Below are 115,343 nucleotides of genomic sequence, written 5' to 3'. Positions count from 1 at the left end.
TCATCTACGGTAGGCCAGGGCCGATTCTGAAGACGGAATTGGGATAAAATGGAGATTGTTTCAGTCGCGGGCAAAACGAATCGGTTGAACGGCATAAGCTGTCATACTACTCTATTGTTACTTTTGTCACAAGTATAGAAAAGCGCGACAAGCTTGTCAATAATGTGGCGACAAACCACGGGTGGTTTACGGAGTTCTCCTACTTTCGAGTACATGATTTCGTGTATTCAGTAGGGACGCAATGAATCGGCAGAAATCCATACTGAAATGAACAGATTGACCGTACATTTGGCAGGTTATGCTCAATTCAGTGCGCGTGAAAGAGTTGGCGTTTGCAGCGGGGTTCGATCTGTGCGGCATTACTACGCCCGAAGTGATACCTGAGGCAAAGGAACGACTGCTGGCATGGCTGGAGTCCGGATACCATGGCGAGATGAGCTATATGGCAAAGGAGCCGGAGCGACGTTATGACCCGCAAAAGGTGATGAAGTCGGTTCGCTCGATCATTGTGCTTGGACTGAATTACTTTCAGAAGAATAACGCGGAAACGGCAGACGATCATGGGCGGGTTTCGCGATATGCACGGGGGAGAGACTATCACAAGGTCATTGCCGCCAGGATCAAGAAGTTGGTCGGGATGCTCGAGCAGGAGGACGCACACGATGTTCCGGCCATCCGATGGTTTGTCGACTATGGCCCCTTGTTGGAACGCGCCTACGCCGAAAAAGCCGGGCTTGGGTATATCGGGCGAAATAGCATGCTCATTAATCACCAGTTCGGTTCTTGGTTCTTTCTCGCCGAGATTCTGACCGATGCCGGGTTGGAGGCCGATATTCCGAAGGCGTTCGTTCATGGACGGTGCGGAAAGTGTCGTCGCTGTATTGAAGCCTGCCCCACGGGTGCAATCGTGGGAGACAAGACGATCGACGCCACGAAGTGCATATCGTATTTGACAATCGAGCGGCCATCGCAGATTCCGAATGCATTGGCGTCGGAAATGGGAGACCTGATCTTTGGCTGCGATATCTGCCAGGAGGTATGTCCGCACAACGGACGCGCCGTGGTCACCGGGCACGATGAGTTCCTGCCACCGAACGGGGTGGGAGAGTTTCTGGATGCGCGGAAAGTACTGGCGCTGCAATCGAGAGAGGCATTCCTCAAGCTCACCGCCGGAACTCCATTGACCAGGCCAAAGGAGGACGGGCTGAAACGGAATGCGAGCATCGTGCTGGCGAATCGCAAGTCGTCGTCATAGTCAAATTTAGGTTGCCAAGGAGACCGGAATAGCCCAACTTTGCGCCATGGTTCAAATAGCGCCGTCGGTCCTGGGGGCGGACTTCGCCCGGCTTGGAGAAGAGATCACCAGCGCCGAAAAAGCCGGTATCCGGATGTTTCATCTGGATATCATGGATGGGCATTTCGTGCCGAACATTTCATTCGGACCGGCGGTAGTCAGAACCGTAGACAAGCTGACGGATCGGTTCCTTGATGTTCACCTGATGCTTTCCGAACCGGAGAAGTACTTCGAACCGTTTGCGCTGGCCGGAGCCGACAACATCACGTTTCATCTGGAGGTGCACCCTGACCCTATCGCCATGTCGGAGCAGGTGAAAAAGCTGGGTGTGAAGGCCGGCATATCCATTAATCCGGATACGTCCATCGAGCGTGTGCTGCCGTATTTGGGGCATTTCGATTATCTGCTGATCATGTCCGTGTTTCCGGGGTTCGGCGGTCAGCAGTTCATGCCGTCGGCGCTTGCCAAGATCGCGTCGGCGAGAAAGTATGTCGATCAAAACCACCTCGGCACGCTGATCGAAGTGGATGGGGGAGTAGATGGGTCCACGGCACTGGAGGTAATGCGGCACGGTGCCGACATACTGGTGATGGGAACAGCCTTTTTCCGGCAGCAGGATCGCAAACAATTCGTCGAGTCCATACTACACAGAGTACAAAGTTAACATGAAAAACCGAAGTTCGCTTGAGGTGACCGCCGGCCCGATCGCTAAGGAGTTCAACCGGCTGTTATCGAGGGGTGTAAAGACCCAACTCGTCCCTCGCATAATGGGTCGAGACGCCGCCGTGTTCACCACCAATGCTGCCACCAGAAAACTCATTGTGAATCGACTGGGGTGGACCGATGTTGCGTCGTCGATGCGGGGTCGGGTCGTTGAGATAGAACGATTCGGCCGGCAGGTGTTCGCCGACGGCATCAGGCACGTGGTGCTGGCCGGGATGGGGGGATCGTCACTGTGTCCCGAGGTATTCAAACTGATGTTCGGCAAGCACCCGAAACTCGCGTCATTTGATGTCCTCGATGCCACTGACCCGGTGGCTGTCGGACGTCTGGCACTGAAGCTTGATCTGCACAGGTCGCTGTTCATCATTGCGTCGAAATCGGGCGGCACGATCGAGACCCGCTCGCACGAAGCGTTCTTTCTGGACCTGCTGGCACGTGAAGGGATCAGGAATATTGGGAAGCACTTTGTGGCGATAACCGACAAGGGTAGCAATCTGGAGAAATTCGCGCGGCGACGCAAGTACCGAAAAGTGTTTGTGAATCCGTCGGATATCGGCGGACGCTACTCCGCGCTGTCATTTTTCGGACTGGTACCGGGATTCCTTGCAGGTGTGGACCTGACAAAGCTGCTCGTTGACGCGGTATCGATGGAGAACATCCTCCGCGAACGAATCGATGAATCCAACCCGGCGCTTATCCTTGGCGCGGCACTGGCCGCTGGAGCAAGAGGCGGGCGTGACAAGTTGACTTTCCGGGCATCGTCTAAGGCAGCTCCCCTGATTCCCTGGATTGAGCAGTTGATCGCCGAATCGACCGGCAAGAAGGGGAAGGGGATCGTGCCGATTGAAGCAGAGCCGATGCTTGATGCGAAGAAATATGGTAAGGACAGAGTATTCGTCGCGCTGAGAATGGCGGGAGAGCGCCCGCCGGTCCCAGGATCGGTTGGCGATTTGTTGCCACGGCTTGATCTTGTAATAGGTGATCGTTCCCAGTTGGGTAGTCAGTTCCTCCTCTGGGAGGCGGCTACAGCCGTCGCGGGTTATTCCCTTGACATCAATCCGTTCGATGAACCGAACGTGACCGAGAGCAAGGAAAACACGAAACGGATTCTGGCCGGGCTGGAGAAAACCGGGCGGTTTCCATTCGATCGCGCTGGTGACATGATCGCGCGGCACGAGCATGAAGCGGTGCGCGTGATTCGCAAACATCTTCGTTCCATCCGACCTCCGGCCTATGTGACATTCCTTTGTTATTTCCCCTCGGACAAGAACACCGAAGATTCACTCGCGAAGATCAGGGGGCTGGTGTCTGGTCGTACCAAAGTCGCGACGCTCCGTGGCTACGGCCCTCGGTACTTACACTCGATCGGTCAGCTCTATAAGGGAGGACCCAAAGAGGGGCTCTTTGTCGTTTTGCTGCGTGAAGAGTATTCTGACCTGGTGATCCCGGGTCAATCGTTCGGCTTTGGCCAGTTGATCAGAGCCCAGGCACTGGGTGACGCCCAGGCACTTATCAAACGGAAATTCCCTACGCTGGTGCTCGCGATCGACGGCGAGCCTGCCGACGGGCTGAAATCGTTACTGGGTCTGGTCCGCAAGGCACTCAACTGACGAAAGGACAAGTACAGAACCATGTTTGATTCATGGCGCGGATTCACCGAGAAGTCACTGTCGCCTGACTGGCGCCGCACTCTCACCGAAAAGGCGCGTCAGGCACGCGGCGAGATCATCAAGATGACCACGGTGGCCGCCTCCGGGCATCCGGGCGGCTCCATGTCGTCGTTGGAGATGTACCTTCTGCTGTATCACTTTGCAAAGGTCGATCCTAAGGATCCGTATCGCGATGATCGCGACCGCGTGATTATCTCACACGGTCACACGTCGCCGGGTGCGTATTGTGCACTTGCGTCGGCCGGATTTTTCGACATATACCCAGCCCTGCACGGTTTTCGACAGGCCGGTTCGCCATTTGAGGGACATGTCGAACGCTCAGTTCCGGGTATCGAATGGGATACCGGCAATCTGGGCCAGGGGCTTTCGGTTGGATGCGGCAAGGCTCTCTACGCTCGCCTGTCAGGCAAGAATTTTCACACTTATGTGATGATGGGGGACGGCGAGCAGCAAAAAGGGCAGATCGCTGAGGCGCGTCGATTCGCGCTGAAATACAAACTCTCGCGACTCACGGCGCTGGTCGATTTCAATAGACTGCAGATTTCCGGTAAGGTCACAGACATTATGCCTCAGGCCATCCGCGCGAATTGGGAATCGGACGGCTGGACCGTGGTTGAAGTTGACGCTCACGATCTCGATCAGGTCTACACAGCGCTGTTCAACGCCACCCATGCCGGTGGTGTACCGGTCATGATCCTGGCGCATTCCGTGATGGGGAAGGGGGTTTCGTTCATGGAGAACGACGAAAATTATCACGGCGCGGCGCTCTCGGTGGACCTGGCGAGGAAAGCCTTTGTAGAACTTGGCGGAACCTCCGATGATCTCGACGAGCTGATAGCTCGTCGCAAGCAGGGGCCGCCCTCACCGTTTCAGGTCAAACGGCCTGCGTATCCAAAGGTCGAGTCGGGAAAGCCAATTACCTACTCATCCGATGATAAGCTGGATAACCGGAGCGCGTTCGGAAAAGCACTGGTATCGGTGGCCGAAGCCAACATGGCTGGGCAGGGATTTGTCATGGGGGTGTTCGATTGCGACCTGGCCAAATCAGTAAAGCTCGATGGTTTCGCCAAGCGATTTCCCGCCGTATTTCATCAATGCGGTATCACAGAACACAGCACCGCGGCGATGGCCGGGGCATTTTCGAGCGAGCAGGTGGTCGCGGTCTGGGCGGACTTTGGCGTGTTCGGTATCGATGAAACCTACAACCAGGCGCGTCTCAACGATATCAACCACTCAAATCTCAAGCTGTTCTGCACGCACTCCGGTGTCATGGTGGGTGAAGACGGTAAGACCCACCAGTGTATCGATTATTTCGCGTTGCTCAATTCTACGTTCGGATGGAAGGTCATTACGCCGGCCGATCCGAACCAGACCGACCGGGTGGTGCGGTATGTCCTGTCGGTCCCTGGTAACTATGCCGTGATTATGGGGCGCTCGGTCGCGCCGATCATCACCGATGAGTCCGGACGGGCATACTTCGGTGACACGTATGAATACCGATACGGCCGCACGGAGCGATTGCGACTCGGCGAGCAAGTGGCGCTCGTATCGGCAGGGAACATATTGCCGACAGCGCTCCAGGCGTGGACATCCCTTGAAACCGAAGGGATCCGGATCACACTAATCAGTCTGTCTGACTGGTCCGACCTGCATCATGACGACCTTATAGCGATCGCGCGCTACCCGAACGTTATCGTACTGGAAGACCACAACGTCAAGACCGGTCTCGGGAATGCGATAGCGGCTTCCCTTTTTGAGATGGGGATCAGCACGCGACTCATTAGAATGGGGGTGACGAAGTACGCGTCGTCCGGCAAGCCTGATGAGTTGTACAAGCTGCTGGGAATCGATGCTGCCTCGGTGGCCTCGAAAGTTCGTTCACTTCTGATCGAAAGTGGTGTGTCGCGATGACAGTAGGATTCGTAGGTCTCGGCAAGATGGGTCTCAATATGGTGACCCGCCTCCAACAGGGCGGACACCAGGTTGTTGCGTTCAACAGGAGCCGCCCGCCGGTTGACGAAGCGGTCAAAGTTGGCGCTATCGGAGCATCGTCGCTTGCGGACATGGTTTCCAAGCTGGCCCCGAAACGCGTGGTCTGGGTAATGGTGCCATCGGGCGATGCCACCGAAACCGTGATCTTCGACCTAGTTCCATTGTTGTCACCGGGAGATATTCTCATCGACGGCGGCAACAGCAACTTTCACGACACCAAGCGTCGGTCGTCGACGCTGGCACAGAAGGGTATCACGATGCTGGATGCCGGGACGTCGGGTGGCATCTGGGGGCTGAAGGTTGGGTACTGCCTGATGGTGGGCGGCGATGCCGCGGCTTGTGCGCATGTAGAGCCGATATTCAGAACGCTCGCGCCGACCGATGGTTATCTCCGCGCCGGGGAGTCGGGGGCGGGACACTATGTCAAGATGATCCACAACGGAATCGAATACGGAATGATGCAGGCGTACGCCGAGGGATTTGAGATCCTGAAAGCATCCGAGTACAATGTCGATCTGGCGGCAGTGGCAAAACTGTGGAATCATGGGTCGGTGGTGCGGTCGTGGCTTCTGGAGTTGGCGCAACGAGCGTTCGAAGATGACCCGCAGCTTGAAAGGCTGCGCGGGTATGTCGCCGATTCGGGCGAGGGGAGATGGACCGTTCAGGAGGCGATCGACCGTGACGTACCGGCTGTCACGCTCGCGTATGCGTTGATGGCGCGATTCCGCTCTCGACAGGATGATTCCTTCGGGGCCAAAGTGCTCGCCGCGCTCCGCAATCAGTTTGGTGGGCATGCCGTCAAGGAGAAATAATGTCCGCCGTCAAGGAGACATTCGGCAACCCATTCTCCAGTCAGTTCATGCGAATGCGCCAGGCGGGGCCGTTCCACCTGGTTATCTTCGGCGCTTCCGGCGATCTGACGCAGCGCAAATTGATCCCGGCCCTTTTCAATCTGTTCCTGGATGGATACGCCGCGGACCAGTTTTCGATAGTCGGCTTTGCCCGACGCGAAAAATCAGACGAGCAGTTCCGTGCCGAAATGGGCGCAAGCGTTCGCCAGTATTCCCGGCGCCAGCCGGAATCCGAAGAACAATTGCAGCAGTTTCTGGCTCATCTGCATTATGTATCGGGATCGTTCGAGAACGAGGCCGGCTACTATCATTTGAAAGATCGTCTCAAGGCACTGTGTCTATCCTATCAGATGCCTTCAAACGCGCTCTTCTATCTGGCCACCCCGCCTGATGCGTTTCCTGACATCATTAGGAATCTCCATCGGGGCGGACTGGTCAGTCCGGTATTTGATGTGGACGGCTGGACACGAATAGTTGTAGAGAAACCATTCGGGCGAGACACCGCGACAGCATGGGAGCTCAACGGTACGATTCACGCTGCGTTTCGCGAGCGGCAGGTATATCGAATAGATCATTACCTGGGTAAAGAGACTGTCCAGAATATCCTGGTGTTTCGGCTGGGAAATTCGATTTTCGAACCGCTCTGGAATCGCCGTTATATCGACCACGTGCAGATAACCGTGGCGGAATCGCTTGGGGTCGGCTCACGGGCGGGTTATTTCGAGCAAGCGGGTATCATACGGGACATGATCCAGTCTCATATTCTGCAGGTGTTCACGCTTATCGCCATGGAGCCACCCGCCACGTTCGATGCCACCGCCATCCGCGATGAAAAGGTGAAGGTGCTGAAGTCGCTGCATTTGCCGTCACCAGAACAGGTACCGTTTCAGGTTGTGCGCGGCCAGTATTCACCCGGCTCGCTTGGCGGTGAACCGGTGCCGGGATATCTTCAGGAGGCGGGGATCGCTCCCAATTCGTCGACCGAGACATATGTGGCGTTGAAGCTGACGATAGACAACTGGCGCTGGTCCGGCGTGCCGTTTTACATCCGGACCGGCAAACGACTGCCCAAGCGAGTTACCGATGTGGCGATAGTCTTCAAAGAGCCGCCGCACATGATCTTCGACGAGGCCGGCCGCGGCTCTCGTCACACCAACTTGCTGCGACTTCGCCTCCAGCCCCAAGAGGGCATTTCACTGTCCTTTGGCGCCAAGGCGCCGGGGCCGACTGTTAAAGTCGCGCCGGTGCACATGGATTTTATGTATGCCAGTTCGTTTGGGGCATCTTCCACTGAAGCATATGAGCGACTGATACTCGACGCGCTCACCGGCGACTCGACCCTCTTTGCGCGTGAGGATGAGGTGGAGCTGTCCTGGAGTCTTGTGGACCGCATCGTCGCGAACTGGCAGAGTACCAAACTCCACTCTTATTCCGCAGGGGGGTGGGGACCGGAGGCGGCCGACGACCTCCTCAAGCGTGACGCGCGTGACTGGTTGCGGTTATGAGCCTGGCGCCGATCACACCGTATTCCGACCAGGCCGACAGCCTGCCGGTGAATGCAGAGGCCATCGAGCGACGTCTTCACGAGATCTGGCGCCAGATCGGTTCCGAACCGGTGTCTGGTGAGTTGCCGATCAAGGTCTGTCTGGCCACGTGCATCATTGTCACCGACACCGAGGGCCGTAGCGAAGCAGAAGAGTTGGCATCGCAGATCGCCCGTCTGCATCCGTCGCGTATCCTCCTGGTCACTGTCGATGACTCTGTTAGTGAATACACGGCGTACGTAGCCACTAGTTGTACCCGTGACCCGGAGACTCACCAGACGCGCTGCTGGGAGATAATTCAGATACGTTCCGATCAAAAGAGTGTGTGCTATTTGCCAGGAGCGGTCCGGTCACTGGTAGTGGAGTCGGTACCGGTGGTCGTTGTCGATTATCGTCCGTTCCAGACGACACCGGAGCTCGATGCCACCCTGGCCAGACTGACTGACTTCTCGTTCATCAACGCGGAAGTCGTGCCGGCCACGCTTGATAGAAACACTGCCATGCCGTTCCGGTGGTATCGCACGTTTCCGGCGCGTCAACTGCTTGGGGAGCTTTTTGCGGCCGTCCGCGCCAAGTCCCCCGCGTTGCTCCCGGTCCAGTTCTCATTCAAGAGACACGAGGGGAATGGCAGTTGTACGGACCTGCTTTTTGCCTGGGTGTTGTACCGACTGAGCGAGCGAGGCGAGATTACATGGAACGACCGTGGGGTTGATGTACATCTGGGGGACGACGTCATTCGCCTGGTCTGGCGCGAGGCCGGCCTGCTGAGTGAGGATCTTATTGAGATCTTGTTTGACAACGGCAGCCAGGCCTCGCTGTTGCGAAGTGGCCGGTCCGATAGTTCCGATGTCGAATATGAAGCGGTATATGAACATCTGGCTCTGACACGGCGGCTGGCCGAGTTTCCCGTAAGCCAATATGTCATCAGCTCGCTGACCGACACGGCTGAGTTCGATGAGTATACGGCAACCTGTCGAGTCATGATGCAATATCAAATAGAATAGAAACCAGGAGGAATCAGATATGGCAATGCTTGTCACTACCACCAACGTAATCGAAGGAAGAAGAGTGGTTCGTTACCTTGGTCTCGTGTCAGGGGAGGCGATCATGGGGGCCAATATCCTGAAGGACATTTTTGCCGGTATCCGAGACATCGTGGGGGGCCGTTCCCAGGCGTATGAGCAGGAGTTGAGCAAGGCCAAAACGATCGCCCTCGAAGAGATGCAGGCGCGCGCGGCCCAGTTGGGCGCGAATGCCGTCATTGCCGTCGACCTGGACTATGAAACGGTCGGCTCGAACGGCAGTATGTTGATGGTAAGCGCCAGCGGCACGGCAGTGGTCCTGGAATGATCGTTTGTCCGTCTCGATACCTACGGTGAGAGAAGTACTTGTATACCGTTCGGCCGAGGCCCTGGCTGAAGGCGCTGCATCCTTGCTCCTTGATGCCCTGAATGTTCACGTCGTACCTCCGCGCTTTGCTATCGCACTGTCAGGCGGGGACACCCCCAAGGCGATCTATCACACAATGGCGAAACGCCAAGAGGCCTCGGCGCTTTTCAATGAGAAAGTGGAGTTGTTCTTTTCCGATGAGCGGGCTGTCCCGCCCGACCACGATCAGAGTAATTACGGGGTTGCCCGGAAATACCTGCTGGGACCGCTGTCGATCCGCCCCGAGATCGTTCATCGAATTCAGGGAGAAGCAACCGACCCGGCGGCAGAGGCGGCCCGCTACGAGCGTGAGATTCGCGGGGTGGTGAAAGCTGCGGCCAATGGGATTCCTTGTTTTGACCTGGTAATGCTCGGCATGGGGGAAGACGGCCACACGGCGTCGCTGTTTCCCGATTCGTATCATTCCGTTCCGGCTGCCGATCTGGTGGTGGCGCCCTTTGTGACCGCCGCAGGAAGTTACCGCATCTCCTTTAATCTCAGCCTGATAAACGCCAGCCGGCAAGTGCTGTTTCTTGTCGCCGGTGCAAAGAAAGCGCACATGTTGAAAAAGGTGTTGTGCGGCGAAGCAAACGCATATATACCTCCTGCGGCGAAAGTGAAGGCCGAACGAACAGTCTGGTTGCTTGACGCTGAGGCCGCATCGCAGTTGGATCGTCGGATCGTCTCAGTCAAGGAAGTGTCATGATTGCAGGATACATAAGCGGTACAAGAGTCGACCTGGCGAGAGTGAAGGAGCGGGATGGCTCGGTCGTGTTGACCGGCCAGGCCAGTTTCATCAGCAAGAACTTCTCCAACCTGGAGTCGATCCTCAATCTCTATCTCAAGAAGAACAAAGAGGATATTTCGTTTGCGTGTTTTGGTGTGGCCGGTCCGGTGATAAACAATGAGGTTACCACTACCAATCTGCCCTGGCATATTCGCGCCAGCGCCGTCGAGTCACGATTCTCCATCGGCCGGGTCAAGCTGCTTAACGACATTGTCGCCACGGCATACGGGCTGATGGAACTCAAGCCGGACCGGTTCTTTGTCATCAACGAGGGGCTTCGCCCTGACCACGGCAATCTTGGGCTTATTGCTGCCGGTAGCGGTCTTGGTGAGGCGCTCATATACCGCGACCAGGACAGCTTCACACCGTACGCATCCGAGGGAGGACACGCCGATTTCGCCCCCGGCAGCCAACTCGAAGTGGAACTCTGGGAGTACATTTATTCCGAGCGCGGACAGGTGGAAGTTGAAGATGTCATCAGTCTTGGGGGTTTAGAACGGATATACAATTTTGGCCTCGACTCGCGGGGATTGACGCCGGCTGGCTGGTTTGAAAAAGCGGATGATAAAGCCGGCGCGATCATCGAGCAGGCGCTTTCCGGCCGCGATGAGCATGCGGGTCGCGCCCTTGATCTCTTTATCGACTGCTATGCATCCGAGGCGGCCAATCTGGCGCTTAAGGGGATGACGCTGGGCGGCATCTACATTGGCGGGTTGATCGCACCGCAGATCATTACGGCATTGGACAAAGGGCGTTTTATGGAGCGGTTCGTCAAGCGCGGCAAGATGGAGGCGCTCCTGGCCCGCATGCCGGTGGGCGTTATTATCGAAGAGAAAACCGCACTCCTCGGCGCCGCGGCAGTCGCCGTGCGAAGTTAGAGTTTTCCGTGAGAGATGCTGTCCTTTTCCTTCACGGCCGATACGGCCAAAAGCATTTGCCCAGGTTCCGCGCCCTCTGTCATGGACGGTTTCTAATCGCAGTCGATGGCGGTTACTCTTTTTTTCGTAAGACCGGAATTGCCCCGGACCTGCTTATAGGGGATTTTGACTCCCTGAAGCGAATTCCCAGGAAGCTCGCTGGTCGCACCCAAGTTTTACGCTTTCCGACCGTCAAGGACAAGACTGATGTTGAACTGGCGCTCGACTACTGTCTTGAACGGCGTGCTCAGCGTATCGATCTCATTCAACCCTCGTTCGGTGAGCCGGATCAGTTTGTCGGTAACCTGATGTTGCTAGCTGGAGCCGTTCGTCCCGCTGCTCGTTATCGACCGACGGTCCGGATCCTGGGGAACGACTATGTCGTACAGTTCGTGGCCAACCAGACCCTGGGTATCCGAGGAGGCAGGGGGGACATGATCTCGGTCATCCCGATTTCCGAATCGATCGTGCTTACCAGTGTCGGTACAGCCTATGATGCGTCTCGGCTGACCATCCGCCTGGGGGAATCTCGTGGACTACGCAACTCTATAATCGCCGCACGAGCATCGATTGGGGTCGCCGGCAAGGCGCTGGTAATCCAGCAGTTACGACATCGCTGAACGCGAAAAAGTGTTGCTTGACAGGTCGAGCCGCGCGTATATATTTGGCTACTTCGTCGTTCGGCCAGTTGGTCGGTCGAGCCGCGACAGCTTCAGGGACGACCTGAAACTGCCGATTGACATCTGAGAACTGGGAGATCGTCCAATGGTAGGGCACACGGCTCTGGACCGTGGGATCGGGGTTCGAGTCCCTGTCTCCCAGCCAAATCCTGAATACACGCCAATCATCCGGACCCGACTTGTCCCGCAGTTGGGCAGCGTCCACAACGCCCTGTCCGGTTCGGAGTTGACATCACGACATGCCTGCCTCTTCTGGTTTCGGAGACCGCGATCTAGGCCGTAAATATCCACGACCTCTCGGGCCGCCCTCTGTGTACCTTTGCCTACGCCCGACGGCACACACCAGGGGTTCTCGCCTGACGCGCCATCGGGCTGTGCTTTTGCCAATTTTCAGCAAAAACCAGTTAATTGTCATTGACATTTTAGTCCAGTATTCTTATACATAGTCAGGAAAGCCGATTATCTACATCATGATTTAGTGCACCACCGGGAAGGAAGCTGTAGATGCCTGCCTGTCATCATCTCTGGAAAATGGCCAATATTCAGTATGGGTTTACCGTGTTTGAGCGGTGTTCTCACTGCCAGAATGTAAGGACCTACTTCTCTCCGTGGGATACGTGGGATGAGTACCGCGAAGGAGCCTGTACCTGGAGTATCGTGGAGAACGCGCAGACGTTCCGGTTCGATCTTCAGTGTGCTCGCTGCGCCCAGCGCGAGGGGTTCGAGGATCTTCTCGGGTTGCTGTACTGTCCGGGATGTCCGAACGATTGTGAGGTGGAGATTCTGAGGAAAAAATACGAGGCGGAGAAGACCTGGATCCTGGTGGCCTTCGGCTTTCTTCCGGAGACAAAGACCAAACCAATTGCCCAATCCCGGCTGGATATGCTGACAGATTATTTCAATCAGCGGCGAGACACCACGAGATCCAAGGTGAAGATACTGTCGTGTAATCTGATCAAGGACCTTTCGCTGTGCAAAGGTGAGTTGATACACGATGTCGGCATGCTATCACTGGAGCCTCCTCAGGAGCGAAAGCAGCTTTTCTGATGGACATTTGTCGCTTGGGTGAAATGAATACAGGAGACCGTTAATGACTACCAAAGATCTGATCGAGAATGTCGGCCTGAAAGCGTTGAGCACATTCGAGCATCGTGAGGTAAGCGGTGTGTTCGTGTCCGATATGCTGAGCGATGTGATGGCGGGGGCGCAGTCCGGCAATCTCTGGATTACGGTGCAGACCCATAAGAACATCGTGCCGGCCGCCAATCTTGTCGATGTGTCAGCGATTGTGATAACCAGCGGGAAAAACGTTCCCCAGGAAACTATAGAGTTGGCCAGCAAGCATAATATCGCGGTTCTATCGACACCGCTTGCCACGTTTGAGTTGATTGGAAAGCTGTATTCGCTTGGATTGGTGACCAAATGACCTTGGCTGACTTCCGCACGGAGCCAGCGGTCGGTGAGCCGATTGCCTTACTACGCTTCAACACGGTATCAGTATGGCGAATGCGGTAAGGATTGACGCGATAAGAGATGCGCTTGGGGCGGCCGTCATCGAGGGGGACGATCGCCTTACTACACAGATTGAACACGTCTACGCTTCTGATCTCATGAGCGATGTCCTGGCGTTCGGCAAGCCCAATTCGGTCCTGCTCACCGGCCTGGCCACGCATCAGGCAATCATCTCGGCGCACATGGCTGAGTTCAAGGGAGTCGTATTCGTTCGCGGCAAGAAGCCGAAAGACGGCGCCGGACAGTTGGCCAGGGAAAGTCATCTTGTTCTGATGACCACGGACTTTGATACCTACGACGCCTGTATCAGGATAGAGTCATCAATCAAGGGGGAGCGAGCGGAAGGAAAACTCGACACTGTCGGGCAGCACATCGAGGTCGTTTCATTGCAGCGGGAGTTTTTTATCGATGGCGCGGATTTCACCAAAGCGGGTTTAGCTTCTACCGAAGTAAAGGCCATTTTGAAAAAAATCGGCCTGCCGCCACTGCTTGTTCGCCGCGTAGCGATCTCCACCTATGAAGGGGAGATGAATGTCATCATGCATGCAAAAAGAGCCAAACTCAATCTTTCGGTTACCTCCAAATGCATTGAGGTCATAATCGCGGATGAAGGCAAGGGGATAGCGGACATCGAGTTGGCTATGCAGGAGGGGTATACGACGGCGACGGAAGAGATGCGGGCGATGGGGTTCGGTTCCGGCATGGGTTTGCCCAATATCAAGAGGAATTCCGACAACCTCGACGTGACGAGTACGGTCGGAGTGGGTACGACTTTGAAAATGAGGTTCATGATTCAATAACCCTCCCATCGGGAGAGGCAGATGGAACAAGCTCAGTATTTCCACGCCCTTCGCGTGGATACGGACAAATGCCGAGGACACATGGCGTGCATGCGCCATTGTCCAACCCAGGCCATTCGGGTGCGGGGTGGGAAAGCCGTCATATCCGAGGAATTGTGCGTTGACTGCGGTAATTGTATTTCCGTATGCCCCTCGGGAGCGATTACCCTTGAAATCGATGGCTTGACTGCGAGCGCCCGTTTCAGGTACAAAGTCATCGTACCGTCTCCCGTGCTCTATTCCCAGTTTGAAACCAGTGTTCACCCATACTATGTCCATGTCGCGTTGAAGCAACTTGGATTTGACGAGGTAGTCGAAGTCAACACTTCGTCCACCGCTTTGGGCAAGGCACTGATGGAATACCTTAGGGGATACCGCGGTCGGCTGCCCCTCATCTCATCGTACTGTCCCTGTATTGTCAGATTGATACAGGTCAAGTATCCCGATCTTGTAGAGTTGATTGTCCCCCTCGACGTGCCAAGAGAAGTTACCGCGCGTGAAATCAGAAAGACGCTGCCCGGCAAATTAGGCCTCAAGCCTGAGGAGATCGGCATATTCTACATGGCAACCTGTCCCGCCAAAATTGTGTCCATCAGGCAGCCGGCGGAGAAAGCCAAATCATGGTTCGACGGCGTCATTTCCGTGCGCGAAGCGTATTCGGTTTTGCTTCCGCATATCATCGCAATCAAGGAGGAACCGGAGAGGTACAAAGTCCCCGACGACTTTTGTTTCACCGGCGGCTGGGTAACAACAGGGAGCCTGACGCAATCCGTCAGGATGGAGAACTGGCTGGCTGTTTCGGGTCTGGATCATGTCATGCAGATACTCGATGACATCGAGAACTCCAGATTGCGCAATATTGCTTTTGTCGAGGTGCTGGCACACATGTTGGGTTGCATCAGTGGACCCCTTAACGTGGAGAATCCCTATGTGGCGCGGGCTAACAACATTAAGCAGCGGGATAAGTACGAAACGCCGATAGTTCTGGATGAGGATGATATCCGTCGTAAGCTCGCACAGGGTTACTACTTCCTGGAGCATCCGGTCCTGCCGCGTCCCACGTGCTACTTCGACACCGATCTTGAGACTTCGATAAAGCGCATGAGAGAGCGGGAGCGGGTTTACCAGAAGCTCCCGCAGATTGACTGTGGGTGCTGCGGAGCTCCCACGTGTATGGCTTTTTCGGAGGATTTTGTCACCGGTCGCGTTGGTTTTTCCGATTGCATCCCGTACGCGAGAGTGGGGAGGAGTGATACGTGAAAAGCACGATGGCCGTTAACCAACCTGGGGCCCAAAAAGTAAATGACTGGACCGACATATTGGGAGATTTCAAGGGTGTTGAAAGCGACTTGATACCGATTCTACTGAGAGTTCAGGAGGGGCTTGGATACATTTCCGAAGAGGCGGTCAGGTGCATCTCGCTATTCTTGAAGCTATCGGAGAATCAAATCTATGGCGTGGCCTCATTCTATCCCAAGTTTCGCTTTTCCGAGCCTGGCGCTCAAAAAATCAAGGTCTGCATGGGGACAGCCTGTCATGTCAAGGGCGGACATTTCTTAAGCGACGCGGTAGCCTGGGAGCTTGGCATCTCCATCGGGCAGGCATCGGCGGACAAACGCTTCGATTTCCAGCGTGCTACGTGTCTTGGTTGTTGCACTCTCGCACCGGTGGTGCAAATCGACGACCGAATTCATGCTCGGGTCCTGGTGACCCAAATCAAGGAGATTCTGAAGAAACGTGAGTGATTTCGAGAAGAGAGTCGTCCAGGCTCGGCGAAAGTGGAATCTGATTCAAGAGAGTAAGATTCCAGTCATCTATGTCGGCACCGCTACGTGCGGGATAGCGGCCGGAGCGTTGGATGTAGTGAAGTCAGTGCGGCAGACTCTCAAGGAGACAGGGATAAAGGCGCGACTTGTTCAAGTGGGGTGTATTGGCCCCTGCTACCTCGAACCGTTGATGGATATTGTTGTTCCGGGTCGCCCGCGTATCAGCTACGGCCCTGTCAACTCGAGATCGGCACGGACTATCATCGAACGATATCTGATCGAAGGGAACCCGGCATCCGATCTTGCCGTGGGACATTTTAGTACCAACGGCAACGCGCCCGACAGCATTCCTCGCTTTTTCGATATCCCAATGCTTAAGCCACAAGTGCGGGTGGTGCTACGAAACTGCGGTTTTATCGATCCTGACGACATCGACCATTATCTCGCCAACGACGGTTACCGTGGGTTAACGAAAGCGTTGGGCATGACACCTGAAGAGGTTATCGCGGTCGTTAAAGAGGCTGGGCTACGGGGACGGGGAGGTGCTGGTTTTCCTACTTTCAAGAAATGGGAGATCTGCCGAGGCGCTCCAGGTACGACCAAGTATATGATCTGCAATTCTTCTGAAGGAGACCCGGGCGCATTTATGAATCGTGCTCTCATTGAGAGCGACCCTCACTGCGTTCTTGAAGGGTTGTTGATCGCAGCGTATGCGATAGGAGCAGATCACGGATACATCTATATAAACTCAGACTACCTGTTGGCTATCGCGCGTTTGAAGTCGGCAGTGAAGCAGATGCGGCAGTATGGGCTGTTGGGTCAACACATACTTGATTCCGGTTTCTCATTCGACGTTACGATCAAGGAGGGTGCCGGTGCATTTGTCTGCGGCGAAGAAACAGCGTTGATCGGCTCTATTGAGGGCCGTCGCGGAATGCCCAAAGCGCGTCCGCCATTTCCTGCCATCGCAGGGCTGTTTGGCAAGCCGACGATTATTAACAATGTCGAGACACTTGGCACGCTCCCGAATATCATGCGGCACGGCGCGTCATGGTATCGTCAGTTCGGGATTCAGGGGAACTACGGCACCAAGACTTTCTCGTTAGTTGGAAAGGTCCGCCGCGGTGGGTTGATAGAAGTCCCGCTGGGGATCAAGCTCCGTGAAATAATCTTCGATATCGGTGGTGGGACCTGGCGTAAGTTCAAGGCCGTGCAGACCGGCGGACCCTCGGGGGGGTGTCTTTCCGAGGAGTTTCTCGACATTCAAGTAGCGTACGAGTCGATGACTGCTGCCGGGTCGATTATGGGATCCGGGGGGATGATTGTTATGGACGAGGACACCTGTGCGGTTGACTTGGCGCTGTATTTCCTGAACTTCACTCAAAAGGAATCCTGCGGCAAATGTTCTCCTTGTCGGGTCGGCACGTGGCAGATGGTGAAGATTCTGGAGAATATCGTGAAGGGACAGGCCGATTCCGCCGATATTGCCAGACTTCAGACGCTGGCCGAGGCGGTCCAACGTGTCTCGCTGTGTGGCCTTGGACAGACGGCTCCGAATCCGGTGCTGACCACGCTCAGGTATTTCCGGGGCGAATATCTTCAGCACGTCAATGAAAAATACTGTGCGGCGACAATCTGCAAAGAGCTTGTGGAGTATTTCATCGAGCCCGGGAAATGCAACGGCTGCCAGCAGTGCATTCGCGTGTGTCCGACTGAGGCCATTAGTGGCGCCAAGACTGAGCCGCACACGATCGATCTGTCCCGCTGTATCAAGTGCAAGGCCTGCTTCGAGGTATGTCGTTTCGATCCGCTGGCGGCTAACGCCATCGTCATGCGCTCTGAGAGGAGGGCGTCATGAGCGCCCAGACGCCGACAGTGACAATCACGATCGATAACACGCAGTACGGCGCCGTACGCGGGGAGACCATTCTGCAGGTTGCCAAGAAACAGGGAATCTATATTCCGACGCTCTGTGCGCACGATGATCTGTCGCCGCATGGCGGCTGCCGGATGTGCATAGTCGAAGTCGAGGGGATGCGGAACCTTCCCACCGCCTGCACGACTCCCATCGAGAATGGCATGATTATCCGGACGAACACCGCGCAGGTTCAGGCCATGCGAATGGAAATCCTGCAGCTGTTCATGAGCGAGCATACGGCGAGCTGCCTTGTGTGCGATGAAAAGGAAGACTGCAAGCGCTATTCCGTCACGATTCGAAAGGCCGGAGTTACTACCGGGTGCCGCTATTGTCCAAAGGATGGGCAATGTGAACTCCAGGAAGTGGCCGAGCGACTGGGGGTCAAAGAGATCATTTACCCGATTCACTACCGGAATCTGCGGGTTGAAAACGAGGATCCTTTCTACGACCGCGATTACAATCTCTGCATCCTTTGCGGCAGGTGCATTCGCATGTGCCAGGAGGTACGCACGGCTAATGTACTGGCCTTCAAGCAACGCGGTCGCGCGACGATCATCGGCCCGGCTTTCGGACGGAGCCATCTCGACGCCGGTTGTGAATTCTGTGGCGCCTGTGTGGCCGTTTGTCCCACAGGAACTCTCCGCGAGAAGACCAGAGCGTGGGAGGGGAAACCCGATCGTGAAGTAACCACCACCTGTTCGTTCTGCGGCGTGGGATGCCAGATGCGCCTGCTTGTCAAAAATGACCGTGTGATCGGAAGTTTGCCCGCCGACGATGCACTGATCAATCACGGTCAGCTCTGTGTGAAGGGGAGATTCTGCAACACCGAATTGGTAAACGGCCCCATGCGGTTGAGGGTCCCGCAGATGAGGTACAACGGCTCAAACGCGGAGATATCGTGGGAGAAGGCCATTGGCCTGGCGGCTGAACGACTTTCTGCTTGTTCGCCGGAGCAGTTCGGTTTACTCGCTTCGCCAAATTGCTGCAATGAGGACCTGTACGTCGCACAGAAATTCACGCGGGTCGTCATGGGGTCCAACAACGTAGACACGTCTGCGAGAGCTTTCTACGGACAGGCCTTCAATAACTATCTCAACTTATTAAAGCAGTCGGTCTCGGTTGCCAGACTGGAGGACGCGGATGTCATCCTCTGCGTTGGGCTCAACACCAGATTCGCGCGATCGGTAATCGGCGTGGCTCTTCGAAAAGCAGTTAAGCGTGGTGCTAAAATCATCACTGTTCATCCCAACCCGCACAACCTGACGCTATTGGCGGATATCTGGCTGCAACCGCTGCCATACGAAGAAGTCGCGTACGTGAGTTCCCTGCTAACGATGATGCAGGGGAACTCGGCGAGGACATCACGCATCAAGCCAACCGGTGTCACTCGGGTCAGCGATTCGGTACGAGAGAAGCTTGCGCAGACCTCGAAGCTGCTGTCTGAGGCGACCTCGCCCTTGATTTTGATCGGGACCGAGTTCATGCAGTGCGACTACAATGCACAGCTTTTACAGGCAGTCGAGCAGCTTGCGCTGCACCTCAAAGCCGGAGTGCTGCCTCTTCCCTCGCACAATAATCTGGTCGGATCATTGTTGATGGGGTCGTACTCGGAGCTATTGCCAGGAGGTCAGTCGAGCGGCGACCCACAGAGAGTGTTGGCCCTTGAAAAGAAGTGGGGCGTTGGCTTGTCACTTCATCCTCATTCAGGGTCGTGGTCGCAGGGCAATGCCTACAAAGTGCTGTACTTGATGGGAGAAATTCCCTCCCGTCGGCATCGCGATTCTGAGTTTATTATCTGCCAGAACATTTACCCACCAGACCCGGCCTGTAGGGTCGATCTCCTGATGCCTGCCGCCGCATCAACTGAAATCGATGGTACCTTTATAAACGGTGAGGGTCGAGTACAGCGAGTGCGCAAGGCGGCCATCTCGCCCGGTATCGCCCTCGCTGATTGGGACATACTCTGTCGTATTGCCCGAAGAATGGGTAAAGCGGGATTTGAGTTTGAGTGCAGCGCGGATATCTACGACGAGATATCAGGTCTCATCGACGACATGGGGAAATTTGATGCACTCTCCCGCATCCCCCGCTCATTGGCGGATATCGGTGAGATGGCGGTGGCAGAGCATGCGCCTGCGAAGAGCACTGATAGAGATGGGAAATATCAGTTCGTTCTGACAGCAACTGCCGCGGAGCACAGCCATCGCGGGTTTCCGCTGTCTGATTGGGTGGAAGGTTCAAAGATGCTCTTAGCACAAGGAGTCCTTGAGATCAATCCGGCCGACGCTCAGCGAGCTGGCATATCCAACAATGACTATGTTGTCGTTGAGTCGACTGCCTTGACGCGGGAATGGCCGGTGAGAATCACGCCCAACCAGCCGGAAAGGTCGCTAAAAATATCACTGGTTGATTTTGAGTCGGTGAATTCCAACCCGCAGCGCGTGACGATTCGGAGGCGAGATGTTTAGGATCCTGTCCAGCCGGATGATCGTGCCGAACATTCATCTCCTCACCATAGAGGCGCCAGCAGTAGCGCGCCAAGCGAACCCGGGTCAATTCGTGATCATACGCGCCGAAGAGGAAGGCGAGAGAGTTCCACTGTCAATATCCGATTGGGACAGACAAATGGGGACCATCACACTGCTCGTCATGAACATCGGCAGCACCACCGGAAGGCTGGCGGCGCTTCGTGAACGGGCCACAATTCCGACTGTCGTTGGGCCGCTCGGTAACGCCACCGAGATCGAAAACTACGGGACAGTCCTGTGCCTGGCCGGATGTTACGGCATCGGCAGTATGTTTCCTATCGCCAGGGCCTTGAAAGAAAAGGGCAACAGGGTCATTACTATTCTTGAGGCGAGAAGTGCATATCTTCTCTACTGGGAAGAGCGGCTGAAAGCCGTTTCGGACAAGGTTGTGCATATTACCCGCGACGGGACTCGCGGATTTCGCGGTCATGTCGGCAGGTTGCCGGAAATAATCAAGGGGTTCGACGAGCCAATCGACCGCATCTATGCCAACGGCTGTACGTTCATGATGATGCGATCTTCTCAGGCCAGCCGTCCGTTGGGCATCAAGACAATGGTCAGTCTGAATCCTATCATGATCGACGGCACCGGCATGTGCGGAGTGTGCCGAGTACGTGTTGGGGGCGCCACGAGGTTTGCATGCGTGCACGGCCCGGATTTCGATGGTCACGAGGTTGATTGGGAAGAGCTGTTGCAACGACGCAAGACCTACCTGCCTGAGGAGGTAGTGCCGCTGCAAACGAGCGGCTGTGATCAGCATGCCCACATCGTGAAGGAGACGGTCGATGGCTGACCCACAACCCAAAAAGCTCGATTTGCATCGCCGAGAGATGCCCAAGCAGCCGCCGGAAGTGCGGCAGCATAATTTCAGCGAAGTAGCCCTTGGGTACCCGATCGAGACAGCGGTCGAGGAAGCACGGCGGTGCATCCAATGCAAGAAACCGACCTGTGTGTTCGAATGCCCAGTAGAAATTGATATTCCAGGTTTTATCAAATGCATTGCCCAACAGGACTTCACCGGTGGCGTCAGCATACTCAAGAACAAGAATTGCTTACCGGCTATCTGCGGCCGGGTCTGCCCGCAGGAAGAGCAGTGTGAGAAAGCTTGTGTGTTGGTCAAGAAAGGCGGGCAGATTGCCATCGGCAGATTGGAGCGATTCCTGGCGGATTGGGAAGCTGCGCAGGGGGTGTTGGGAATCCCGGCAATGCCGCCTTCGACCGGCAAACGAGTGGCAGTTGTCGGCGGCGGCCCGGCAAGCCTGACAGTGGCAGGTGACTTAATCAAATCTGGTCACCAGGTCACGATTTTTGAGGCGCTCCACAAGATGGGGGGCGTGCTGATCTATGGTATACCAGAATTCCGCCTGCCCAAAGCCATTGTCACCCGTGAAGTGGAGTTTTTGCAGAGCCTGGGGGTCGAGTTGGTCACCGATTTCGTCGTCGGCAAGACCAGATCAATTGACGATCTGCTCGAAGAATACGATGCCATATTTGTCGGCTCCGGCGCCGGGCTGCCGTGGTTCATGGAAATACCCGGAGAGAATCTCAATGGCGTTTATTCGGCCAACGAATATCTCACTCGGTTGAATCTTATGAAGGGTTTTCTATTCCCCAAGTATCACACGCCGGTAAAATTCCACAAACGGGTTGTCGTGATTGGCGGTGGGAATGTCGCTATGGATTGTGCGCGAAGTGCTCTGCGACTCGGAGCGGAGAGCCGGATTGTCTACCGAAGGTCCAGGCAGGAACTGCCGGCGCGGCTTGAGGAGATCGAGAACGCCGAGGAAGAAGGCGTGATTTTCGAGTATCTCACACTACCCATTCGCTACATTGGCGACGAGAATGGCTGGGTGAAAGCTATCGAATGCCAGAAAATGGAATTGGGGGAGCCGGACGCCTCCGGTCGACGAAAGCCAGTGCCAATCGAGGGGGCCATCGCAACCTTTGAAGTGGACGCAGTTGTGTGCGCTATCGGCAACAGCCCGAATCCTCTGATAGGCGCTACTACGCCCGGTTTGACTATCGGGAAAAAAGGAAACATCGAAGTTGATGAGGCAACCGGCAAATCATCGCGCGATCGCGTATGGGCGGGCGGCGATGTCGTAACGGGTGCGGCAACCGTCATCCTCGCTATGGGCGCGGGCCGTCAAGCCGCCAAGTCGATTCATCAATATCTGAGCTCACTTCCCTGAAGTTTCGTTGATCGCTTTCGCGATGGCCCGTACGCTGTTCATCAGACCGGCAAACTCCACCAAATCCAGTGACTGCGCGCCATCGCAAAGAGCTTTGTCCGGGTCCGGATGGACCTCGATGAGTAACCCGTCGGCACCAGCAGCAACCGCCGCGAGGGCAACCGGTGAGATCAGATAGCGATCCCCGGTGGCATGCGAGGGGTCAACGATCACCGGGAGGTGCGAAAGCCGCTTGAGGGCCGGGACGGCAGCGATATCACAGGTGTTCCGCGAGAATTTGTCGAATGTCCTGATACCCCGCTCACAGAGGATGACATTTTTGTTCCCGTTTGCCAGGATGTACTCCGCCGACATCAGTAGTTCTTCGATAGTCGACATCATGCCGCGTTTGAGCAGCACCGGGCGGGACTGCTTCCCCACCCGTTCAAGCATGGCGAAGTTCTGCATGTTGCGGGCACCGATCTGAATGATGTCGACGTATGACGACACCAATTCAACATCATCCTCGGAAAGACACTCGGAGACGATCGGCAGGCCAACTTCCTCGCGCACTCTGGCAAGTATTTTCAGGCCCTCCTCACCAAGCCCCTGAAACGAATAGGGAGAGGTTCTCGGTTTGAATGCTCCTCCTCGAATCACCGAGGCACCCGCGGCCTTGGCACCCCTGGCGGCCACCAGCGTCTGATCGAAACTCTCCACCGCGCAAGGACCCGCCATTACAACTACCCCGCCGTTTCCGATCCTGACGCCGTTGACCGGCACGACTGAGCTATCCGGTTGGAACTCCCGCGATGCCAGTTTGTACGGTTTCTGAACCGGCACCACCGACTCGACACTTGGCAGTGAGGCGAGCAGTTGTGTGTCGGGCAGCTGATCGATGCCGTTTGCGCCAATTATTGTCTTGTCGGCGCCATGCGAGACATGGGGCCGAAGGCCCAACCCTTCGATGTACTTGATAACTGCCGCAGTCTCCTTTGTAGTTGCCGTCCGTTTCATTATTACGAGCATCATATATGTTTGTCTCCTTCTACGGCAGAGCAGCACGAACTTCCGTGAGGAATGAGCGGAGAGTGGTGAATCCTCCGGCTCCATTGTCGGCATCGATACATTCTATCAACTTGCTTCCGATAATAACACCGTCACTGAACTTGGCTGCCTGTCTCGCCAGGGCAGGCGTGGATATGCCAAATCCCGTATAGACCGGCACAGGTGATTGTTTCTTAATCGATGCTACTGTGGTGGCGGCATCAGACCCAATTGATGACCGCGCACCGGTGGTGCCGGTGACACTGACAAAATACACGAATCCCTCGGCCGACTCGGCAATGGCCGCTGCGCGGTCAAATGGCGTAGTGGGAGCGATCAACGGAATAAAACTCACGTTTCGCCGCAGGCAGACTTCGCGAAGCTCGGCCCCTTCCTCGAAAATCATGTCTGGTACTATCACGCCACTCACACCGGAGTCCAAGCATTTTTCGACAAACAGCTCGTAACCAAATTGGTAGATCACGTTTGCATAGCACATGATGACTATGGGAATATCTGAATGCGCCTTGAGGTGCTGAATCGAATCGAAGCCGCGTCCGGGCGTAAAGCCGTTGCCGTGCGCTATATGGGAAGAGCGCTGGATTGTGGGGCCGTCGGCCAACGGGTCCGAGTGAGGAAATCCGATCTCGAGCAGGTCGCAGCCGGTTTCAAGAACAACCTCAACGACCTGGTCGAAACGATACGCATCGGGATAGTGACAGGTAACGAACGGCACCAGGGCCGCGTGGCCGGATCGGGCGAGCGAGCATAGCTTTCCGGACAGTTCAGTCTTCATGACTCGGCACCGATCCCAGGTCCTTGTCGCCCCGACCCGAAAGATTTACCACGATCGCCTGCTCACCGGACATGGAACCGGCAATCTCGCGTGCGTGCGCCAGCGCAAAGCTCGACTCAAGCGCAGGGATGATCCCTTCCTTTCGGCAGAGTTCCCGGAAGGCTGCGACAGCCGCACGGTCCGGAACGGTGACATACCGGACGCGCCCACTATCCCGAAGTGCCGCGTGCTCCGGACCTACGCCCGGATAATCGAGTCCGGCCGAAATCGTATGCGTGATATCGATCTGGCCGTGTTCATCCTGAAGTACATACGTGAGCGCGCCGTGAAGAATACCGGGCCGTCCTTTGGTGAGCGAGGCGGCATGCTTACCGCAATCGAGTGACTCGCCGCCCGATTCGACTCCTGTCAATCGGACGGAGGAATCTTCGAGGAATGCCGAGAAGATGCCGATAGCATTGGAGCCGCCTCCGACGCAGGCGACAATGTGGTCAGGGAGTCGACTTTCGATTTCCAGAAACTGGGCGCGGGTTTCACGGCCGATCACCGACTGAAAAGTGCGGACGATCTTTGGATACGGATGTGGTCCCACGGCGGAGCCGATAACATAATATGTGCCACGGACGTTGGTCACCCAGTCGCGAATCGCCTCGGAGGTTGCTTCTTTGAGCGTCCCGAGTCCGGCGGACACCTCGCGTACCTCGGCGCCAAGATGATGCATCCGTTGGACGTTTGGTTGCTGACGGGCCATATCATGAGTGCCCATGTAGACGACACATTCAAGTCCGAGCATGGCGCATGCCGCTGCGGTCGCGGTGCCGTGCTGTCCGGCGCCGGTTTCGGCTACCACTCGTGTCTTGCCAAGGCGTTTTGCCAACAGCGCCTGTCCGACGCAGTTGTTGATCTTGTGCGCGCCGGTGTGGGCGAGATCCTCGCGCTTCAGGTAGATCTTCGCGCCACCCCAGTCGGCAGTGAGATTGCGAGCCAGGTACAACGGCGTGGGCCGGCCAACATAGGTTTTCAGCAGATAGTCGAGTTCGGCACCAAAGGACGTATCATTCTGCGATGCCTCGAATGCTGCTTCGAGCTCATCAAGCGCCGACACCAGAGTTTCCGGAACAAATCTGCCGCCAAACCGGCCGAAATACCACTTCTCAACTCGCTGCATGCTTGATCCTCGCTATGAACTCTCGCACCAACTCCGGGTCCTTGATCCCTGCGCTTTTTTCCGTGCCACGGGCGACATCGACACCGAGCGGTCGAACCGCGGCCAGCACGGAACTGATGTTGCCGACAGTAAGCCCGCCGGCCACCAATGTTGTGTCGGTTATCTTGTCATAATACTTCCGCAATTCGGACAGGAGTTCGTCAGACTGAAAATCCTTGAAGTCGAGGAGAGTAATATCCGACCCTGCGCTCAACTCAACGTTCTGTTTCACACGTTTGGCCCGAATCCATGCTCGCTTAGGTTGGCGAACCGTGACGAGCGACCTGTCAAAATAGGTCTGATAGTAGTCGAGCTCGGTTTGGCATCCGGCATCGAACTGCTCAAGATCACCGGGTGCCGCGAACACGCCGACCACGCTACCTCCGGACCCTACCGCATCGATGATGCCATTCAATGCCTCCAACGATGTCCGCCGGGGGGAGTCCGAAAGCACCACGCCGATCAGGTCGGCTCCGGAGTCCGCACAAAGGTGGGCGTCGTGCGCCGAGGTGACACCACAAATCTTGATTATCACCGCGCTCTCCTGAACTCGGCGAGTGCCTCGACGCGGTTTCGGCTTTTCATAAGCGAAGAGCCAATAAGCACGGCGTTCGCCCCTGCCGAGAACATGCGATCGGTATCGTGAGTGGAGTGCATACCGCTTTCAGCGACCCGAACGGCACCAGGAGGAATGAGCGGGAGGAGTCGTTCGGAGGTTTGAAGGTCTACCCTTAGTGACTTGAGGTCCCGATTATTGACGCCAATGACATCGGCACCCGCGGCTAACGCGCGCTTCAGTTCTTCCTCGGAGTGTATCTCCACCAACGGTGTGAGGTGGTGGTGTCGGCATTTGGCTATGAGATTGGCAAGCTGTGCATCTGACAAAATCGATACAATAAGCAGAACTGCCGAGGCCCCAAATGCCCTGGCTTCCACAATCTGTACATCGTCAATCACAAAGTCCTTTCTCAGAACGGGCAGAGGGACATTGTCTGCGACGGTACTGAGGTCATCCAGCGATCCGCCGAAGTGCACCGGTTCGGTCAGCACACTGATAGCCGCGGCGCCACCATGCACGTACTCACTCGCTATATCGCGAATGTCCGCTTCCGGGTTAAGGACTCCTTCAGACGGAGAACGCCGTTTGATCTCACAGATAAAGTGTTTGCCATTGAGCGAGATCGCATCGTGAAAGGACGGACGAACATCGCTATGGGCTATCATCTGTTCCAGTTCCATGCGCCAGTCGGCAGTATCGCGACTTGCCAGCGAAGTTCTTACGTCGGTCAGGATTCGGTCAAGCATCACGATATCGCCTGTGTTGCGCTGCGGTATTGATCAAATAATCGACGTGTCCTGCCCGAGCTGACCGAGTCATGAGCGATGCGAAAGGCCTCGTCGAGGTTGTCCGTCAGGCCGGCGACGGTCAAACCGAAGGCGGCATTGAGAAGCGATACCTGAAGGAATGGTGATTCATCACCGTCAAGTATGCCCTTCAATATGGCCGCGTTGTGCACCCTGTCGCCGCCCTGGAAGTCGTGCGGGTCATTGCCGTTAGCGAGGTGAGAAGGTAATTGAAGCGGAAGCGCCTTGCTTGTCGAATGCGTGCTTGAGTGAACCATGGTCAGTCCTGTTGGGAGAATCTCGTCGAAGCCGCAGCTATTGTAGAACGTGAACACCCGATTGTCACCTACCGCGCGACTTACTTCAGCCAGTAGTGAGGCTACTCGGCTGTTCGGAGTGCCGATCATCTGGTGGGTGGCGACGGCCGGGTTGAGGAGCGGCCCTATCAAATTGAACAGCGTGCGGAAACCGAGTTGGCGTCGCACTTCGGCCACCTTCTTTGTCGCCGTATGGTAGACGGGCGCAAATAGAAAACAATACCCGATGTCATCTAACAATCGCGCCGCCTGTTGGGCCGTCAGATCAATCTTAACGCCGCTTGCTTCGAACAGATCGGCGGAGCCGCACGAGGAGCTGACCGCCCGGTTGCCGTGTTTCGCAGTTGGAATGCCGCAGGCAGCAACGATCAGGGAAGCGGCGGTCGAAAAATTGAACGATCCTGTGCCGTCGCCGCCAGTGCCGCAGCAGTCGAAGACCATTGTCCGCGTATGCTCCACCCGCTGCATACTGGCGCGGAGTGCCAACACACAGCCGGCCACCTCTTCGACGGTCTCTCCCTTTGCTTTCAGGCCGGTAAGAAAGGCTGCAACCTGGGCATCGCTGACATCACCTACGGCCACCGATCGAATGAATGACTCACAGTCCAACCGAGCCAAGTGCTCTCCCTCGGCAAGCCGGGCAAGCATTTCCTTTATCATGGTGAGACCTCCAGGAAACTGCTCAATATCCTCATCCCTTCTCTTGTCAGAATCGATTCCGGGTGAAACTGGACACCAAAGAGTGGGGAGGTGCGATGTTGCAGCCCCATGACCTCGCCGTCAGAAGTGTATGCCGTCACCTCAAGGGAGTCTGGAAGTGTCTCCTCCGCTACCACCAGCGAGTGATACCGAGTGGCACGAAACGGATTCGGCAGTCCCGCGAGTATCCCTTTTCCCTTGTGGTAGATTTCTGAAGTCTTGCCATGAACCAGCCGTTCGGCTACGCGTATCTCTGCGCCGAAGGCGGCTCCTATGCACTGGTGTCCGAGGCAGACGCCGAGGATCGGGAGTTCGCCGTGAAAGCGAGAAATGACCTCGGTGGAGAGTTTCGCTTGATCGGGGTGTCCCGGTCCTGGGGAGATGACGATCCGCTGCGGCTGCATGCCAGCGATGTCGTCAACCGTAACCTCGTGGGGGCGGACCACACTTACATCGGAGGTGAGCACGCCAAAGTACTGGACAAGGTTGTAGGTGAAGGAGTCGTAATTGTCAATGACCAGGATCATGACCACCTCTCTTCGGCTCTCCTGATGGCTTCCCGAAGCGCCGCCATTTTGTTCCAGGTCTCCATATACTCCCGTTCAGGTACAGAGTCGGCGACTATACCCGCACCGGCTTGCAGGCGAAGCAGGCTGCTGCGTTTCACGATAGTCCTGATTGTGATGCACATGTCCAGATCGCCGGACAGCGACAGGTAGCCGACAGCACCTGCATAGGGCCCACGGACTGACCGCTCCAGATCGGCGATTATTTCCATGGCTCTGAGCTTGGGCGCTCCGGAGACCGTACCAGCAGGGAATGCAGACCGGAACAGATCCAGTGACGTGCAGCCGGAGCGCAGCCGGCCGGTCACGGTGGAGGTCAAGTGCATCACGTGTGAGTACTGCTCCAATTGCATGAACTGCGGTGTTTCGATGCTTCCGAACCGGCAGACGCGACCAAGGTCATTCCGTGCCAGGTCCACCAGCATGACATGTTCGGCGCACTCCTTCTCGTCCCGGCTCAGTTCTGCTGCGAGGCGTGCGTCATCGTCGGCGGTCTGCCCTCGAGGTCTGGTGCCGGCAATAGGACGAATAATCGCCTGATCACCGCGTAGTTTAACCATTGCCTCAGGTGAAGAGCCGATCAACTCGATATCGCCAAAGTCCAAATAGAACATGTATGGAGAGGGGTTCACCATGCGAAGAGCCCGGTAAATTTCGAATCCATCGACCGAGCTCTCTTGTTCCAGATGCTGCGAGAGTACGACCTGGAAGATATCGCCATACCCGATGTGACGTTTTCCGGATGCGACCATCCGTTCATAGCCGTTCTGGTCGACCGATGTTCTGCCGCCGTTGCCATTTCTCCGCGCGAACGGTTTCGCATCGGGTAGTGGCATCATGAGGGCGTGGCGGATCGTTTCGAGAGGAATCTGTGGCGAGTTGGAGCTGTCCTCGCTGGAACCGGCGTTAAGCTGTACGAGTCGCAGGGATCTGCTGAAGTGGTCGAAGACCAGCAGCGTGTCCACGAAATAGAAAAGCCCGTAGGGCTGTTCCGCGCGGGCAAGCAGACCCTGAAGGGTCGGCTCGAAGAACTCGACAATCTCGTAGCCGACATATCCGACCATCCCGCCCAGCAGAGGCAGATCGGAAGCTGCTCCGTCGATCCGGCATCGATCGAGAATAGTCCCGATGCCGGTGAATGGATCGGTGGACGAACCATGCGGAATTGCGGTCTGCTCTGCCCCGGTCATTACCACCGTTTTGTCCCGTTCAATCCGCAAGAGGAGGGAGGGCGTAATGCCAATGAACGAATATCGGCCGATCGAGGTCGGATCTTCGGCTGACTCCAGAAGAAAACGTGCGCCTACCGACTTCAGTTTCAGATAGGCGGAAACAGGTGTCTCCAGATCTCCGGGCAGATGGATCTCCTCAACCCGGAGCGGCAACTTCGCGCCGGGCTTAATCGCGAGTATGGAGTCCAGGAAACTCATATACAGCCACAAAAAAACCCGCCATCCTTCGGATAGCGGGTTGGATTTGTTGTCCCTTTGGTGCTATTTCACAATCACAACGCCACTATCCCTGGTATACAGACGCCACCAACTCCAATTGATTAGAGTGGCGGACATGAGAACAGCGGCTGCAAGAGTGATCGTGTTCATTTGTGTACTAATGTAATCAACATTCTCAAATTGTCAAGTGCAAATCTTGGAGTACGTCGATCATTTTCCAAATTTCCAAAGAAAAAGTGCCGGCAATACATAGCCGGCACTTACAATTGCTGTGCCGTTCACTTAAAGCGTCAGACCCAGTCTCACGCCAACCCCCGGCGACTTGGTTTTAACAGGATGGTCGAAATCGACCCACAACGAGTGGCCGCCGACCGCCATTGAGACCAGACCGTGCCGCTCATTGTACCGTCGGGCCCCTTTAGGAGCGTCGATAATCGACCAGACCGAGGCCCCCAATGCCACCGCCAGCCCGCCATAGCTCAGCACGGCGCTCCCTTCATCAGTGTAGTAGCCATACGAGGCCCAATAGTAGTCGTCCCGCACAAAATCGGACGACGGCAGATAGCTGATGAATAGCACCACCCCTACTACAGCTGCCCCCATCTGCAGAAGCCCCTTACCGGTCTCTCCGTTATAGAGTTGACCGCCACCCGGTACCAGTATCGAGTACAACAGGGCACTCCCCGGACTCTTGGCGCTCACGTTTGTGGCGTTTACCTTCAACGCAGTCATGTCGGTCTGGGCGAGTACCAGGCCCGACGTGAGCATTGATATCGCTGCCACAAGCAATAATACTCTCACACTCATCCTCCTTTCAATGTCGCTCGATTGACGCGACAGACTTGTTTATCACAGTGACTATGGTGCCGCACAGCCATAGTTCTTACACGAAATCCCCGGAAAACCAAGACCCAGGTCAACCGGTTGTCGACCTGGGTCGGGGTTCGTAACTGCTCCGGGAGCTCAAACCGACGTCATTATGTTATGGGCCATCGTAGAAATACTGAAGGGTCGCTCCTCCCGGGCCATTATTCATCGTAAAGAAGTCGCCAAACTCCCAGAGCGTTGCTTGATAGCCTCCGGCGCTGAAAACGACTGTCCAATTCGTTCCGTTTCGCGACACGAATGTGTACGTGCCGGTGCTGGTGCCCCCCTGGAGGTTCGTGAATGTAAACGTGCCGTTTGAATTAAACCTGAAGACCACCTTGTTGAAGTAGCCCGGCACCCAGGCGCTCCAGGTACCAGTAGACTGGAATTTTGTCAGTAACTGTGCAATAGTAGGGCTGACCAGGTTGATCTGCTCGGTCACACCAGAGCGCTGTGTGTACGTACCCCAGTACCGGTAGAGATATTCTCTGCCGCCGTATTCGTTCCAGAATCCGTACAGGGCCTCCCATGAATGCGATCCGGGCGCTAGTTCCTTTTCATAATAGTATCCGGGCAGCATACCAAGAGGGGACGCGGGGAACTGCTCGACGTTGTCAATCTTGAGCGACACGATGAAATACGTGCTGTTGTTGTTGAACCGTGTCTTGGATACCGGCGCCGTCACTACCACGGTAAGCACGTTGCTGTACTGTGACCACTGCGACTGGCCGGCAAGAGATACCCATGCTCGGCACCGATAATAGTGAGTCCCCTGTGTTGGATTCGCAATCACCAATGATGACCCCTGCGACCGGTACACTTCGGCAACGACACTGTAGCCGGAGTTGGGGCCTGTGATGGACCGTTCAACGCTGACCTTGTCATTCGAGTTCATGAGCGGCGGCCAGCTGAACGTCCAGGTAAGAGTGAAGCTGGCGGTCGCGTTCGAAGGTCCACTCAGCACTGGGCCGGTAGCAGCCTGAGTGGCCGAAATGGCGACTGACTTCTGGCAGGTCGCGTTGCGTGAATCCGTGACAGTTACTGTTGCAGTGTAGCTGCCGGCGGATTGATACGTGTGCGACGGGCTCTGCAATGTGCTGGTGCCGCCATCGCCGAAGTTCCACGCGTATGAATACGGTTGCTGCCCACCTGTGGCTCCTCCAGTGAAGCTGACCGCCAGCGGCGCCGGACCGGAGGCCGGGCTTGCGGAGGCGGTGCAATTCAATGCCGTACCGGTGACCGTGATAGTGACATTCTTCGAACAGTTTCCGGATGCAGCGTCGCCAACTGTCAGCGTCGCCGTATAAGTTCCCGCAGCATTGTAGATATGGCTTGGATTCTGCTGACTGCTGCTGCCACCGTCACCGAACTGCCACATGTAACTGTAGGGAGCCTGGCCGGCTGAAGCGGTTCCCGTGAATGACACCGTCAGTGGAGCTGCCCCTGTAGTCGGTGTCGCCGAAGCACTACAATTCAGAGATGCGGCCGTCACGGTCACGACCACGGTCTTGGAACAAGTGGCGTTTTGTGCATCGGTAACGTCCATGCGAGCGGTGAACGTGCCGGGTGTCGAATACGTATGGGTTGGATTCTGCGATCCTATAACTGTCGAGCCATCGCCGAAATTCCAGCTATAACTGTACGGGGCTGTCCCGCCGCTGGTCGAACTGGTGAAGGAAACTGTCAGGGGGGCCTGACCGGAAGAAGGTGCGCCCGATGCTGTGCAGCTCAGCGCGGCTCCCGTGGTTACTGAGATTGTCAGGGTCTTGGCGCATCCGTTCTGGCGCGAGTCCAGAGCTGCAAAATTCACCGTATACGTGCCTCGCCGAGTGTACGTGTGAGTCGGATTGGCGACCAGTGACGTGTCACCATCGCCAAATGTCCAGGCATAGTGATATGGCGCTGTGCCGCCCGTAACCGTGCTATGGAACGTCACCTGCAACGGGGCCGGGCCCGAAGTCGGGTTGGCAGAAACGGTGCATGTCAGACCCGGTGGAACCGCTGTTATGCTGATGGTTTTGGTGCAGGTGGCGCTGTTGGCATCGGTGACAGTTAATCTTGCCGTGTACACTCCGGCTTGCGAGTACACATGAGTAGGGTTCTGTAGCGTGCTGGTGGACTGGTCGCCGAACTGCCAGCTATACGTATACGGGGCTCGCCCACCCGAGGCGCTGGCGGTGAATGTAACCGATAAAGGAGCGGTGCCCACTGTGTGACTCGCTGTCGCCGAGCATGTCAGGGCCGCAACCGCCACCACTGTCACCTGACGGCAGGCGGAGTTGTTGCTTTCGTTGGCTTCGGTCACACTGCCGTTCTCATCGGCCAGAACGCCTATGTAATAAGTGCCGGCGCCTATCGAAGCAGAGAGGATGAAATTCTGGTCTGCCCAGGCGAACTCTCCACCGGCGGCAAGACCGCTAACAGTGGCACCGCCCACACGGGTATCGGTCACGGATAGAATGGCGTCTGCCGAGATATAGAACCCCATCGTGAATTGCCCGCAAGCGGCCGAGCCGCTGTTTCTGAGAGAACCTGCCGAGATCCTGAATGACCCGCCGACTTCAATGCTCGTCGGGGTTATCACCGGCGAGCCGCTGGCGACAATGAGGTCCGGCCGAGGGGTGGCAGTTACGGTGACAGTCGTGTCTTTGGTGCAACTGCCACCTCCAGCATCTTCAACCGTATAGACTACCGTGTACTGTCCTGCTGCCTGGTATGTGTGGGTAGGACCGGCAATTTCGGACGAGTTTTGATCTCCGAACTGCCAGTGATACGTATATGGCGATTTGCCACCCGAGGCGCCGCCGCTGAATTTGACCACCAGCGGGGCCGTTCCGGTCTCCGGACTGACACTGTCAATCCGGCACGTAAGCGGGATCGAGGGTGCGCTGTTGGCCGGATTCGTTTTGTCCGAGCAGGACGTGAGCGCGACCAATGTCGAGACCAGCAGTGCTGTCGCGACTCTTACGATCAATTGGAAAGGCATAGTAAACTCCTTGCCTGCGTGCATGTCGTGTTTAACCTACTGAGGTGGTGCGACAAGGGCGGAGTTCTTACACCAGTTTTCTCATTATGGCGAGTGCAATCTTGGGGTCCCTACGAGTTGAATCTTGCCAGATTACCGGACGCCCGTATATATTGTGAGCGATCAGATCCGGGCATACGTTTCAAGGTTATGGATATCAACGAGTTGTATCAACAGGCGCGGTCCGGCGACGTGCGCGCGAGGGAACAACTTTTTCTTTCGCTTAGTGAAAGATTTCGACTTCTGGCGCACCATAGGGTGTGGAATCGAAGTGACGAAGAGGAGGTAGCTCAGGAAGCGTTGGCTGCGGTTGCAAGTGGGTTCGGCGATTTGGATATCCGAGAAAGTTTCAGTGCCTGGGCCTATAAGGTGTTCGATAACAGGCTCCTGGCATATGTGAAACGTCGGAAGAGCACCCGCAACAGGAACGAGCCGCTGTTTGAACAAATACCCGCACAGGATGCCAACGATGATCTGCGCGGCCGGCTTCTCGACTGCCTCAGGAAATTGATTGTGAACAATCAGCGGTATGTCCGGATCCTGAACCTTGGATACCAGGGGTATGCCATGGTGGAGATCTGTGAGCGGATGAGGATAACGAAAAACAACGCGTATGTTGTACTCAGCCGGGCTCGCTCGCTGCTCAAGCACTGTCTGGAGACAGGGAAGGTTGCCTGATGTCGAAATGCTCCAATCCCGAGTTGGCAGTGAAACTTCACGCCTGGGAGCTGAATCTCCTGAGCGAAGACGAACGGCAGGCGGTCGAAGAACACATTTTGGTTTGTGAAGCCTGTTTCGAACAGGCCAGGCAGTTCAGCGAGCCGATCGGCCTGTTACGGCGCGATGACCAGGTCCGCAGACTGATCGCAGATGCTTCTCAGGATCTGGCCCTGGAATCGGAATCTCACGCGGTCGGCAAGTCCTTTTGGACCCGAATCGTGGCGCTACCGACCCTCGCACGATACCTTGCGGCGGCAGCCGTTCTGGTATTGGTGGCCGTTACGGTTTTCCGCATCGCGTGGTTTGACGGATCCGACTCTGGCCCAGTCCAGGTGATCACATTGACGACCACCCGTGCGGTTGGTTCGTCGGTGATCGAGCGAGAGGCTGGCGGTATGGCGCAGATTCGATTCTATGTCCCGACCGAAGGGTTGATCTTTCCTCTCAGAGTCGAGATATTCACATTAGATGGGGAGAGCGTCGTTTCCGAACGGGTCCCAGATCCTGTGGACAGTATGGGATACGGCCGCATATCGCTCCCAGTCAGGAGCCTTGCGCCCGGCGTGTACCGCCTGCGTCTGTTTTCGGGCGGCGCCGGTGACGACGCGTTGATCCGCGAGTATTCGTTCCTGGTCCGGTGAGCGTAGTAGCCGGTTGGAATCCACTCAACGCCAATCCCCAACGGCAATAAAACCTGCCCAAAGATATGGGTGTGTCGGCCGATTCGATCTTCGAAGTTCGTTGAGCTTCCGGACCTGGAGATCGCGCATGCGATCGGGCAGTACAGAACTCCGGTTCTCATAGAACCAGGCCACCAAATCGCCGGTCAGCTCATCTGATACCGGCCACAGCGAGCTTACCACGGTCGATGCGCCCGCCATTTGGAATGCGCGCCGCAATCCGTACACGCCTTCGCCGTCCACAAGTTGCCCGGCACCACTCTCGCATGCTGAAAGGAAGACGAGCCTTGTGGCATCAAGGTCAAGCGCCGAGACTTCGTAAGCGGTGAGTATCCCATCGCCACTTCCCGAACCGCTCGTACGATTGTTCACTCCGGCCAGGAGAAGCCCGCTTAACAGGAGCGGATTCAGCCTTGCAGTTGGAGCAAGCGCTGATAGCCGTGATGCCGGCCAATTCGGCAGGCACGTATCACTTAGAAAGAAGCCGTGGGTGGCGATGTGAATGAAGCCCGCCGATGGCATACTGGCAACAACTTGCTCTTCCGACGCCTCAGCTCCCAGCAGCATCGTTATCTGGTTTCCGTGACCCCGGCTCCACTGCTCTGCTATCGTCTCGACTTCGCGCCGTGTCCCCGGGAGCGGACTGGCCACCAGATTCTCCAGTGTTACACATGGCGCGACCTGACCTCGCACGCCCGGGGTCTGAATCGCACGAGGTGTATCAACACTCCTACCGGTGCTTTCCGTGGCCCAGGCAAAGTAGTCCGGGTCGCCGATCACCAACAATCGATTACTCGCCTTCTTCCTGGCCGACGGTCTCAGGATATCGCGACCGGACGACAGGTAATGCACGGGGTGAATGTCTATCAGGTATCGATCATCTTCGACAGGAAGAGACGCAAAGGAAACCAGATTTAACGCGCCGTCACAGGCAAGGAACAACCGTTCACCTGGTTTGACATACCGCGCTATCGGTCGCCACACGAAATCGGAAAGTGATTGCGCGATTCGCCGATACGTCGTCTCAGCACGGGAATCCGGAGCTATTTCGCCGCTCGCGATAGCTGAGAATTGTCGGCGATATTCATTGATCAGCACATGCAACGAATCTGCCGGGCCCAGGCGCACCAGCATCTCCGGGTCGTCAGGTCTCAGCACGATGACCGCATATGACTCTCCGTCGACAGCATACTCGGCATGACGGTGTCGATACCTGATGAACTCCATCATGACTGAAGCCTGCGGCAGCGCCTGTCGCATGTTCAGTGTCGTCACTGGCCGCTGACCGCTCCGTGCCGGGAACGATCCGCCCAGCAGCGCCAGTTCCTGCTCGATACCTTCCGCTACTTTGGAGAGGGAATCAGTGGCATGCGAGTACGCAACAGCGTCATCACTCTGACCCTGAGCATACAGTTCCGACAACCGGAACTTCGTCCGGCGCAGCGTTTCAGTCAATCTGCCCGAAAGAGTGTCCTGCCGCACGCGACTCAATTGTCGCTGTTCGAACAACTGGTCGGTCACCATGCCTTTAGTCCCCAGGATCAAGTCGCATACTGTTTCAGTTGCCGCGCGGGATGGAACATCAATGCCGAAGTAGATCTCGAGAGTCAAATCGAGTGATTGCCGTAGCGAGCCGCCGAATGCGAGCGCATCACGCTCGGACAGCGCCATGCCGTTGGCCCGGAAGTTCCTTAGGCGGATCGCACAAGCGCGGAGGGCCGCATCGAGACCGTCCTCTGGTTGACCCTTCTCAAGCGCCAACTGAGCCAGGAGTTCAAGTCCGGCTGCCACGTTATCATGCGACTTTCCAAGACATTTCTCCCAGACCGCGACGGCCTGAGTGGTCAGACTTTCGGTTTCGCGCGGTTTCAACTCCTGCTGCCGCAGCGTGGCCAGCGTGTACAGGCTGTTGGCGACATCGGAATGCACTGGACCGTAGGCTCTCTCTCGAATAGTGAGCGCATGTTCGACGAGCTGACCGGCCGGCTCGCGGCGGCCGTAGTCCAGATACATTGCCGCCAGGTCATTCTCTATCGTAGCGACTTCGACATGCTCGTTTCCGAACGTCTCCCGCCGAACGGCCAGCGCTCGCAATAAGAGGGACTCCGCCGCTGGGTAATCCCTGCTCTCTATCTCCAATTTCGCCAGTCCGTGCAGACTGTAGGCCACATACGGGTGATTCGGGCCAAGAGACTTTTCATTGATCGCCAACGCTTGTCGATACAGGTCCTTCGCGTCGTCGTAGCGGGCCTGCTTCCAGCAGACAAACGCCAGGTTGTTCAGACAGTAGGCGATGTCGGGGTGAGCGGTCTGATATACGTGCTGCATCGTATTGAGGGCATCGCGCAGCCGCCGCTCGGCCTCGGCGAATCGACCCAGGTCACGTGCCAGGTTCGCAAGGTTGATGATGGCTCTTGCCACATCGTGGTGCACAGCCCCATACGCTTTGGTCCATCCGGCCAACGCCCTCTCGTAGAGAACCCTGGCATCGTCGTAACGCCCCAAATAGTGGTAGCAGTACCCAAGATTATTGGCGGCGGTTGCCACCAGTTGATGGTCCGGTCCATAGGCGTGTTCCCAGATCTCAAGCGCCCGCAGATAAAGCGGCAATGCCAGTGAGTAATTCCCTTTGTCGCGATGCAGAACGGCGAGATTGTTGAGGCTCTTGGCCACCGATGGGTGGTCATTTCCGAACCAATCCTCCGTAGCGCGAAGAGAGCGGCGCCAGTAGAACTCGGCCGAATCGTATTGTGCAGTCTGATAGAAGTATATGCCGAGCTTATTAAGCCACAAGATGGCCAGCGTGTCCTTGTCCTCGGTTCGGTCGAGGACGGTTCCGAGTGCCTCATGGGCGAGACCGATGGCTGCCGCATGATTCTGCACACGGGCGAGGGAATCGGCTCGGATGACCTGCAACTGATCCTGCTGTATCGCCGGGTCCGCCTCAAGCGGGCGATCCTGTGCGACCACCGGCGCAACCCGGAAACACACGCTTACCAGCGTCAATGCTCCGGCGACCATGTTTCTATTGAAATTCACACATCGAGCCCCGGAATACGGCCTTCGGATGGTCAAATATGACAAAAAGAGATTTATTTGTCAACAATCATCTTCACTTGGCGGGAAAACGGCTCCAGGGCTGTCCAAACTGCCCGACAAAATAGAAGTCCGTGACTTAACTACTTGGACTGCGTATATTACAGCAAAACGGGGTCGATTCTGGAAGGGGCATGTGGGCCTCTCGTGCCCCAAGGAGGTGACATCGGTGACTTCTACCGGAGACAAATACGCTTCGTATCAGCTATCCAAGGCGGAGATGAAAGCCATCGAAGTCCACAAATACTATCTGTCGCGACAGGCAGGGTATGATGTCGGCCTTGAGTACACGATCGCCCACTGGCTGGCCCACCATGCCTCGCGCTGGCGCAAGGACCGCCTGACCAAAGAGCTCCAGGAGCAGATGAAGGAGATCGAACGCCACAAATGGATAGAATCCGAAAAAGCCGGCCGTGATCTGGGGGACCAGGCCGTTTTCGACTGGGTGCGACGATTCGCCGCCCAGTGGCGGCACTGGAAAGACCAGCAGGAAGTCACCGATTGACCCGGTCTACGGACAAGCGGGCAGCGTTCCGCTGAAGAACAGGAAATCCACCAGTCCGGACAGGTCCGAGATATCTATACTTCCGGATCGATCAGTATCGTTTTCCTCAAAGCAGTTCGAAATACTCCCCCCGAAGAACAGATAGTCTACCATCAGCGAGAGGTCGGAAATATCCACAATATCTCCGGTATCCCCATCGATGTTGCCTGTTGAGGCCACACAACATGACTGCACGTCGTGGTAGGGGAGAACGACATAATCGATCCACGCCGCATCACTGCCCGAGGCTGCGCTGATATCTTTGGCGTAAACCCATTTGAAAGTGTGCGTACCGGCTGTCACCGGGTAGCTCATCTGCGTCCAGGGGACCTCGCCGGACCATTTCCCTTTGCTGACACCGTCGATAGCGAACGAGAGTGAATCAAAGCCCGCCTCCGATGACACCCTGAACCAGAACGAAATCGAACCGGCCATTAGATCGGCATCGGTCAAAAGCAGCTGGCTCGTTTGGCTGTTGCCGATGACACCTGACCGGGCAGCCCGAATTCCTTCATGCGGGCTGACACTGCTGATCATCCAGGGCTGATTGCCGCCGGCCTGCCAGGCGAATCGGGTGAAAGTCCCGCTTTCAAACGTTTCGATCCGTTGACCGAGGAGAGCCGTGAACGAGACTGAATCGGCATAGCCGCCGTCTGCCGTGACATGCAGAGTAAAAGGTATGACCCGCCCCGGAGCTGCCGGAGGGGAGACCGTGAACTGAAACAGGCTGCTCGAAACGGCCGATCCACCCAGCGGTGGTATTGGGGAAAACGACGAGGTGTCGACCAGTATCGTAACCAGACCGTCCGAGCTGGTCAACGTGCCGACGGCTGAAGTTGCGGCTCCCCCGCCATTGTTGACGAGCGTGACGCCGAACGAGGTGGTGTCGCCAACCTCAAACATATCGGCGCTATGTGCGACGAAGGCGAGGGAAGGGACGCTGGGAATCGGGTCGAGCTGGAAATCGAGGAGTACTGTGCCACCATCGGTAATGGCGATGTTTGCCATTGTATCGGGCAGGTAACCGGCGGCACTCGCCTCCAGAGTGTATGTGCCGGCTTTGATCATGCGGTGATAGTCCCCGAGTGTGGGGTCGCTGAACATCTCCGAATTGTCGACATCATGGCCGAGTACTCGGATAGTCGCTGCCAGAGGCAGGCCGGTCTGCGAACCGGTCACCAATCCGCGGAAGCCGTAGAATGCCTGGCGGAGATACTGAATGAACGACCGCCGATTGTATTCCCAGTAGCTGGGAAGCTGGGCCGCCGGCAGGAGCTTGGTCGATGAAAGTTCGATCGTAATCTCCCGGCAGCCATGCCAGTAATTCATATAGTCCTGGCGGCCGCCATCAACCTCGTACCAGTCGTATCCATTGGTGATACCGTTGTCGAGGTCGGTCAAATAACCTGACGGGGCATATATATGGCAGGTATCCGCGTACTGTCGGCATATAAGTTGAAACCAGGCATCATCGGCATGACGGGTGACCCAGGTGTCCCACGGGTAATTAAGCACTTCAGCGCCGCCATGAAAATTCGCCGCGATGACCGGATAGTGGCTGTCGGCGAAGTTCATGAACGCTATTGTCTCAGGCTGCCAGGCATTGCCGTCCGGGTGCTGCCCATCCTGTGGATCAGGATAGTTGCGGTTGAGATCGATGCCGTTGGCGTTGTACCTTCGAGCCAGACTCACACTGCTGTTGCCGCCATAGTATGCGCCATCCGGATTGGCCAATGGGTTGATGTATATCTTCAGCCCGTTCACCATATCCATTGTCGGTGCGTCCGCCCCGTACCCGACCAGCAGTGAATCAATCAGCCGCAACATCAGCACGTAGCCGGTCAACTCATCACCATGCATGCTCGAGGTGTACAGCACTTCCGGTTCGTCCTCTTCCGTGTTGACATTGTCTGAAATGGTCGCCATGAGCAGCATCCGTCCTTGTACAGAATAGCCGATCGTGTCCAGCCGGCAGAGGGTCGGATAGTTCTGCGCATATTGCTGCATCATGGAAACATACAGCTCATACGTGGGATAAATGTCCCAGGCGAACGGTGCTTTGCCGTCCGCCATGCGCGGGACAAAACCGTCGGAAGTATGCGGCAGCCGCTGGTAAGTGAAGCCTGTTTCACCAAGCTCAGTCAGTTGCCGCGCGTTGGCGTACGCGTACACCGTGTCGGCGACGACGTTATCGATGGAGACCAGTTTGGTCAGTTTCCCGATCTCGGCGGGAGACTTGACTGTCAACCGTATATATGTCTCATCTGCTCTCGTGGTTGAGGCGGTAGTCAATACTACCACCAGACCAACAAATGTCACTAAAGCCCACTTCAACAGTCGTCGCCATACCTGCATGCGTTTGTCAGTTCCTTCCTCGGTCAATACATGTTACGTTCGTGCGCTTCGTCGGAGTTGTCATCAGGTTGTCCCCTAAGCCGCGAAATCAGTTGTGTCAGTTCCTGCGACCCCGATGCAATCGGGGTCGTGTGAACTGACACCCTTTGCCTCCAATGAGAAACGTCGTCAGGTCACAACCTCGACTTCGTCGGGGTCAGGACGTGCAGCAACTTCACTAACTTGCGGACAGCCTCTACTATACCCTGATACTCCGCTTATGGGCATACGGGCGGAAGGCCGCCCATGAACAAGAATTCAACAAGTACGGTGAGGTCACTTATGTCGATCACACTGTCGCTGTTGACATCGGCCGCCTGTGGTATCGGCGGTGCCGCCTCGCCGAGGAACAGGAAGCCCACTAAGTAGGTGAGATCACCAATGTCCGGTCCCACGCCATTATTGTCAACGTCGCCGCAAACATATTGAGGCGCCAGTGTGACATGAAGCTGTACAGGGACCGTCACCGGGCTGTTCCCCGGATCGTTGTTCGAGATTATCACGTTGGCGGTATGCATACCGCTGTCGAGTTCGGCAGTGCGAAACTTGACGTTGAGCTGCTTCTGCTGCATGCTCAGCACCAGTCCGCTGGCAGGTTCAACGTCGAGCCAACGGTACGGAGCGTAGATTTTGAGCAGCAGATTGTTGTGCCCGTAGGTGCTGTTAAATGTCACCTGAAGGCCGTCCGTACCCGTTGCATTCTCCGTACCGATCGTGCTCGAAGTCAGATCGAATCCGGGAGCGATCGAGAGGTACTTGATAAGAATGCTGCCGTCCTGTTGAAGCACGACCTGCGCTGTGATGACATCGCCGGCTGCCGCGCTGTACTCAGGATACTGCGTGAACTGGATCACACACTGTCCGCCGGAGGTATCGATATAGACATGAGCACCGGGATTGGTGGGATCCTTCGGGTTCAAATCATCCCACATCCAGGCGATAAAGTCGTTCGGTGTTGCGACGGTTGGAATTGTGGCGTTGGTGAGCGATCTCATATTGTCAGAATTGAATCCAATCAACCCGTTCGAACCGATATAGAACTGCGTGTAGGTGTTGCCGTAGAATGAAAACGCAAAGCCGAGCTGATACGGTCCGGATACGGTGTCATCCACGAGATCATTGACCACATCTATCCCGGTAGCCGAAATATCGGTCCAACTGAAGGTCGGGCCGCCCGGCTGGTCGGAGTCGATCCAGTAGTATCCGAAGGCGTCGGGGCCGCCGGCTCCCTTGGTTACCGGGAAGCCGACCCGCGGGTCATCGGCCCCCTTCTGCTCGACGTAATTCTGGTATTCCTCAGGATATGTTCTCTGTGCCGGTTCCAGGAGTCCCGCCGCGCGGAGTGATTCAAGCAGGTCGTTCCGCTTGGCTATGAGTTGAACCGATGCGGCGAACTGCAAGCTCCCCAGTCCGAGATTGTCAATCGTCAGTGTACGCGTGACCGAATCCCCCTTCTGAATCGTCTCGGAGTATGACAGAGGGGAGACTGAAATCTGCGGCGGGAAGTTGACATCGACTTTCACGTCATCCACAAACCAGTCGTCGAACAGTCCGGCCGTGGCGGTGTTCCGGAACCGAACTCGGAACCCGGCGTGGTAAGCGGGAGCCGGGAGGTACGTCAGCACTTCTTGGAAAGTCGTCATGTCCGGATCGGCGCCCAAATGCTGGTTAATCAGCACCCACGTGCCGGTGTTGTCCAGGTACTCCACAAACAAGTCATCCCCGGCATCTGGTGACTCCCCGCCACCGGTCTGCTCATAGGAGTAGGTCAGGGCAATGTCCGAAAGCCCTTCCAGATCGATCGCCTGTGACATCAGTGTGTCGGCGCCAACAGCGTCACCGTTGAAATCAACTGAGTACGGCGGTGTGGGCGGATTCGAACCGGTCGTGTTTACCTGGCAGCCGCTGGCGAGAACCCACTTGCCGATATTGATGCTTGTGGTCGGGAAATCGTCGAAGAACGGAATGTTCAACGGTTGTCCGGCCGAAATTGTGACCAGTGATGAGGCAGCCTTGATCGCAGGACTCGCGGTCGATGTCGCAGTAAGGATCGTGCTGTCCTTATCCCCATAAAGGGACGGGGGAATGACGACCGCCACTTTAAGGGCTAAACTGTCGTTCGGCAGCATGGTGCCCGTGGAAGAAATGACGTTCGTGCCGGTGGCATCGAAAATGATCGTGGTCCAGATATTACCTGAGTTAGCCAACGCGTAGTCGTCGGTATAGATGCCGGCGTTCTTCACCTTGAGATCGAACCAGGCCGTGTCGCCCACCGCGCCGGTATGAGTCAACGATGCCGGGGTCAACTTAACCGCATAATCCACGACACGAAACGTATAGACTTGAGTGGTGTCGGCATCACCATTTGTATTGGCAGCCGTCATGAAGTAGCTGACATCAGTCCCGGGGGACTGTTGGGGGATGAACGCGTGGTATTCGTCTGTCACTCCGGTGGTCGTCAGCAATGCCGTGACGTATCCCGCCCCGACATTATAATGAAGGACCAGTGAGTCGGCCACGACCGGCGTATTCGACTTGATAACACAGATGACCTCGTACGGGTTGAGCGTATCCTGTGTGTCCTGAAGCGGTGTGTGCGTTATTGAGATGCCGGCAGCCGGGCGACCGTCAAGCGTCAGCGCTCCAGTGTTGTCCGGGTCGAGCCAATCGCGCAGACGGGTCGAGGCCGTCGTCCCGTAATTCCATGACTTGGCGAATTTCCCGAACCAGTCGGCGTCGTTATTGCCGCAGGCCGCATAGCCGCCATGGAGCTGTCCCATGATCCGTTTGTGGTCATCCAGGAGGGGAGAACCCGAGGATCCCGGCTCCGTTGTCCCGACGTCCCAGTCGGCCACGCGCCAGTGGCTGTCACCCGAACCCGGGGCGCCAAGGTAACCGGTCGATGCAATTGCATCATATTCAAACGAGATCTTCTTGATGTCTCCCTGCGGGTGATGGATGTCCGTGAGTGTATCGACCGCGGAATCAACCGCGTTCCAGCCGACAAAATACACATTGTATGAGTCCGGCGGCTGCTCGGTCAGCTGCACCAGTCCGAAATCGGAAAACGAATTGCTTGCGCGGAGCGTACTCCCCTGAACCGTCATCCACGTGGGGCCATCAACATTGGTGCAGCCCGGACTCTCATAATTGAACATGAAGATCCAGCTTGTCTCCCCTCCGAGACAGTGATTGGCTGTCAGGAAGTATGGCGTCAGGTCCTGCCGCACGTTATTTATCATTGTACCCGAACACAGGCGGCCGCCGCCACCAGTGAGAATCATGGCTACACCCCGCTTGATGTCCTGCCAATCGGCTCCTTCGGGGCAGTTCACGTTCACGTTGCAAGCGCCGGCGTCCCCGTAGTCCAATACTCCTTTGAGCGCATGGCGGTCAAACAGGTTTCGGTACGCGTGGATGACACGCGAGATGGAGATCACACCGCGCTGACTCGCCGAAGCGGGCTCATAGTACTCAAGTACGCACACGTCCCCCTTGACCGGAGCAGTGGCGAATTGACCTTCGGCCTTGTTGTTCTGCGAGGTAAAGGCGCCGATGAGGAATGACTGATCCTCACTGTAAAGAAACAGCTTAGCGCCCTCCGGCAGCCAAAACCGATCGTACAGAAGGTTGATCGAGAATGCGCTTGGCGATGCGATGCGAAGCCGCCAAAGTCGATCACCGTTGGGCAGTATCTGCCAAAAGCCGGCATTGTCCGTGGTGAAGTTCACATCGAACGGGTAGCCGAATCGAAGCGGAACATCCTTGGACTGCTCTGCCTCGTCTTCGGCCAAAAGCGCGCGGTTGTCAACCGACGGCATCAGTTTGACAGGGATGGACGCGCTGAGGGATTGGTCGACAAATGTGAGCGGCTGGCCGCCGATGCTCACCTGCCCCAGTACACTGGCGCTGACACACCAGAAAACCAGGACCATGCCTGTGACGGTTCTTGAACCCATGAGCTCCTGACCTCCAATGAGTTACGAGGTGCCGCGACATCACCACCTGACAAGGAGATGAGCTGTAAAGTGAGCGTGCTCCCACCGGGGCTAAGACGCCACGGGAGCATGCTCCGAGACTGAATGCGAGGTCTACGTTACCTGTGTGTGGTTGTTGTCGCCGGCACGTTAAGTTATGTGTGTACCACCTGGACGCATGCGGCGCACGAGCGAACGCATGACGTCGAATGGGTTGTTTCGCGGCGTAGGACCCTTTCGCAGAATTCGACCCGTTTCATCTCGTTGCAGTCCGGCATCGGGCGACCGGGTCGGATGTCAAGCGTATGACATAACATATAACTTTTCATCGCATAGTCAAGCACGAATGTCGACGCGAGTCCGACAATTGGTGACTGGACGGCAGATTATCGCGTGTGACGTACATGACATCCAATTGGCGACAATGCGACCAATTTTTGTATGCAATACATTAGGCGGCACGCGATGTGATGGGCGCGTCGTGTGTGCAAAACAAGTCACATAGGATTATGTGAAGAATCCTGATGTGCGACGCGAATTCTGACTTGACAGGATTTGATTGATTGGTTATGTATTGGGCAGCAGTCTTTTTAGCACAGCGCAATAAGAACAACGAATTCATTCTAAGCGACCCGCGGTGTTTCACCGGTGGTCTCAGAATGTGAGCTGAGGCGACCAGAATTACCGCTCGGCAACCTGGCTTGGGCTTCTTCGAGCATCCTCGCTGAAGAGCGTCGCGGACAAGCTCGCACTCAATCTCAATCCCGGTTGACAATTTGTGGTTGGTACCGTCTGGCGACAGCGAATGAACTGCCAGGTGGAAAGATGAGGTAACCCTCAGGAGTAAATGGCTCTATGGTCCAATTGAAAAAAAATGTGCGCATCATCGCAATGATGCTATTCGCCCTGGCGTTCTGTTGTCTGGTGTGGCAATCGACAGCATACGCCGGCGAGGCGCCCAGATCGGTTGTACCTCTGCCGGGGCCCAGCCCTCAGAAGGCGGCCGAACAGGACGTCAGTCTAACTATTCTCAATTACCCGCTGACCAAACCGGAATACCACGGCGATGAGAACCGTCCCAACCGTGTGGCGCAGGGTGGCGATGTGATCGCCACTGCGACGGTTATCCCGGGCATTCCGTATACTGATGCGGGCACGACATCCGGATACACCAACGACTACAACGAAGTCTGTCCCTATTCGGGCGGCACCGCCCCGGACGTCGTGTACTCGTTTACGCCGGCTGCCAATGTGACAGTGGATATCGACCTGTGTGCTTCCGGATATGACACGAAAGTCTATTTGTATGCGGGAGCATACACGCCGGGAGCACCATACGCATGCAACGACGATGCCTGCCCGGGCTATCGCTCGTTCATTGATGATCTCAACCTGGTTGGTGGCACGACCTATTATATCGTGGTTGACGGTTATGGGAGCGCGTTCGGAAATTACGTGCTCACGATAACACCGGTGTCGGCCTGTGTCGTGACTTGCCCGCCCGGTGGCATTGCCGAGGGTGAACCCTGTGTGACCGATGGCGCTGATGTGACCAACGGCGGCTGCAACTCCAGTCCCGAAGTCTACAGCACCATCAACTGCGGCGATACCATTTGCGGTACCGCCTGGGCCAGCAACGATTTCCGCGATACCGATTGGTATCTGAAGAGCTTCACCAACGACACGACCGTCATATGGAAAGCGGTTGCGAACTTTCCTGTCCTGTTGTACATCGTCGACCTCACGGGCGGCTGCGGCAGTGCGACGGGCATTATCAGCGCGACCGGCAACCCCTGTGACACGGTGACCGTCTCTGCGGATCTCCCCGGCGGGACCTACGCGTTCTTCGTGGCGCCACGGTATTTCGACGCCACGTACATTTGTGCCAACGGCCCGTGGAATTACACCGCCTGGCTGAAGTGCCAGGATCCGCCGCCAGGGCCTGCGAACAACTCGTGTGCTAACGCGACGCCCATCGGCGATGTGGTCAATCTTCCGTTCACGACGATCGGTGCGACCCACGATGGACCCGGCGCGTGCATATATGGCGCCAACATCTGGTTCTGCTACACGGCTCCGTGCGACGGTGCTGCCCGCGTCAGTTTGTGCGGGTCCAGCTACGACACCAAAGTGGCTGTCTACAATGGCTGCAGTTGCCCGCCCGGCGCCCCAGTGGCCTGTAATGATGATTTCTGCGGATTGTCATCCGAAGTCACCATACCCGTAACGATGGGCCAGACGTATCTCATCGAGATCGGTGGGTACAGCACAGCAGTGGGCAACGGAGTGCTTACGGTCGAGTGCAGCCCGCTCCCGCCGAACAACTTCTGCGAGGATGTCACCCCAGTCACGCTGCCGGCTACCTTCACGGGCGACAACACGGGCGCGATCAATCAGTGCTCGATTTTCCCGGACGGTCATGTCTGGCATGCGTTCACCATCGACAAGTGCATGGATGTAACGCTTGACTATTGCACGACCTCGCCTGCGTTTGGCAACGCCTGGTTGAATCTGGCCATGGGATGCCCGTGCGATTCAATCACCGTCGCGGGGACGTTCGACGTCACTACCTGCGGCGACGGTAACGTCACCATCCGCTGGTCGTCGTTGATGCCCGGCACGTATTACTATCCGGTGCTGCTTGACCCAGCCTATGGCGCCGAAGGCCCGTACACATTGCACGTCTCCGGCGATACGGTGAAGTGCAAGCCGTGTCCCGCCTCGGGCAATATCTGCGATGAATACATCAGTCAGGTAACGGTCGGGACGATCGATAACAGCTCCGGCTGCGATCACTACGCCGACTACACCTATCTGAGCACGGTGATGTGGAAACGGCTTGACTACAATTTCTCGGTCAAGAACGGCTATCCGTATTCATCGGATCAATGCGGTGTCTGGATCGACTGGAATGGCGATGCCGACTTCTATGACGCCGGCGAGCAGATCACGGTGAGCGGGACTCCCGGCAACGGGCCGTACACAGGGGTCATCACGCCTCCCGACAGTCCCGGCAGCGACACGGTGATCATGCGTATACGTATCACCTATACCGGTACGGTCGCGCCATGCGGCACAACCACGTATGGCGAGGTGGAAGATTACACCCTGATCGTGAACCATTTCGACTGTGGCGATATGAACGGTGACGGGCTGGTGAATATGGCCGATATCACGCATATCATCAATTACTACTTCAATTACGGTCCTTGCGCTGTGCCGTGTGAAGCGGCCGATGCCAACTGCGACAACGTGGCCAATATCGCCGACATCGTTTATCTTGTCGAATATGTCAATGCCGGCGGTCCGCCCCCGTGCTGCGTGCCGTAACGGCGTTCCGAATTGATTGCGCCGCCAGGCGTAAAACGTGACCAAACACAACGGCCACCCAGGTTCTCCCTGGGTGGCCGTTAACGTTTCGTGTATACGTTACCTTCGATCAGGCGCTTCGTTGTCCCTTCTCGATCTTTGCCCAGGTGTCCTTGAGAGTGACCGCGCGGTTGAACACCGGTCTGTCCGGACGTGAATCACGAATATCCACGCAGAAATATCCGTTCCGTAGGAACTGGAAGAGACTGCCGGGAGCGGCATCCCGCACACCCGCTTCAACGCGCGCGTCGGGCAGCACCTTCAACGAATCTGGATTGAGATTGGCGGTGAAATCCTGATCTTCCGAGGCGTCGCCTGGATCCTCTTTCAGGAACAGCTGGTCATACAGCCGGACTTCAGCCGGCACCGAATGAGCCGCCGACAACCAGTGGATGGTCCCTTTTACCTTCCTCCCGTCCCTGGCCTCGCCGCCGTGAGTGCCGGGGTCGTACGTGCAATGGAGCTCGACCAGTTCGCCGGTACTTTCGTTCTTGGTGACGCTCACGCACTTGATAAAATATGCATGTTTGAGCCGAACCTCCACACCAGGCGCAAGGCGGAAATATCCCTTCGGTGGATTTTCACGGAAGTCATCTTGTTCGATATACAGAACTTTGGAAAACGGTACTGTCCGGGTGCCCATCGACGGGTCTTCCGGATTGTTGACGGTCTCGAATTGCTCGACTTGGCCTTCAGGGTAATTATCAAGTATGACCTTAAGCGGTCTCAACACGGCCATGGTCCGAGGAGCTCGTTTGTTCAGAATCTCGCGCAAGCAGTCTTCAAGCACGCCTACCTCCACCATACTGTCCCGTTTGGAGACGCCGATCCGCTCGGCGAACAGGCGAATCGCTTCAGGCGTATAGCCGCGCCGTCGCAGGCCGCTCAGGGTAGGCATACGCGGGTCATCCCAACTGCTGACATGGCGGTCCTGCACCAACCGAAGCAGTTTGCGTTTGCTCATGATCGTGTAGGTGAGGTCAAGGCGGGCAAATTCGATCTGCTGGGGATGGTACAACTTGAGCTGGTCAAGGCACCAGTCGTAGAGCGGGCGATGGTCTTCGAACTCCAGCGTGCAAATAGAATGCGTGATCCGCTCGATTGAATCTGAAATGCAGTGAGTGTAGTCATACATGGGGTAGATGCACCATGTATCGCCGGTGCGATGATGGGTGGCGCGGAGAATCCGGTACAGTACCGGGTCTCGCATGTTCAGATTCGCCGAGGCCATGTCGATCTTCGCGCGGAGCGTCCGCGAGCCATCGGCGAACTCACCGGCCCGCATGCGTCGAAACAGGTCCAAATTCTCCTCGACGGTGCGGTTGCGGTAGGGGCTGTCCTTGCCCGGCTCGGTCAGGGTGCCGCGGTACTCCCGAATCTCGGTGGCGCTCAGATCGCAGACATACGCCTTGCCGTCGCAAATAAGCTGCTCGGCCAGCTCGTACAGCCGATCAAAATAGTCGGACGCGAAGAACAGCCTGTCTCCCCAGTCGAATCCGAGCCACTTGATGTCCTCGATGATCGATTCGACGTACTCGATGTCCTCTTTGCTCGGGTTGGTATCATCGAATCGCAGGTTGCACAAGCCGCCGTACGTCTCCGCTATTCCGAAATTCAGACAAATCGACTTGGCGTGGCCGATGTGCAAATACCCGTTTGGTTCAGGCGGGAAACGGGTGTGCACTCTGCGGTCAAATCGGCCGCTGCGGTTGTGCTCGTCGATGATCTCCTTGATGAAATTCGTCGCTGCCGGGACGCCCGGGTTTCCGTCGGACGATCTGTCGTTCCGTTCAGACATAGCAGACTAACCTTCTACCATTCGTGGCCGCAAATCCCTGCCGTACCGATATCGGACCGATCCAATGTCGGTTCAGGGCATCCGTTTTGAACAGGGAATCTACGAGATTCAAGGGCGGCAGCAACGAAAATCACACGATGGGGCACATGGCCACGGTGCGTTGGCCTGCCGCTCGGCGAGGAATATGTACTATGGTCGTCCCCGGCAAGGCGACTATCGAATCAGCGAGACAAACGTCTTATTGCCGTCGACCCGGTAGTTGACTTTCCCTTCACGGGCCAGCCACCCCAGCGCCTGATATACCAGAACTTCCTTTTCATGGACCATTTTCGGGAGCTGCGTCAGGGCGATCTCCTCTTTCTTCAAGAGGGTGCTCCAGACCTTGCCCGCCATTTCGCCGATCGTCAATTCCATATAACCTCCATGTATCAAAAACCTCCCTGTCGACGACCGGAAAATCCCTTCTCTGGCCGTGTCTGTCAAGGTTTGTTGTGTTAGAAATTTCTACGACTTCCGGGCGGCGGAGTTCCCAAGTTGATGGCACATCCACACGTTTGGCTCCACATACAGTCCCAGGTTGGCTTCGCGGTCAATTCTGACAGGCACAAGGGCGCCCGGTATTATGTACTCCCCGGTTTCCGGTAGGCGCATCGAAGTCCAGGTCTCCCAGTCGGGCACACTGCCGGGGATACGCATGGCGCTTGGGCAGACCCGGATGATATCCGCGCCCAGACGCGTATGGGTGCGAAGCCAGGGGTCAAACGGAAGACCGTCCTCAGACTTCCACCGAATGTACTTCTCCATCGGGATAAGCGGGTAGAGCGATTTCTGGTTCGGCCGAACCGGGGCAAACAGTCTGTTCAGTGAGTGCGCCGAAGCGATCTCCCGCATCCTCAGGACCATACGAGTGCTTAACCCGAGCGAGCGGTATTTCGGATCGATGACGATCTGGAGCGCGCATAAACAGTGAAGTGGCAACCCGCCGGCGAGATCCTCGAACCCCTGTTGCAGCGCCCAGTCCCAGCCGTCGTCCGGCAACAGATGCGGGTCGGCATCGAACGCCAAAGGAATGCTGTTGCCGACAGCCACAATGCCATCCGTTCCGGTATCGATTAGCGCAAACTGGTATTCGGCGAACGTCTGGTACAGTGGGCCGAACAACCGGTTGGCAATCGGGTCCTGTAGCATGAATAGGGGCCAGAACTGACCTGGGAATTTGGAGACGACTTGCGCCAGGTCGGGCCGTTCGGCTACGGTGAAAAATCGGAAGTTGTTTTTGTCCATCGTGCTAAAGTGCTTCCCACAGGGAGCGATGTCAACACCAAGGTGAAGCCGCCGGTGGTTCCGGCCATTTGGAACTGTTGGGTGGCACCACATTGTTGTTGCCGAACGGCAGCAACGTAGCCTATCTTGAATCCATCAACGGGCACCCGCATCGTAGTTAGTACAGCCGACCATGTAAGATGCTCTCGTGGTAACGGGATAAGACAATGGATTCGGACCAGCCAATAACCGGCCTTCGCGCTGGTCTTTCATTCAGCCATTATTCGGTGCGTCGAAAACTTGGCGCCGGTGGGATGGGTGAAGTTTGGCTGGCCGAAGATGCCAGCTTGCAGCGGCGAGTGGCGCTCAAGTTCCTGTCCCCTCAGTTGACTTCTGACCCCGACTGTCACGCCAAACTCAAACGGGAAGCACAGGCGGCAGCAGCCCTGAATCATCCCAATATCATCACTATTTATGAGGTGGGGGAGTTTCAGGGACGATCGTTTATCGCCATGGAATATGTAGATGGCGAATCACTCAAGGATCGGATGGCTACCGGGCGGTTGGCAATCCCTGAGGTAATTCAGATGACCAAACAGATAGCACGCGGTCTGGGCCGAGCGCATGCTGTCGGTACCGTCCACCGCGACATCAAACCGCACAATATCCTGCTGACAAAGGACGGCACGGCGAAGATCCTCGATTTCGGTCTGGCGCAGCTTTGCAGCGGTTCTGATGTCACGCGGACGAGCGCCACGGTCGGGACCATGGCGTACATGTCGCCCGAGCAGGCGAAAGCACAGGAGGTCACGCCGGCCTCCGACCTGTTCGCGCTTGGCGTGGTGATGTATGAAATGCTGACCGGAGTGCTGCCGTTTCGCGGGGAGTATGAGGCGGCTGTGCTGTACGCTATCGTCCACCAGGAGCCGGAGCCGCTCCAGAAACTCCGTCCGGATATTCCACCAGCTCTCGAACAGCTCGTTATGCGTCTGCTTGAGAAAGACCCTTCCAAACGGCTTCAAAGTGCTGACGACCTTCTGGCTCAGTTACAGGCAATATCGGTGTCAGGCCATGCGCAAGCGTCACACATCGAATCGTCAACTCGGCACCGGCGTCTTCTGGTGTCTAGTGGGATTGCCGTTCTCGCACTTGTTGTAGCGATCACAGGCTGGCACGTCTACAAGCCGCATGTGAGCGCGAAAGGAGCCGGGGCGCCAATGCTGGCGGTGCTGCCGTTCGACAACCTCGGCCTGCCCGGCGATGAGTACTTCGCCGACGGCATGACTGACGCAGTGACTATGCAATTGGCCAAGGCGGGGCGAATGGGAGTAGTCTCACGAGCCAGTTCCATGCAGTACAAGGGGAGCAAACTTCGGGTCGCTGAGATCGGGTCGGAACTGGGCGTCGATTACGCCATCACCGGTGCGGTGAATTGGGAAAGGACTGTTACACCGAGTCGCGTGCGGATCAGCGCGGCGCTGGTGAAAGTAGCCGATGACACATACTTGTGGGCCGACAGTTATGAACGACCGCTTGAGCACATATTTGAGCTGCAGGCGGAGATCGCGCAGCGTGTCGCGGCGGCGCTCAATGTGGCAGTTGGTTCACCCGCGGAACAGCAGGGGGGCGGATTGACCCCCAACCTGCAGGCCTATGACTTCTACTTGAGAGGTAATCAGTATTTCAATCGAAGCTGGGACAAGGACGACATTCAAATCGCGCTACGCATGTATCGACAGGCAGTCGCACTCGATTCCGGCTTCGCTTCTGCTTATGCCATGCTCTGCCGGGCGGAGGAGAGCATGTACTGGGAATACTATGACCGCTCGGACGCCACCCGCCGGAGAGCGCGGCAGGCAGTCGACCGGGCACTGACGCTCCAGCCGGATCTGCTCGAAGGACACCTTGCGCTCGGCTATTACTACTACCACTGTGAGCTCGATTATGAGAATGCCTTGAGGGAGTTCGACCGGGCGCTGACACTTCAACCGACTCATGCGGAACTGCTTAATGCAGTTGGGGCGGTGCAACGGAGACAGGGGAAACTCGACGCTGCCGCACAGAATTTCATGAAAGCACTGGAGTACGACCCGCGATCTTATCTGAAAGCGTTTGATGTGGCACTGACCTTTGCCATGATGCGCGAGTTTCGAGAGGCAAATCGATTTCTGGATCGTACCATCGCGCTGGCCCCGGACTGGCCGCTTCCGCACGTGGTCAGAGCTTGGATGGCGGTGCTTCGTGACGGCGACGCGGGCGAATCCAGAAGGGTACTCGCGCAAGTCCCAGCGCAAGTGGATCTGGCAAGATCACCGTACTATTGGTGGCTCATGCGGATACTGGAGAGTGATTTCAGCAAGGTGCTGTCGCAGACACGCCTGGGAACCGATACCGCTGGATTCTATCTGCATCGCGCCCAGATGTACCGCTTGCTTGGACGGGGACAGCAGGAATACGCCTATGCCGATTCGGCGCGGTGCATTCTGGAGACAAAGGTCCGGGCGTTGCCGGAGGATGCGCGCTTCAACAGCCAGTTGGGTCTGGCCTATGCGGGCATGCGACGAAAGAGCGAAGCAATTGCTTACGCGCGAAAAGGGGTCGAACTGCTGCCGACGTCACGGGATGCGTATGACGCACTGTTTCTAATGGTCAATCTTGCCGAAACGCTGATGATCTTCGACGAGTACGATGCCGCCGTCGAGCAGCTTGGAGCCCTGTTGAGTGTGCCCGGTTTCGTGTCAGTGCCGTACCTGAAAGCGGACCCGCTTTGGAAGCCGCTCCACGATCATCCGGCGTTCCGCAAGCTGTTGGCGGGTGCGGCCTGAGCTTTAGCGCTTGATGCCGTAGCGGTCCATTTTGTCTTTCAGGCCCTTTCTCGTCAGACCCAGCGCCTCCGCCGTTTGCATGATATTCCCCTCGTGCTCCTTAAGCGTCTGGGCTATCATCTCTCGCTCAACTCGCTCGACAACCAGGCGGAGCTCTCCTCGATAAGAGTTCGACTGTTCGCCGGAAAAGGCCGGGGCCGCGAGAACCGGGGAGAGGTCGGTCACTTCGATCACCCCGTCCGAGCCGCACACCACGGCCGCCCGCTCCAGTTCATGTTCCAATTGACGCACGTTGCCCGGCCAGTCGTATCTCAAGAAGCGTTCAAGCGCGCCCGGTGAGATGTGCAGCTCCGCCACGCCGAGCTTGATCCGAAGCCGCTTAAGAAAGTGATTGATAAGGAGCGGAATATCTTCGGTGCGCTCCGCCAGAGACGGCAACTCCAGCGTGAACGTATTGAGGCGATAGTAGAGGTCGTCGCGGAAATTCCCCCTGGCAATCTCGTCCTTCAGGTTTTTGTTCGTCGCCGACAGCACCCGCACATCCACATACTCGGTCTTCGTCGATCCCAACGGTCTGATCTCGCCGCTCTGTATGACCCGAAGGATCGCAGCCTGGGTGGAGAGCGGAGCATCGCCGATCTCATCGAGAAATATCGTGCCGCCATCGGCTTCCTTAAAAAGGCCCCGTTTTTCGCGGTCGGCGCCGGTGAAGGCGCCTCTCACATGTCCGAACAGCTCCGATTCCAACAGGGATTCTGTCTTGATGCCGCAATTCTTTATGATGAACGGGCGATCCTTCCGGGGCGAATTGTAATGGATGGCCCGGGCCAGCAGTTCTTTGCCGGTACCGGTGGCGCCCACGATAAGAACGGCCGAGTCAGTGCAGCTGAACTTAGACGCCAGCGCCAGGACTCGTTTCATCGGAGCCGATTTGCCGACTATCTGCTCAAAAGCGAACGTGGCGGAGACTTCGGACTGCAGCCGGGCATACTCATCGTGGAGTTTCTGCCGCGACAATTCGAGGAGTTCGTTCTTGGCGGCCAGTTCTTCCAGCAAACGCGCGTTGCTGAGCAATTGAGCCGACTGCGAGGTTAGTATGCCTACGAGTCGGCAGTGCTCATCGGTGAACGGACCCTTGCCGGCACTTCGGACGAGACTGGTCAGGCCAATGATTTCGTTGCGTACCAGCATCGGACAACAAATGACCGACTTGAACAGACCGTTCGACGATGACATACCGGAAAACCGCTCGTCATGATCGAGATCATCGATCTTCAACAACACGCGATTGGTGAGCACCCAGCCGCAAATCAGTTCGTTTGCTTTGAACGGGGTAGTCTCAGCCTTCGATTTTGATGTTCGAACAACCGTCGTCAATGCATCCCCCTCGGCCATCGGGGTCACCAGATTGATGAGTCCCTGGTCCGCTTGCGTGGCGCGCACCAGCTCCCCCAGGATCAAATCCATGATATGGTTGACCTCGCGCACCTGACTGATACGCGCGATCAGACTATTGATGAGTCGTAACTCACCCAACGCTCTGCGCAGACGTTCGACATCCGAATGTTCGGGAATCTGATTCTCTTCTGCTTTCATGAAATGCCCATAACAAGATAGCAACTAACCACCCTCCGGTCAACCGGATTAAATGCTATCCAGAACTGGACCGGTCGCCGGAAGGCCCGTCGACCGCGTAACATATTGTGTCCCATTGAGATAATCACGTCCTGAAGTATCCACGTTCAGTCGGCATTGGGGTTGCATAACAGGCGGGCAGCTCACACAGGGCAAATGATCAGCCAAGACAATTTCCGACCACGATGGTCGGGGAAGGAGAATCAGATGAGGAGACTTACACTACTCGGCCTGTTGGCAGTCGTCGCCACGTTATTCGCTCTCGGATGCCAGCGAACACAGGAAACAATTCAGGGGAGCAACTACCAGGCCGCACCGATCGAGGCGGTCGAAGAGTCGGAGCCGCAGAATCTGGATGTTGATGCAATCGCAGCCGGGTTGACTGCGAAGACAGCCGTGTGCCCCACGCCGACCCCACCGCCGGGACCACTTACAACAGTTGCATTCGGCGACAATGCGCTAACATTCTGGCCGTTTACGGGGAACGACTTTTCCAGCCAGGGCCAGGATCCGATCAATCTCATCTTTGTCGGACACGCCGATCCGAGAGACATTCGTGCGGCTTTACTATCGCTCGACGGCGACAGGACGGCGATCGGCTTTCCGGATGCCTCACCATTCAATAGCAGATGGCTCGATGATGTCACCGGAGACATGCAAACCGCATATGGAGAAACTGAAGGCTGGACCGGCAGCGCCATCCAACTGGCGTGTGGTTCGTACGGGCCGGCGAGGTTCCATCTTCGCCTGTTCCGCCAGGGGGATTGGACTCTGGCCAATGTGCATTTCGAAATTCAGGTGCCTGGCACGACTAATCATCAGGTGATTTCGTGGGAAGTGGCCGAGCAGTTCGTCATCGTGGATCTCATGAGGAGCGGTCTGCTCGATCCGGACATTCCTATGATGCCGACAGGTCAGATCAATCCGGCTCCGTTTCGGGAGATCCCGGATATCATATACAACGGCTTACCGGTGGAATTGCGCGCTCTCATAGGCGGTCCTCTGGGAAATGTCTCCGCGCCGGTGCCGATCGGTACTGATGGGGTCGCCATGATTCTCAACCTTGGGGGAAGTGTGACTTGGACGCCCGGTATCTGGGTGCAGGATTTCGTCATCAATTTCGACCAGGTAATACCGAAGCCATTTTGCTCATCCGGACCGCTCGATTATCTCTACGCGAATGGACCGGTCCATATGCGGCAAGTGGTACGCCTCACCAGTGACGGCAAGTATGTGGCCGGTTTCATCGCTCAAGGGTCGCTCAATCTGACACCGGTGAATCCGCTGACCGATCCGCCCACGCCGGTCGGCGAGACGTATCCGGCAAGAGTGTACGAGCGACACGAGTCGCTATTCATGACCAACTATGTGGCGGTTTCGAGCTATCGCCTGCAGAAGATGTTACCGGTCGATGCGCCGAATCACGGGGTGCTGAGATCGACACTGCGTGTGAGTACAAGCGCTCACAATGTATTTACACTCGATATCCACTGTACGCCGGGGGCAATTTGATGCAGAGGGGGCCGACGCACGCGCCTTCGGAGGGCATGGAGCCCTCCGATCGGCGCGCGTCCGTTCGGTAGGCATAGCCTGCGAATAGAAGGAAGTGATTCAGATGGCACATCGATCAAGACTTGCGTTGATACTCCTGGCGACGGGAGCAATACTGCTGCCTACTCTTGGCTGCACCCTCATCGGGCTTGGGCTTGGGGCAATTGCGGATTCAGGCAAGCCAAAGAAGAAGCCGGTGCCGGGATGGGAGTGGCAGACTCTCAAACGGAACGAAAAGGTGACCATCTTTCGAACGGACGGGTCACAGGATTCAGGAAGGTTCGTCACCGTCTCGGAGGCGGACGCGGCGGCCTACGCCGACCGATTTGCACGCGAACATGACACTGACCCCTCTGCCGCAAGGCTCCCCCGACCAGGGGACACATTATCAATAGCCACTCACAATGGCGATTCCATGCGGTGTACGCTTATCGGCTATGACAGGCGGTACCGCCCGGTGGACCCGTACCAGAAACGTGATACGTTGGAGTCAATGACGACCGACGGGACACTGACTTGCCTCTTGACCGTGCAGAATAATGAGAGTGGCGCCATCCAGAGGATTGACAGTCGGAACATCGACGCGGTTGTAGTCAAAGACGATTTCGTGCTGTCAGGGGCTGACATAACGTCGGCAGTGCAGAACCATCACGTGCCGCTTTTGTCGTCGCTTGTGATCCTGAATGATTCGATACAACTGGTGATTCCGGTGGATCAGATCGAGCAGGTCTGGGTGAAAAATCGAGTGCACGGCAAGACCACGGGCCTCATTATCGGAGCTATTATTGATGCGGCAGTCATTGCAGCCGTTATCGCCTTCGCCGCTTCCGGAGGCATGGACATGAGCCTGACCTCAAGCAGTAGTAACGGTACCTGGTCCTGTCCGTTCATTTATAGTTTCGACGGTCAGAAATATCACCGCCAGGCCGAGGTGTTTGGCGGGGCGATCTTCCGGGCGGCTCAGCGGACTGACTGGGTGACCCTTGACTCCCTGCGTGATGTCGACGGTGTCTGCCGCATACGCATTACCAACGAACTGGAGGAGACGCAGTATGTCGATGAACTCAAGTTACTGGCAGTCGACCATTCACCCGGCACACATGTTGTACCGACCTTTGACGGCACGTTGCGGGTGACTGCTGCACCTGTTGCGCCAATCCAAGCCTATGATGATCGAGGAGCGAATCTGTCGGAGATGTTGCGGGAAACAGACGACCGTACATGGGTGAGTAACCCGTTCGGTCGAGATCCCGCCGATATTAACCAGGTCCGCGACGGTCTGGTTCTGGAGTTCTCGTTGCCGCCGGGAGTAGACTCGGCCACGCTGATTCTCAACGGTCAAAACTCGGCCTGGTCGGCTGAGATGCTTGGGCATATCCTCTCGTTGCAGGGGGACTCGCTTGAGAGTTGGTATCGTTCATTGAACAACTCGGAACCGGATAGGTCGAGACTTATGCAGGCAATGATTCGAGAGGGGATGCTGCTGGTGAAAGTGTGGGATCAAGGCACCTGGCGCCATGCCGGCACAATATGGGAGATCGGCCCGGCGGTTCCACGCGATGTGGCTGTCGTACTCCGGCTGCCGCACTCGTCCGATTCGCTTCTCAGGGTCCGACTCGAATCGACTGCCGGATTCTGGATGATCAATCGGGCGGCTGTTGAATATGGCTGGTCTTCGCCGGTGCGTGTGACGGAATTGGCGGCCGCCCGCGCGCTGGACTATCGAAGCGAAGATCAAAGACGCAGACTGGCCAACCTCGATCAGAATTATTACGCAATGCCAAGCACGCTCGACTGGGCGGATGTGGAGTTCGAAGTGCCGCCGCGTGTCGAGCGGCTCACCCGGTCGTATGTCGTCAAGTGCAGCGGTTATTACACGATTCATGTATGCGGCGAGGGGGAGCCACAGGACAAACTGATCGCGCAGTTACTGGATGAACCTGGGGCGTTTGGCAGGTACAGTCTCCAACTACTCAACCAGTACGTGTTGACATCCTTGGAAGTCGTCGACACTGCGGAGACGAGGTAGGTCACATGCGAACACTAATAATTTTCAGTCTTGTCTGGGTGGTGCTGCTGGGCGAATCGGCTCGGGGTCAGATTTTCGATGACACTACTCGACCGGTTCTCCAAACTCCCGACAGCATTGTGCAAGCTGAAACACGGCGATATGTTCCTTCCTACCCACACCTCAGCGTGAACATGGGAGCGGTGTGGGAGTGGGCGAGCTATAATGAGTTGAAAGAGACTTTCCACTCGGTCGAAGATTACTATGGCGTTCCGCAGAGTGGCGATCTTGCCGGCCGAAGCGTGACTGCAATCGCCGGTCTGCGACTCCATGTCAGTCGCCGGTTCTCGGCATGGTTTGAAGGTGTGATCGGCGGCAAGCCGTCATCAGGGCACGCGAGACGTCAGCATTTCAGCATGAGCATGCTTGTTACGCTACTCAGGCAAAGATCCATCTGCATGTCGTTCGGCCCCGGCATTGCCTACCAGCGGGTGCGCGCCTATCGCACCTATAGCTCACCTACAAACGATGGCGGCACCATGCAGTGGGTGGAGGTTGACACCGGTCCGGAGGTTGGCTATCCACTGGTCGCACTAATCGAGTTCCGCGATCCGGAGCGAACCAGACAATCGCTGTACGTCTCGGCAAAATACGTGATCGGGGGAGAAATGAAAAGAGAGGGGTTGGGATATCTGCCGCAAGGAAACAACATCACGGCCAAGGCTTCGATGGATGCGTTCTGGCTTTCGGCCGGTTTGGTGGTCGCATTCTGAGAGATTGGGCTATGCAGCGACAGGTGATCATAAGCGGGATAGGCGCCGTCACGGCCTGCGGCCTGGGAGCCGACGCACTCTGGCGTCATGTTGTCGGAGGTGTTTCGGCAGTTCAGCCTTGGCCGGAAGCCGAAGCGAGTGGATTGGCTGTGCGGATCGGTGCTCAGGTGGTGGGATTCGATCCTGAGCGGTTCGTTCCACGCAAAATGGCCCGGCGGCTCGACCGTTCGGCGCAATTCGCGCTGGGAGCGGCGACAATGGCGCTGGCCGATGCCGGATTGAACACCTCACCGGCGTCCCCCGAACGATGCGGTGTTTTCGACGGTTCCTCCCTTGGTTCGACGGCGCTGGTCATCGAGCAACTGAGAAAGTCGTTGGCAGGGGACAACTGTGCGCACGGCCCATCTATATTGGTATGCGGCATGTCGGGCAACTCATCCGGCGCCATCGCCATGCAGTTTGGCTTCAAAGGTCCGGCGGTGACCCTATCGCACGGCAGCGTGTCATCAGCCTGCGCCGTCGGTCATGGACTTCGCGGCATTGAACGCGGTGACCTCGACGTTGCGATCGTCGGGGGGACCGAGGCGCCGTTACACCTTGATATTGTTCGCCCCTTCGTTCACGCGGGTGTGCTGTCAAAGTTCAATGGTTCCCCGCACGCGGCGTGCCGGCCATTTGCCGCCGATCGCGACGGTTTCGTACTGGGTGAAGGAGCGGTGTATCTTGTACTTGAGGAACGTCAGCACGCAATCCTGCGAAGGGCGAAGATGTACTGCCGGGCTGCAGGGTTTGCTGAAACCTGCGATGCGTTCCATCCGACTTCGCCTGACCCCGAGGGCGTGATGCTGGCTGTAGCCATTCGGAAAGCGCTCGATGATGCAGAACTCGCCCCAGGAGAAATCGGCTATGTCAATCTGCATGGGACGGCAACTTCTGCCAATGATCCTGCCGAGTGCAATGCAGTGCGGGCGATTTTCGGACCAACGGAGAATCAGCCGGCCTGCGGCTCAACCAAGCCGGTGACCGGACATCTCCTGGGAGCGTGCGGCGCACTGGAGGCTGCGGTGATCGCACTGGCGGTAGATCGACAAGTGATCCCGCCATCGATCAATAGCACTCCACGTGACCCCCAATGCGACATCAATTGCGCGGGGGACAAAAGCCATAAGACAGACATTCAGGCGGCAGTGTCCGCCAACTGCAGTTTTGGCGGGCGGAATGCCTGCCTCGTCTTTTGCAAGATCGATAACGGTTCCTCCGGGAAGGAGTATGTATGAGAGCAAAGATGTGTATCGCTAGTGCGACGTTGGCAGCCCTGATTGTGGCAGGACTGGTGTCCGGTTGCATCCATACCCTGCAGGCGGTACCTGCGTCCCGCCTGAGGCAGACCGATTCGGGTAAAATGGAACTGCTGATGAAAGACGGAACAACCTATCGGCTCGATCGGGGTACGGTAACGGCCAAGAGGATAACAGGCTATGGGCTCAGATTTCCACACGACAGCGCCGGGAAATTCTTCTCCGGCTCAATACCGATTTCGGACGTCTCTATCGTGCAAACGAACAAGATCGACCCGGCGGTCAACCTGCTGGCCTGGGGTTGCATTGGTTTTCTAACGGCCAGTGCTGCCCAGTCCCTCGGATCGGGCAGCTTTGGCGTCGTGGGTGTGGAAATCTCGTATCCGGTTTCGGGTGGGGGAGGCGGTTCCTGTCCGTATGTGTTCTCATATGATGGAAAGTCGTATCAATTCGAGTCCGAGACCTTTGCCGGTTCGGTCTGCCGCGGTCTGGAGCGAACGGTGGTTGAGCCGTTGGCGCACCTGACGATCGTTGACGGCGCCTATCGCCTGGCGCTGGCCAACCAGTCTCCCGAATCACAGCATGTGAACGAACTGGCATTGCTGGCTGCGGACCATCCATATGGGACACGCATCATACCCGATATTCGAAACATACTTCACACCGTGCAGGATGTTCATGGACCGACGATGGCGGTTGGACTCGACGGCAGCCCGGCCGCGCATGAGATAAGGGCACAAGACGGCCGATTCTGGGAAACGAGACAAATGGATATCGACTCCTCGATAACGCGCTTACGTGATGGCCTCATTTGTGAGTTTGAGAAGCCCGAAACGGCAACAGCCGCCAAACTGGTAGTCACTGCTCGCGCGACGAACCTCGGATATTTCGCTCTGGAAAAGCTGTTCTCACTCCGTGGCCCGGGCAAGCTGGACTGGTATCATGAACTGAATACCGACTCGTTGGAGCGCCGACGGTTGGTCAATTGGCTCCTGCGCGAGGGTGGCCTGCAGGTGTCGGTCTGGATGGATGGCCGATGGGTTACTCAGGGTGTTCTTCCCCCGATCGGACCCCGTTCGACAGTCACAAACCTCGCGGTCTTGAACCTGGCCGATGTTGCGGGTGCCACGGTCAGAGTCAAGCTCGAAAGCTGCGCCGATCTCTGGCGGCTGGATCATGTCGGTATCGATTTTGGTCCGGACGAATCGATTATGGTAACGCCGGCGAGGCTGGCATCAGCCACTTCCGAGACCGGCACCGATGTCATGCTGAAGCTCGTATCAAATGACACGCTGTACTACTCGACAGCCCCCGGCAACTACGCACAGTTGCGTTACGATACTGTGGCACTCGCCGAAGGGATGTCACGAACCATGTTGCTTCGCGCCACCGGCCACTATTATTCCTGGCTTGATGCAGACTCAGTGGATAGCCAACCGCTGGTCGAGCGCATTCTGGATGAACCGCAGTTTGGGAGCATGCTTTACTTTGCGGAGTGGCTGAAGGTGCGAGACACATATCAAGCAGTCAGTGAACAAAGACCAAGATTTGCGCAGCACTGAGAGAAATAGAACGCCCCGGCCTCGATTTCGATGGCCGGGGCGATTGCTGTCTGTTAAGACTCAGACTCTATTCACAACTGCGAGTAATCTGCTGCCCGAAAAACAAGTGCTCAACAAGCGCGGTGACATCACCGATGTCGACCTCACCCGCCGCATCATTATCGCAATTCGCCTCTGGATAGCAACAAAACGGCTCAAGAGTGACGAACAGTCTGTCCACCATCGCACTCAGATCGCCGATATCGACAACGTCGCTCGGATCGCAATCCACATTCCCTGCCAGTCCCTGGCCGCAGGCGTAGATTGTGAAGCAATAGGGACCGGGCCAGTATGGTATAATCGGGGGTACACTACCCCCGCCAATTTTGAAGTCGTACGGTGGATAATTCATGAGCGAATCTATGCACACGTGCTTGCCGTTCGATGTCGACGTGAATGCCGCTGTGATGTGATAGATCGCTTGGTTCAGTCCAGCGGGCCAACCGCCAGAGGCGATGGCAAATCCGCCTGCCGACAGGCTATCGTTCCCCACAGACTGAACCGAACTGCGCAAGACGGCCGCCGCATCGAAGTAGTTGTGCCAACCGTTCACCGAATCGATAACGGGAGCCGACCATGAGGCGCCGTCCGGGGTGTACATCCGAAGTGCATTTACTATCCCTACGACCGTATTCTGAGCAAGCCCGCTCAAAGCAAATATAAACCGAACCGGCGTTCCTGCAAAAAGCGTGTCGCCGGATTTCTGGCCGTTCGCGTGATGAAGGTAGACTGTTTTTTCGCAGGCATAGCAAGAGTCGCAGACATCGCCCATGTGGTCGCCGTCGGCATCTGACTGATTAGCATTTGGCTCCAACGGGCAGTTGTCGTAGTAATCCTAAGTGCCGTCAGAATCAACATCGAACGAAGGTTTGCCGGCAATCCGGTGCAGCTCTGTCGTATTGAGAGTGCCCCCGACGACTAATGTGTTGTCATGGACAGTCATGGCATAGATATCGTGTAGTCCCAAGGGCTCCCAGACGGTGCCGGTCCAGCGATATCCATCGATCCAATTAGTCCCTATGACCAGCTCCCCGTTGAATGACTCCAGACACTGGAATCTCGTGCTCATCCAGCAGTCCACCAAATACCTCCCAGTCGGATCCGTTCCAAACCATGACAGTCCCGTTAGTATGATCTGGACCAAGCCGAATATGCCCGCCGGCCACTAGTTGACCGTTATGGATACCCAGGCATTCACTCCACCAGGCGAATCCAGCTCCCATGGGCTGCCACGAGGCACCATCCCATCGGGCGACATAGTTGACAGTATCTCCGTTGCCGTTGGTTTTGAACCAACCCGCCGCAATCAAATCGCCATTGTAATCCGCAAGTGCCATCACTCGACCATCGAGCCCCGTGCCGAGCGGTTGCCAACTGACACCGTCCCACATGGCCACCCCGTTTGTGGGCACGCCGGCCACACTGTCGAAATGTCCTCCAACCACCAGCTTTGTTCCCCATACCAATAGGCAATTGAAATCCTGACCAGAGCCGAATCCCAGATCGATCCAGTTGGCACCGTCCCAACGTGCCAAAAACGTCACCGTGTCGACATACTCTCCTTGGTAAATGCTCGGCTCACAGGCGGCGATCAACTGGCCATTATAAACGGCAAAATCTTCAACTGATGCGTGCAGTCCAAGGCCAATCGGTTGCCAATTGCTGCCATTCCACCGCGCAACCGATCGGCAGGCCACGTCCCCGGCGACGGTGAAGGCCCCCCCTGCGATCAGATCACCCTCAAAGACGGTGAGCGCCATGACGCTTCCGTTTGTGCCACCCCCATATGTATTCCAAGTACTCAAGTAGGACTGAGCGGATGCCGTAACCCCCAGCACCAGCAGCCCCACCATGGCGACAATCAGTCTCCATAGAGAGCGGACCATACACAACCTCCGATCGATGTATGACGCTAAGAAAGTCGAAGCCGGACGCGGCGACAGGATAGCCACCCGTTGGTTGATTAGATACCCGGCCATTGTCGCCTATTTCACTCTTAAAATAAGTCAAATGAGACTATTTTGTCAACGATTTTCCTGAACCCGGGTGCTCGATTCTACTTGTTGCAATTGTTGTTGAACGGCCGAAGCCCGGCCGATATAATCTCGTGATGATTACCCTCGGAATTCATGGACCGAACTCCCTGACCGGCCATGGGCGAAAGGTGCGAACAGAATCAAACCATTGTGTGGAGGATACATGAAGAAGGTATTGGGTCTTGCAACAGTCGTCTGTCTGGTGATTTCCTGCAGCAGCTCCAAACAGGTGACACGTCTCGAACCGGAAACGGTCACAGACCTGAGCGGCAACTGGAACGACACCGATTCGCGGATGGTGGCGCAAGAAATGATCACCGACGCGGTCGGCCGCCCTTGGCTGTATGACTTCGTCGCCAAGAACGGCCGCCAGCCGGTGGTGACGGTGGGGACGATCCGCAATCTGTCGAGCGAACATATCGACACCGAAGTGTTCACCAAGGACTTCGAGCGCGAACTGCTCAACTCCGGTAAAGTAAAATTCGTCGCCTCCAAAGAAGAACGGGGTGAGGTACGTGAAGAACGGATGGACCAGGCGGAATCGGCATCGCGCGAGACTATGAAAAAGCTGCGCGAAGAGACGGGCGCCGACTTCCTGTTGTCTGGCTCCGTCAAGTCGGTTGTCGACCAGGAGGAGAAAAACAAGGCCATCTTTTACCAGACGGACCTCCAGCTCATCAACATCGAGACCAACGAAAAAGTCTGGATCGGCAGCAAAGAGATCAAGAAGGGTATTTCGCGCGGCAGCCGGAAGTGGTAGCCGCCGCTGTGCATATGTTTCGGGCTTGGCGCACGATAGGGTTCATTGTCTCGGCGGGACTTCTTGTTCTGTTGGGCTGCTCGTCGCTGGCGACCAAGACCAAGTTCTACGAGCCAATCGCAGCCGAACTGCGCGTCCACAAATACGGCGCAGCCGTGGCGCAGATTGAGACCGCCAGGCAAAACGGCATGTTTGGTGACAAGGACCGGCTCCTGTACTACCTGGACGCCGGTCTCTTGTACCATTACGCCAGTCAATATGACTCAAGCACCGAACGCCTGCATCAGGCGGAGTTGGCTGCGGATGAGTTGTTCACCAAAAGCGTATCGCGGGCAGCGGCATCGTTATTGCTCAACGATAACGTCCTGGAATACGCCGGCGAAGACTACGAGATCCTCTATGCCAACCTCATCAAAGCGCTCAACTACCTGTCAAAGGATCAGTTCGATGATGCCTTTGTCGAAGTTCGCCGCGCGAACGAGAAACTCCAGCTTCTTGAACAGAAATATGCGGATGCTGCTGCCAAATATCAACGCGGCGATACTACCGATACCGTGTCGGCTCGCATCGCCTATGAGATCAAGGAAGTCCGATTCAATAACGATGCCTTTGCGCGGTACCTGAGCATGCATCTGTATGCCGCCGACGGCAAGCTGGATGACGCCCGAATCGACCGAGAGGCGCTGCTCGACGCCTTCCGGACGCAGCCACATATCTATCCGTTCGCGCCTCCGGACGTGCGATACAGTTCGGACAGCGGAGCCCTTCTCAGCATTGTGGCATTGACCGGGCTCAGTCCCGTCAAGGGAGCACTCAATTTGCGACTTCGGACCGATAAGGATCTCGACCTCGTGCAAATCATGTATGATGGACCGGATTCCGCCGACGTCGAATACGGTCATTTACCTGTCGAGGTGTCCGAAGACTATTACTTCAAGTTCTCGATACCGCAACTGAAGGTGCGACCGTCGCAAGTGACTCGGGTCCGAGTGTTCTCCGGTAACGCTGTTCTTGGGGATCTCCAGCTGCTTGAGGATATGAACCTGGTGGCGCAGGAGACATTTGAAGCGAAGAAATCACTCATCTATTTCAAGACAATTGCCCGGTGCCTGGCCAAGGGGCTGACGACACATAAGATGAAGAAGAAGGCGGATACCGGTGGTCTCGGCGGTTGGCTCAAGAAAGCGGCCATCGATGTTGGCACTGAGCTATCCGAAAACGCCGACCTTCGCTCGGCGCAGTTTCTCCCCGGAAGAGTCTATGTGGCTGACTTTGTGGTTCCTACCGGTACCTATGATCTCCATATCCAGTTCCTGGATGAGACTGACCAGGTGATTGGCGAAAGCGACATCACTGGTTGCGAGATCTCAGCTGATGGTCTGAATCTGGTGAACGCGCACTGGCCCAACTGACTACGACCACAGTTGCGATCGGAAAAGATTCTGGTTATACCCGCTCCATTTTAGAAGCGAACCTCGACACCAAACGGCAACAAACCTCCTGCCTCTGTCGTAGATTATCATACCATAGATTTCCAATCCGTGAAAGGGGGCCAGGTGCCTCGTGCTTGAGATCAAACAACTGAGTAAGCGCTACCGAGGGAACGTCTGGGGACTGTGCGAATTCAGTCTTACCGTTCGTCCGGGCGTGCTTGGCCTGCTGGGCCCGAACGGCGCGGGCAAGTCTACGCTCATGCGAATTCTGGCCACCGTTACCAAGCCAACCGAAGGCACGGTCGTTTGGAATGGTATCAACACGATCACTGAACCGGATCAGCTTCGACAGGTACTGGGGTACCTGCCGCAGGATTTCGGTGTCTATCCCAACCTGACTGCACAAGAGTTCCTGGAGTACCTTGCGGCGACCAAAGGACTGCATGGGATTGTGGCCAGGCGTCGAATTGACGAGCTGCTCACTCTGGTCAATCTCCAGGATGTGAGAAAGCGGGCGCTTGGCGGTTTCTCCGGAGGGATGCGTCAGCGTGTAGGGATTGCGTCGGCGCTTCTGAACGATCCAAAGCTTCTCATCGTCGATGAGCCCACCGCCGGACTCGACCCCGAAGAACGGGTCCGTTTTCGGAATCTGCTGAGTGATCTGTCCGGCGAGCGGATTATCATTCTCTCCACTCATATCGTCTCTGATGTTGAATCGATAGCTGGCAACATCGCTCTCATCAATCAAGGGAAGCTGCTTGTCTGCGCTCCGGTCGATCAGCTTCTGGCCACGGTGGACGGCAATCTGTGGGAGATGACCACACATGCAGGAGACCTCCCGGCGCTTCGAAAACAGTTCCTGGTGACGGCAGTCGTCCGTCGCGGGGATTCTCTGCGCATCCGACTGGTGGCCGACAAAGATCCTGGCGACGGAGCGCAACAGGCGACACCGACACTCGAAGATATCTACTTGTGGTATGTCGCTCACGATCGCGCGCGGGCCGGCGCATGAGTACGCTGCCGGTGCTTTTTCATATCGCACGGGCCGACTTTCTCGAACGGGTTCGTCGACCGGGCTTTCTCATCGTGCTCGTGCTCAGCCTGTACGTCGGATACTTGTTTGCACCGGCATCCAACTCCGGCTATGTGACAGTGGCGCTCGGCAATCTGCGTGGCGTGTACAATTCGGCCTGGATTGGCGCCGTCTTCTCGCTCATGAGTTCGACCTTCCTTTCGCTTATCGGGTTCTATCTCGTGCGCAATGCCGTCGCGCGCGATCGCGACACCAGAGTGGCTCAAGTGCTGGCGTCGACCCGCATGACTGGTTTCCAATACTTGTGCGGGAAAATGCTCAGCAATTTCTCAGTCCTGTGTTCTGTCGTATGCGCATTACTGGTCAGCACATTGGTAACACAGCTCATTCGCGCCGAAGATGTTCATCTAAACATCTGGCATCTCGTGGCGCCCTCACTTATCATGGCGCTGCCTTACCTGCTGGTCGTTTCGTCGATCGCCGTGTTGTTTGAAGTGACGCCCGGGCTCCGGGGCGCCGCGGGCAATGTGGCATATTTCTTCCTGTGGAATTTCATACTGGTCCTGGCACTGTTGCCCTCGGGGAATCCGAACGTTTCGTTGGTGCCCATGAATGATCCGCCCGGCATTACTCGCTTGTTTGCCGACATGATACGCAAGGCCACCGATGCAACCGGGGAGACCTTTACGAACATGTCGCTGGGGGTACAGATACTCGACAATACGCGGGGGGAGTCGACTCGCACGTTTGTCTGGAATGGGATGGACTGGACGAGTGGAATAATTCTCGAGCGACTGGTGTGGGTTGTATTGGCGATGGTCATCGTGGTGTGTGCCACGCCCATCTTCCGGCGATTCGAGTCCTTGACGGTCTCTCCACGCGGCCGCGTGAAAAGAGATGAGAGAGAATCTGAAGAACCTGTCGCAATCCCCTCGGTCAATGCGCATGTCAACCTGACTCCATTATTCATTGCGTGCCGGCCGAAATTCCTGTCGCTTCTCCGCGCTGAAGTCCGGCTCGCTCTCAAAGGAGTCGATCGGTGGTGGTATCTGGTGATGGCCGGCCTGATCATCCTGACATTGGTGACGCCAATCTCCGTAGCGCGGCAGTATTTCTATCCACTCGCATGGATCTGGCCGGTAGCCATCTGGTCCTGCCTGGGTACCCGAGAGACCAAGCACCGGACGGAACAGCTCATTTTCTCCGCGCCAGAGTCTCTTGGGTGTCAATTGCCCGCCATGTGGGTGACGGGGGCACTCGTGGCGGCAGCAGCCGGCTGCGGAATGGCCATTCGCTTTATTGTCGCCGGGGAGTTGACCAGTGTCTTTGCGTGGGGCGTGGGGGTGCTGTTTGTTCCCACCCTGGCGCTGGCCGCGGGTGTCTGTACCGGGCGGGCCCTGTTGTTCGAAGCGCTCTACGTAGTACTCTGGTACATCGGCCCCATGAACCAGGTACCGTTTCTGGACTTCATGGGTGCGACACCAACAGTGGCCCCAACCATCTCGCTGGCGTTCGCGCTCATAACGGTGACGTTAGCAGTTGCAGCCGTAGCCGGACGCAAACGTCAGATGTTACTCTGACCTTACCGCGTCTTCAGTGCCTGAACAATGCGCAGTCGTGATGCCCGCACAGCCGGCAGGAAACCACCGAGTAGCCCCATGATCACTGAGAATATCATCGATGACAGGGCGATCCTTGGGGACATGCGGAATGAGAATGCGAGCTCGGCGAACGTATCAAAATTGGTCGTGGAAACCTCGACCAATTGTAGAAGGAATGCGAGCGAAATACCGACCAATCCGCCAACGACGGCAATGAAGAGTGATTCAAATAGAAACGCTCCCAGGATGGAGTTGCGCGAGAACCCCAACGCGCGCAACGTTCCGATCTCTATCGTGCGGTTGGCCACGCCCGCGTACATGGTGATCATGGCGCCGACAATCGCGCCGAGCGAGAATATCACGGAGATAGCGACCCCGAGGATATTGATGAAGGTGGCGAAAGTGGCCGATTGCAGGCGATAGTATTCCTTCTCCGACATCACGTCGACCGTCAGGCGTGAATCATTCTCCAGCCGGTTCTCGATCTCCGACAGCGAGTGACCGGGATCGATAGCAAATGTCAGCGAGGAGAATACCGGACGCTCGAACGCCGCCAGGAACTGGTCGATATCACCCCACAGTTCCGATTCAAATCCGGATCCGCCTGCCTCGAAGAGGCCGACGATCGTCCAGTCGCGCGAGCCAAAGCGCACCGTCTCACCCAGACCGCAACCCTGGAACGTCTCGGCGACTTTCTTTCCGGCGATGATCTCCGAGGTGCCGGGGCGGTACATGCGGCCCTCGACCAGTTTCACTGCCGGCCGAATCTTGAATGAGCCCTCGCCCACACCACGGACAGGGACGTTTGAAATCTCATTGTTCGAGCGTTTTGGCTGGCTGATGAGTACGAGGATCTCGTTGGCAAACAGTGGCGTTCCATCCGCCGCACGCGCGACACCCGCGTCGGTCTTGACGACATCCGCCTGTGCTCGGCTGACAAGTGATACAAGCTCCGTGTTGGCGGCCTTGCGGACGACTATCACGTTGCTGTCCGACCCGGTGGCTACCAGTGTCTTCTCGAGACCGTTCGACAGCATCAATACGGCGCTGAAGACAAAGACCACCAGGCCGATGCCGGACAAAGTCAGAATCGATGTCAGTTTCCGTGCGAAGCTGTTCTTGTAGGAGTAACTCAGAAGCTTGGGCATACTTGTTTCCTCAATCAATCACTCGCAGGCCGTCGACAATTGTCGTTCGCAGCGCCTTGGAGGCTGGGAATATGGCGGCCAGCAGACCGACCACAACTGCCGATCCGCCTGCCAGTATGAACGTCAACGCAGGGAGTGGAAACGCTCCGAAGTAGGCGGAGAGCGCGAGTTTCATCAAGCCAACGATGGGAAAGGTGAGCGCAATGCCCAGGGCACCGCCCAGGACGGCGATGACGAGCGACTCCCCGAAGATGAGGCCCACAATGTGCTTTGGACTGAATCCAAGGGTTTTGAGCACGGCATATTCGCTGATACGTTCACGTGCGGTCATGGCCATCGTGTTTGCCAGCACCAACAGGATAATGCCGATAACCATGACAGAGATAATCTGCATGCCGGCAATGATGGAGCCGGACATGGCCACGAAACTGAGTGCAAAAGCTTCCTCGGTTTGTGTCTTGGTTTCAGCGGGTGAGTTCTTGAATAAGGCGTCAATTTGTTCCGATAATGCCGTTGCCCTGGTGGGATCGTCGATCTGCACGACGAACCAGGCAACCTCTCCGGCGCGTGCCGGCGTCTCCCGGCGCATCCGTTCATCGAGATATTCGTAATGGAACATCCAGGAGTTCTCATCGGTGTTTTCCTTGGCGCCGGTATATATGGCACGGATAACGAAATCCCAGTCGCCGGGGAAAATGTCCCCGACGATACGTACTGCATCGCCGACTTTCCAGCCGAACCGGTCGGCCAGCTTGCGTCCAATCATCGCAGCGTTTCGTTCCTTAAGAAACGCTTCCTTTTGGTCCTCCGGCACCACCCATTCCGGATACATCTTCAGATATGGCTCGGCTTCAATGGCGAATTTCGGAAAGAAGTTTTTGGCATCAATATAAACCCCGCCGAACCATTGAGCGTGCGCCACGGTGTTGACCCCCGGTACCGCCTCGATCTTCGACTGGTAGGCAAGCGGTAACGTGAAAACAATAGACACGTTGTTCATGGTCACCAGGCGGTTGGGTGATGATGCCTCGGCCTGGCTGTACCACGCCTCGATAGCGGTGCGAATGACGGCAAACGCCATCACCGCGATGGCCATGCCGAAGACCGTCAGAACCGTGCGAAGGGTATGACGCCCGGCATTTCTGAATGTCAGTTTGAGAAACTTCACCGGCTGCCGTCTCCGTTAACCAATTCGCCTTTATCGAGACGGCGAATGAGATGCGCTTTCTCTGCTGCCCGGGGATCGTGGGTGACCATCACGATGGTCTTGTTGTATTGACTGTTGAGTTGGCTCAGCAAGGACATGATATCCTCGGCCGATTGTTTGTCGAGATCGCCCGTTGGTTCATCGGCCAAAATGAGATTGGGATCGGTCACCAGGGCACGGGCGATGGCAACTCGCTGTTCCTGGCCGCCCGAAAGCTGGTTCGGATAATGCTTCATGCGGTCTCCGAGACCGACTATGTTCAATGCGGCCTCGACCTGCTTCTTCCGTTCGCTCTTGCTCAGTCTGGTCAGCAAGAGCGGCAGTTCGACATTCTCATATGCGTTCAGAACCGGAATGAGATTATAGAACTGAAAGACAAACCCGATATTGCGGTGACGCCACCGCGCCATCTGGGCGTCGTCAAGCGACGAAAGATCATTCCCCGCAACCTGAATACTTCCTTTCGACACCCGGTCGATCCCCGCTATCAGATTCAACAGTGTGGTTTTCCCAGAACCGGATGGTCCCATCAACGCCAGGAACTCCCCTTCGGGGATCTCGCACGAAATATTCCGCAACACGGGAATCTCCAGGCTGTCTCGCCAATAGGATTTGAAAACCGACTGTACGCGAACAAGAGTTTGTGCCATACTGCATTTTATCCGTCTATTTGGTTATGTCCACTTTCTGTCCGGTCGCCATCTTGCCGGGAGGCGAAAGGACCACCATGTCTCCTTGCGTCAATCCTTCGAGGATCTCAACTGTCTTACCGAACTCGCGGCCAGTCTTCACCGGCACCATGGCGACATGGTCCTCATCAACACGGAACGTCACCGACTGGCCATCGCGGGTCGTAATAGCGTCGCGCAGTACCGACAGCATCGTCGGAGCTTGCGCCGCGGACGCCTCGCCACCGACGAAAAAGTTAACCATGGCAGACATTTCCGGAATCACTTTGTTGTCGATCTGAGTGAAAGCGACTTTGGTGAGCACGGTTGCGCGCGAGCGGTCGGCTGTCGGCACAATCTTCTTGACTTGGGCGGGATAGCGGACCGTGGGATAGGCATCGAGGACGATCTCGGCTGGCTGGCCAACCTGCACACGGTTGATATTGGCCTCGGCGACGTCGGCCTCGACTTCCAATGACGTCATATCTGCGAGAGTTACCACGGATCCCTTCGAGGATGATGACGACGCAAAAGGTGCCACGATCTCACCTACCTCCGCATTCTTTGTCAACACGGTACCACTGAACGGTGCTCGGATGTAGGTGTTTTCGAGATTTACTTCAGCCGCCCTGACCGCTGCGCGGGCTCCGGTGAAAGCGGCAAGAGAGCTCTTATAGCGGGCCTCGGCGTCTTCCATGAGCGCGTCTGTGACCGCGCCTGATTTGAGCAGGTCCGCCTGCCGGCGATAATTTCGCCCGGCGTTCAGCGTGTCAACCTCGGCCTGTCCCAGGGCAGCCTTCGCCTGTTCCAGAGCCGCTTTGATGTCGGCGTTGTCCAGACTTGCGATCACCTGACCGGCAGACACAGTGTCCCCCTCTTCAAAGCCCAAAAAGGCCAGCCGTCCGGTTCCCTTTGATGCCACTTCAGCTTTGCGTTGTGCCACCACGTATCCCGTTGCGACCAGTGACGCCGCGGCCTCCGAGCCGGACACAAGACTCACTACCGCAGTCTTTACTTTTAATGAAGGAGTCACGCGCTCGCGGAATACAATGAACGAAACCACGATTATGACGATAGCCGCCGCCACCGCCAGGTAGCGCCACCATTTGCTCCTCGGACGGTCGTCATCGTACCGTTTGCTCCGGTCTATGCGTAAAGACGATAAATCAGGTTTTGCTTTTTCTTCTTCCATGCCCGATCCAGTAATGTCAAGAATTGTACTTCCCTATAACGAATGACCTGGCGGCAGGTTGCGCAAGTATTCGTTTGGATACTGAAAAAGAAAAACACCAGATGTGATTATCGCGCTGCCCGCGTACTGAACCGGCAATACGGTTAGTGCGGCAAACTTACCAAATTCCCAGCATGTCTTTGGCGAAATCCGAACACATCTCTTTTGGGTCCCACGGTGGGTCCCAGACCAGAAGGACTTCGACCTTGGTGACGCCGTCGAGCTGCTCGACCTCGCGATGAACCATTGACAAGAGCATTTCGCCGTACGGACAGGCCGGCGTGGTGAGTGTCATCTTCACTCTCACGACTCCATCATCTGCGACATCAACATCATACACGAGTCCAAGGTCAATAATGCCGATCCGGATCTCCGGGTCGTGAATCGGCTTGAGAACCTCGATGATCTGTACTTTAGTGGGAACCGGCATGGCGGCCGACCTTCTATTCGGCGTCATCAGTGCTGATGGAAGTAGTAATCTCCGGCTTGCCGGCCTCGTAATTCTTCAGTCCCTCCACCAGCGTGACCCAGGCCAGAAGGGCACATTTGACGCGGACCGGGAAGTTGCGCACCCCTTTGAGAGCATCGATATCACCCAGGTCCCGTGGCAACTCAACCTCTTCGCCTTTGAGCATTTTCTTGACGGCCTCGGCGATAGTCTTCACCTCATCAAACGAGCGCCCCTTGACCACTTCCGCCAGCATCGAGCCCGAAGCGACGGAAATGGCGCAACCCCTGCAATTGACCTGAATGTCCTTGAGAACCCCGTCGTTCATTTCCACCTGCATGGAGATCTCGTCGCCACACGTCGGATTCAAGCCATTGGAACTGATATCCGCATGGTCGACCGGCTTTTTGCCGCGTGGGGAGCGGAAATGGTCCAGAATGATCTCACGATACATGTCGTCGAGGGAATGGCTCATACGCCGAAGTACTTTCTCATGGCTCGCAAGGCTTCGCACAGCACATCGATATCCGCTTCATCATTATATATATACAACGAGGCACGGGCTGTGGCAACTTTTCCGAGAGCCCGCATCAACGGCTGGGCGCAATGATGTCCTGCCCGGATGGCGATCCCGCGGGAATCCAGAAACGTGCTGATATCATGCGGGTGGATATTCGGGTCCGAAAACGATATCGCGCCCCCGCGATTCTCGATCTCCCGAGGGCCCTGGATCTCAATTCCGGGTATCTCAAGCAGTCGTTCGATGGCATACTTGGCCAGGCTCATCTCGTGCCAGCGGATCCGGTCCATACCAATCTCCTCAAGGTAGGACAGCGCGGCATCGAAGGCTACGACACCGCCGATATTCGGTGTGCCGGCTTCGAATCGCCAGGGGAGATCGTTGAACGTTACTCGTTCGAAACTGACCTCGCGGATCATTTCGCCGCCGAAATTAAACGGCGGCATCGTTTCAAGCAGTTCGCGTCGGCCGTACAGGACGCCGACGCCCGTTGGACCGAGCATCTTATGCGCAGAGAATACGTAGAAATCAACGCCGAGGTCCTTCACGTCAACCGGCATATGCGGCGCTGCCTGCGCGCCATCGGCCAATACCGTCACGCCGTGTTGGTGCGCTTTGGCCGCCAGGTCTTTGATGGGATTGATCGTCCCGAGCACGTTGGAGGCGTGGCAGAGAGCAAGCAACTTGGTGCGCGGGGTCAGCAGTTTCTCGAAATCGCTCAAATCCAGATGTCCACACACCGTGATCGGAAGCCGCTTGATGATAGCTTTCTTCCGCTCGGCCAGCATGATCCACGGAACGAAATTCGCGTGATGCTCCATCTCGGTGATGATTATTTCATCCCCCTCGCCGATGTACTTCTCACCCCATGTGTACGCCACGAGATTGATGGACTCGGTCGCTCCCTTGGTCATGATCACTTCTTCGGTCTGAACCCCGCCAATGAATCGAGCCACATGTGCACGGGTCAACTCGAACGCTGCCGTTGCCTGTTCCGCCAGGGTATGCAGGCCGCGATGTATGTTGGCGTTGAGTTTCCGGTAATAGGCAGCGTGGGCATCGATGGCTGCCTGCGGCTTCTGCGCCGTGGCGGCACTGTCCAGATACACGAGTCGATTGCCGTTTATCCGCTCCCGGAGGATCGGGAAATCGGCTTTGATCTTCTCTATATCCAGTCCGGTCGACTGCGTCACTGCCGCCACCGGCTTATTATTGGTTTCAGCTTTCATAGTACCCGGTCATGCTAATCAGTTCTTCACCGGTCAGTCAAGGAAGATGAACACGTCGTTCCCTTCAACCTTGACGTCGTAAGTATCAATGGGCGCAACTGCCGGAGGGGCGGTCACCGCACCGGTCCGCAAATCGAACCGCGCGCCGTGTCGCGTGCACATGATCTCCGTGCCGCGAATTCTCCCGCCGGAAAACGGCGCGCCATCATGGCTGCATTCGTCCGCTATCGCGAAAAAACCGTCTGCCGTATGCACGATCACAAAGCGCGTGAACTCAACCTCAAACGGTCGGATTGTCCCTTCCGGTATCTCCTGGACATCTGCCACTCTCACGAATCGCCCCATGAATCAGAGATTCTCCAGGCGCTGTGCGACAAAATCGGTGATCCGCTCGCGCAGGTCATCCGGCACCAGGCGGAAGGTGGAGGCGACAAAGCCCGACACCACCATCCGCACTGCCTCGGTCTTGTCGATTCCGCGGCTGTTCAGATAAAACAACTGCATCGGGTCGATCGGTCCGACCGTGGCACCGTGCGTACAGGTGACCTCTTCGTTCAAGATCTCAAGCTCGGGGATCGACTCCGCTCGCGTCCCCGGATTGAGCAACATATTGCGGTTCTCTTGATACGCCTCACACACTTCGGCATTGTGTTCGATGCGAATGAGACCCGTGTATGCCGAGATTGCCTTGTCCCTCAGTACCACCTTGAAATCGATATTTGATTTGGTTCGACCCGAGGCGTGGTGGTGCAGCGTGTGATTGTCGAACTGTTGATGGTCCGAGCCGAACAGCAGGCCGTACATGGTGCTCTCAGCGCCGGGGCCATCCAGTATAACGCCGAAATTCTGTTTGCAGAGATTAGCGCCGAATACCAGTGCCATCGTCAGCATGGTGGCGCCGCGGTCCAGCCGGGCGCGGTGCGTCAGATACGAGTTCATGGCCGAGGTCTGTCGCTGCAGCGAGACGTATCGCGTGCGACTGTCGGTACCGCCAAAAATCTCGACAGCGCCATTCGAATGGCTTGCGCCCGCGGCGCGGTCGGTCGCACCGCCGCCGTATTCATCGATCAACGTCAACTCGGCGCTTTGGCCGACCACCACGAGCAGCCGGGGGAACTGGGCCGAACGTTCTCGGCCTGCCTCGCGGAGCAGGTGGATTGGTTTCTCCAGCGAACAGTTGTCGGGTACGTGGATGAATATCCCGTCGTTCCACAGTGCGCCGTTCATGGCTTCAAACTTGCCGGTGTTCGCATTGACCAGGCGGTACAGGTACGGTTCGACCAGCGCCGCGTGTTGTTCGACTGCAGTCGACAGCGGCAAGACGATGATCCCGCGCTTGCTTAAATAGTCCTGACCATGAACGGTGATTGTGCGGCCGCCGAGGTCCGTCACCAGCGCCGCGATATGCCCGTCGTTCAGATGTCGCAGCTCCAGTCGTTCGACGGCGTCATAGTTTTCGCCAAACGACGTGTCCGCCATCTGGGCCTTCTCATATAGGAATCGGCTCGGATCCGTGTAGCGCCACAAATGAAGCCCGCGCGGGGGGAGAGGGGAGCCATTGAACGATTCTCTGGCTTCGCTGCGTTTCCGTTGCAGCCAGACCGGTCCTCGCGCCAGTTCGGGGGACATGTCCGGTATACGATAATCTGTCGCAGCACTCATGGTCAACCCACCGAGCCTTCCATCTCGAGCTGAATCAGTCGGTTCAGTTCGACCGCATACTCAAGCGGCAGCTCCTTAGTGAACGGCTCCATAAAGCCATTGACAATCAACAGCCGGGCGTCATCTTCGGTGAGTCCGCGGCTGGTGAGATAGAATAGCTGTTCTTCGGCAACCTTCGAAACGCGCGCCTCATGTTCGACACGCACCTGGTCGGCGTCGATCTCCATTGTCGGATAGGTGTCGCTACGCGCGTCCTTGCCGATCAGGAGAGCGTCGCACTCAACCGATACCTTGACATTGACGGCGTTCTTGTGCACTTTGACCAGGCCCCTGTAAGACGCACGCCCGTTGTCTTTGGATATCGACTTTGAAGTAATTCGCGACGACGTATTCGGGGCCGCGTGAATCATCTTGGCGCCTGCGTCCTGATGCTGGTCAACTCCGGCAAAGGCCACGGAAAGCACTTCGCCGCGCGCCCCCTCGCCAACCAACTGAATACACGGGTATTTCATGGTCAGACGAGAACCAAGGTTCCCATCGACCCACTCGACCGTTGCATTTTTGTGCGCCGTGGCCCGTTTGGTCACCAGGTTGAAGATGTTGCGTGACCAGTTCTGAATGGTGGTATAGCGGATATATGCCCCTTCCATGGCAATTAATTCGACCACGGCCGAATGGAGCGAATCGGTCGAATAGACCGGCGCTGTGCACCCCTCAATGTAGTGCACCCGCGAGCCCTTGTCTGCGACGATGAGCGTTCGCTCGAACTGCCCCATGTTTTCGGCGTTGATGCGAAAATACGCCTGGAGCGGCACTTTGACATCGATACCCGGCGGAACATAGATGAATGATCCGCCCGACCAGACCGCTGTGTTGAGCGCGGCGAATTTGTTGTCTGTCGACGGTATCACGGTGCCGAAATACTTTTCGACGACCTCCGGATGTTCGCGAAGCCCAGTATCCATATCGGAGAAAAGGACCCCGAGTTTCTTCAGGTCATCGCGCATGGAGTGATACACAACCTCGGACTCGTACTGCGCCGAGACGCCGCCGAGGAATGTCTTTTCCGCCTCGGGAATGCCGAGTCGGTCGAATGTCTTCTTGATGTACTCCGGTACGTCGTTCCAGTTCTGTTTCTGGGCATCGATCGGTTTCATATAGTAGTAGATATTCTCGTAATCGATCTCGGAGAGCAATTTAGTGTTGGCCCACTGCGGCATTGGCCGGGAGTCATAGATATCAAGCGCCTCGTGGCGGCGTTCGGCCATCCAACGCGGTTCGTTTTTCATCTTCGAGATCATTTCGACCACTTCGTGATTCAGCCCTCGCGCTCCCTTGTGGAAATAATCCACCGGATCGCGAAAACCGTATTTGGTGGCGTAGTCGGAGTTGAGACCGGCCAGATCGTGTTTCTGCTGTTCAATAGATTCCGACATGTTTACACACCTGCTTTCTGCTCGGCTTCGACCCATTCGTAGCCGATCTCCTCCAGTTTGAGCGCTAGCTCCGGCCCGCCGGATTTCACGAATTTGCCCGCCATCATCACATGCACATAATCGGGACGGATATGATTGAGCAGCCGCTGGTAGTGCGTTACCAGGAGCAAGCCGTTACCGTCACCGTGGAACCGATTGATCCCCTCGGCCACTGTTTTCAGAGCATCGATATCCAGGCCGGAATCGGTCTCATCGAGGATCGCCACTCGCGGGTTAAGCACGGCCATCTGCAGAATCTCAATCCGTTTCTTTTCACCGCCGGAAAACCCGTCGTTGAGATAGCGCGTGGCGAAGGTCTGATCGATGCCGAGTGCGTCCATGTGCGCTTTGAGAAGTTTGCGGAAATCGACCATGTCGGCATCCTTTCCGCGGTGCGATTGCAGCGCTGTGCGCATGAAATTGGCAACGGTTACACCTGGTATCGCCAGAGGGTACTGGAACGCCAGGAAAAGCCCGGCGCGAGAGCGTTCATCGGCGCTCATCTTGAGAATATCCTGCCCGTTCAACAACGCCTCGCCCTTGGTGATGGCATAGTTGGGATGTCCCATCAGGGCATTCGACAGCGAGGATTTGCCGGAACCGTTCTTCCCCATGATCGCGTGTATTTCGCCCGGGTATATGGCCAATGACACGCCGGAGACGACCTCTTTCCCTTCGACCTCGACATGTATATTCCGAAATTCAAACAACGGTGTCTTGTTCGACATGATGTCTTGTCCCTTACGATCGACTAATGCCATCTATTCAAGCGGGACCGGCCCTTCGACCTGTCCCAGTTCCTTTTCCAGCGCGGTATGGGCTATGACCACGTGCGGCGCCGTCCGCTGTCCGGCCCGAGCTTTTTCTTTCTCTACCATGTCTGCAAGTGTAGTCTGAGACAGAAAACTCTGAAGGTACCCAGCGATTCCGCCGAGCACGTCGTGGACCGAGCAATTGTCGGCATGTACGCACTCATGGAGCTGGCCCGAGTGTTTCTGGCAATGCTGCGGATCGATGAACGGCCCACCCAGCGAGGTAAGCACCTCGTACAAGTTGATCTCACCGGCGTCACGGGCGATGGTAAAACCGCCCCCGCGGCCGCGCGCCGCCACTACCAAACCTGCCCGGCGAAGGATCGCCAGCAGCTTCGACGCATATGGCACCGACAACCCTTCCAGTTCAGCGATCTCAGAAATCGACAGCTGACCTTTGCGACCTTTCCGGGCCAGAGCCAACAAACACCGGAGCCCGTATTCCTCGACAGCCGAAATTCTCATAGCTCCAATTCTCTCATCTTGACGCTCATTCTTTCTACCCGCGAATATACAAAATCTTTACCTCTTTGTAAACTATCTATGTAACTATTTCTCGGAAAGTTTAGTTCCTTTGTCCAGTTTCCTCTTTGTGATATTTTTCCTCAACTGCCACTTGCCTGAGCATAGCCCAAACGTTTACTTCCGTGAGCTTTTATTGGCTTATGGATCAATGGGTTAAGAAGGCACCGGACCGTTGCACCTTCACGATATTATAGCCTTGGCTTTTGCGCTGGCCTTTGATGCATTTGCGGTAGCGGTGGCGGTGGGGATAAAGCTGGGTGAGCTCGACCGGTGGACCATTTTTCGGCTGTCCTGGCATTTCGGATTTGCTCAGTTTGGTATGCCGCTCGTTGGCTGGTATGCGGGGGAGTATGTAAACCTCGTGGTTGGGGATCTCGGAGACTGGCTGGCTGCGGCAGTACTACTGGTGATCGGCGTACGCCTGATCGGGGAGCAATTACACCACGAAGATCATCACTGGAAAGGGGACCCCACTCGGGGAGCCAGCCTGATTCTGCTTATGCTGGCAACCTCGGTCGACGCCCTGGCGGCCGGATTGTCGCTGGCGCTGGTCGGGGTTCAGATTCTCAATCCCGCTCTGTTGATCGGCGTAGTGGCTGCTGCCATGACCATCGTGGGACTGGCTTTTGGCCGCATTGTCGGACTCAGATTCAGCCGGACAGCCGGCGTGATCGGAGGGCTCATCCTGATCGGGTTGGCTGTGAAGGCAGTGGCATGATTAGCCTGTAGCATTCGCTATTTGACCCGATATTCCCCGAGTCTGTCAACACTTCACTGCACTCTCTGTGGGTCGGGGAAGTCCCGGTACAGAGCAACCTTCAGGTCCTTGACGGCCGACCAGACACCGCGATGTGCATCCTCGGTCTCGCCGCTTCGCGTGGCGACCAGATTAAAAGCTGAATCGAGTTGTGCCAGGTCGGTCGTCTCGATGACAACATGGAACTCACCGATCCCCTCCGGCCCAAAGCCGAACTTCCTGCGAGTCAACCTAAATCCCTCGATCAGCCCCTTGCTCTTCAATAAACCCAAGTACTTGTTGAGGGCGTCGCAAAACTCAAGATCTTTGTAACTTTCCTTCAGATTGAACCAGTTGTGTAGGTAGTTCATTCGGCTCCTTTCTATGGTCAACGGCTGACCGCCAGTATAGAAAGGTAGACTTACGATGTCCACACCCTTCTTGTTCAAGGCCACAAAATTGCCTGTTTTGCGCTCGTCTCTGAGCCGTCAATCGTCAAAACCCCTTCCGACGGAATTGCATCGTTGGGGTTTTGACCTACTGAAGACTGTTATGCTTATGGTGCAGTAAAAATACCCCTTGCCGTCCGCGTTCTCGGACGGTATTTTTTGTGAAAAACTTCACACAGGAATCCCCTGTGACGGACGATGGGTTGGAAATGACATGTTTTTCTATAGAGTGACTCCCTTATGAGAGAATTATTGTCCGGCAACGAAGCGGTCGCACGCGGTGCATATGAGGCCGGAGTTGCGCTGGCGGCCTCATACCCTGGTACCCCCTCCACTGAAATTCTGGAAACACTGGCCGAACGATTCCCCTCTATTTATTCGCAGTGGTCCCCCAACGAGAAGGTCGCGTTCGAGGTCGGCATCGGAGCCTCGATAGGGGGCGGACGCGCCCTGGTGACCATGAAACATGTCGGTCTGAATGTCGCCGCTGACCCGTTTATGACTTTCACCTATACTGGTGTCAACGGCGGGTTCGTCATCGTATCGTGCGATGACCCCGAGATGCATTCTTCCCAAAACGAGCAGGATAACCGCTTTTTTGCCCGATTTGGTCAGATCCCGTTTCTGGAGCCGTCGGATAGCCAGGAAGCCAAGGACATGCTGATAACCGCCTACGAAATGTCCGAGCTGTTCGACACACCGGTGATGCTTCGAATGGTGACTCGTATCTCGCACTCAAAAGGTATCGTGGAGCTGGGCGAGACAGTTCACGGCCCCGACAAGCGGTTCGTGAAGGATCCCTCAAAGTACGTGATGATTCCATCGAATGCGCGCAAGCGGCATGTGGTGGTTGACCAACGGCTGGAGAAACTGGCGCGCTTTGCCGAAGAGACCCGGTTCAATACGGTTGAGCTTAATGGTTCTCGGATTGGCATTATCACAGGCGGCGTGGCGTATCAATATGCCAAGGAGATTGCACCCGACCTCGATTATCTGAAACTCGGGATGGGATATCCGCTCCCAATGAGGAAGATCGAGCAGTTCGTTAATGGCCACGAACGCGTGTTTGTTATCGAAGAACTGGAGCCGTTTTATGAGGACCAGATCAAAGCCGTGGGACTAAAAGTCGAAGGCAAGAGATACTTCGGCCGGCTGGGCGAACTGTCCCCGTTTCGAGTGGCACAAGGGCTCAAAGAGACCGGAGTGCTTGACCGAGTGGAGACACCGACCATCTCGGTCGATGAGATGTTCCCTCGTCCGCCAGTGCTGTGTCCCGGCTGTCCTCATCGCGGGGCGTTCATGGCGCTCAAGAAACTCGGTGTCGCTGTCACCGGTGATATTGGCTGTTACACGCTCGGTGTGATGGAACCGCTGAATGCACTGGATACCTGCATCTGCATGGGGGCTTCGATAGGAAATGCCATTGGCATGGAGAAGGTGAAAGGCTCCGAGAAAGGAACGGTCGCTGTTATCGGCGATTCGACCTTCGTCCACTCAGGCATTACCGGTCTGCTTGACGCCGTCTACAACAAGAGTAATGTCACGGTCATAATTCTGGATAATCGCGCCACTGCCATGACCGGCGGGCAGCAGCACCCGGCGACCGGCCAGACGCTCATGGGAGAGCCGACGTCAAGACTCAATCTTGTCAATCTCTGCAAAGCACTTGGCGTAGAGAGTGTGCGGGAGTTGGACGCCTACAATTACGATGCCGCATTACACATGATCTCCGAGGAGATGCAGCGCCCGGGGCCATCGGTCATCATAACGTCACGTCCGTGCGTGCTCATGCCGGTTCGCATCATGGACGAACCGTACGTGGTCGACCTCGACCTCTGCACTGCCTGTAGCGCCTGTTTCCGTATCTCCTGCCCGGCTATTGCGGCGTCGAGTGAGACCAACAAGCACGGGCATCCCAAGGCAGTCATCGACGAGACACTGTGCACCGGCTGTACGCTGTGTGCCCAGGTCTGTCCGCCAGAAGCCATCATCCTCAAGAGCCAGTACGTGAAAGCATAGGTGCGATATGAATGACAACTCATATGACATTTTGATCGTCGGTGTCGGTGGTCAGGGCGTACTTCTCGCCTCCGAGATACTTTCCGAGGCGGCGATGTCGGCCGGCTTTGATGTTAAGAAGTCGGAGATTCATGGTATGTCCCAGCGGGGTGGAGTCGTCAGTTCACACGTCCGAATCGCTCCCAAAGTCTATTCTCCGACGATTCAGGAAGGACAGGCAGACATCCTGCTGTCATTCGAGCAGGCGGAGGGACTTCGTGCCATCACCTGGCTTAAGAAAGGCGGGATCGCGATCGTCTCGCGCACCACACTCATTCCAGCAATCGTGACATCGTCCAGGAAATACCACTATCCGCTGGACGCCGTAGCCGAGATGAAGAAGAAACTCAACCGGGTTATCGGCGTCGAGGCCGACAAGATCGCCGGTGAACTGGGAAACCCCAGATTGGTTAACACCATCTTGCTTGGTATTCTTTCCAACTACATGAGCTTTGATTATGACCTGTGGATCGAGACTATCAAGAGCAAGGTCAAGCCGAAACTGGTTGACATAAATATCACCGCGTTCAAACGGGGCCGCGATATCTCTCTGAGTGCAGTCAAGGCGTAAAACTCCAGTGTCGCAGTTTCTACTGATAGTCAATCCGGGCTCCACTTCGACGAAAGTGGCGCTGTTCGACGGCGACCGGATGGTCTCAGAAGAGGTGGTCCGTCATGATCCGAAAGAACTGGCGAGCTTTGACAATGTAGCGGACCAGTTTGATTTTCGGATGCGGGCAATCGATGCGTGGATAACATCCCTTCAGCTTGAAGCGGGGCAGATCAAGGCCGTGGTGGGTCGAGGCGCTCCGAGCAAGCCGCTTGAAGGGGGATCATACGCCATCTCCGGACAGATGCTGTCAGATCTTCAGTCGATGCGATACTCGAATCATGCCTCAAATCTCGGTGCGATCATCGCACATCACCTCGCGACGCGTTATGGCGTGCCGTCGTTGATAGCCGACCCCATAACCACAGACAATTTCACCGAGATCGCCCGTGTCAGCGGCATGCCTGAGATTGAACGGAAATGCCGAGCGCACGCGCTGAATATCAAAGAGGTTTGTCGGCGTGAGGCCCAGAAAGAGGGGAAGCGGCTTGAGGAGGTCAGTTACGTCTGCGCTCACATGGGGGGGGGTATCTCCGTGGCTGCATTGGAGAGGGGAAGGATTGTTGACGTCAACGACGGTCTCCTCGGTATGGGTCCGTTCTCGCCCGATCGGGCGGGAGCACTGCCGATCGGAGCCCTGGTCAAACTCTGCTTCTCAGGAACGTACACCGAAAAGCAGTTGACCGATAAACTGTCGAAACAATCGGGACTGGTGGCATACGTAGGCCAGGCTGATCTCCGTGAAGTCGAAAAGATGATCGACCGGGGGGACAAACGGGCGCTCCTTTATTTCACTGCCATGGCGTACCAGATCGCCAAAGAGATCGGTGCGGCCGCGACCGTCCTCAAAGGAAGTTACGAATCGATCATTCTCACCGGCGGGATGGCTCACTCGGTGCGGTTGGTCACGGAGATCCATAAATACTGCGGGTTCCTGGGACGCATTGTCGTGAGACCGGGCGAATTCGAGATGGAAGCTCTGGCGGCGGCGGGGGTAAGGTTCCTCACCGGCCAGGAGCAGTTGAAGTCGTATTAGATATGACCGAGATACCGAGTCAGTTCAAGTGACAGCTCAGCCGATTCACTCTTCAGATCAGCTCATCGAGCGCGCGATCGCTATTGCCCGCGAAGGACGGAAGAAACGCGTCGTGGTGGCTGCTGCGCAAGACATCGACGTTATCGATGCCATGTCCCAAGCCGAAGCCCACGGTTTCCTGCAGGGCATCCTGGTCGGCGATGCGGAACTCATTCGCAAACTGGCAGGAGAACAGGGGATCTCGATTGACCATTTGGAGTTGATCGACAAGACCGATGTCGGCGCTGCGGCGCACGCTGCGGTTACCATTGCCTCGGAGGGGGGCGCCGATGCCATCATGAAGGGGTTTCTGCCCACCTCAGCGCTCCTCAAAGTGGTGCTCGACAAGCAATATAGTCTGCGCGGCGAGAACACCTTGTCGCACTGTGCGGTTCTCGATATTCCCGGCTACCATAAGCTTCTGAATTTCACCGACGGCGGCATGGTGGTAAGGCCGGATCACGAACAGAAATTCCAGATCCTCGAGAATGCCGTGATGGTGGGCAGAGCACTGGGCTTGTCACCGGTGAAGGTTGCACTCTCGGCGGCCACCGACCGGTTGTCCGAACGGATGCCGCACACGCTCTCGGACATGGACAACATCATCCAACCGGCCATCGAGCGGATGGCCGACATCGCGATACAGGGACCGCTGTCGTTTGATCTGGCCACTTCAAAGCGGGCCGCTGAGATTCAGAAAGCAAGCGGACCTGTGATCGGCGATGCCGACATCTATCTGGTGGACAGTATTGAAGAAGGGAACATTGTCGCCAAAGCACTCATCCAGTTCGCGCAGGCGGTATTTGCGGGCGTTATCATGGGCGCGAGGGTGCCGGTGTCGCTCGTTTCACGCACCGATACGGTCAAGAACAAGAAAGCGTCATTGGCCCTTGCGTGCGTCATTGCCGACTATTATCAGCAACACCAGTTGTGGCAAGGGAGGGGCAAATGACCCTGCCGGAAATGTATCTGCCGGAGATACGGTCGTATCAACAGGTCGTGGCGCGTGCCCGCGATAAAGTGTCACGGACCGCTCTGACTCGCGTGGCGTTTGTCGCGCCGACCGACGAAAACATGCTGGCTGCGTGCGAGCGCGCTGTCCACGACGGCTTGATCGAACTGACGATCATCGGTGATGCAGCTGCATTCCGAGCACAGTGCACTCAGCAACAAGTGGACGTCACACCGACCAGGGTCTTCGATGTCCCGGACATGTACAAAGCCGTACTGACCACTGCCGACCTTGCCGCTCAAGGGGAGATCGACCTGATCGTCAAGGGTAAGATTCTCACGGCGGAACTGCTGAGCATACTCTTTCGTCACGAGATGCGGTTTGTCGGCAAAGGCAGTTTCGTTTCGCACGTGGCCGTGACGAAACCGGAGCGATACAAGAAACTCCTCATGGTCACCGATCCTGCCGTTATGATCGAACCGGATCTGCAGCACAAGCTGGCGCTTATCGGCAATGTGGTGCGAGTAGCCAGGAGTATCGGTATCGTGAATCCGCGTATCGCCCTGCTGGCGGCGGTGGAGGTCGTCTATCCGCAGATGCCGGTCACGATGGAAGCCGCAGTCATATCCAAGATGGCGGAGCGAGGCCAGATTAAGGACGCGATTATCGATGGTCCGCTGTCACTCGACTGCGCTGTTGATATGTTTGCTGCTCACTCCAAGGGGGTCAAATACTCACCGGTAGCGGGGCAGGCCGATGCTCTGCTGGCGCCGAATATCGAGACTGCCAACGGCATCTACAAAGCGATGGCGCTCTATGGCGAGTGCGAAATGGGAGGTGTGATCGTGGGAGGCAAAGTGCCGATCGCTCTCGGTTCTCGAAGTGACACCACGACCAGCAAATTCAATTCGATCGTCCTTGGCGTGCTCGCCGCGTAGCGCCACCCATCCTTCATACGAATCCGTGTCTGGCGAAATTGGTGAACACCGGGCTACCGGGAAACGCGTTTCGCAATTCGCGCAAATTCACGTCCAATAGATTATCCTGCGGAATCGCTATCCGGTCAAGGTGACCGTCCAGCACCGCTCGCAGATCTTCAATCATCTCACCGGCATCGGCTGAAAGTTCAAACACCGGGGTCGGGAAATCACTGCCGTATAATAGCAGCTCCTGCGGCAGCGTGCGCACTTTCGAGAAATAGTTCTTTCGGAGCGGGGTAGCGAGGGCAGAAATGTCGGCAAGACATTTTCCCTGGAATTCACCGGCAGCCGTACGCCTCAGAAGTTCGGCAACCTGGTCAAATTCCGAATGTTCGAACAATCCTCCCAACACACCTCCAAAGAAATAAGGGAGTCCGCAGTGGGCGAAACTAATCACCGCACCGGCCGTCAGCCCCCGTTCGAGATTCTGCACAATCCTCGGAATGTCCGGCTTGTGCCATTTCTTACTGAAACGAAAGAAATTGACCACACTGTCCCACGTGGACCAGTGAAGATAATCGAACGACGTTGTTCGAGAGTCGGTCGAGGGAATAGCATATTCCGGTCCGCAATGCAACAGCAGCGGAAGCGGCTTGCCGCCAGGTTTGACCGTAGCGAGAAACTCAAGAGCATCGCCTACTTTCGGATGCGCCAGATCGATCTGCTGCGCCGATGACAGCCATTTCAGAAGCACCGCACCCTTGTCGACATACTGCTTCACCCGCTCTTTGAACTGCAGGTCATACGGATGCACCGATGCCCCCAGCAGTATTCTGTCCTCGAGTTCGTTTCGAAGCTCGATCACGTACTCGTTGTCAACCCACAGATGAGAACGAGACTCAGCGCGTTGCCCGGCCTCCGTGCAGACCGGATCGAGAGCCAGGCAGACTACCTTGTCGACGCCACTCGAATTGATGACTTCCAGCGTTTTTTCCTTCAACACCGCATCGCACACCTGATCTTCCTCCACATGGGCATAGAGCAGGAATATCTTGTACACAGGGAGGGAGCGATATTCGTGCGACATTCGTCCCAAATGTGGCCACGTGTCGCCAACGAGGCCGACGTGAAAATGCATATCGACAATCGGGTATTCCTGGTCGGGCATACTATTTCCTCTCAAATCGTGATGGCAAACTCGTTACGCAAACACTTGTTCAACGCCCCGGACAGAAGCGGCGGGTTCGGGTCGGTGATGTCGATATCAGTCGTCGGGTTCTCACCGTACAGTACCGAAAGTCCGTCGAGGCATACCGGCGTGACAGTGACGCTGGTAGTTGGCTGGGTCCGGTCGACATCCACCAGAAGCATGCTCAGGAATTCTTCAGTATCCATATCGTAGATCGAGTCGCGGTCGAACAGAGCCACCATCCGCCCCACCATGCTCTTTTCGAGTTGCTGGACGTGCGGAAGAATCGAGAGATTTTTCATTCTGTCTCCCCATTGCTTCTTGGTCGGATACCTGAAGTCAGATCGGAACTGTCCGTCATCAAAATCAGTGGCGTTCAGATATGCGCCGCCCCTGCCTGACATGATATAGTGGGGCGGTTCGGTCTCGAACGCAGTTCCATGGACTCTCTTCAGGTAATCACCAAATACGCTCGGTCCATACTGCTGGTAGTTGTGCGTATGGGCGGTGATGACCAGTCTGACGCACGAAAACGCGGCCAACATCTTGTGCAGTTCGCCGAGGTGGATGTCCGACTTGTCCCGTTCGTTCACGAGCGCCGGAATGTGAAACATGACGATGACACGCTGGTCATCGATCTCCGCCTGGCCGAGTCGGTCACAGAGCCAGCTCAACTGTTCCCGATCCGGCGATTCACGGCGTTTCCACACCTGCCACCACGAGTGATGTCCATCGAGATTGGCGCCGCGCCCGGAATCGATCCCGATCACCACGAGGTCGTTTCTCAATTTTGCGTCTTTCAGCTCCCAGTATGTTCCGGGTTGGGGGATGAGGCGCAGCCCGTACTGTGCCCAGTCCCGTTCCCGCGCTCTGGTGCAGAACAACTCGAAAAACTCCTGGCCCTTTCTGTCCGAGTAGTATTCGTGGTTCCCCGGGACCGCCCAGATCGGGATGTCCAGACCGCGATACGGCTCGAAGAACCCCGCGAGGTAATCATCGCTGTTCCGGTCGGGACCGAAACGCCCCGCGGGGTAGGCGACGTCACCGTTGATGATCATGAAATCGGGCGCGAGCGCATGGATGAGCGGAAGCAGACAGTATTGTGAGCGGTCCCCTTCACCCGTGTCCCCCAGAACGAGGAAGCGGAACTTCCGTCGTTCGCCGCCCAGGAGCGCTGCGAATGGAGTCGAGCGGGTGCCGGGGCCATTGATGTCGCAAAACTCGGATGGGATCATGTCGTACGGATAGGCGCGGCGCCAGTCGATGGAGTAATCGGCGCGGAGTCGCTGATAGCGGGCCGCCCAGAGATTCCGCGGGTTCAGCCAGTAACGCCAGCCACGGTCAGAAGCGAACGATGGAAATCGTACCAGGTCGATTGTGCTCTGTGTATCATTCGGTTCAGGCACTGGCACCTTCTTTCTCCGGAGGCGCCTGCCCTTGTATCATGCGACGACGTGACTGCTGGAAGTAGAGCACCGACTTGACGATATCGTTCCATAACGGAGCTCCTACCGAAATGAGTATCGCGGTCACGAGACACCCTATGAAGTAAGACCAGGACAACCGACGTTTGAAAGCATCCCAGTATTCGGCCAGGGACACGGGCTTCTTGCTGGGTTGCAGTTGTCTTGTCTGGAGTTCCTGCAATGCTGCCTTAGTTGGCATGAGCACTTCGTCGACAAGCGCTCGTATTCGTTGATCCTCGCCGATTGTGCTGTCGCGCATAAGGGTGGCGTGTTTTTCTTCGATGCTCACCACGCGCTCCGCTATTGCTACGGTATCTTCCGGTGACATGGCATAAGCCTGTCGGAACAACTCTTGTATCGAAAATCCCATTACCAGCGTTACCAGCAAACCGAGGACAAACGTCTGGCGGATATTCCTTCGCCCATTGGCGTACTCCAAATGACGGTCGAGCAGAGGGAAAAGTCGTTCGGCGCGAACGACGTGGGGGAGGAAGCGGTCTCGGAAGGCGAGTTCGAGCCGGGCGAAATCGATCTCTGTGCTGGCTGAGATATGCCCGACCCGGTTTTCAGACGGTCGCCAGTCATGTTCAATGAGGGCAAGAAACTGCGCTATCTCCCTGGCGACCCAGAATCCGGGCGTGCCCCGTTGGCACTCGCCCAGCTGTGCAAGCAGCGAAGCCCAAACCGATGTGGGGGCGGTTGGCGCTGCGCTGGCGGTCCGCTCCCGTTGTATCTGCTCCATGACTCGCTGTGTCCAGAGCGGGGCAGTGCGGGTCAGAGCGGAAACAAGTTCATCTTTCGGAAGTGGCAAGAGAGCTCCTCCCGGGCGTCGCCTGCGGAGTTGGAACGGACCGCGAACCCGCAATCCGGCGAACTCCGGTGCTGTCCAGAGCCGCTGTACCGATGGGCCCAGCAGGTCCGTTAAAACCTGTTGATAGACCAGCGATTTGCTGTTGGTGAGATACTTGTACATTTCCTGCAGAACCTGCACCAGGACTGAGAGCGCGAGAATGCTCGCCGCGATGCCGAGAATGGTGCTCAGGAATGCGGATGCTTCAATCATTCAGATTCCTCCTTCCCATACATCGACTGATGGCCGTAACCACCCGGAAATCTGTTGTGAAACTGCTTCTGAAACCCCGTGGAGCGCTGTGCTCCATATTGTTGTCCAATTACAATGTTATACACCGTTCCTGCTGTCAAGTGCTTTCTTTTGGCCGTTCACTTGCTGACATATTGTCTATAGAGACACCGCTCGTTGACTCGTTGGTCGTATGACGGTTTCCACTGAATCCCGCCCTGACTGTCCGTTCGGGAAACAAACCTTGACGGCTGTTGCGCGGATCGGTATTCTGTACTATTCAGAGTAGTCAAAAGGGAAAGTTGAGACAGTGATTTACGGCGTCATAATGGCCGGCGGCAAAGGGGAGCGGTTTTGGCCGCTGTCGCGAGCGGAACGGCCCAAGCAGTTTCTTACCCTTACCTCCGACCGCACTATGCTGGCGGAGACGATCGAACGGGTGCGTCCGCTTATCCCCGAGGACCGGATCCGGATCGTGACCGGCGAATCCATGGCGCAACATATTCTTCGGTCCATGCCCAACATGACCACCAGCCACATTCTGAAGGAGCCGGTGGGGAGGAACACCTGTCTGGCAATCGGTCTGGCCGCGGTGCATCTTCAGAAAGAGGACCCGCACGCCGTGATGGTGGTGCTTTCGGCCGATCACCTGATTCGACCGCCCGAAAAACTGCTTCGGATACTCGAAGACGGTTGCACCATCGCCGCCGCCGAGGATCGACTCATCACGATCGGCATTGTGCCCACCCGGCCGGAAACAGCCTATGGCTATATCAAGGTCGGCGATCTGCATACATATGAAGGAGAGAGTGTCGTCCACGCGGTATCGCTCTTTGCCGAAAAACCGAAACTGACCGTGGCCCAGGAATACTATTACAGCCGTCAGTATCTCTGGAACAGCGGCATGTTCATTTGGTCTGCGGGCGCGATACTCCAGGCGATCTCATCATGCCGGCCCGATATCTACAAACAACTGTTCGAATACGGTGCCACTATCGGTACTGCTCAGGAACTGCCGAAACGCAGCGCACTCTACAAGAATGTCGAGTCCATTTCCATCGACTATGCCGTCCTCGAAAAAGCCAGCAATGTGCTGGTGATCAAAGCGGACATGGTGTGGGACGACGTAGGGAGTTGGAACGCGCTGGAACGCTATAAAGACAGGACCTCCGACAACAACGTACTGGTCGGTGAAACGGAAATGATGGATACGTACGAAACCACCGTGTACAACGACGCCGACGGTCTGATCGCCTGTATTGGAGTCGCGGACCTGGTGGTTGTCCGATCCGCCAATATCACGCTGGTCGCCCACAAGACCAAAGTAAACCAGGTCAAGGAACTGCTGGCAAGGCTTGGCCAGGATGAGAAGCTCAAGAAATACCTGTAGCATCGCCTTTGGTCTCGCGGCGGTACTGATAATGGCAACAGGTTGCGGGGGCCTTCGGCCTCCGGACGTTGTTGAAACCAAGCCTGCGCCGGTAACCAAAGTGCCTCCCGGTTTCGACCCGCTGGGGCTCCCCCAGGACACGGTGAACATTCCGGCCCAGTTGGCAAGCCAGGCCGAAAAGCAGAGTCCTCAGGCACCTGGTGTCCAAACTGCTCCCGGCGATACCGCGACCCACCAGGTGTACCGAGTGCAGTTGCTGACTTTTGAAGCGTATGGCGAGGGGCGCCATGGCTTGCAGGTGGCCGAGGAGATCTTCGATCAACCGGTGCTGCTCGATTATGATGTCCCGTATTTCAAGCTTCGGGTGGGAGAATTTCGAACTCGCGCCGAGGCGGAAGCATACGTGCAGAAGGCACGCTCGGTCGGTTACCCCAACGCCATTGTGGTGACAGCCAACGTCGGTGTGCAGCAGGCGCTGCCGATGTATGAAGCTCCAAGGGTGCCCAAGAGTACCGACTCACTCTCCCGCGACATTTCTCCCAAGAAGGCCGGCTGATGTGCGGGTTCTTGAGCTGGACACACACGCGCCGCCCGAAACCGTGGTTGGCGTTATCAGAGAAGCGCTGAATTCCGGTGAGCTCGTGGTTCTCCCCACGGAAACCCGCTACGGCATTCTCGCCAGAGCCGACAAGCCATCGTCGGTCGATAATCTTTACCGCGCGAAAGGGCGTTCAGGCAGTTCCCCGACGGCACTGTTCGTCAAGGACTTAGAATCGATGGGCAAATGGGGCGAGATCACTCCGGCCGCTCAATCACTGGGCAAACGTTTCCTGCCCGGTCCGCTAACGCTTGTACTTCGAGCCAGAGTCTCCTGGCCCCCTCCGCTTGTGGTCGGGGGCAAGATCGGCTGCAGGTACTCCTCCTCGGTCCTGATCGCACGGCTGATAGAACATATCGACTACCCGATCACCGCTACCTCGGCTAATCGCTCAGGCAGCCCGGACAAGGAGACGATTGAGGAGATCCGGGCGGAACTTGGCGATACGGTGGCGATATATGTCGATGGGGGAAAGCTTTCGGGGCCGGTGTCAACAGTTGTTGATTGCAGCGCCGATCCTGTTATCATTCTGAGAGAAGGGGCCATACCGGCAGACGAGGTCCGGCAGGCCCTGACGAGCGAAGGCGTTCAATGAGCGAGCCATACACGATACTTTTTGTCTGCACAGGAAACACCTGTCGCTCCCCTATGGCCGAGGCGGCGCTTCGTGTGCTGCTGGACAAGGACAGACCGGGCCGGTATCGTGTTTTGTCTGCCGGCACCGCTGCCGCCAACGGCTTCCCGGCTACTCTGTATGCACTCGAAGCCGTGAAGATCTGGTCGGGCGATCTTTCGCGGCACCGTTCGCAGCTTCTGTCGCGACGGCTCATCGAAGATGCCGATCTGGTTTTGGGAATGACTCCCGAACACGTGAAGGAGATTCTGCGTCTGTCGCCCGAAGCCAAACCAAAGGTATTTTTGTTCAAGAATTTCCCTGACGGTCGGTTAACCGGCGAAGGGGTTGAAGATCCGGTGGGGCAATCGCTGGATCGGTACAACGCGACTTTCCTGGAGATCGGAGAGTATTTGGGCAAGTTTCTTTCCGAGATTGTAAAACGGATAGATGAAAAGGCCGCCATTGACCAGACCACGTAGCATCAAGTGGGCCGTCATCGTGGCCGCACTGGCCGCCACGATCCCGGCAATCTACCTGGTGACGGCGACCGGAGGGATGGCCGATTCGGATTCGTCTCAGCCAGGCGGTGAGGCCAACGCCTCGTCGATCGATCGCTTCATCGAGAACGTCGCTTTCGGCGTTGGGGAGCGGATGACTTTTGATATCAACTATGGCTTCATCAATGCAGGCAGCGCGTCACTCGAAGTTGCGAAGCTCATAGAGTACCAGGGGCGGCCCTGTTACCAGGTTGTCTCGCGGGCTCAGTCCAACAGCTTTTTTTCGAGTTTCTATCGCGTGGAGGATCGCGTAGAATCGATTGTCGATGCTGTCGGTGTCTATAGCTGGCGTTTTGAGAAAAACCTGCGGGAGGGGAATTACCGGGCCGACCGCATGTATGCGTTCGATCAAATCAACCGTGCGGTACACTATGAGAAAGATACGCTCCCGGTCGAACCGTACGTGCAGGACGCTCTGTCGGCCCTCTATTTTGTGCGCACGCAGCCTTTGGAGGTAGGCAAGTCGATTTTTGTCGACAACTTCGTCGACGGCAAAAAGTACCGTATGGAAGTGCGGGTGCTCAAGAAAGAGCGGATCAAGGTTGCGGCCGGTTCATTTGATTGCATTGTCGTCGAACCGCTGACCCAGTCGGTCGGTGTTTTCAAAAACGAAGGAACGCTCACGGTGTGGCTTACCGATGACCGGCTCCGGATGCCGGTGCTTATGAAATCCAAGATCCTGGTTGGCTCGGTCTCCGCCGAACTGACCGATTATCACCTGGGCGATATCCGGGAATTCTGATCCTATGGCCAAACGACCGTCCAGGCCGGAGCCTGTCGATCTGGCAAAAGTCAGCCGCTATCCCATATCGAGGCGGGACAACAAGACCGAAGTACGTGCGTTCGGAGTTCCGTTCGACGATCCGGCCGCGGCCTCCGGTTTCCTTAAGTCGCTTCCCCGTTTTCTCAAAGCCTCGGAACTGAATGAGTTCATTCAATTGGTGCGGAACGCTCGCCAACGAGGGCACCCGTTTCATCTGCTTCTTGGCGCCCATACCATCAAAGTCGGATTGTCCCCAATCTTCATCGATCTGATGAATCGTTTGCTGGTGACCGGGTTCTCGTTCAATGGTGCGGGACTTGTTCACGACCTGGAACTGGCCTTCTTTGGCGGCACATCCGAAGACGTGCAGGCGGGTCTGACCGACGGCTCTTTCGGGATGGCGCGTGAGACCGGTGAGTTGTATGCCATGGTGGCCGAACTGGCGCAGAGAGAGCAGATCGGTCTTGGCGAAGCGGCTGGTCGTGCGATCAACGAACGCAAAGCGCGCAACCGGAATTTGTCGGTCTTTGGTGTCGCACAGAAGCTTGGTTTGCCGGCCACCGTACATGTGGGGATCGGCACCGATATCGTGGCGCAGCATCCGAATTTCGATGCCGCCAAAGTTGGAGCCGCATCACATCGGGATTTCCGTCTTCTTTGCAGTGTCTGCGCGGCCATTGACAGAGGCGGGGTTGTTGCCAATATTGGATCGGCGGTGATCCTGCCGGAGGTTTTTCTCAAAGCGCTGACAGTAGCGCGTAACCTGCACAAAGGGAAAAGCCGGCTGACCACGGCCAATTTTGATATGATCGAACATTACCGCCCTCGGGTGAACGTGGTCACCCGGCCCACCTATCAGGCGGGGAAGGGGTTTAACTTCGTCGGTCACCATGAGATCATGGTGCCGCTGCTGGCTTGGGGTCTCAAAACGAGACGCCGGGCCTGATCCGCTCCGGGAGTTGTGTCTACATGGCTAAGCTGGTTGAATGCGTTCCGAATTTCTCCGAGGGGCGCCGCCCCGAGGTTATTACCGCTATCTGTTCCGCCATTACATCGGTCGAGGGAGTCACGTTGCTTGATCGGGAAATGGATGCCGACCACAATCGCGCGGTGGTGACGTTCGTCTGCCATCCGTCACTGGCGGTCGAAGCAGCCTTCAGGGGTTACCAGAAAGCGGCCGAGTTGATCGATATGCGCACTCACAAAGGGGAGCATCCGCGTATGGGGGCGTGTGATGTCTGCCCGTTTATCCCGCTGTTCGAGATGGAGATCGATGAGGCCATCGAGCTGGCCAATAAGCTTGGAAAACGGGTCGGTGAGGAGCTGCAAATTCCTGTCTATCTGTACGAAGATGCCGCCAGCTCCCCCAAGCGCCGTAATCTGGCGAATGTCCGCTCCGGGGAGTACGAAGGGATCCGTGATACGATTGCAACCGATCCTGAGCGGCGACCCGACTACGGGCCGGCGCAAATGAATCTCACCGCCGGATCGACCGCTATCGGCGTACGATTTCTCCTGATTGCCTTCAATGTCTATCTGAACACCAATCAGAAGTGGATCGCCGATAAGATCGCCGATGCTGTCCGCGCACTGCGGGGCGGGTACAAGTTCGTGAAAGCGCTCGGTTTCGAGATCAAGGAACGGAACCAGGTGCAGATCTCTATGAATCTGGTCAATTACACCAAAACGCCGATATTCCGCGTCTTCGAGACGATCAAGCGCGAGGCTGCCCGGTATGGCGTCATGGTGACCTCGTCGGAGATCGTCGGCCTGTTGCCCAACGATGCCATTCTCGATGTGGCCGATTTCTATTTGCAGTTGGAGAACTTTTCCAAGAATCAAGTATTGGAGGAGAAACTCAAATCAGCCGGTGTTGGCACAGGCGGGGCCACAGTCACGGAATCATTTTACGACCAGGTAGCTTCCTCGTCGCCGGCTCCGGGGGGCGGCTCGGTGGCGGCATCATGCGGGGCATTGAGTGCTGCGCTCGCGTCGATGGTCTGTCGCCTCACTGTCGGCAAGAAGAAATACGAAGACGTAAAGGACGAACTTTCCCACATCCGGGACAAGGGGGACACCCTGCGCGCCGAGTTGACTCGACTCATCGACGATGATAAAGAGGCATTTAACGCTGTGATGGCGTCCTTCAGACTGCCCAAGAGCACGGACGAAGACGTGGCCAAAAGAGAAGCAGCAGTCCAGGAAGCTACCAAGAAGGCGTCACTTGTGCCTTTGACCGTGATGAAGCGAGCACTCGAAGTTCTCGAACTGGCATTCGTGGTGGCGACGAAAGGGAACGAGAACTCTATCAGCGATGCCGGCGTAGCGGGACTGGCCGGCCATGCCGCCGTCGAGGGGGCCAGCTATAATGTGCGGATCAATTTGAAGAATCTCACCGATACGGACTTTGTTGATCGTACGCGCAGCGAAACCGAGGCCGTTCGCCGCCGGGCAGCGCAGGTGGCCGGCGAGATCGCCCGCGTGGTTGAAAGCAAGCTGTAATGCATGAATGACACCATCGACCTGCACATGCACACGCTCCACTCTGACGGTACCTGTACGAGCGCTGAACTGCTCGATCTGGTGCGGACCAGCGGTGTCTCTGCTTTTTCCGTCACCGACCACGACACACTGGCCGGGTACCGCGATATTGCGGGGATGCTGAAAACCGGGGATCCGGAACTCATAACCGGGGTAGAACTATCGATAGCAGTGGGCGATGATGATGTCCACATGCTGGCCTACCTGTTCGACCCGGACCACGAGGAACTAAACCTGGCACTGCTGGACTTTCAGGAGAAGCGGAATCGCCGCGGTCGTATGATCGTCGAGAAACTGCGTGATATGGGGATGGATGTTCCGTTCGAAGCCGTTGAGGAAAGAGCCGGCAGTTCGGTGATCGGTCGTCCGCACATTGCGGAGGCGATGGTCAATCTCAATAAAGTGGGTAGTTACCAGGAAGCGTTCGACCGGTACATATCCAAGAACAGTCCTGCCTACGTGCCCAAAGTTACGCTGGAACCGAAAGCCGCTATCGATCTGGTGCATCGGTCAGGTGGACTCACCGTCATGGCTCATCCATTCATCGATGACTCCGCCCGCCATCTGGATATGTTGCAATACCTCGGACTGGACGGCATCGAGGTGTATCACTCCTCGCATACGCAGAATGAGGTGGCACGTCTCAAGCGGATCGCCAAAGAGCGGCACCTGGTTATATCGGGTGGGTCGGACTTTCATGGCCGTGAGGGGCGCTACGGCATGGTGGGGTCGCAGCGCGTGCCGGCCTCTCTTCTTGCAGATTTGAAGAAACATGTTGAGCAGATAAGGGGACAAGTGTGAGCATACGAGTCTGGGCGGCGGTCAGCCTGTTGGTGGCCGTGTCGGGGATGGCGGATAACCAACCGGTTCTTTCGCGACAGGAGCAACTGCAGATTGTACGAGACTACCTGTACGTCACACATCAACCGGCACCGTCATCACTTATTCAAGCGGTCGCGCCTTCGGTTGATACCAGCGTTCCGATCAAGTGCGGCATGTCGGCGGTGGCCGACTTCGTCATGAACCGCGACAAGTTCGACCGAAACCTGCAAATAGCTCTTGGCATCGATTCATTGCCGCCGCGGCCAGTGTTGCCGCTCAGTTTCAACAGTCCGTCGGGGTGGTTCAAGATCCACTACGACGTCGCTGGTGACAACGCCGTGTACCAGGCGAACGTAGACAACAACTCCAATGGGATACCGGATTTTGTGGACGGCGTCGCCCGCATCGCCGATTCGGTGCGAGCGCACGAGGTTACACTCCTTGGCTATCCGGCGCCACCGTCCGATTCGTTCTATATTCAAGGGGATGATGCCCGGTATGACATCTATCTCCTCAACCTGAGTCCCAATTTCTACGGCCTGGCGTATATGGATTCTGTACGTATAGACGGTCCCGGGACGCTTCGCGCCACCTCGTTCATAGAGTTGGACAACGACTACCAGCAAATCCCGTCCTACGCGAGCCGGCCTCTTGACGCCGTGCGCGTGACGGTCGCTCATGAGTATTTCCACGCCGTGCAGTTCGGGATGGACTACACTGAAGCCGAAGACTACAACTTGAGTTTCGTCAAACGATACTGGATGGAGATGTCGGCCACATGGATGGAAGAAGAGATCTACGACGGTATTAACGACTACTATGCCTACCTGCCATACTTCTTCAACCAACCGACCGTGTCATTGCAACAATTCAAAGGATTCACGGATCTGCATCCTTACGGTTCGATGGTGTGGCCGCTCTATCTGGCGGAACAATTCGGTCCCGACATCATCCGCGATATCTGGGAGCGCTGCGCACAAATGGGGATTGGACCGCAAGTCTGGGCGGCGGCAAATGCCTCGATCGATTCGATCAGTTCCATCGACACACTGGTCACGCCGAAATCAGACCTGCCAATTGCCTTTCGCGAATTTGCGCTTTGGAATTACTACACAGGGAACCGGGCGTCACTGGCGCCCGCGGGCGTGGGGTATCCGGAACGGAGTGCCTACCCGGCAATTCCAGACGACAAGATGGCCTATCACAACAACTACCCCGTATCAGTGTCAGTGGCTAACCAGTTCCAGCCGCAGCAAACGGCGGCAACATACATTCGGTTGGACGGCTTGAACAGAGTGGCCGTGCCTTGGCGGTTCCTCGCCTGTGGGCGGGTCGATCCGGATACCCTCTGCGTGATTCGCATTGTGGATACTATTTGCCCCGGTTTCGCTACTTCTATCGACTCGCAACTAATACCGCCGGCATGTCGATTCATAGACTCGGTATGTGCATTTCGTACGGGTTGTACTGACACTGTTGTCGTGGCCATCGACTCCATTTTCTCGCCGGCCTTCTTTGTTGATTCCCTGATACAACCATGGGGTGTAAGTATCATCTATGAACCGGTACAGAATCTGGACTCACACGTTGTTGAAACCGGCCTTCTTGGCGCACCGTTCGGGGCGGTATTTGGATTCGAGATTTTCAACCCCCGTCAGTTTGCAGCGGTGACATTCATTTTTAGCGACGCATCGTATCCCGACGCAATACGCTATGCACAGGATCTGACCCGCCGAATGGCCTGGGATGTCGACGGGCAGTCTGAACCTGCTTTTGGCACGGTACCCTCCGTTCTTGATGCCTATCCGAATCCGGCGGTTGTTTCGAGCATGAATAGCCAGCCGCTTCGGTTCCGTTTCCAAATTCCCTCCGATTCCACTGGTTTGCCCGTTTGCTCGCTCGATCGTCTCTATATGACTGTTGACTTGTTCAATGTCGCTGGAGAGTATGTGGCGACAATTGCGGACACGGCCAACGTGGCTGATCGTGACCCGAGAGACCAATATGTCTATCTGGTTGACTGGGACTTGAAGAACAGTTCAGGATCGAATGTGGCTTCCGGTGTGTATGTGGGAGTGGCGCGGCTGTATTGCAAGGACTGGAACAACGGTGGCGGGGAGTTGCTCGCCGAAGAGAAGACCAAGGTGGCTGTGATCCGATGAGCGTAGCGCCGAGGATGATAGCCCGCGTGGCGCTCTTCTCGGCGTTGATATACGTCTTGTCCTGGAGCACCTCCTATCTGCCCAATATCAACCTGATATTCTTCATCGTGTTCACGGCTGGTTTTGTCTGGGGAGCGGTTGCCGGCGCATTGGTGGGCGCGATAGGCATGGCGCTCTGGACAACGCTCAATCCATATGGACCGGCCGGCCTGCCAGTAATGGTAGCGCAGGTGGTCGGTGCGGCCGCATCGGGTCCCGTGGGGTTTATCGCTGCCAAAGCAGACTGGCGTGCGATGAGCAATTTACGACTCCTGCCGTGGTTGGTTCTGGCGGCCATCATCTGCACCCTCGCGTACTATCTGCCTGTGAACGTCGTGGACGCCTGGATTTACCAGCCGTTTTGGCCCCGGTTTGTTGTCAGTATGCTGTGGACGCTGGTGTCACTCGGATTCAACCTGTTGATTTTTCCGTTGCTTTTCGGGGTTACGCGGTTCTTATATCTTCGAGAACATGCCCGATTATGAACGCGCGCCTGCTCATTCTCTTGTCGTTGCTCGCGCTGGCCACGCCTGGGGTCGCGCAGACTGGTGATTCCGCCAGGGTCGTTGGGCCTGATACGCTGCCGCCGGTCGATTCAGCGCAGGTAGTAGATACATTATCTGAGGCACAAAAGGCTCAGCTTCGCTTCGAAGAACGCTACCGTAGTCTGAAAGCCCAGGAGACTCCGCGACCGGTCCCGTTATCTTTTTTCGATTCCGCAATCGTGTATTTCGCCACCTCACGGCTGAATTGCCGAGATCAGATTGAGCGCTCGTACCGGTATAACGCAGGTGACTACGCCCGGTTCGATCCTGCTATGGTTGTGTTCAACCGTCAGCCGGCTCCTCTCCGCGAGACCGTCCAGCCGTTCGGTCTCAGCGGCAGTCGCATGTCAGTGCTGTCGAACGGCACGGCCATACACCCGTTTGAACATGTTGTTGAACCGGATGGCCTCATCGATTTCAACGACCTGCCCATGACCCTTGATGATGAGGTGTATTTCGTACTGGGCGGCCTCGGGAACCTGTTCGGAGACGCTCAACCGATAGCGACAATGATCACTCGGCCACAGCCCAGGGCGGACAACAATACTCACAGCGCCTTCCTAGTGGACAAGGGCCGGGACGGCCTGTCCAATGCTCGCGGGCGGTACTCCAAGTGGTTCGGTTCCGGCAAGCGAATAGACATGTCGGTAGCATATCGGCAGGGAACAGGCATAGTCTACGCCGGCAACGACAAGTCATATAATTACGATGGCAATTTCCTGTTGCCGCTTGGCGCCAGATCAAGCATGCGCGTGGCTGGTCACCTGTATGATCGGCGCGGCAGTCTTCCTATCTGGCCGGACAGCGGCTACCAATATATAGCGCGTCACCGTTTCGATCGTTCAGTAGACCTTGCGTATCAGCGCTCCAACTCTTCGGCTACCGCCGTATCTGAGATCGGTTATCGACATCTTCGCCAGGGGACAGGGCTGAGCGTTGTCTACAATGGCCAATTCAATCAAACGGGGCATGGGATGTTTGCCACCCGGACCTGGATTCGCGGGACGACACTTGGTCAACTCGAAATTGACGCGTCCCACCTTGAATATGACAATGGCCACAGTACATACGGGCGGTGGTCCGGGACGGCGACGGCGCGATTGGCACACCTCGATGGGCGTTCGCGATGGGCGATTGTGCTCGGTCAGAAATATGTTGAAGCTATCAGGTTGTTGCCGACGGCCACGGCAGTTTGGTTACGAGAGACGGAGCGTTTGCTGCTGGTGGCTTCGCTTGGCTACAACGAGCGAGAACCATCGCTGCACGAATTACATTCGCCGCTCAGGCTCGGATACATTTACAGTGCCGGCGCCTACAACTATGCCGATTCGGGGAACGCAGCGTTAGACCCCGAGCGACAACTGGTTGGTTCGATCACGGCTGAGATCGGACCTGCTGATCAGTCGTTCCGCGTGTCCGTTACCGGCGGTAAACTGTTCGACGGTATTGATTGGGATAACCGACCGGCAAATGTGCAAAACAACCTTGTGCGCTTGTTCACGCCGTACAATGGCGATGTGGACTTTGTCACGGTCAGCGGCCTTCAGAAAGTTCACCTCGCTGATCTGATCCGTTTCAGCGCGGGCGGAAGCTATCATTATGTCAGCTATGCCGAGGTTCCGGCACCAGCCTACACGCCGGAGTATCAGGCATTCTCCGGGCTGGAGATTCATCTGCCCTGGAAGCGAAAGCTCCTGGACCTGTTCGGCTACGGAGAGCTCATGTACGTCGGCCCATACGACGGGTATGTCAAGACCGGACTTGGTGACCGCGTGGTGGTCAACGGCAAGCTGTCGTTCACGATGGGGCGTTTTCGGTTTCACTACATCTTCCAGAATTTGTTTCAGACGGCGGTCGAATCGCGGGAGTATTTCACGGACGCCGCGCGATTTCAGTCCTGGGGATTTGTCTGGAATTTCCTCAATTAGGTGCGTGCTCACAGCACAACCCGTTCGGGCAACCACGGTCAGCGCTGTCGGTGCCTATGCTACTCAAATCCAGTACTGTTAGCGGGAGGGGAAGTTGCCAGCCGACCAGCCAAAGAGCCGGCTTTTGTGTGATTTATTTCACAATATCCGGAATCAAATTGTAGATTGGCCAGTCTAACACTGTGAACGAAATGATGTCGAAACCTGTATCGTGAGGTCGATATGAAAAGCAAGTTGTTGCTGGTGCCGGCTCTCGTAGTCATAAGTGCCTTGTTGATATACGGATACTGGTCGAATCTCATCAATTGGATGATGCCTTCCGATAGCCGCCCCGGCAAGATCACTTTTGCAGTTGAAAAAGTTACACCGGATCAGTTCGAGACGTTGGCCGCCAAACTGAATACAGAATTCAGGGGGGAGTTCAAGCATATCGAACGGTTCACGAAGGCGGGCATTCTGGCGTATGACGGCCCAAAAACCTGCCTCGCCTGCCACGAACAAATTACGGTCAAGGATGCAGTAACGGGACAGCCAAAGAAAGTCGAATTGATGGCCAATCTGACCAGTTCGGTGCATTACCGGTTCTTCAGCAACGAACACCCAAACGTGTACGGCTTCAACGGTGTCAAGGCCGACAATTTTCCCATGGGGAAGATCGACCGCCCGTGCCCGAAACCCGGATCGTTCGCTATGACTGCATGGGCTGAGCAGGTGATTCTCCCGAATGGGGATACCCTCTCCGAGGGGTGCGGTCAGTGTCATATTGGCGGTCAGTACCAAACGCCGCTTGGTGAGATCATGCCCGGCTACCGGACGCTCACAGAAGAAGAAGAAGCGATCGACTGCCTCATTTGTCACGCCGTCGCGTACGACATGAACAAAAAGCAGACTGTCAAAGATCCAAACGGACTGATGCGGTGGGAGCAGGACAGGTCGATGCTCGCGGCCATGAGCGTGACGAAACCGGTCTCGCAGGCCTGTCTGCGCTGCCATCAACACAATCTGGGTGGCGACATCTATATCGATTCGCTCGATCCAAGTTACATGCAGAGCTTCCGGCAACTCGGCCATGAGCGGCCCCGCATTCAACATCCGGGAAGCAAGCGCGGGACGCCGTTTTCGCCGTCATGGGACGTGCACGCGGCGGCCGGCGTTTCCTGCATAGAGTGCCATACTACAGAAGGGCACTACATTGCCAAAGGGACTCATACCACGACAATGATGGCCAACGATCTGCCGGCAACCGAGGTGGCCTGTGAAAACTGCCACGGAGTCACGCCTCACAAGACCAATGTCGAGATGGCGGATTACCTGAATAGTCATATCGAACGGATCGCCTGTCAGACCTGCCATATACCATCGCTGCATCCGGACAACGCCACTTACCGGGATTTTGCCAGGCCGGTCTTTGAAGAGCATCCGGGCATTTACATCTATGACGATACCCTGAAAGAAACTGCGCCGGGCAAGGGGATCGTTTACGTGTGGTGGAACGGCGATGCTACGTTTCTGGGGAACGCAATAGGGGATAATCCCAATGGCAAGAACTTGTATCGGTTTTACAATCCCATGCATGTGTGGCCGGAGTACGCGCAGTTCGACTACGCGGCCTGGTATGAGAAGACAATGCGCCCTATTGCGAAGCAGGGGAGACCGTCGAAAATATACGCGATGAAGTTGTTCAACGGGCGTCAGCATATCGACCTGCAAAACATGGGACCGTTCGGCGGCATGTATGTGCCGTACAATCTACCAACCTATTTCACCACCGGTGATCCTGACAAAGCGGCCGCAAAGGAACTGGAGAAGCCGATGATGGCCATGATGTACGGGTGGATGTTCAAATGGTACCTGATGGACAAGTTCATGCAGTTTATGGAAGTGGATGGTTGGAACGGCGGAGCGTACGTCGATGCCGTGCAGGTGAAGAAAGTCGAGCCGCGCTGGATTCCACAGGATGCGTTGCTCGAGATCAGTCACGCCATTCGCAAAGATGGCGCCTTGACCTGCACAAATTGCCATAACTCTAATGGCGTGCTCGATTTCAAAGCGCTGGGGTATACGGACGAGGAGACGGCGTCGCTGCAGGAATCGAGGTAGCCACCGTTGCGTTGAAAGGTGTGAGGTCAGATCGTCTGCCTGTCGGCAGAGGCCAGGACGTGACACAAGAGGAATGATTCCGCCGCAGGCTTTCAGCGTTGTTGGCATCGCAGCCCCTTGTATGTTTGATCTGGATTTGGGAAAGTTAAGTTTGAGGAATGTGGCGTGGTAGTCCGGTGCCCCTCGGCTGCGCTCGGGGCCACCTTCTCCCCAAAGGGGAGAAGGGGTTTTCAGGGTGCCGCACAGCCATCGGCCTGAGCGGAGTCGAAGGCTTGCTGTGCGATAGTAACGTGCAACGGTCCCGCCGCGAGCGGTGGGGGACACGCTCCGAGATTGCCTCGGCGAAGCGCCTCGCAATGACTCCCGTCATATGGTGCGATTCCGAATTTCTATGTCTCTGCAGCCGGCGGTCAAATGAGGAGTGTTTTACGGCGTCCTCTCGCCGGGCATCCCTTACGGTCGATGCCACGATCGGTCCGAACCGATTCACCAGTCGTGTTGAGTGGCGCGAGTCACCCGGGCATGTCAGGCGGGATCATCCGCCCTCATCGGCGGACGAGCCCTGCGAGCGGAGCCCGCGACGGTTCTTCGCCAACGCGAAGGACAATACCTGAGCGGCGCTCAGGGCTGCGGCGGGGCACTCTAACCTGATCGGAGACACCCGAGAGGTTTTTCGGCAGTGGTTGCCAGATGACCGTTCCCTCCATGGCGGGACGGCTGCAGAGACAACCAGTTTCTACGAAATATAGCTCCGTGCAGGAATCAGCAGCGAAACTATAGCGAAATTGATTGACGGGTGTCGGGCGGGGACGCCCGACACACAGTCGAACCCTCACCTGCTGCGCGAAGCGCGGGCCGACCTCCACGCCTTCAGCGGCGGGCGTTGAGTCGGTTAATGATAACGGTTCGTGCTTCCTGAAGCGCCTTCCCGCGGTGGCTCACGAGATTCTTTTCATCAAGCGACATCTCGGAAAAACGTTTATTGAGCGGTGGGTAGAAAAAGACCGGATCGTAGCCGAACCCCTTGTCCCCGACAACATTCTCGGCGATCAACCCCTCGGCTACCCCTTCCACGGTCTCAATAGTCATGTCTTCCCAAACGATCGCAATGATGCAGCGGAATCGTGCCGTTCGCCTTTGTGTTGGGACACCCTTTAGGGTATCGAGAAGCTTTAGATAATTATCGCGATAGGTGACATTGTCACCGGCATAGCGTGATGAGAATACGCCCGGAGCGCCGTCGAGCGCGTCGACTTCGAGCCCGCTGTCATCGGCTAAAGCCGGCAGATCCGTGAATTCGGCAGTGGCGCGTGCTTTGAGAATGGCGTTTTCTTCGAGCGTAGCGCCGGTTTCTTCGGGGTCGGGGAACTCGAGAAAGTCGTCAGCGGTCAGGATCGTAACCGGAAGATCATCGAGCAGATGTTTGATCTCCGTGATTTTGTCTTTGTTATTGGTGGCGAGGACGAGCTGCATGGGCAGAATCAATACCTGCTTATGTCCACTCTGGTAATATTATCCACCAACTCCCCGAGGAAACGCGTGGCGACCTGGGAGAATTTCTCCGGGACATCGCTGACAAAAAACTTGTGTTCGCCGACCAGACCGGGACGCTGGGAATTGCGGGAGCTTAGAAGTTGCTCTTCGACCAATTGCCGGTATGCAACTTTCGCGGTCTCCTCACCGCTATCGATAAGGTGGACTTTGTCCCCCATGACATCAGCGATGACATGTTTGAGCAGCGGGTAGTGCGTGCAGCCCAGAATCAGGGTGTCAACATCGACATCCTTCATCGTTTTCAGATAATCGCGTGCGATCATGTATGTTGCCTCTTTGTTGATATACCCTTCCTCAGCCAGTGGTACAAAGAGGGGACAGGCCAATGAGAACACTTTCACCTTAGCGTCCAGGTCATGGATAGTCCGCGCATAGGCGTTGGAGGTAACTGTCGCAACTGTGCCGATCACGCCAATTCGCCCGGTTTTGGTCCGTTCCATTGCAGCCTTCGCCCCGGGTTCGATAACACCAATCATTTTGACCGGGTAGTTTTTGCTGACATCATCGAGTGCCACCGACGACGCCGTGTTGCACGCACAGACGATATACTTGACCCGGTGTTCCATCAGGAACGCCACGTCCTGATGCGTGAACGTGGTGATAATCTCCTTTGAGCGGCCTCCGTATGGCGAGCGACCGACATCGCCGAAATAGACCACATCCTCCTGTGGCAGGAGTTTGAACAGCTCTTTGGCGACGGTTAGTCCGCCGACACCGGAGTCGAATACGCCTACGGGTGCATCCATGTATCTTGTCCCCTTCTATTTGCTTTCATACTTAGCCTTGAAACGCTTCACCGCCGCATAGACGGCTCCGGCGACCTGTTTCTGGAAATCAGACTGTTTCAATAACCGTTCTTCTCCAGCGTTGGAGATGAACGCGGTCTCGATCAGCACGGAAGGAGTAAACACGTTGTTCAGAACGAAAAACCCGGCCTGGTCAACGCCCCGCGACGGTGTTTCCAGTTCTTTACGGAACTCCTTGTCGATCATCAGGGCCAGGTCGTTCGACTCCGCCTGGAACTCGGTCATGATCATCTCATTGAGAATGTTGACGATCGGGTTGTCGGGGGACGGGCCGTCGGGATTGTCATCGTCGTTCTTCGCAGCGGTGGCATCCCGGAGGAAGTAGCTGTTTTCGAGTTGCTCGACGGCTCTGGCCGAATCGTTTCGGGCCGGCGCCAGAAAAAACACGTTCCAGCCGCGGGCGTTTTTCTGCGGCGAAGCGTTGGCGTGGATGGACAGAAACAGGTCACAGCCGGCGCTGTTGGCGATGTCCGCCCGTTCCTGCAACGTGAGCGTCTTGTCGCTGTTGCGAGTCATCACTACCTTGAAGACCTTATCCTTCCGGATCAGATCGGACAGGTGTCGGGCGATAGCCAGCGTGACGTCTTTCTCCCGCGTGCCTTTCGGTCCAATCGCGCCATAGTCCTGACCGCCGTGACCGGGGTCGATCACAATAACATCGATCTTGTTATCGGGGCCGAGTTTTGGCGGGGTGACGATCGAGTCAGCGGTGAAAGCGACATCGGGGATGGAAATCTGTATGCGCGGCGGGTCGTTCACCAGCTTGTGGTGCCATCCCTTGACCGCTCTTCGCAATTGCAGCGACACCTGGCCGACCCCCGTTTCCTGGTGCGCTCTGACGGCGATCAGATACCGGTCATCTTTCCGCGATTCGATCCTGGCTATGTTCAGGGAAGCATCCCGGATGGAGATGTTCACCCAGTTTCCCTCGGTGACGAAAACATCGTACGGCATCGCCTCGGACAGAAACAACTCGATCAGGAGGCCGTTGGATTTCGCCTGGATCGAGAGATCGGTGACGTTGAAGTACTCGGAATCGACACGCAAAGTCTGATCATCGTTGTTCCAGGTGATCTTTTCGGGCAGGACGCGGTCCAGAAACAAAGTGAATGTCAACGGTGATACGAATAACTGGCCGTCGCGATACAGTGCCGGGTAGGTCATGTTGAAGACCGAATCGTTCGCGCGGAAGAAGGGGGACCCAATCAGAAATATGAATCGGGTGCCGTTCACCGTATAGCTCACCTGGTGGCCGAGCATCACCCATTCCAGCGTACCTTCGAGTTCATCCGCCAGTTGCGACAGCGACACATAGGTGATGCCGTTGTCATCGTACGAATCGATCTGCTCGACCGTTCCGGAGACCTGCAGGCGCACTTTGGCTTCTGCGTGCTGAATGAAAGCGGTGGCAACAGCCACCATGACAAGGGTCAGGATTCTGACGTTAGCGAAATTCTTTGACATGCTCAATCGAGGTCTTTGCGGGTTGCGCGGCTGATCCTTTGTTTGGCTTCAGCTTCGGCAATCACCTGCCGCTTGTCGTACTTCTTACGTCCTACCCCGATGCCGAGTTCGATTTTGGCGTGCTTTCCCTTGAAATAGACGGTCAGGGGCACAAGCGTCATCCCTTTCTGTTCCGTCTTGGCGAACAGCTTGCGAATTTCCTTGCGATGCAAGAGCAGCCGTCTCGGTCGGAGCGGGTCCGGTTGTTCGCGAGACGCCATCTTATAAGGACTGATATGCAGATTCCGCAGGATCACCTGCCCGTTATCGACTACAGCGTATGAGTCGGACAGGTTGATCTTCCCCTCGCGGATCGACTTCACCTCCGAGCCCCTCAACTCAATGCCGGCTTCGATGGTTTCTTCGATAGCATAATCGTGGCGTGCCTTGCGATTGCGGGCGATCACCTTGATTTCGTGTTTTTCAGTGCTCACGGGCTCAGGATAGCCGGTCGTACGGGCAATGGCAACCAAAAAGGGGAGAATGAGTTGCGTCGAATCGCCGGTTGACGCGACCGGAACTCATGGTCGGGCTAAGAGTGGCTTCTCCAAGAGGTTGGCGGCATTTTGCGGCTCAACCTTCGTCGTGTATCAGCCGATACAAAAACTAAAGCAGGATGCTTCGGTTAACCGTTAGGGCCAGGAATCTGCATATGTCATACAAGATCAAGATCCAGACCGCCAGAGTGTTGGTGATCGACGATGAACCCGAGATCACGGATATAGTCGAGACGTTTCTGACCGAAGCCGGTTATACGGTAACGGTGGAGAACAGTCCACGCAGCGCAGTTGCCAAGGCCAAGCAGTTCAAACCCGAAGTGGTCATCCTGGATATCATGATGCCGGATGTTGATGGTTACCAGATCTGCCAGGACATGAAGCAGGAACCGACATTGGCCAACGTACCGATCATTTTTCTGACCGGCAAAGATCGTAACGATGACATGGGGCGCTCGTTCAAAGTGGGCGGGGATATGTTCATCAAGAAGCCGTTCTCCTGTGAGCGGCTGCTTGAGATCGTCAATATCGTGGTGATGTCCACCTCGCGCCACTAAACGCCTCGCCGGACTTCATTTTAGCCTATCCCCGACAGCCGAAATTGCGTAGAATAGGGTGTATTCACTTTTGGTGAACTAACCGGGAGTCGACCATGGGCGTTCTTAAGAAAACGGTGCTGGCGTCGATCGGCGCCATAGAGATCACGCGCCAGAAGGCGGAACAAGTAATCGACGACCTTATCAAGCGAGGCGAATTGGACAAGTCCAAGCGAAAAGAAGCGATCCTCGAATTGCTCGACAAGGCGGAGAAATCGGCCTCGGCGTTCGGCGCCAAGGTCAAAGAAGAAGCCGGGAAGGCGGGCCAGCGCGTATCCGAAGTTGCGCAGGAGTTGAAACCGGCACGCGAACAGGACCTCCGTAAACTGGAGGCCCGGCTGAACGAGCTGGTGAAGGCAGTGGAAGAGCTTCAGCAGAAGCTGGCCGACCGCGATCAAGCCACCAGTTGATTGAGTTCCCGTAAGAACTTCTGTGGCTCCACGCCGTGCATTCGGCAAGCCATCTCGACTGATTCATATGCCTGACCGGGGCAATCGAAGCAGCCATCGCCAAAGTACTGCTGGAAAAGGGTGCGAGCCCGGGGGAACTTCTGCAGCACATCACCGATCATGGTTTCACCGGAAACCTCGGGCCGGGTCGGCTTGCCCGTTGAACCTGACGAAGCCAAGTTCTCCTGCCCGGCCTCGAGGTCCGCTTTCAATATCTCAAAATCGATTCCGTGATTGCGACAGGCCATGCCAAGCGTCACTCCCATCGCGCGGACTTTGTCCAGATGTCCCGGCAGCGCCAGCGACGTCAGCCCGGCGCCAATCAGGATATCTTTTGCCGAGGGCATCCAGTCGATCAGGTCCGCAACCGGTGTACTCGACGTGATGGTGATGGAAGAGATGTGAGTCGGCATAGTGACCGGGACAGGTCTGCCTGTCGGCAACTCGACACGGGTCGGACTTGCCTGATCGGCCACGGTTGACGTCTGTTGGCGTGGGGCGAGGCTGAGCCAGATGTTGATCACGAACATGAACACCGAGATCGCCTGCAACGCAGCCGAGAGGATGAACATGCCTTGGAACAGTTCTGAGCCGGTCTCAACCGCGAGTCCACGAAACAGTACCATGCCGAGCAAACTGGCATTGCCGATCCAGAAATGGGTACCAACCCAGGAAGGAAAGCGCAGATCGGTGCCGTTGAATCTCGACAGGATGAAATAGCCGATCCCGAACACCATCATGGACATAAAGCCGAGCAAATTGAAGTGTGTGTGGGCGAACTGCCCGAAATAACCGATGCTCGTGGTGCCGTTCAGTATGCCGAACAGCGTGGCCGTCGCAAGGTAGAAGAGCGAGGCATAGATAAACCGTCGCATATATGGGCTCATGAAAACCTCCTTATCAATGTGGTCATTACGCTCTCAGTATCGGTTCCTGGACTTACGAAGTCCTTGATTTGAGTCAAGAGAGGGGAAAAAACCGGTGGCTGCGCAGCGGGTTTGGACGCGAAGGAATAACGCAACGAGTGGCTCAGAGCAGCGTATACAGAGGTAGTATGTTGATATTCTTGTTGTGGTGTGTACTGCTGTTCCTTTGCTGGCCACTGGCGCTCTTGGCGCTGGTGGTTTATCCGATTGTCTGGCTCTTACTCTTGCCGTTCCGACTGGTTGGCATCGCTTTCGAAGGTCTCTTTGAGTTGCTGCGGGCGATTATCCTGCTGCCATCGCGGGTGCTTGCCGGCAGCAGGCGAAGCTGAGCAGCCGTTTTCGCGCATATCGGGACAACATTCATCGAGAATATCCCTTGCATGCATGGACCCGTTTGCCCTAATTAGGACAAACGAATGCCAAGGAGTTCTCGCATGTTTGCTCGCCTGACGTCATTCCGTGTCATTATCATTTCATTTGGCTTTGTGGCTGCATCGGTGCTGGCCGATGAAGGGATGTGGCCGTTGTACGACCTGCACAAACTGCCGTGGGATAGCCTTCGGGCGCGCGGTCTGGAGCTCACCCAGGAACAGATCTTCGACGGCAAAGGGGGCGGCGTGGCAGCGGCTGTTGTCGATGCCGGTTCCACCGGTTCGTTTGTCTCATCCGATGGCCTGATCATTACCAATCACCACGTGGCGTTCGGAGCGATCCAGCGGCACAGCACGGTGGAGCACAACTATCTTCGCGACGGTTTCTATGCGCCGACCCATGACAAGGAGATCCCGGCGTCCGGGTATCACGCCCGTGTCCTCATCGGCGTGGAAGATGTCACCAAGCGAGTGGTCAAGGGACTCAAGGCAACAATGAGTGATGTCGACCGGCACAAAGCGGTCGAGAAGGCAACGAAGCAGATCATCAAGGAGAAGGAGAAGCCCGGCGAGACGCAGTGTGAGGTGGCCGAGATGTTCGGCGGCAGACAGTATGTTCTCTACACTTTCCTGGATATCCGCGACGTTCGTATCGTGTATGTGCCTCCCGACGCGATTGGGAATTTCGGCGGCGATATCGACAACTGGATGTGGCCGCGGCACGTTGGGGATTTCTCATTTCTGAGGGCCTATAGTGGTCCTGATGGCCGCCCGGCGGATTTCGCGTCGGAGAATATACCGTTTCATCCGAAAGTCTTCCTGCCTATTGACGGCGACGGAGTCAAGGAAGGGGATTTGACGTTCATAATCGGCAATCCCGGCCATACCGATCGGTATGAGAGTTACTCGAGTTTCAAGTTCCGTTTGGAAGAATACCTGCCAAAAGCGGTCCAGTCGATGCAGGATCGGATAGATATTCTCCACAAGGCTGGTCAGTCCGATTCCGCCCTGGCGCTCAGGCTCGAAGCGAAGATCAGCGGCATCAGCAATTATCTGAAGAAGTTTCAGGGCATGCTGTCGGGCTATGCGCACACCCATGCCCTGGCCAGGAAACGGTCGCAGGAAGATTCGTTGCTGGCGTTTTTGTCGCGCGATGCATCCCTGCAGGCCAAATATGCCGGTACGCTGCCGGGGCTGGACAGCCTGTTCGAGGAACAACGAAAGCTATGGGCCAAAGACTATGCCCTTGGGACGCTCAAATCGAGCGGCGACCTTTTTTCGATGGCCGGCTATCTGTACAAACTGGCGGTAGAGCGGGAGAAGCCCGACATGGAGCGGCAGCCGGGGTACCAGAATCGGGACACTTCCGAGACTCGCGGTTGGCTCGAACGGGCTCAGATCAACCTGGTTCCTAGGGTGGACAAGGAGACATTCAAGTACGCAATCAAGCGGGCACTGGAGCTTCCGTCCGATAAGCGTATTTCTGCCATCGACAACATGTTTGCGGCGAAGAGCGACTCGGAAATCAGTGCCAGTCTCGACAGTATGTATGCGAATACCAAAGTCGGGGATCGGGATGCGCGCATGGCCATGTTCCGCATGACCCGGGGCGAATTGGAAAAACTGCACGATCCGTTTATCGATCTCGCCATCGTCCTGAAGCCGGAATCCGATGCCCAGCTTGAGCGGAGCAAAGCGTTTGACGGAGCTGAGAAACGGCTCAAACCTCTCCTGGTGGAGGCGTATGAAGCGTGGCGAAAGGATGCACTGTACCCGGATGCCAACGGTACCACCCGAATCAATTTCGGCGAAGTGAAGGGGTATTCACCCGGTGACGCCGTTCAGTACAGCTATGCGACAACGGTTAAGGGGATCATGGAGAAGGAAACCGGCCAGGACCCGTTCGTGGTGCCGTCGGAACTCAAGCAGACTTATTATGCAGGGGAGCACGGCCCTTACTTCGATGCGCATATTGGGGATGTGCCGGTTAATTTCATATCGACGAATGATGGCACCAATGGAAATTCGGGCAGCCCGCTCCTGAACGGGAGAGGGGAACTGGTCGGGCTCGACTTTGACACCAACTACGAAGGGGTCGGCGGCGACTACTTGTACGATCCGTCAATGAAACGGGCGATCGCGGTGGATATGCGGTACATGCTCTATATCATTGACCGGGTGTACCATCTGGACGGCCTGCTCAAGGAGCTGACGGTACGGTATCACGACGGCAAGACTCCGCAAATGGGGTCCCGATAACATATCTCGTTTCGGCCGATGACATCGGCGCCGACCAACTCCGTGGTTTCTTCGAGCGTTGGCCGAAGAAGCCTTCGCCCGAGACGCATTTGCGCCTCCTCAGGGCAAGCTACCGGGTGGTGCTGGCCCTGGATGCCGCCACAGATCAGGTTGTCGGCTACATCACTGCCGTCAGCGACGGCATCCTGAGCGCGTATATTCCGCTGCTCGAAGTCCTGCCTCGGTACCGGAACATGGGAATAGGACGGGAGTTGGTCCAACGAATGCTGTCCCTTCTCGGGGAGTTCTACATGGTCGATCTGGTGTGCGACCGAAAGCATCAGGCCGGTTATGAAAAGCTCGGTTTTCGTCCCGGGTCGGCCATGATGATCCGGAGGTTTGAGCGGCAGTCTGGCAAAGACTAGAACCTATCTCAAAATCAGTTTTTGATTTGTCATCGTGAAGAGCGTGGCGATATTTCGTCATGGCGATCACGTTAAGCGATGCCCAATGGGAGAAGATTCGACGGCATTTCCCGGAAGAGAAT

General features: G+C 56.4%; 97 protein-coding genes and 1 tRNA gene. 58 read left to right on the top strand and 40 right to left on the bottom strand.

Annotated features, from left to right (window positions below; translation table 11 throughout):
• Window positions 1-298 precede the first annotated feature (298 nt).
• From queG to gltA, 21 genes are all read left to right on the top strand, one after another.
• Complete coding sequence (gene queG, locus AB1644_08900) at window positions 299-1,255, top strand: tRNA epoxyqueuosine(34) reductase QueG (GenBank protein ID MEW6051160.1); 957 nt, start codon at window positions 299-301, stop codon at window positions 1,253-1,255.
• A gap of 46 nt (window positions 1,256-1,301) precedes the next feature.
• A complete protein-coding gene (rpe, locus tag AB1644_08895) occupies window positions 1,302-1,958 on the top strand; it encodes a ribulose-phosphate 3-epimerase (protein ID MEW6051159.1) in 657 nt (218 codons plus the stop codon).
• 1 nt (window position 1,959) lies between these two features.
• Window positions 1,960-3,627 carry a glucose-6-phosphate isomerase gene (locus AB1644_08890; protein ID MEW6051158.1) on the top strand — a complete coding sequence of 556 codons (1,668 nt, stop codon included), beginning with the start codon at window positions 1,960-1,962 and terminating at the stop codon, window positions 3,625-3,627.
• A 21-nt stretch (window positions 3,628-3,648) separates the two neighbouring features.
• Window positions 3,649-5,598 (top strand): transketolase, encoded by a 1,950-nt coding sequence (locus AB1644_08885; GenBank protein ID MEW6051157.1) that lies wholly within the window; start codon window positions 3,649-3,651, stop codon window positions 5,596-5,598.
• The gene (gene gnd, locus AB1644_08880) at window positions 5,595-6,491 is read left to right on the top strand and encodes a phosphogluconate dehydrogenase (NAD(+)-dependent, decarboxylating) (protein MEW6051156.1); all 897 of its coding nucleotides are present in this window, start codon (window positions 5,595-5,597) and stop codon (window positions 6,489-6,491) included. The genes AB1644_08885 and gnd overlap by 4 nt, the downstream gene beginning before the upstream one ends.
• Window positions 6,491-8,035 carry a glucose-6-phosphate dehydrogenase gene (gene zwf, locus AB1644_08875; GenBank protein ID MEW6051155.1) on the top strand — a complete coding sequence of 515 codons (1,545 nt, stop codon included), beginning with the start codon at window positions 6,491-6,493 and terminating at the stop codon, window positions 8,033-8,035. The genes gnd and zwf overlap by 1 nt, the downstream gene beginning before the upstream one ends.
• Complete coding sequence (locus AB1644_08870; GenBank protein MEW6051154.1) at window positions 8,032-9,078, top strand: glucose-6-phosphate dehydrogenase assembly protein OpcA; 1,047 nt, start codon at window positions 8,032-8,034, stop codon at window positions 9,076-9,078. Before zwf ends, AB1644_08870 begins: the two co-directional genes overlap by 4 nt.
• A 25-nt stretch (window positions 9,079-9,103) precedes the next feature.
• Complete coding sequence (locus AB1644_08865; GenBank protein MEW6051153.1) at window positions 9,104-9,424, top strand: heavy metal-binding domain-containing protein; 321 nt, start codon at window positions 9,104-9,106, stop codon at window positions 9,422-9,424.
• A gap of 25 nt (window positions 9,425-9,449) precedes the next feature.
• On the top strand, window positions 9,450-10,208 hold the full coding sequence (pgl, locus tag AB1644_08860) for a 6-phosphogluconolactonase (GenBank protein MEW6051152.1): 759 nt from the start codon (window positions 9,450-9,452) through the stop codon (window positions 10,206-10,208).
• Window positions 10,205-11,167 carry a glucokinase gene (locus AB1644_08855; protein ID MEW6051151.1) on the top strand — a complete coding sequence of 321 codons (963 nt, stop codon included), beginning with the start codon at window positions 10,205-10,207 and terminating at the stop codon, window positions 11,165-11,167. Before pgl ends, AB1644_08855 begins: the two co-directional genes overlap by 4 nt.
• Window positions 11,168-11,175: 8 nt before the next feature.
• On the top strand, window positions 11,176-11,826 hold the full coding sequence (locus AB1644_08850) for a thiamine diphosphokinase (GenBank protein ID MEW6051150.1): 651 nt from the start codon (window positions 11,176-11,178) through the stop codon (window positions 11,824-11,826).
• Between the two features lie 131 nt (window positions 11,827-11,957).
• Window positions 11,958-12,031, top strand: a tRNA-Gln gene (locus tag AB1644_08845).
• Window positions 12,032-12,390: 359 nt separating this feature from the next.
• The gene (locus AB1644_08840; GenBank protein MEW6051149.1) at window positions 12,391-12,933 is read left to right on the top strand and encodes a hypothetical protein; all 543 of its coding nucleotides are present in this window, start codon (window positions 12,391-12,393) and stop codon (window positions 12,931-12,933) included.
• A 43-nt stretch (window positions 12,934-12,976) separates the two neighbouring features.
• The gene (locus tag AB1644_08835; protein ID MEW6051148.1) at window positions 12,977-13,312 is read left to right on the top strand and encodes a DRTGG domain-containing protein; all 336 of its coding nucleotides are present in this window, start codon (window positions 12,977-12,979) and stop codon (window positions 13,310-13,312) included.
• Window positions 13,313-13,385: 73 nt separating this feature from the next.
• Complete coding sequence (locus AB1644_08830) at window positions 13,386-14,198, top strand: ATP-binding protein (protein ID MEW6051147.1); 813 nt, start codon at window positions 13,386-13,388, stop codon at window positions 14,196-14,198.
• Window positions 14,199-14,219: 21 nt separating this feature from the next.
• Window positions 14,220-15,497: a [Fe-Fe] hydrogenase large subunit C-terminal domain-containing protein gene (locus tag AB1644_08825; protein MEW6051146.1), complete on the top strand. Its 1,278-nt coding sequence runs from the start codon at window positions 14,220-14,222 to the stop codon at window positions 15,495-15,497.
• Window positions 15,494-15,982, top strand: a complete 489-nt coding sequence (locus AB1644_08820) for an NAD(P)H-dependent oxidoreductase subunit E (GenBank protein MEW6051145.1) — start codon at window positions 15,494-15,496, stop codon at window positions 15,980-15,982. Before AB1644_08825 ends, AB1644_08820 begins: the two co-directional genes overlap by 4 nt.
• Window positions 15,975-17,861: an NADH-ubiquinone oxidoreductase-F iron-sulfur binding region domain-containing protein gene (locus AB1644_08815; protein ID MEW6051144.1), complete on the top strand. Its 1,887-nt coding sequence runs from the start codon at window positions 15,975-15,977 to the stop codon at window positions 17,859-17,861. Before AB1644_08820 ends, AB1644_08815 begins: the two co-directional genes overlap by 8 nt.
• Window positions 17,858-20,389 carry a molybdopterin-dependent oxidoreductase gene (locus AB1644_08810; protein MEW6051143.1) on the top strand — a complete coding sequence of 844 codons (2,532 nt, stop codon included), beginning with the start codon at window positions 17,858-17,860 and terminating at the stop codon, window positions 20,387-20,389. Before AB1644_08815 ends, AB1644_08810 begins: the two co-directional genes overlap by 4 nt.
• Window positions 20,382-21,242: a sulfide/dihydroorotate dehydrogenase-like FAD/NAD-binding protein gene (locus tag AB1644_08805; GenBank protein ID MEW6051142.1), complete on the top strand. Its 861-nt coding sequence runs from the start codon at window positions 20,382-20,384 to the stop codon at window positions 21,240-21,242. The genes AB1644_08810 and AB1644_08805 overlap by 8 nt, the downstream gene beginning before the upstream one ends.
• Window positions 21,235-22,641 carry an NADPH-dependent glutamate synthase gene (gene gltA, locus AB1644_08800; protein ID MEW6051141.1) on the top strand — a complete coding sequence of 469 codons (1,407 nt, stop codon included), beginning with the start codon at window positions 21,235-21,237 and terminating at the stop codon, window positions 22,639-22,641. Before AB1644_08805 ends, gltA begins: the two co-directional genes overlap by 8 nt.
• Here gltA and aroF read toward each other — a convergent pair.
• From aroF to AB1644_08750, 10 genes are all read right to left on the bottom strand, one after another.
• The gene (gene aroF, locus AB1644_08795; GenBank protein ID MEW6051140.1) at window positions 22,630-23,652 is read right to left on the bottom strand and encodes a 3-deoxy-7-phosphoheptulonate synthase; all 1,023 of its coding nucleotides are present in this window, start codon (window positions 23,650-23,652) and stop codon (window positions 22,630-22,632) included. The genes gltA and aroF overlap by 12 nt on opposite strands.
• Before the next feature lie 16 nt (window positions 23,653-23,668).
• Entirely contained in the window at window positions 23,669-24,463 is a 795-nt protein-coding gene (trpA, locus tag AB1644_08790) for a tryptophan synthase subunit alpha (protein ID MEW6051139.1), read from the bottom strand.
• The gene (gene trpB / locus AB1644_08785) at window positions 24,453-25,631 is read right to left on the bottom strand and encodes a tryptophan synthase subunit beta (GenBank protein MEW6051138.1); all 1,179 of its coding nucleotides are present in this window, start codon (window positions 25,629-25,631) and stop codon (window positions 24,453-24,455) included. Before trpB ends, trpA begins: the two co-directional genes overlap by 11 nt.
• Window positions 25,618-26,205, bottom strand: a complete 588-nt coding sequence (locus AB1644_08780; protein ID MEW6051137.1) for a hypothetical protein — start codon at window positions 26,203-26,205, stop codon at window positions 25,618-25,620. Before AB1644_08780 ends, trpB begins: the two co-directional genes overlap by 14 nt.
• Complete coding sequence (gene trpC / locus AB1644_08775) at window positions 26,202-26,975, bottom strand: indole-3-glycerol phosphate synthase TrpC (protein MEW6051136.1); 774 nt, start codon at window positions 26,973-26,975, stop codon at window positions 26,202-26,204. The genes AB1644_08780 and trpC overlap by 4 nt, the downstream gene beginning before the upstream one ends.
• Window positions 26,975-27,991 (bottom strand): anthranilate phosphoribosyltransferase, encoded by a 1,017-nt coding sequence (trpD, locus tag AB1644_08770; protein ID MEW6051135.1) that lies wholly within the window; start codon window positions 27,989-27,991, stop codon window positions 26,975-26,977. Before trpD ends, trpC begins: the two co-directional genes overlap by 1 nt.
• Window positions 27,988-28,557: an aminodeoxychorismate/anthranilate synthase component II gene (locus AB1644_08765; protein MEW6051134.1), complete on the bottom strand. Its 570-nt coding sequence runs from the start codon at window positions 28,555-28,557 to the stop codon at window positions 27,988-27,990. The genes trpD and AB1644_08765 overlap by 4 nt, the downstream gene beginning before the upstream one ends.
• Window positions 28,554-30,026, bottom strand: coding sequence for an anthranilate synthase component I (gene trpE, locus AB1644_08760; protein ID MEW6051133.1), 1,473 nt, complete (start codon window positions 30,024-30,026; stop codon window positions 28,554-28,556). The genes AB1644_08765 and trpE overlap by 4 nt, the downstream gene beginning before the upstream one ends.
• Window positions 30,027-30,329: 303 nt before the next feature.
• Window positions 30,330-30,848, bottom strand: a complete 519-nt coding sequence (locus tag AB1644_08755; GenBank protein MEW6051132.1) for a hypothetical protein — start codon at window positions 30,846-30,848, stop codon at window positions 30,330-30,332.
• A gap of 181 nt (window positions 30,849-31,029) precedes the next feature.
• Window positions 31,030-33,900, bottom strand: a complete 2,871-nt coding sequence (locus tag AB1644_08750) for a PKD domain-containing protein (GenBank protein ID MEW6051131.1) — start codon at window positions 33,898-33,900, stop codon at window positions 31,030-31,032.
• 189 nt (window positions 33,901-34,089) lie between these two features.
• Here AB1644_08750 and AB1644_08745 point away from each other — a divergent pair, with 189 nt between their 5' ends.
• Both AB1644_08745 and AB1644_08740 read left to right on the top strand, forming a co-directional pair.
• Window positions 34,090-34,617, top strand: a complete 528-nt coding sequence (locus AB1644_08745) for a sigma-70 family RNA polymerase sigma factor (protein MEW6051130.1) — start codon at window positions 34,090-34,092, stop codon at window positions 34,615-34,617.
• Window positions 34,617-35,300: a zf-HC2 domain-containing protein gene (locus tag AB1644_08740; GenBank protein MEW6051129.1), complete on the top strand. Its 684-nt coding sequence runs from the start codon at window positions 34,617-34,619 to the stop codon at window positions 35,298-35,300. Before AB1644_08745 ends, AB1644_08740 begins: the two co-directional genes overlap by 1 nt.
• A 24-nt stretch (window positions 35,301-35,324) precedes the next feature.
• Here the strand turns inward: AB1644_08740 and AB1644_08735 are convergent, their stop codons facing one another.
• Window positions 35,325-38,378: a CHAT domain-containing tetratricopeptide repeat protein gene (locus AB1644_08735; protein ID MEW6051128.1), complete on the bottom strand. Its 3,054-nt coding sequence runs from the start codon at window positions 38,376-38,378 to the stop codon at window positions 35,325-35,327.
• Window positions 38,379-38,604: 226 nt separating this feature from the next.
• On the opposite strand from AB1644_08735, the gene AB1644_08730 reads away from it, so the two are divergent.
• On the top strand, window positions 38,605-38,940 hold the full coding sequence (locus AB1644_08730) for a hypothetical protein (GenBank protein ID MEW6051127.1): 336 nt from the start codon (window positions 38,605-38,607) through the stop codon (window positions 38,938-38,940).
• 6 nt (window positions 38,941-38,946) lie between these two features.
• On the opposite strand, the gene AB1644_08725 is transcribed toward AB1644_08730, so the two are convergent.
• Together AB1644_08725 and AB1644_08720 are read right to left on the bottom strand one after the other, a co-directional pair.
• Window positions 38,947-41,334 (bottom strand): M14 family zinc carboxypeptidase, encoded by a 2,388-nt coding sequence (locus AB1644_08725; GenBank protein MEW6051126.1) that lies wholly within the window; start codon window positions 41,332-41,334, stop codon window positions 38,947-38,949.
• 257 nt (window positions 41,335-41,591) lie between these two features.
• The gene (locus AB1644_08720) at window positions 41,592-45,332 is read right to left on the bottom strand and encodes a hypothetical protein (GenBank protein MEW6051125.1); all 3,741 of its coding nucleotides are present in this window, start codon (window positions 45,330-45,332) and stop codon (window positions 41,592-41,594) included.
• A gap of 873 nt (window positions 45,333-46,205) precedes the next feature.
• Here AB1644_08720 and AB1644_08715 point away from each other — a divergent pair.
• Window positions 46,206-48,680 carry a GEVED domain-containing protein gene (locus tag AB1644_08715; protein MEW6051124.1) on the top strand — a complete coding sequence of 825 codons (2,475 nt, stop codon included), beginning with the start codon at window positions 46,206-46,208 and terminating at the stop codon, window positions 48,678-48,680.
• 109 nt (window positions 48,681-48,789) lie between these two features.
• Here AB1644_08715 and AB1644_08710 read toward each other — a convergent pair whose 3' ends face one another.
• The 3 genes from AB1644_08710 to AB1644_08700 form a co-directional block, all read right to left on the bottom strand.
• Entirely contained in the window at window positions 48,790-50,517 is a 1,728-nt protein-coding gene (locus AB1644_08710; GenBank protein ID MEW6051123.1) for a glutamine--tRNA ligase/YqeY domain fusion protein, read from the bottom strand.
• 213 nt (window positions 50,518-50,730) lie between these two features.
• Complete coding sequence (locus tag AB1644_08705; GenBank protein ID MEW6051122.1) at window positions 50,731-50,931, bottom strand: winged helix-turn-helix domain-containing protein; 201 nt, start codon at window positions 50,929-50,931, stop codon at window positions 50,731-50,733.
• Window positions 50,932-51,021: 90 nt separating this feature from the next.
• Window positions 51,022-51,801, bottom strand: coding sequence for a GNAT family N-acetyltransferase (locus AB1644_08700; protein MEW6051121.1), 780 nt, complete (start codon window positions 51,799-51,801; stop codon window positions 51,022-51,024).
• Window positions 51,802-52,007: 206 nt separating this feature from the next.
• Here AB1644_08700 and AB1644_08695 point away from each other — a divergent pair, with 206 nt between their 5' ends.
• The gene (locus AB1644_08695) at window positions 52,008-54,605 is read left to right on the top strand and encodes a protein kinase (GenBank protein MEW6051120.1); all 2,598 of its coding nucleotides are present in this window, start codon (window positions 52,008-52,010) and stop codon (window positions 54,603-54,605) included.
• 3 nt (window positions 54,606-54,608) lie between these two features.
• Here AB1644_08695 and AB1644_08690 read toward each other — a convergent pair whose 3' ends face one another.
• On the bottom strand, window positions 54,609-56,201 hold the full coding sequence (locus AB1644_08690; protein ID MEW6051119.1) for a sigma-54-dependent Fis family transcriptional regulator: 1,593 nt from the start codon (window positions 56,199-56,201) through the stop codon (window positions 54,609-54,611).
• 246 nt (window positions 56,202-56,447) lie between these two features.
• On the opposite strand from AB1644_08690, the gene AB1644_08685 reads away from it, so the two are divergent.
• From AB1644_08685 to AB1644_08665, 5 genes are all read left to right on the top strand, one after another.
• Window positions 56,448-57,752: a hypothetical protein gene (locus tag AB1644_08685; protein MEW6051118.1), complete on the top strand. Its 1,305-nt coding sequence runs from the start codon at window positions 56,448-56,450 to the stop codon at window positions 57,750-57,752.
• A gap of 103 nt (window positions 57,753-57,855) precedes the next feature.
• On the top strand, window positions 57,856-59,820 hold the full coding sequence (locus AB1644_08680; protein MEW6051117.1) for a hypothetical protein: 1,965 nt from the start codon (window positions 57,856-57,858) through the stop codon (window positions 59,818-59,820).
• 5 nt (window positions 59,821-59,825) lie between these two features.
• Window positions 59,826-60,572: a hypothetical protein gene (locus tag AB1644_08675; GenBank protein ID MEW6051116.1), complete on the top strand. Its 747-nt coding sequence runs from the start codon at window positions 59,826-59,828 to the stop codon at window positions 60,570-60,572.
• A gap of 11 nt (window positions 60,573-60,583) precedes the next feature.
• Window positions 60,584-61,849 carry a beta-ketoacyl-[acyl-carrier-protein] synthase family protein gene (locus tag AB1644_08670; GenBank protein MEW6051115.1) on the top strand — a complete coding sequence of 422 codons (1,266 nt, stop codon included), beginning with the start codon at window positions 60,584-60,586 and terminating at the stop codon, window positions 61,847-61,849.
• Window positions 61,846-63,432: a hypothetical protein gene (locus tag AB1644_08665; protein ID MEW6051114.1), complete on the top strand. Its 1,587-nt coding sequence runs from the start codon at window positions 61,846-61,848 to the stop codon at window positions 63,430-63,432. Before AB1644_08670 ends, AB1644_08665 begins: the two co-directional genes overlap by 4 nt.
• A gap of 67 nt (window positions 63,433-63,499) precedes the next feature.
• Here AB1644_08665 and AB1644_08660 read toward each other — a convergent pair whose 3' ends face one another.
• On the bottom strand, window positions 63,500-64,285 hold the full coding sequence (locus AB1644_08660; GenBank protein ID MEW6051113.1) for a hypothetical protein: 786 nt from the start codon (window positions 64,283-64,285) through the stop codon (window positions 63,500-63,502).
• 196 nt (window positions 64,286-64,481) lie between these two features.
• Window positions 64,482-65,357, bottom strand: a complete 876-nt coding sequence (locus AB1644_08655) for a hypothetical protein (GenBank protein MEW6051112.1) — start codon at window positions 65,355-65,357, stop codon at window positions 64,482-64,484.
• A 313-nt stretch (window positions 65,358-65,670) separates the two neighbouring features.
• Between AB1644_08655 and AB1644_08650 the strand changes: the two genes are divergently transcribed.
• The 4 genes from AB1644_08650 to AB1644_08635 all read left to right on the top strand — a co-directional run bounded on the left by AB1644_08650 (window position 65,671) and on the right by AB1644_08635 (window position 70,313).
• Window positions 65,671-66,267: a penicillin-binding protein activator LpoB gene (locus tag AB1644_08650; GenBank protein ID MEW6051111.1), complete on the top strand. Its 597-nt coding sequence runs from the start codon at window positions 65,671-65,673 to the stop codon at window positions 66,265-66,267.
• A gap of 8 nt (window positions 66,268-66,275) precedes the next feature.
• Window positions 66,276-67,679, top strand: coding sequence for a hypothetical protein (locus tag AB1644_08645; protein ID MEW6051110.1), 1,404 nt, complete (start codon window positions 66,276-66,278; stop codon window positions 67,677-67,679).
• A gap of 151 nt (window positions 67,680-67,830) precedes the next feature.
• The gene (locus AB1644_08640; protein ID MEW6051109.1) at window positions 67,831-68,712 is read left to right on the top strand and encodes an ABC transporter ATP-binding protein; all 882 of its coding nucleotides are present in this window, start codon (window positions 67,831-67,833) and stop codon (window positions 68,710-68,712) included.
• Entirely contained in the window at window positions 68,709-70,313 is a 1,605-nt protein-coding gene (locus tag AB1644_08635; GenBank protein MEW6051108.1) for a hypothetical protein, read from the top strand. The genes AB1644_08640 and AB1644_08635 overlap by 4 nt, the downstream gene beginning before the upstream one ends.
• Before the next feature lie 2 nt (window positions 70,314-70,315).
• Here the strand turns inward: AB1644_08635 and AB1644_08630 are convergent, their stop codons facing one another.
• The 12 genes from AB1644_08630 to AB1644_08575 form a co-directional block, all read right to left on the bottom strand.
• Window positions 70,316-71,482, bottom strand: a complete 1,167-nt coding sequence (locus AB1644_08630; GenBank protein MEW6051107.1) for an ABC transporter permease — start codon at window positions 71,480-71,482, stop codon at window positions 70,316-70,318.
• 10 nt (window positions 71,483-71,492) lie between these two features.
• Entirely contained in the window at window positions 71,493-72,650 is a 1,158-nt protein-coding gene (locus AB1644_08625; GenBank protein ID MEW6051106.1) for an FtsX-like permease family protein, read from the bottom strand.
• Window positions 72,647-73,339 carry an ABC transporter ATP-binding protein gene (locus AB1644_08620; protein MEW6051105.1) on the bottom strand — a complete coding sequence of 231 codons (693 nt, stop codon included), beginning with the start codon at window positions 73,337-73,339 and terminating at the stop codon, window positions 72,647-72,649. Before AB1644_08620 ends, AB1644_08625 begins: the two co-directional genes overlap by 4 nt.
• A 16-nt stretch (window positions 73,340-73,355) precedes the next feature.
• The gene (locus tag AB1644_08615) at window positions 73,356-74,549 is read right to left on the bottom strand and encodes an efflux RND transporter periplasmic adaptor subunit (protein MEW6051104.1); all 1,194 of its coding nucleotides are present in this window, start codon (window positions 74,547-74,549) and stop codon (window positions 73,356-73,358) included.
• A 157-nt stretch (window positions 74,550-74,706) separates the two neighbouring features.
• Window positions 74,707-75,018 (bottom strand): iron-sulfur cluster assembly protein, encoded by a 312-nt coding sequence (locus tag AB1644_08610; protein ID MEW6051103.1) that lies wholly within the window; start codon window positions 75,016-75,018, stop codon window positions 74,707-74,709.
• 13 nt (window positions 75,019-75,031) lie between these two features.
• On the bottom strand, window positions 75,032-75,511 hold the full coding sequence (gene sufU / locus AB1644_08605) for a Fe-S cluster assembly sulfur transfer protein SufU (GenBank protein ID MEW6051102.1): 480 nt from the start codon (window positions 75,509-75,511) through the stop codon (window positions 75,032-75,034).
• Window positions 75,508-76,785, bottom strand: a complete 1,278-nt coding sequence (locus AB1644_08600; GenBank protein MEW6051101.1) for a cysteine desulfurase — start codon at window positions 76,783-76,785, stop codon at window positions 75,508-75,510. Before AB1644_08600 ends, sufU begins: the two co-directional genes overlap by 4 nt.
• A gap of 33 nt (window positions 76,786-76,818) precedes the next feature.
• On the bottom strand, window positions 76,819-77,130 hold the full coding sequence (locus AB1644_08595; GenBank protein MEW6051100.1) for a non-heme iron oxygenase ferredoxin subunit: 312 nt from the start codon (window positions 77,128-77,130) through the stop codon (window positions 76,819-76,821).
• Window positions 77,131-77,133: 3 nt separating this feature from the next.
• Window positions 77,134-78,447 (bottom strand): SufD family Fe-S cluster assembly protein, encoded by a 1,314-nt coding sequence (locus AB1644_08590; GenBank protein ID MEW6051099.1) that lies wholly within the window; start codon window positions 78,445-78,447, stop codon window positions 77,134-77,136.
• Window positions 78,448-78,449: 2 nt separating this feature from the next.
• Entirely contained in the window at window positions 78,450-79,883 is a 1,434-nt protein-coding gene (gene sufB, locus AB1644_08585) for a Fe-S cluster assembly protein SufB (GenBank protein MEW6051098.1), read from the bottom strand.
• Window positions 79,884-79,885: 2 nt separating this feature from the next.
• Window positions 79,886-80,650 carry a Fe-S cluster assembly ATPase SufC gene (sufC, locus tag AB1644_08580; GenBank protein MEW6051097.1) on the bottom strand — a complete coding sequence of 255 codons (765 nt, stop codon included), beginning with the start codon at window positions 80,648-80,650 and terminating at the stop codon, window positions 79,886-79,888.
• Between the two features lie 33 nt (window positions 80,651-80,683).
• A complete protein-coding gene (locus AB1644_08575) occupies window positions 80,684-81,199 on the bottom strand; it encodes an Rrf2 family transcriptional regulator (GenBank protein MEW6051096.1) in 516 nt (171 codons plus the stop codon).
• Window positions 81,200-81,455: 256 nt separating this feature from the next.
• Here AB1644_08575 and AB1644_08570 point away from each other — a divergent pair, with 256 nt between their 5' ends.
• Entirely contained in the window at window positions 81,456-81,977 is a 522-nt protein-coding gene (locus AB1644_08570) for a manganese efflux pump (protein MEW6051095.1), read from the top strand.
• Window positions 81,978-82,030: 53 nt separating this feature from the next.
• Here AB1644_08570 and AB1644_08565 read toward each other — a convergent pair whose 3' ends face one another.
• Window positions 82,031-82,366: a DUF6614 family protein gene (locus AB1644_08565; protein ID MEW6051094.1), complete on the bottom strand. Its 336-nt coding sequence runs from the start codon at window positions 82,364-82,366 to the stop codon at window positions 82,031-82,033.
• Between the two features lie 318 nt (window positions 82,367-82,684).
• Between AB1644_08565 and iorA the strand changes: the two genes are divergently transcribed.
• Genes iorA through AB1644_08540 form a run of 5 tightly spaced genes read left to right on the top strand, consistent with a single transcriptional unit; the run spans window position 82,685 to window position 88,077 of the window.
• Window positions 82,685-84,463 (top strand): indolepyruvate ferredoxin oxidoreductase subunit alpha, encoded by a 1,779-nt coding sequence (gene iorA / locus AB1644_08560; protein MEW6051093.1) that lies wholly within the window; start codon window positions 82,685-82,687, stop codon window positions 84,461-84,463.
• 7 nt (window positions 84,464-84,470) lie between these two features.
• Window positions 84,471-85,073 (top strand): indolepyruvate oxidoreductase subunit beta, encoded by a 603-nt coding sequence (locus AB1644_08555; GenBank protein ID MEW6051092.1) that lies wholly within the window; start codon window positions 84,471-84,473, stop codon window positions 85,071-85,073.
• 7 nt (window positions 85,074-85,080) lie between these two features.
• The gene (gene buk, locus AB1644_08550; GenBank protein ID MEW6051091.1) at window positions 85,081-86,148 is read left to right on the top strand and encodes a butyrate kinase; all 1,068 of its coding nucleotides are present in this window, start codon (window positions 85,081-85,083) and stop codon (window positions 86,146-86,148) included.
• A 28-nt stretch (window positions 86,149-86,176) separates the two neighbouring features.
• Window positions 86,177-87,139 carry a phosphate acyltransferase gene (locus AB1644_08545; protein MEW6051090.1) on the top strand — a complete coding sequence of 321 codons (963 nt, stop codon included), beginning with the start codon at window positions 86,177-86,179 and terminating at the stop codon, window positions 87,137-87,139.
• Window positions 87,136-88,077, top strand: coding sequence for a phosphate acyltransferase (locus AB1644_08540; protein ID MEW6051089.1), 942 nt, complete (start codon window positions 87,136-87,138; stop codon window positions 88,075-88,077). Before AB1644_08545 ends, AB1644_08540 begins: the two co-directional genes overlap by 4 nt.
• A gap of 13 nt (window positions 88,078-88,090) precedes the next feature.
• Here AB1644_08540 and AB1644_08535 read toward each other — a convergent pair whose 3' ends face one another.
• The 3 genes from AB1644_08535 to AB1644_08525 are packed head-to-tail and all read right to left on the bottom strand — an operon-like array spanning window position 88,091 to window position 91,777.
• Window positions 88,091-89,227 (bottom strand): hypothetical protein, encoded by a 1,137-nt coding sequence (locus tag AB1644_08535; GenBank protein MEW6051088.1) that lies wholly within the window; start codon window positions 89,225-89,227, stop codon window positions 88,091-88,093.
• Window positions 89,228-89,238: 11 nt separating this feature from the next.
• The gene (locus AB1644_08530) at window positions 89,239-90,654 is read right to left on the bottom strand and encodes a metallophosphoesterase (protein MEW6051087.1); all 1,416 of its coding nucleotides are present in this window, start codon (window positions 90,652-90,654) and stop codon (window positions 89,239-89,241) included.
• Window positions 90,647-91,777 (bottom strand): hypothetical protein, encoded by a 1,131-nt coding sequence (locus AB1644_08525; protein ID MEW6051086.1) that lies wholly within the window; start codon window positions 91,775-91,777, stop codon window positions 90,647-90,649. Before AB1644_08525 ends, AB1644_08530 begins: the two co-directional genes overlap by 8 nt.
• A gap of 328 nt (window positions 91,778-92,105) precedes the next feature.
• Between AB1644_08525 and AB1644_08520 the strand changes: the two genes are divergently transcribed.
• From AB1644_08520 to AB1644_08465, 12 genes are all read left to right on the top strand, one after another.
• Window positions 92,106-93,185: a sugar phosphate nucleotidyltransferase gene (locus AB1644_08520; GenBank protein ID MEW6051085.1), complete on the top strand. Its 1,080-nt coding sequence runs from the start codon at window positions 92,106-92,108 to the stop codon at window positions 93,183-93,185.
• A gap of 31 nt (window positions 93,186-93,216) precedes the next feature.
• Window positions 93,217-93,741, top strand: coding sequence for an SPOR domain-containing protein (locus AB1644_08515; protein ID MEW6051084.1), 525 nt, complete (start codon window positions 93,217-93,219; stop codon window positions 93,739-93,741).
• Window position 93,742: 1 nt separating this feature from the next.
• The gene (locus AB1644_08510; GenBank protein MEW6051083.1) at window positions 93,743-94,378 is read left to right on the top strand and encodes an L-threonylcarbamoyladenylate synthase; all 636 of its coding nucleotides are present in this window, start codon (window positions 93,743-93,745) and stop codon (window positions 94,376-94,378) included.
• Window positions 94,375-94,878: a low molecular weight protein arginine phosphatase gene (locus AB1644_08505; GenBank protein MEW6051082.1), complete on the top strand. Its 504-nt coding sequence runs from the start codon at window positions 94,375-94,377 to the stop codon at window positions 94,876-94,878. The genes AB1644_08510 and AB1644_08505 overlap by 4 nt, the downstream gene beginning before the upstream one ends.
• A complete protein-coding gene (locus tag AB1644_08500; GenBank protein MEW6051081.1) occupies window positions 94,862-95,698 on the top strand; it encodes a DUF3108 domain-containing protein in 837 nt (278 codons plus the stop codon). The genes AB1644_08505 and AB1644_08500 overlap by 17 nt, the downstream gene beginning before the upstream one ends.
• Before the next feature lie 4 nt (window positions 95,699-95,702).
• Window positions 95,703-96,665, top strand: a complete 963-nt coding sequence (locus tag AB1644_08495; GenBank protein MEW6051080.1) for a hypothetical protein — start codon at window positions 95,703-95,705, stop codon at window positions 96,663-96,665.
• 23 nt (window positions 96,666-96,688) lie between these two features.
• Complete coding sequence (ftcD, locus tag AB1644_08490) at window positions 96,689-98,221, top strand: glutamate formimidoyltransferase (protein MEW6051079.1); 1,533 nt, start codon at window positions 96,689-96,691, stop codon at window positions 98,219-98,221.
• A gap of 3 nt (window positions 98,222-98,224) precedes the next feature.
• A complete protein-coding gene (locus AB1644_08485) occupies window positions 98,225-99,061 on the top strand; it encodes a PHP domain-containing protein (GenBank protein MEW6051078.1) in 837 nt (278 codons plus the stop codon).
• Window positions 99,058-101,244, top strand: coding sequence for an MXAN_6640 family putative metalloprotease (locus AB1644_08480; protein MEW6051077.1), 2,187 nt, complete (start codon window positions 99,058-99,060; stop codon window positions 101,242-101,244). The genes AB1644_08485 and AB1644_08480 overlap by 4 nt, the downstream gene beginning before the upstream one ends.
• Window positions 101,241-101,768 carry an ECF transporter S component gene (locus AB1644_08475; protein ID MEW6051076.1) on the top strand — a complete coding sequence of 176 codons (528 nt, stop codon included), beginning with the start codon at window positions 101,241-101,243 and terminating at the stop codon, window positions 101,766-101,768. The genes AB1644_08480 and AB1644_08475 overlap by 4 nt, the downstream gene beginning before the upstream one ends.
• Window positions 101,765-103,756, top strand: coding sequence for a hypothetical protein (locus AB1644_08470; protein MEW6051075.1), 1,992 nt, complete (start codon window positions 101,765-101,767; stop codon window positions 103,754-103,756). The genes AB1644_08475 and AB1644_08470 overlap by 4 nt, the downstream gene beginning before the upstream one ends.
• Before the next feature lie 222 nt (window positions 103,757-103,978).
• Complete coding sequence (locus tag AB1644_08465; protein ID MEW6051074.1) at window positions 103,979-105,856, top strand: multiheme c-type cytochrome; 1,878 nt, start codon at window positions 103,979-103,981, stop codon at window positions 105,854-105,856.
• 870 nt (window positions 105,857-106,726) lie between these two features.
• Here the strand turns inward: AB1644_08465 and AB1644_08460 are convergent.
• From AB1644_08460 to smpB, 4 genes are read right to left on the bottom strand one after another with little or no spacing between them, the layout of a single operon-like run.
• Window positions 106,727-107,329 (bottom strand): XTP/dITP diphosphatase, encoded by a 603-nt coding sequence (locus tag AB1644_08460; protein ID MEW6051073.1) that lies wholly within the window; start codon window positions 107,327-107,329, stop codon window positions 106,727-106,729.
• 8 nt (window positions 107,330-107,337) lie between these two features.
• On the bottom strand, window positions 107,338-108,156 hold the full coding sequence (murI, locus tag AB1644_08455; protein ID MEW6051072.1) for a glutamate racemase: 819 nt from the start codon (window positions 108,154-108,156) through the stop codon (window positions 107,338-107,340).
• A gap of 15 nt (window positions 108,157-108,171) precedes the next feature.
• Window positions 108,172-109,680, bottom strand: coding sequence for an N-acetylmuramoyl-L-alanine amidase (locus AB1644_08450; GenBank protein ID MEW6051071.1), 1,509 nt, complete (start codon window positions 109,678-109,680; stop codon window positions 108,172-108,174).
• Window positions 109,681-109,682: 2 nt separating this feature from the next.
• The gene (gene smpB / locus AB1644_08445) at window positions 109,683-110,153 is read right to left on the bottom strand and encodes an SsrA-binding protein SmpB (GenBank protein MEW6051070.1); all 471 of its coding nucleotides are present in this window, start codon (window positions 110,151-110,153) and stop codon (window positions 109,683-109,685) included.
• Window positions 110,154-110,371: 218 nt separating this feature from the next.
• On the opposite strand from smpB, the gene AB1644_08440 reads away from it, so the two are divergent.
• Entirely contained in the window at window positions 110,372-110,773 is a 402-nt protein-coding gene (locus tag AB1644_08440) for a response regulator (protein MEW6051069.1), read from the top strand.
• A 95-nt stretch (window positions 110,774-110,868) separates the two neighbouring features.
• The gene (locus AB1644_08435) at window positions 110,869-111,222 is read left to right on the top strand and encodes a hypothetical protein (GenBank protein ID MEW6051068.1); all 354 of its coding nucleotides are present in this window, start codon (window positions 110,869-110,871) and stop codon (window positions 111,220-111,222) included.
• On the opposite strand, the gene AB1644_08430 is transcribed toward AB1644_08435, so the two are convergent.
• Window positions 111,207-112,148, bottom strand: a complete 942-nt coding sequence (locus AB1644_08430; protein ID MEW6051067.1) for a DUF1858 domain-containing protein — start codon at window positions 112,146-112,148, stop codon at window positions 111,207-111,209. The two genes, AB1644_08435 and AB1644_08430, sit on opposite strands and share 16 nt — an antisense overlap.
• A 167-nt stretch (window positions 112,149-112,315) precedes the next feature.
• On the opposite strand from AB1644_08430, the gene AB1644_08425 reads away from it, so the two are divergent.
• From AB1644_08425 to AB1644_08415, 3 genes are all read left to right on the top strand, one after another.
• Window positions 112,316-112,516, top strand: coding sequence for a hypothetical protein (locus tag AB1644_08425; GenBank protein MEW6051066.1), 201 nt, complete (start codon window positions 112,316-112,318; stop codon window positions 112,514-112,516).
• A gap of 105 nt (window positions 112,517-112,621) precedes the next feature.
• On the top strand, window positions 112,622-114,817 hold the full coding sequence (locus tag AB1644_08420; protein ID MEW6051065.1) for a S46 family peptidase: 2,196 nt from the start codon (window positions 112,622-112,624) through the stop codon (window positions 114,815-114,817).
• A complete protein-coding gene (locus tag AB1644_08415; protein MEW6051064.1) occupies window positions 114,814-115,221 on the top strand; it encodes a GNAT family N-acetyltransferase in 408 nt (135 codons plus the stop codon). The genes AB1644_08420 and AB1644_08415 overlap by 4 nt, the downstream gene beginning before the upstream one ends.
• The last annotated feature ends 122 nt before the right edge of the window (window positions 115,222-115,343 follow it).

Source organism: Candidatus Zixiibacteriota bacterium (assembly GCA_040753875.1).
Taxonomy (GTDB): Bacteria; Zixibacteria; MSB-5A5; order GN15; family FEB-12; genus DATKJY01.
Note: the sequence above shows the minus strand (reverse complement) of the source record. Positions and strands in the feature narration are given on the sequence as shown.

Bases quoted from the DNA above. Each gene is read 5' to 3' on its own strand.
- sufC (MEW6051097.1), bottom strand. From the start codon at position 80,650: ATGTCGAACAAGACACCGTTGTTTGAATTTCGGAATATACATGTCGAG.
- AB1644_08725 (MEW6051126.1), bottom strand. From the start codon at position 41,334: ATGCAGGTATGGCGACGACTGTTGAAGTGGGCTTTAGTGACATTTGTT.
- AB1644_08885 (MEW6051157.1), top strand. From the start codon at position 3,649: ATGTTTGATTCATGGCGCGGATTCACCGAGAAGTCACTGTCGCCTGAC.
- AB1644_08890 (MEW6051158.1), top strand. From the start codon at position 1,960: ATGAAAAACCGAAGTTCGCTTGAGGTGACCGCCGGCCCGATCGCTAAG.
- trpA (MEW6051139.1), bottom strand. From the start codon at position 24,463: ATGAAGACTGAACTGTCCGGAAAGCTATGCTCGCTCGCCCGATCCGGC.
- AB1644_08595 (MEW6051100.1), bottom strand. From the start codon at position 77,130: ATGGGGCGATTCGTGAGAGTGGCAGATGTCCAGGAGATACCGGAAGGG.
- AB1644_08525 (MEW6051086.1), bottom strand. From the start codon at position 91,777: ATGATTGAAGCATCCGCATTCCTGAGCACCATTCTCGGCATCGCGGCG.
- AB1644_08825 (MEW6051146.1), top strand. From the start codon at position 14,220: ATGGAACAAGCTCAGTATTTCCACGCCCTTCGCGTGGATACGGACAAA.
- AB1644_08610 (MEW6051103.1), bottom strand. From the start codon at position 75,018: ATGCCGGTTCCCACTAAAGTACAGATCATCGAGGTTCTCAAGCCGATT.
- AB1644_08685 (MEW6051118.1), top strand. From the start codon at position 56,448: ATGAGGAGACTTACACTACTCGGCCTGTTGGCAGTCGTCGCCACGTTA.
- AB1644_08835 (MEW6051148.1), top strand. From the start codon at position 12,977: ATGACTACCAAAGATCTGATCGAGAATGTCGGCCTGAAAGCGTTGAGC.
- aroF (MEW6051140.1), bottom strand. From the start codon at position 23,652: ATGATGCTCGTAATAATGAAACGGACGGCAACTACAAAGGAGACTGCG.
- trpB (MEW6051138.1), bottom strand. From the start codon at position 25,631: ATGCAGCGAGTTGAGAAGTGGTATTTCGGCCGGTTTGGCGGCAGATTT.
- AB1644_08635 (MEW6051108.1), top strand. From the start codon at position 68,709: ATGAGTACGCTGCCGGTGCTTTTTCATATCGCACGGGCCGACTTTCTC.
- AB1644_08590 (MEW6051099.1), bottom strand. From the start codon at position 78,447: ATGAGTGCTGCGACAGATTATCGTATACCGGACATGTCCCCCGAACTG.
- AB1644_08630 (MEW6051107.1), bottom strand. From the start codon at position 71,482: ATGCCCAAGCTTCTGAGTTACTCCTACAAGAACAGCTTCGCACGGAAA.
- trpC (MEW6051136.1), bottom strand. From the start codon at position 26,975: ATGCTTGACCGAATCCTGACCGACGTAAGAACTTCGCTGGCAAGTCGC.
- queG (MEW6051160.1), top strand. From the start codon at position 299: ATGCTCAATTCAGTGCGCGTGAAAGAGTTGGCGTTTGCAGCGGGGTTC.
- AB1644_08870 (MEW6051154.1), top strand. From the start codon at position 8,032: ATGAGCCTGGCGCCGATCACACCGTATTCCGACCAGGCCGACAGCCTG.
- AB1644_08470 (MEW6051075.1), top strand. From the start codon at position 101,765: ATGAACGCGCGCCTGCTCATTCTCTTGTCGTTGCTCGCGCTGGCCACG.
- AB1644_08460 (MEW6051073.1), bottom strand. From the start codon at position 107,329: ATGCAGCTCGTCCTCGCCACCAATAACAAAGACAAAATCACGGAGATC.
- AB1644_08575 (MEW6051096.1), bottom strand. From the start codon at position 81,199: ATGAGAATTTCGGCTGTCGAGGAATACGGGCTCCGGTGTTTGTTGGCT.
- AB1644_08670 (MEW6051115.1), top strand. From the start codon at position 60,584: ATGCAGCGACAGGTGATCATAAGCGGGATAGGCGCCGTCACGGCCTGC.
- AB1644_08425 (MEW6051066.1), top strand. From the start codon at position 112,316: ATGTTGATATTCTTGTTGTGGTGTGTACTGCTGTTCCTTTGCTGGCCA.
- iorA (MEW6051093.1), top strand. From the start codon at position 82,685: ATGAGAGAATTATTGTCCGGCAACGAAGCGGTCGCACGCGGTGCATAT.
- AB1644_08565 (MEW6051094.1), bottom strand. From the start codon at position 82,366: ATGAACTACCTACACAACTGGTTCAATCTGAAGGAAAGTTACAAAGAT.
- AB1644_08515 (MEW6051084.1), top strand. From the start codon at position 93,217: ATGGCAACAGGTTGCGGGGGCCTTCGGCCTCCGGACGTTGTTGAAACC.
- AB1644_08700 (MEW6051121.1), bottom strand. From the start codon at position 51,801: ATGGACAAAAACAACTTCCGATTTTTCACCGTAGCCGAACGGCCCGAC.
- sufB (MEW6051098.1), bottom strand. From the start codon at position 79,883: ATGTCGGAATCTATTGAACAGCAGAAACACGATCTGGCCGGTCTCAAC.
- AB1644_08475 (MEW6051076.1), top strand. From the start codon at position 101,241: ATGAGCGTAGCGCCGAGGATGATAGCCCGCGTGGCGCTCTTCTCGGCG.
- AB1644_08430 (MEW6051067.1), bottom strand. From the start codon at position 112,148: ATGAGCCCATATATGCGACGGTTTATCTATGCCTCGCTCTTCTACCTT.
- AB1644_08765 (MEW6051134.1), bottom strand. From the start codon at position 28,557: ATGATCCTGGTCATTGACAATTACGACTCCTTCACCTACAACCTTGTC.
- zwf (MEW6051155.1), top strand. From the start codon at position 6,491: ATGTCCGCCGTCAAGGAGACATTCGGCAACCCATTCTCCAGTCAGTTC.
- rpe (MEW6051159.1), top strand. From the start codon at position 1,302: ATGGTTCAAATAGCGCCGTCGGTCCTGGGGGCGGACTTCGCCCGGCTT.
- AB1644_08435 (MEW6051068.1), top strand. From the start codon at position 110,869: ATGGGCGTTCTTAAGAAAACGGTGCTGGCGTCGATCGGCGCCATAGAG.
- AB1644_08655 (MEW6051112.1), bottom strand. From the start codon at position 65,357: ATGGTCCGCTCTCTATGGAGACTGATTGTCGCCATGGTGGGGCTGCTG.
- AB1644_08750 (MEW6051131.1), bottom strand. From the start codon at position 33,900: ATGCCTTTCCAATTGATCGTAAGAGTCGCGACAGCACTGCTGGTCTCG.
- AB1644_08705 (MEW6051122.1), bottom strand. From the start codon at position 50,931: ATGGAATTGACGATCGGCGAAATGGCGGGCAAGGTCTGGAGCACCCTC.
- AB1644_08690 (MEW6051119.1), bottom strand. From the start codon at position 56,201: ATGAAAGCAGAAGAGAATCAGATTCCCGAACATTCGGATGTCGAACGT.
- AB1644_08495 (MEW6051080.1), top strand. From the start codon at position 95,703: ATGGCCAAACGACCGTCCAGGCCGGAGCCTGTCGATCTGGCAAAAGTC.
- AB1644_08555 (MEW6051092.1), top strand. From the start codon at position 84,471: ATGAATGACAACTCATATGACATTTTGATCGTCGGTGTCGGTGGTCAG.
- trpE (MEW6051133.1), bottom strand. From the start codon at position 30,026: ATGAGTTTCCTGGACTCCATACTCGCGATTAAGCCCGGCGCGAAGTTG.
- AB1644_08615 (MEW6051104.1), bottom strand. From the start codon at position 74,549: ATGGAAGAAGAAAAAGCAAAACCTGATTTATCGTCTTTACGCATAGAC.
- AB1644_08680 (MEW6051117.1), top strand. From the start codon at position 57,856: ATGGCACATCGATCAAGACTTGCGTTGATACTCCTGGCGACGGGAGCA.
- AB1644_08600 (MEW6051101.1), bottom strand. From the start codon at position 76,785: ATGAAAGCTGAAACCAATAATAAGCCGGTGGCGGCAGTGACGCAGTCG.
- AB1644_08720 (MEW6051125.1), bottom strand. From the start codon at position 45,332: ATGGGTTCAAGAACCGTCACAGGCATGGTCCTGGTTTTCTGGTGTGTC.
- AB1644_08620 (MEW6051105.1), bottom strand. From the start codon at position 73,339: ATGGCACAAACTCTTGTTCGCGTACAGTCGGTTTTCAAATCCTATTGG.
- AB1644_08665 (MEW6051114.1), top strand. From the start codon at position 61,846: ATGAGAGCAAAGATGTGTATCGCTAGTGCGACGTTGGCAGCCCTGATT.
- AB1644_08450 (MEW6051071.1), bottom strand. From the start codon at position 109,680: ATGTCAAAGAATTTCGCTAACGTCAGAATCCTGACCCTTGTCATGGTG.
- AB1644_08540 (MEW6051089.1), top strand. From the start codon at position 87,136: ATGACCCTGCCGGAAATGTATCTGCCGGAGATACGGTCGTATCAACAG.
- AB1644_08465 (MEW6051074.1), top strand. From the start codon at position 103,979: ATGAAAAGCAAGTTGTTGCTGGTGCCGGCTCTCGTAGTCATAAGTGCC.
- AB1644_08745 (MEW6051130.1), top strand. From the start codon at position 34,090: ATGGATATCAACGAGTTGTATCAACAGGCGCGGTCCGGCGACGTGCGC.
- AB1644_08810 (MEW6051143.1), top strand. From the start codon at position 17,858: ATGAGCGCCCAGACGCCGACAGTGACAATCACGATCGATAACACGCAG.
- AB1644_08535 (MEW6051088.1), bottom strand. From the start codon at position 89,227: ATGCCCGACCAGGAATACCCGATTGTCGATATGCATTTTCACGTCGGC.
- AB1644_08840 (MEW6051149.1), top strand. From the start codon at position 12,391: ATGCCTGCCTGTCATCATCTCTGGAAAATGGCCAATATTCAGTATGGG.
- sufU (MEW6051102.1), bottom strand. From the start codon at position 75,511: ATGAGCCATTCCCTCGACGACATGTATCGTGAGATCATTCTGGACCAT.
- murI (MEW6051072.1), bottom strand. From the start codon at position 108,156: ATGGATGCACCCGTAGGCGTATTCGACTCCGGTGTCGGCGGACTAACC.
- AB1644_08830 (MEW6051147.1), top strand. From the start codon at position 13,386: ATGGCGAATGCGGTAAGGATTGACGCGATAAGAGATGCGCTTGGGGCG.
- AB1644_08440 (MEW6051069.1), top strand. From the start codon at position 110,372: ATGTCATACAAGATCAAGATCCAGACCGCCAGAGTGTTGGTGATCGAC.
- gltA (MEW6051141.1), top strand. From the start codon at position 21,235: ATGGCTGACCCACAACCCAAAAAGCTCGATTTGCATCGCCGAGAGATG.
- AB1644_08650 (MEW6051111.1), top strand. From the start codon at position 65,671: ATGAAGAAGGTATTGGGTCTTGCAACAGTCGTCTGTCTGGTGATTTCC.
- AB1644_08855 (MEW6051151.1), top strand. From the start codon at position 10,205: ATGATTGCAGGATACATAAGCGGTACAAGAGTCGACCTGGCGAGAGTG.
- AB1644_08710 (MEW6051123.1), bottom strand. From the start codon at position 50,517: ATGTCTGAACGGAACGACAGATCGTCCGACGGAAACCCGGGCGTCCCG.
- AB1644_08675 (MEW6051116.1), top strand. From the start codon at position 59,826: ATGCGAACACTAATAATTTTCAGTCTTGTCTGGGTGGTGCTGCTGGGC.
- gnd (MEW6051156.1), top strand. From the start codon at position 5,595: ATGACAGTAGGATTCGTAGGTCTCGGCAAGATGGGTCTCAATATGGTG.
- AB1644_08740 (MEW6051129.1), top strand. From the start codon at position 34,617: ATGTCGAAATGCTCCAATCCCGAGTTGGCAGTGAAACTTCACGCCTGG.
- AB1644_08505 (MEW6051082.1), top strand. From the start codon at position 94,375: ATGAGCGAGCCATACACGATACTTTTTGTCTGCACAGGAAACACCTGT.
- AB1644_08695 (MEW6051120.1), top strand. From the start codon at position 52,008: ATGGATTCGGACCAGCCAATAACCGGCCTTCGCGCTGGTCTTTCATTC.
- trpD (MEW6051135.1), bottom strand. From the start codon at position 27,991: ATGATAAAGGAAATGCTTGCCCGGCTTGCCGAGGGAGAGCACTTGGCT.
- AB1644_08715 (MEW6051124.1), top strand. From the start codon at position 46,206: ATGGTCCAATTGAAAAAAAATGTGCGCATCATCGCAATGATGCTATTC.
- AB1644_08805 (MEW6051142.1), top strand. From the start codon at position 20,382: ATGTTTAGGATCCTGTCCAGCCGGATGATCGTGCCGAACATTCATCTC.
- AB1644_08420 (MEW6051065.1), top strand. From the start codon at position 112,622: ATGTTTGCTCGCCTGACGTCATTCCGTGTCATTATCATTTCATTTGGC.
- AB1644_08485 (MEW6051078.1), top strand. From the start codon at position 98,225: ATGAATGACACCATCGACCTGCACATGCACACGCTCCACTCTGACGGT.
- AB1644_08865 (MEW6051153.1), top strand. From the start codon at position 9,104: ATGCTTGTCACTACCACCAACGTAATCGAAGGAAGAAGAGTGGTTCGT.
- ftcD (MEW6051079.1), top strand. From the start codon at position 96,689: ATGGCTAAGCTGGTTGAATGCGTTCCGAATTTCTCCGAGGGGCGCCGC.